At 42.4% G+C, this 115,343-nt stretch carries 105 protein-coding genes (1 of these 105 running past the window's edge); 22 read left to right on the top strand and 83 right to left on the bottom strand.

Annotated elements, in window-relative coordinates:
• The 6 genes from FM019_RS14180 to FM019_RS14155 all read right to left on the bottom strand — a co-directional run.
• Nucleotides 1–757 carry the 5' portion of an ABC transporter ATP-binding protein gene (locus FM019_RS14180; RefSeq protein ID WP_143836594.1) on the bottom strand. The gene continues 296 nt to the left of window position 1, outside the view, so 757 of the gene's 1,053 nt are visible here — the first part of the coding sequence; the start codon lies at nucleotides 755–757; the stop codon falls past the left edge of the window.
• A 2-nt stretch (nucleotides 758–759) separates the two neighbouring features.
• Nucleotides 760–2,388 carry an iron ABC transporter permease gene (locus FM019_RS14175; RefSeq protein ID WP_143836689.1) on the bottom strand — a complete coding sequence of 543 codons (1,629 nt, stop codon included), beginning with the start codon at nucleotides 2,386–2,388 and terminating at the stop codon, nucleotides 760–762.
• Nucleotides 2,389–2,421: 33 nt separating this feature from the next.
• The gene (locus tag FM019_RS14170; RefSeq protein ID WP_143836593.1) at nucleotides 2,422–3,438 is read right to left on the bottom strand and encodes an extracellular solute-binding protein; all 1,017 of its coding nucleotides are present in this window, start codon (nucleotides 3,436–3,438) and stop codon (nucleotides 2,422–2,424) included.
• A 76-nt stretch (nucleotides 3,439–3,514) separates the two neighbouring features.
• The gene (locus tag FM019_RS14165) at nucleotides 3,515–3,964 is read right to left on the bottom strand and encodes a GNAT family N-acetyltransferase (RefSeq protein ID WP_143836592.1); all 450 of its coding nucleotides are present in this window, start codon (nucleotides 3,962–3,964) and stop codon (nucleotides 3,515–3,517) included.
• Nucleotides 3,965–3,988: 24 nt separating this feature from the next.
• On the bottom strand, nucleotides 3,989–5,632 hold the full coding sequence (locus tag FM019_RS14160; RefSeq protein ID WP_143836591.1) for a fused response regulator/phosphatase: 1,644 nt from the start codon (nucleotides 5,630–5,632) through the stop codon (nucleotides 3,989–3,991).
• A 17-nt stretch (nucleotides 5,633–5,649) separates the two neighbouring features.
• Nucleotides 5,650–5,955, bottom strand: coding sequence for an STAS domain-containing protein (locus FM019_RS14155; RefSeq protein ID WP_143836590.1), 306 nt, complete (start codon nucleotides 5,953–5,955; stop codon nucleotides 5,650–5,652).
• A gap of 354 nt (nucleotides 5,956–6,309) precedes the next feature.
• Here FM019_RS14155 and yciH point away from each other — a divergent pair, with 354 nt between their 5' ends.
• From yciH to pheA, 4 genes are all read left to right on the top strand, one after another.
• Entirely contained in the window at nucleotides 6,310–6,633 is a 324-nt protein-coding gene (yciH, locus tag FM019_RS14150; RefSeq protein WP_143836589.1) for a stress response translation initiation inhibitor YciH, read from the top strand.
• 30 nt (nucleotides 6,634–6,663) lie between these two features.
• The gene (locus tag FM019_RS14145; protein ID WP_143836588.1) at nucleotides 6,664–7,464 is read left to right on the top strand and encodes a response regulator; all 801 of its coding nucleotides are present in this window, start codon (nucleotides 6,664–6,666) and stop codon (nucleotides 7,462–7,464) included.
• 147 nt (nucleotides 7,465–7,611) lie between these two features.
• A complete protein-coding gene (locus FM019_RS14140; RefSeq protein ID WP_185969293.1) occupies nucleotides 7,612–8,910 on the top strand; it encodes a hypothetical protein in 1,299 nt (432 codons plus the stop codon).
• A 234-nt stretch (nucleotides 8,911–9,144) separates the two neighbouring features.
• Nucleotides 9,145–10,326 (top strand): prephenate dehydratase, encoded by a 1,182-nt coding sequence (pheA, locus tag FM019_RS14135; protein ID WP_143836586.1) that lies wholly within the window; start codon nucleotides 9,145–9,147, stop codon nucleotides 10,324–10,326.
• Between the two features lie 96 nt (nucleotides 10,327–10,422).
• Here pheA and FM019_RS14130 read toward each other — a convergent pair whose 3' ends face one another.
• From FM019_RS14130 to FM019_RS14120, 3 genes are all read right to left on the bottom strand, one after another.
• Complete coding sequence (locus FM019_RS14130) at nucleotides 10,423–12,744, bottom strand: methyl-accepting chemotaxis protein (protein WP_143836585.1); 2,322 nt, start codon at nucleotides 12,742–12,744, stop codon at nucleotides 10,423–10,425.
• A gap of 119 nt (nucleotides 12,745–12,863) precedes the next feature.
• Entirely contained in the window at nucleotides 12,864–13,994 is a 1,131-nt protein-coding gene (tyrA, locus tag FM019_RS14125; protein ID WP_143836584.1) for a bifunctional chorismate mutase/prephenate dehydrogenase, read from the bottom strand.
• A 12-nt stretch (nucleotides 13,995–14,006) separates the two neighbouring features.
• A complete protein-coding gene (locus FM019_RS14120; protein ID WP_143836583.1) occupies nucleotides 14,007–15,098 on the bottom strand; it encodes a 3-deoxy-7-phosphoheptulonate synthase in 1,092 nt (363 codons plus the stop codon).
• A gap of 239 nt (nucleotides 15,099–15,337) precedes the next feature.
• Here FM019_RS14120 and FM019_RS14115 point away from each other — a divergent pair, with 239 nt between their 5' ends.
• On the top strand, nucleotides 15,338–17,605 hold the full coding sequence (locus tag FM019_RS14115) for a putative bifunctional diguanylate cyclase/phosphodiesterase (RefSeq protein WP_143836582.1): 2,268 nt from the start codon (nucleotides 15,338–15,340) through the stop codon (nucleotides 17,603–17,605).
• Here FM019_RS14115 and FM019_RS14110 read toward each other — a convergent pair.
• The 4 genes from FM019_RS14110 to FM019_RS14095 form a co-directional block, all read right to left on the bottom strand.
• Nucleotides 17,602–18,204 (bottom strand): DNA-J related domain-containing protein, encoded by a 603-nt coding sequence (locus tag FM019_RS14110; protein ID WP_143836581.1) that lies wholly within the window; start codon nucleotides 18,202–18,204, stop codon nucleotides 17,602–17,604. The genes FM019_RS14115 and FM019_RS14110 overlap by 4 nt on opposite strands.
• Before the next feature lie 69 nt (nucleotides 18,205–18,273).
• A complete protein-coding gene (locus tag FM019_RS14105) occupies nucleotides 18,274–19,809 on the bottom strand; it encodes an AbgT family transporter (RefSeq protein ID WP_143836580.1) in 1,536 nt (511 codons plus the stop codon).
• Between the two features lie 97 nt (nucleotides 19,810–19,906).
• Complete coding sequence (locus tag FM019_RS14100) at nucleotides 19,907–20,650, bottom strand: enoyl-CoA hydratase/isomerase family protein (RefSeq protein WP_143836579.1); 744 nt, start codon at nucleotides 20,648–20,650, stop codon at nucleotides 19,907–19,909.
• A 39-nt stretch (nucleotides 20,651–20,689) separates the two neighbouring features.
• Nucleotides 20,690–21,232, bottom strand: a complete 543-nt coding sequence (locus tag FM019_RS14095; RefSeq protein ID WP_143836578.1) for a sugar O-acetyltransferase — start codon at nucleotides 21,230–21,232, stop codon at nucleotides 20,690–20,692.
• Nucleotides 21,233–21,566: 334 nt separating this feature from the next.
• Here FM019_RS14095 and FM019_RS14090 point away from each other — a divergent pair, with 334 nt between their 5' ends.
• Nucleotides 21,567–23,558: an alpha-amylase gene (locus FM019_RS14090; RefSeq protein ID WP_143836577.1), complete on the top strand. Its 1,992-nt coding sequence runs from the start codon at nucleotides 21,567–21,569 to the stop codon at nucleotides 23,556–23,558.
• A gap of 59 nt (nucleotides 23,559–23,617) precedes the next feature.
• Here FM019_RS14090 and FM019_RS14085 read toward each other — a convergent pair whose 3' ends face one another.
• Nucleotides 23,618–24,409: a class I SAM-dependent methyltransferase gene (locus tag FM019_RS14085; protein WP_143836576.1), complete on the bottom strand. Its 792-nt coding sequence runs from the start codon at nucleotides 24,407–24,409 to the stop codon at nucleotides 23,618–23,620.
• Nucleotides 24,410–24,566: 157 nt separating this feature from the next.
• On the opposite strand from FM019_RS14085, the gene FM019_RS14080 reads away from it, so the two are divergent.
• Nucleotides 24,567–25,031 carry a hypothetical protein gene (locus tag FM019_RS14080; RefSeq protein ID WP_143836575.1) on the top strand — a complete coding sequence of 155 codons (465 nt, stop codon included), beginning with the start codon at nucleotides 24,567–24,569 and terminating at the stop codon, nucleotides 25,029–25,031.
• A 71-nt stretch (nucleotides 25,032–25,102) separates the two neighbouring features.
• Here the strand turns inward: FM019_RS14080 and FM019_RS14075 are convergent, their stop codons facing one another.
• The 7 genes from FM019_RS14075 to ffh all read right to left on the bottom strand — a co-directional run bounded on the left by FM019_RS14075 (nucleotide 25,103) and on the right by ffh (nucleotide 30,328).
• On the bottom strand, nucleotides 25,103–25,732 hold the full coding sequence (locus FM019_RS14075) for an OmpA family protein (protein WP_143836574.1): 630 nt from the start codon (nucleotides 25,730–25,732) through the stop codon (nucleotides 25,103–25,105).
• A 242-nt stretch (nucleotides 25,733–25,974) separates the two neighbouring features.
• Nucleotides 25,975–26,334: a 50S ribosomal protein L19 gene (gene rplS / locus FM019_RS14070; RefSeq protein WP_143836573.1), complete on the bottom strand. Its 360-nt coding sequence runs from the start codon at nucleotides 26,332–26,334 to the stop codon at nucleotides 25,975–25,977.
• Nucleotides 26,335–26,353: 19 nt separating this feature from the next.
• On the bottom strand, nucleotides 26,354–27,163 hold the full coding sequence (gene trmD / locus FM019_RS14065; RefSeq protein WP_143836572.1) for a tRNA (guanosine(37)-N1)-methyltransferase TrmD: 810 nt from the start codon (nucleotides 27,161–27,163) through the stop codon (nucleotides 26,354–26,356).
• A complete protein-coding gene (gene rimM, locus FM019_RS14060; RefSeq protein ID WP_143836571.1) occupies nucleotides 27,164–27,688 on the bottom strand; it encodes a ribosome maturation factor RimM in 525 nt (174 codons plus the stop codon).
• 23 nt (nucleotides 27,689–27,711) lie between these two features.
• Nucleotides 27,712–27,963 (bottom strand): 30S ribosomal protein S16, encoded by a 252-nt coding sequence (gene rpsP / locus FM019_RS14055; protein ID WP_143836570.1) that lies wholly within the window; start codon nucleotides 27,961–27,963, stop codon nucleotides 27,712–27,714.
• A 220-nt stretch (nucleotides 27,964–28,183) separates the two neighbouring features.
• Complete coding sequence (locus FM019_RS14050) at nucleotides 28,184–28,732, bottom strand: CHRD domain-containing protein (protein WP_143836569.1); 549 nt, start codon at nucleotides 28,730–28,732, stop codon at nucleotides 28,184–28,186.
• Between the two features lie 195 nt (nucleotides 28,733–28,927).
• Entirely contained in the window at nucleotides 28,928–30,328 is a 1,401-nt protein-coding gene (gene ffh / locus FM019_RS14045; RefSeq protein ID WP_143836568.1) for a signal recognition particle protein, read from the bottom strand.
• 189 nt (nucleotides 30,329–30,517) lie between these two features.
• Between ffh and FM019_RS14040 the strand changes: the two genes are divergently transcribed.
• Nucleotides 30,518–31,306: an inner membrane protein YpjD gene (locus FM019_RS14040; RefSeq protein WP_260681629.1), complete on the top strand. Its 789-nt coding sequence runs from the start codon at nucleotides 30,518–30,520 to the stop codon at nucleotides 31,304–31,306.
• Nucleotides 31,307–31,386: 80 nt separating this feature from the next.
• Entirely contained in the window at nucleotides 31,387–32,679 is a 1,293-nt protein-coding gene (locus FM019_RS14035; RefSeq protein WP_143836567.1) for an HlyC/CorC family transporter, read from the top strand.
• Here FM019_RS14035 and FM019_RS14030 read toward each other — a convergent pair.
• Nucleotides 32,676–32,855, bottom strand: a complete 180-nt coding sequence (locus tag FM019_RS14030) for a hypothetical protein (protein ID WP_143836566.1) — start codon at nucleotides 32,853–32,855, stop codon at nucleotides 32,676–32,678. The two genes, FM019_RS14035 and FM019_RS14030, sit on opposite strands and share 4 nt — an antisense overlap.
• Before the next feature lie 56 nt (nucleotides 32,856–32,911).
• Nucleotides 32,912–33,394 carry a phosphohistidine phosphatase SixA gene (gene sixA / locus FM019_RS14025; protein ID WP_143836565.1) on the bottom strand — a complete coding sequence of 161 codons (483 nt, stop codon included), beginning with the start codon at nucleotides 33,392–33,394 and terminating at the stop codon, nucleotides 32,912–32,914.
• 207 nt (nucleotides 33,395–33,601) lie between these two features.
• Between sixA and FM019_RS14020 the strand changes: the two genes are divergently transcribed.
• Complete coding sequence (locus FM019_RS14020) at nucleotides 33,602–36,361, top strand: insulinase family protein (protein ID WP_185969292.1); 2,760 nt, start codon at nucleotides 33,602–33,604, stop codon at nucleotides 36,359–36,361.
• A gap of 188 nt (nucleotides 36,362–36,549) precedes the next feature.
• Nucleotides 36,550–41,082 carry an EAL domain-containing protein gene (locus FM019_RS14015; RefSeq protein WP_143836563.1) on the top strand — a complete coding sequence of 1,511 codons (4,533 nt, stop codon included), beginning with the start codon at nucleotides 36,550–36,552 and terminating at the stop codon, nucleotides 41,080–41,082.
• Between the two features lie 1,057 nt (nucleotides 41,083–42,139).
• On the opposite strand, the gene fadJ is transcribed toward FM019_RS14015, so the two are convergent.
• Together fadJ and fadI are read right to left on the bottom strand one after the other, a co-directional pair.
• Nucleotides 42,140–44,302, bottom strand: coding sequence for a fatty acid oxidation complex subunit alpha FadJ (gene fadJ, locus FM019_RS14005; protein WP_143836562.1), 2,163 nt, complete (start codon nucleotides 44,300–44,302; stop codon nucleotides 42,140–42,142).
• A gap of 11 nt (nucleotides 44,303–44,313) precedes the next feature.
• A complete protein-coding gene (gene fadI, locus FM019_RS14000) occupies nucleotides 44,314–45,624 on the bottom strand; it encodes an acetyl-CoA C-acyltransferase FadI (RefSeq protein ID WP_143836561.1) in 1,311 nt (436 codons plus the stop codon).
• Nucleotides 45,625–45,864: 240 nt separating this feature from the next.
• Between fadI and FM019_RS13995 the strand changes: the two genes are divergently transcribed.
• From FM019_RS13995 to FM019_RS13955, 9 genes are all read left to right on the top strand, one after another.
• Nucleotides 45,865–46,821, top strand: coding sequence for an AAA family ATPase (locus tag FM019_RS13995; protein ID WP_143836560.1), 957 nt, complete (start codon nucleotides 45,865–45,867; stop codon nucleotides 46,819–46,821).
• Nucleotides 46,822–46,826: 5 nt separating this feature from the next.
• Nucleotides 46,827–47,765 carry a DUF58 domain-containing protein gene (locus tag FM019_RS13990; RefSeq protein WP_143836559.1) on the top strand — a complete coding sequence of 313 codons (939 nt, stop codon included), beginning with the start codon at nucleotides 46,827–46,829 and terminating at the stop codon, nucleotides 47,763–47,765.
• A gap of 1 nt (nucleotide 47,766) precedes the next feature.
• Nucleotides 47,767–48,270 carry a DUF4381 domain-containing protein gene (locus tag FM019_RS13985; RefSeq protein ID WP_143836558.1) on the top strand — a complete coding sequence of 168 codons (504 nt, stop codon included), beginning with the start codon at nucleotides 47,767–47,769 and terminating at the stop codon, nucleotides 48,268–48,270.
• Nucleotides 48,263–49,267 carry a VWA domain-containing protein gene (locus FM019_RS13980; protein ID WP_143836557.1) on the top strand — a complete coding sequence of 335 codons (1,005 nt, stop codon included), beginning with the start codon at nucleotides 48,263–48,265 and terminating at the stop codon, nucleotides 49,265–49,267. Before FM019_RS13985 ends, FM019_RS13980 begins: the two co-directional genes overlap by 8 nt.
• The gene (locus FM019_RS13975; RefSeq protein ID WP_143836556.1) at nucleotides 49,264–51,126 is read left to right on the top strand and encodes a VWA domain-containing protein; all 1,863 of its coding nucleotides are present in this window, start codon (nucleotides 49,264–49,266) and stop codon (nucleotides 51,124–51,126) included. The genes FM019_RS13980 and FM019_RS13975 overlap by 4 nt, the downstream gene beginning before the upstream one ends.
• Complete coding sequence (locus tag FM019_RS13970; RefSeq protein ID WP_143836555.1) at nucleotides 51,126–52,844, top strand: BatD family protein; 1,719 nt, start codon at nucleotides 51,126–51,128, stop codon at nucleotides 52,842–52,844. The genes FM019_RS13975 and FM019_RS13970 overlap by 1 nt, the downstream gene beginning before the upstream one ends.
• Before the next feature lie 36 nt (nucleotides 52,845–52,880).
• Nucleotides 52,881–54,731 (top strand): DUF885 domain-containing protein, encoded by a 1,851-nt coding sequence (locus FM019_RS13965; protein WP_143836554.1) that lies wholly within the window; start codon nucleotides 52,881–52,883, stop codon nucleotides 54,729–54,731.
• 141 nt (nucleotides 54,732–54,872) lie between these two features.
• Nucleotides 54,873–55,430, top strand: coding sequence for a sigma-70 family RNA polymerase sigma factor (locus FM019_RS13960; RefSeq protein WP_143836553.1), 558 nt, complete (start codon nucleotides 54,873–54,875; stop codon nucleotides 55,428–55,430).
• On the top strand, nucleotides 55,423–56,136 hold the full coding sequence (locus tag FM019_RS13955) for a DUF3379 family protein (protein WP_185969291.1): 714 nt from the start codon (nucleotides 55,423–55,425) through the stop codon (nucleotides 56,134–56,136). Before FM019_RS13960 ends, FM019_RS13955 begins: the two co-directional genes overlap by 8 nt.
• A gap of 74 nt (nucleotides 56,137–56,210) precedes the next feature.
• Here the strand turns inward: FM019_RS13955 and FM019_RS13950 are convergent, their stop codons facing one another.
• From FM019_RS13950 to FM019_RS13855, 20 genes are all read right to left on the bottom strand, one after another.
• Nucleotides 56,211–57,077, bottom strand: coding sequence for a TIGR02285 family protein (locus FM019_RS13950; protein ID WP_143836551.1), 867 nt, complete (start codon nucleotides 57,075–57,077; stop codon nucleotides 56,211–56,213).
• A gap of 105 nt (nucleotides 57,078–57,182) precedes the next feature.
• The gene (gene flhB, locus FM019_RS13945) at nucleotides 57,183–58,310 is read right to left on the bottom strand and encodes a flagellar biosynthesis protein FlhB (protein ID WP_143836550.1); all 1,128 of its coding nucleotides are present in this window, start codon (nucleotides 58,308–58,310) and stop codon (nucleotides 57,183–57,185) included.
• 13 nt (nucleotides 58,311–58,323) lie between these two features.
• Nucleotides 58,324–59,106: a flagellar biosynthetic protein FliR gene (gene fliR / locus FM019_RS13940; protein WP_143836549.1), complete on the bottom strand. Its 783-nt coding sequence runs from the start codon at nucleotides 59,104–59,106 to the stop codon at nucleotides 58,324–58,326.
• Between the two features lie 5 nt (nucleotides 59,107–59,111).
• Nucleotides 59,112–59,381 (bottom strand): flagellar biosynthesis protein FliQ, encoded by a 270-nt coding sequence (gene fliQ / locus FM019_RS13935; protein WP_143836548.1) that lies wholly within the window; start codon nucleotides 59,379–59,381, stop codon nucleotides 59,112–59,114.
• Nucleotides 59,382–59,390: 9 nt separating this feature from the next.
• A complete protein-coding gene (fliP, locus tag FM019_RS13930; RefSeq protein ID WP_143836547.1) occupies nucleotides 59,391–60,140 on the bottom strand; it encodes a flagellar type III secretion system pore protein FliP in 750 nt (249 codons plus the stop codon).
• Nucleotides 60,133–60,621: a flagellar biosynthetic protein FliO gene (fliO, locus tag FM019_RS13925; RefSeq protein ID WP_143836546.1), complete on the bottom strand. Its 489-nt coding sequence runs from the start codon at nucleotides 60,619–60,621 to the stop codon at nucleotides 60,133–60,135. The genes fliP and fliO overlap by 8 nt, the downstream gene beginning before the upstream one ends.
• On the bottom strand, nucleotides 60,581–61,015 hold the full coding sequence (gene fliN, locus FM019_RS13920) for a flagellar motor switch protein FliN (RefSeq protein ID WP_143836545.1): 435 nt from the start codon (nucleotides 61,013–61,015) through the stop codon (nucleotides 60,581–60,583). Before fliN ends, fliO begins: the two co-directional genes overlap by 41 nt.
• A 27-nt stretch (nucleotides 61,016–61,042) precedes the next feature.
• Nucleotides 61,043–62,101, bottom strand: coding sequence for a flagellar motor switch protein FliM (gene fliM / locus FM019_RS13915; protein WP_143836544.1), 1,059 nt, complete (start codon nucleotides 62,099–62,101; stop codon nucleotides 61,043–61,045).
• Between the two features lie 36 nt (nucleotides 62,102–62,137).
• Nucleotides 62,138–62,659 carry a flagellar basal body-associated protein FliL gene (gene fliL, locus FM019_RS13910; protein WP_143836543.1) on the bottom strand — a complete coding sequence of 174 codons (522 nt, stop codon included), beginning with the start codon at nucleotides 62,657–62,659 and terminating at the stop codon, nucleotides 62,138–62,140.
• A gap of 95 nt (nucleotides 62,660–62,754) precedes the next feature.
• Nucleotides 62,755–64,974, bottom strand: coding sequence for a flagellar hook-length control protein FliK (locus FM019_RS13905; RefSeq protein WP_143836542.1), 2,220 nt, complete (start codon nucleotides 64,972–64,974; stop codon nucleotides 62,755–62,757).
• 116 nt (nucleotides 64,975–65,090) lie between these two features.
• Nucleotides 65,091–65,540, bottom strand: a complete 450-nt coding sequence (gene fliJ, locus FM019_RS13900) for a flagellar export protein FliJ (RefSeq protein WP_143836541.1) — start codon at nucleotides 65,538–65,540, stop codon at nucleotides 65,091–65,093.
• Nucleotides 65,540–66,874 (bottom strand): flagellar protein export ATPase FliI, encoded by a 1,335-nt coding sequence (fliI, locus tag FM019_RS13895; protein WP_143836540.1) that lies wholly within the window; start codon nucleotides 66,872–66,874, stop codon nucleotides 65,540–65,542. The genes fliJ and fliI overlap by 1 nt, the downstream gene beginning before the upstream one ends.
• A gap of 6 nt (nucleotides 66,875–66,880) precedes the next feature.
• Nucleotides 66,881–67,657, bottom strand: a complete 777-nt coding sequence (gene fliH / locus FM019_RS13890) for a flagellar assembly protein FliH (RefSeq protein ID WP_143836539.1) — start codon at nucleotides 67,655–67,657, stop codon at nucleotides 66,881–66,883.
• A 28-nt stretch (nucleotides 67,658–67,685) separates the two neighbouring features.
• Nucleotides 67,686–68,720, bottom strand: a complete 1,035-nt coding sequence (gene fliG, locus FM019_RS13885) for a flagellar motor switch protein FliG (RefSeq protein WP_143836538.1) — start codon at nucleotides 68,718–68,720, stop codon at nucleotides 67,686–67,688.
• An 8-nt stretch (nucleotides 68,721–68,728) separates the two neighbouring features.
• Complete coding sequence (fliF, locus tag FM019_RS13880) at nucleotides 68,729–70,432, bottom strand: flagellar basal-body MS-ring/collar protein FliF (protein WP_143836537.1); 1,704 nt, start codon at nucleotides 70,430–70,432, stop codon at nucleotides 68,729–68,731.
• 16 nt (nucleotides 70,433–70,448) lie between these two features.
• Nucleotides 70,449–70,778 carry a flagellar hook-basal body complex protein FliE gene (gene fliE, locus FM019_RS13875; RefSeq protein WP_143836536.1) on the bottom strand — a complete coding sequence of 110 codons (330 nt, stop codon included), beginning with the start codon at nucleotides 70,776–70,778 and terminating at the stop codon, nucleotides 70,449–70,451.
• A 236-nt stretch (nucleotides 70,779–71,014) separates the two neighbouring features.
• Nucleotides 71,015–72,355, bottom strand: a complete 1,341-nt coding sequence (locus FM019_RS13870; protein WP_143836535.1) for a sigma-54-dependent transcriptional regulator — start codon at nucleotides 72,353–72,355, stop codon at nucleotides 71,015–71,017.
• Complete coding sequence (locus FM019_RS13865; protein ID WP_143836534.1) at nucleotides 72,352–73,497, bottom strand: PAS domain-containing sensor histidine kinase; 1,146 nt, start codon at nucleotides 73,495–73,497, stop codon at nucleotides 72,352–72,354. The genes FM019_RS13870 and FM019_RS13865 overlap by 4 nt, the downstream gene beginning before the upstream one ends.
• Before the next feature lie 143 nt (nucleotides 73,498–73,640).
• Nucleotides 73,641–75,095: a sigma-54 dependent transcriptional regulator gene (locus FM019_RS13860; RefSeq protein ID WP_143836533.1), complete on the bottom strand. Its 1,455-nt coding sequence runs from the start codon at nucleotides 75,093–75,095 to the stop codon at nucleotides 73,641–73,643.
• 170 nt (nucleotides 75,096–75,265) lie between these two features.
• A complete protein-coding gene (locus FM019_RS13855; protein WP_143836532.1) occupies nucleotides 75,266–76,066 on the bottom strand; it encodes a flagellin in 801 nt (266 codons plus the stop codon).
• Between the two features lie 370 nt (nucleotides 76,067–76,436).
• Here FM019_RS13855 and FM019_RS13850 point away from each other — a divergent pair, with 370 nt between their 5' ends.
• Entirely contained in the window at nucleotides 76,437–79,946 is a 3,510-nt protein-coding gene (locus FM019_RS13850; protein WP_143836531.1) for a 6-hydroxymethylpterin diphosphokinase MptE-like protein, read from the top strand.
• Between the two features lie 13 nt (nucleotides 79,947–79,959).
• Here FM019_RS13850 and FM019_RS13845 read toward each other — a convergent pair whose 3' ends face one another.
• From FM019_RS13845 to FM019_RS13665, 37 genes are all read right to left on the bottom strand, one after another.
• Nucleotides 79,960–80,817: a sulfotransferase gene (locus tag FM019_RS13845; protein WP_143836530.1), complete on the bottom strand. Its 858-nt coding sequence runs from the start codon at nucleotides 80,815–80,817 to the stop codon at nucleotides 79,960–79,962.
• A 2-nt stretch (nucleotides 80,818–80,819) separates the two neighbouring features.
• Nucleotides 80,820–81,776 carry a Gfo/Idh/MocA family oxidoreductase gene (locus tag FM019_RS13840; protein ID WP_143836529.1) on the bottom strand — a complete coding sequence of 319 codons (957 nt, stop codon included), beginning with the start codon at nucleotides 81,774–81,776 and terminating at the stop codon, nucleotides 80,820–80,822.
• Nucleotides 81,777–81,789: 13 nt separating this feature from the next.
• A complete protein-coding gene (locus tag FM019_RS13835) occupies nucleotides 81,790–82,755 on the bottom strand; it encodes a Gfo/Idh/MocA family oxidoreductase (RefSeq protein ID WP_143836528.1) in 966 nt (321 codons plus the stop codon).
• Nucleotides 82,756–82,816: 61 nt separating this feature from the next.
• Nucleotides 82,817–83,863, bottom strand: coding sequence for a nucleotidyltransferase family protein (locus FM019_RS13830; RefSeq protein ID WP_143836527.1), 1,047 nt, complete (start codon nucleotides 83,861–83,863; stop codon nucleotides 82,817–82,819).
• A gap of 189 nt (nucleotides 83,864–84,052) precedes the next feature.
• Nucleotides 84,053–84,811, bottom strand: a complete 759-nt coding sequence (locus FM019_RS13825) for an oxidoreductase (RefSeq protein WP_143836526.1) — start codon at nucleotides 84,809–84,811, stop codon at nucleotides 84,053–84,055.
• Entirely contained in the window at nucleotides 84,804–85,499 is a 696-nt protein-coding gene (locus tag FM019_RS13820; RefSeq protein ID WP_143836525.1) for a cytidylyltransferase domain-containing protein, read from the bottom strand. Before FM019_RS13820 ends, FM019_RS13825 begins: the two co-directional genes overlap by 8 nt.
• Nucleotides 85,496–86,479, bottom strand: coding sequence for a Gfo/Idh/MocA family protein (locus FM019_RS13815; RefSeq protein ID WP_143836524.1), 984 nt, complete (start codon nucleotides 86,477–86,479; stop codon nucleotides 85,496–85,498). Before FM019_RS13815 ends, FM019_RS13820 begins: the two co-directional genes overlap by 4 nt.
• A gap of 93 nt (nucleotides 86,480–86,572) precedes the next feature.
• Complete coding sequence (neuB, locus tag FM019_RS13810; protein WP_313901699.1) at nucleotides 86,573–87,649, bottom strand: N-acetylneuraminate synthase; 1,077 nt, start codon at nucleotides 87,647–87,649, stop codon at nucleotides 86,573–86,575.
• Nucleotides 87,649–88,317 carry a PIG-L deacetylase family protein gene (locus FM019_RS13805; RefSeq protein ID WP_143836523.1) on the bottom strand — a complete coding sequence of 223 codons (669 nt, stop codon included), beginning with the start codon at nucleotides 88,315–88,317 and terminating at the stop codon, nucleotides 87,649–87,651. The genes neuB and FM019_RS13805 overlap by 1 nt, the downstream gene beginning before the upstream one ends.
• Nucleotides 88,314–89,489 carry a UDP-N-acetylglucosamine 2-epimerase gene (neuC, locus tag FM019_RS13800; RefSeq protein WP_143836522.1) on the bottom strand — a complete coding sequence of 392 codons (1,176 nt, stop codon included), beginning with the start codon at nucleotides 89,487–89,489 and terminating at the stop codon, nucleotides 88,314–88,316. Before neuC ends, FM019_RS13805 begins: the two co-directional genes overlap by 4 nt.
• Nucleotides 89,479–90,111, bottom strand: coding sequence for an HAD family hydrolase (locus FM019_RS13795; RefSeq protein ID WP_185969290.1), 633 nt, complete (start codon nucleotides 90,109–90,111; stop codon nucleotides 89,479–89,481). The genes neuC and FM019_RS13795 overlap by 11 nt, the downstream gene beginning before the upstream one ends.
• Nucleotides 90,101–91,012, bottom strand: coding sequence for an ATP-grasp domain-containing protein (locus FM019_RS13790; protein WP_143836520.1), 912 nt, complete (start codon nucleotides 91,010–91,012; stop codon nucleotides 90,101–90,103). The genes FM019_RS13795 and FM019_RS13790 overlap by 11 nt, the downstream gene beginning before the upstream one ends.
• 12 nt (nucleotides 91,013–91,024) lie before the next feature.
• Complete coding sequence (locus FM019_RS13785; protein WP_143836519.1) at nucleotides 91,025–91,711, bottom strand: class I SAM-dependent methyltransferase; 687 nt, start codon at nucleotides 91,709–91,711, stop codon at nucleotides 91,025–91,027.
• A 7-nt stretch (nucleotides 91,712–91,718) separates the two neighbouring features.
• Nucleotides 91,719–92,426, bottom strand: coding sequence for a TylF/MycF/NovP-related O-methyltransferase (locus FM019_RS13780; protein WP_143836518.1), 708 nt, complete (start codon nucleotides 92,424–92,426; stop codon nucleotides 91,719–91,721).
• A gap of 73 nt (nucleotides 92,427–92,499) precedes the next feature.
• The gene (locus FM019_RS13775; protein ID WP_143836517.1) at nucleotides 92,500–93,483 is read right to left on the bottom strand and encodes an NAD-dependent 4,6-dehydratase LegB; all 984 of its coding nucleotides are present in this window, start codon (nucleotides 93,481–93,483) and stop codon (nucleotides 92,500–92,502) included.
• 43 nt (nucleotides 93,484–93,526) lie between these two features.
• Entirely contained in the window at nucleotides 93,527–94,534 is a 1,008-nt protein-coding gene (locus tag FM019_RS13770) for a hypothetical protein (protein WP_143836516.1), read from the bottom strand.
• 38 nt (nucleotides 94,535–94,572) lie between these two features.
• The gene (locus FM019_RS13765; RefSeq protein WP_143836515.1) at nucleotides 94,573–95,643 is read right to left on the bottom strand and encodes a LicD family protein; all 1,071 of its coding nucleotides are present in this window, start codon (nucleotides 95,641–95,643) and stop codon (nucleotides 94,573–94,575) included.
• The gene (tagD, locus tag FM019_RS13760) at nucleotides 95,643–96,107 is read right to left on the bottom strand and encodes a glycerol-3-phosphate cytidylyltransferase (RefSeq protein ID WP_143836514.1); all 465 of its coding nucleotides are present in this window, start codon (nucleotides 96,105–96,107) and stop codon (nucleotides 95,643–95,645) included. The genes FM019_RS13765 and tagD overlap by 1 nt, the downstream gene beginning before the upstream one ends.
• The gene (locus FM019_RS13755; RefSeq protein ID WP_143836513.1) at nucleotides 96,107–97,024 is read right to left on the bottom strand and encodes a LicD family protein; all 918 of its coding nucleotides are present in this window, start codon (nucleotides 97,022–97,024) and stop codon (nucleotides 96,107–96,109) included. The genes tagD and FM019_RS13755 overlap by 1 nt, the downstream gene beginning before the upstream one ends.
• A gap of 35 nt (nucleotides 97,025–97,059) precedes the next feature.
• A complete protein-coding gene (locus tag FM019_RS13750) occupies nucleotides 97,060–98,253 on the bottom strand; it encodes an acyl-CoA reductase (RefSeq protein WP_143836512.1) in 1,194 nt (397 codons plus the stop codon).
• Between the two features lie 39 nt (nucleotides 98,254–98,292).
• Nucleotides 98,293–99,396, bottom strand: coding sequence for an acyl-protein synthetase (locus tag FM019_RS13745; RefSeq protein WP_143836511.1), 1,104 nt, complete (start codon nucleotides 99,394–99,396; stop codon nucleotides 98,293–98,295).
• 1 nt (nucleotide 99,397) lies between these two features.
• On the bottom strand, nucleotides 99,398–100,846 hold the full coding sequence (locus FM019_RS13740) for an AMP-binding protein (RefSeq protein WP_143836510.1): 1,449 nt from the start codon (nucleotides 100,844–100,846) through the stop codon (nucleotides 99,398–99,400).
• A 3-nt stretch (nucleotides 100,847–100,849) separates the two neighbouring features.
• The gene (locus FM019_RS13735) at nucleotides 100,850–101,587 is read right to left on the bottom strand and encodes an SDR family NAD(P)-dependent oxidoreductase (protein ID WP_143836509.1); all 738 of its coding nucleotides are present in this window, start codon (nucleotides 101,585–101,587) and stop codon (nucleotides 100,850–100,852) included.
• Nucleotides 101,568–101,813, bottom strand: coding sequence for an acyl carrier protein (locus FM019_RS13730; protein WP_143836508.1), 246 nt, complete (start codon nucleotides 101,811–101,813; stop codon nucleotides 101,568–101,570). Before FM019_RS13730 ends, FM019_RS13735 begins: the two co-directional genes overlap by 20 nt.
• 20 nt (nucleotides 101,814–101,833) lie before the next feature.
• Nucleotides 101,834–102,403, bottom strand: a complete 570-nt coding sequence (locus FM019_RS13725; protein WP_185969289.1) for a GNAT family N-acetyltransferase — start codon at nucleotides 102,401–102,403, stop codon at nucleotides 101,834–101,836.
• Nucleotides 102,393–103,463 carry a UDP-2,4-diacetamido-2,4,6-trideoxy-beta-L-altropyranose hydrolase gene (gene pseG, locus FM019_RS13720; protein WP_143836506.1) on the bottom strand — a complete coding sequence of 357 codons (1,071 nt, stop codon included), beginning with the start codon at nucleotides 103,461–103,463 and terminating at the stop codon, nucleotides 102,393–102,395. Before pseG ends, FM019_RS13725 begins: the two co-directional genes overlap by 11 nt.
• A 10-nt stretch (nucleotides 103,464–103,473) precedes the next feature.
• Nucleotides 103,474–104,535 carry a pseudaminic acid synthase gene (gene pseI / locus FM019_RS13715; protein ID WP_143836505.1) on the bottom strand — a complete coding sequence of 354 codons (1,062 nt, stop codon included), beginning with the start codon at nucleotides 104,533–104,535 and terminating at the stop codon, nucleotides 103,474–103,476.
• Between the two features lies 1 nt (nucleotide 104,536).
• Entirely contained in the window at nucleotides 104,537–105,481 is a 945-nt protein-coding gene (locus FM019_RS13710) for a glycosyltransferase family 9 protein (RefSeq protein ID WP_143836504.1), read from the bottom strand.
• Entirely contained in the window at nucleotides 105,474–106,175 is a 702-nt protein-coding gene (gene pseF / locus FM019_RS13705) for a pseudaminic acid cytidylyltransferase (RefSeq protein ID WP_143836503.1), read from the bottom strand. The genes FM019_RS13710 and pseF overlap by 8 nt, the downstream gene beginning before the upstream one ends.
• Nucleotides 106,172–107,335 (bottom strand): UDP-4-amino-4,6-dideoxy-N-acetyl-beta-L-altrosamine transaminase, encoded by a 1,164-nt coding sequence (pseC, locus tag FM019_RS13700; RefSeq protein ID WP_143836502.1) that lies wholly within the window; start codon nucleotides 107,333–107,335, stop codon nucleotides 106,172–106,174. Before pseC ends, pseF begins: the two co-directional genes overlap by 4 nt.
• Before the next feature lie 9 nt (nucleotides 107,336–107,344).
• The gene (gene pseB / locus FM019_RS13695) at nucleotides 107,345–108,343 is read right to left on the bottom strand and encodes a UDP-N-acetylglucosamine 4,6-dehydratase (inverting) (RefSeq protein WP_143836501.1); all 999 of its coding nucleotides are present in this window, start codon (nucleotides 108,341–108,343) and stop codon (nucleotides 107,345–107,347) included.
• Between the two features lie 264 nt (nucleotides 108,344–108,607).
• Complete coding sequence (locus FM019_RS13690; protein WP_143836500.1) at nucleotides 108,608–108,916, bottom strand: hypothetical protein; 309 nt, start codon at nucleotides 108,914–108,916, stop codon at nucleotides 108,608–108,610.
• Nucleotides 108,913–109,344 carry a flagellar export chaperone FliS gene (gene fliS / locus FM019_RS13685; RefSeq protein ID WP_143836499.1) on the bottom strand — a complete coding sequence of 144 codons (432 nt, stop codon included), beginning with the start codon at nucleotides 109,342–109,344 and terminating at the stop codon, nucleotides 108,913–108,915. The genes FM019_RS13690 and fliS overlap by 4 nt, the downstream gene beginning before the upstream one ends.
• A 12-nt stretch (nucleotides 109,345–109,356) precedes the next feature.
• Nucleotides 109,357–110,820, bottom strand: coding sequence for a flagellar filament capping protein FliD (gene fliD / locus FM019_RS13680; RefSeq protein WP_143836498.1), 1,464 nt, complete (start codon nucleotides 110,818–110,820; stop codon nucleotides 109,357–109,359).
• A gap of 19 nt (nucleotides 110,821–110,839) precedes the next feature.
• Nucleotides 110,840–111,280, bottom strand: a complete 441-nt coding sequence (locus FM019_RS13675) for a flagellar protein FlaG (RefSeq protein ID WP_143836497.1) — start codon at nucleotides 111,278–111,280, stop codon at nucleotides 110,840–110,842.
• 99 nt (nucleotides 111,281–111,379) lie between these two features.
• Nucleotides 111,380–112,204 carry a flagellin gene (locus FM019_RS13670; RefSeq protein ID WP_143836496.1) on the bottom strand — a complete coding sequence of 275 codons (825 nt, stop codon included), beginning with the start codon at nucleotides 112,202–112,204 and terminating at the stop codon, nucleotides 111,380–111,382.
• 693 nt (nucleotides 112,205–112,897) lie between these two features.
• A complete protein-coding gene (locus tag FM019_RS13665) occupies nucleotides 112,898–113,725 on the bottom strand; it encodes a flagellin (protein WP_143836495.1) in 828 nt (275 codons plus the stop codon).
• A 69-nt stretch (nucleotides 113,726–113,794) separates the two neighbouring features.
• Here FM019_RS13665 and FM019_RS20835 point away from each other — a divergent pair, with 69 nt between their 5' ends.
• The gene (locus FM019_RS20835) at nucleotides 113,795–113,944 is read left to right on the top strand and encodes a hypothetical protein (protein ID WP_185969288.1); all 150 of its coding nucleotides are present in this window, start codon (nucleotides 113,795–113,797) and stop codon (nucleotides 113,942–113,944) included.
• Nucleotides 113,945–114,216: 272 nt separating this feature from the next.
• On the opposite strand, the gene FM019_RS13660 is transcribed toward FM019_RS20835, so the two are convergent.
• Nucleotides 114,217–115,059 carry a flagellin gene (locus FM019_RS13660; RefSeq protein ID WP_143836494.1) on the bottom strand — a complete coding sequence of 281 codons (843 nt, stop codon included), beginning with the start codon at nucleotides 115,057–115,059 and terminating at the stop codon, nucleotides 114,217–114,219.
• Nucleotides 115,060–115,343: the final 284 nt, after the last annotated feature.

Below are 115,343 nucleotides of genomic sequence, written 5' to 3'. Positions count from 1 at the left end.
CTGTCTGAAGCTGATTCTGCGATGTAATTGTCCCGGGAACAAACACACCTTCCCCAATAAAACTGGCGATAAATCGATTGACTGGACGGTGATACAAATCATATGCATTGCCCAATTGTTGCATTTTACCTGATGACATTACGCCAATCACATCTGCGACATAGAACGCCTCATGCTGATCGTGGGTGACCATCAACGCAGTGATTTGCTCATATTTAATAATGTTGCGTATTTGACTCGCCAGGGATTCTCTTAAATCTGCATCTAGGTTCGCAAAAGGCTCATCCAGCAACAAAACTTCTGGCTTTGGCGCTATGGCTCTGGCAAGTGCAACACGTTGTTGTTGTCCACCAGATAACTCATGCGGGAATCGGCTTTCTTGACCGGTTAGCTCAACCAGTTCGATCACCTTTTGCACTCTATGCTGCTTTTCGCTTTTTGTACCCTGTTTAAGCCCAAAGGCGATGTTTTGCGCAACACTCAGGTGAGGAAACAACGCAAAATCTTGAAAAACGATGCCGACATTTCGCTTTTCTGGCATTACTTGACCAGCATACTCGCTCATCAACTGATGGCTAATTTCGATAGTGCCGCTCGTAATGGGTTCAAAACCGGCAATCGCTCGCAAAACAGATGTTTTTCCGCATCCAGAAGGACCCAACAGGCAGCCAATTTGGCCCTTTTCCAGGCTAAAATTCACTTTATTTACGGCACGAATTTGCCCATAATCAACAGAAATATCAGTAAGCTTCAACATCGTTATTCTACTTTTCCATCCAGCGCCCGTGTCAATAAAATGACCGGAATAATGCCTGTTAATACAATCGCCAAGGCTGGAGCTGCAGCATCTACCAGGCGCTCATCTGAGGCAAACTGATAAGCACTTACGGCCAAGGTATCAAAGTTAAATGGCCGAAGAATTAATGTCGCTGGCAATTCTTTTAGTACGTCAACAAACACCAAAAGCACTGCACTTAATATACTACCTTTTAAAATCGGTACATGTACTGCCCGTAGTACTTGATTCTTATCACTGCCTAGGGAGCGTGCGGCTTCATCCATGTTTGGTGTGATCCTCGATAAGCCAGTTTCAATATTTTGTAATGCAACGGACATAAACCTCACACAATACGCTAACACCAAAGCAAACGCCGTTCCTGACAATATCAATCCCGGTGTAAAAGCAAAAAAGGTGTCGGTGACATAATTGATACTGTGATCTGCCCAACTTAATGGCAACAATATTCCTACCGCGATCACCGTGCCCGGGACTGCATATCCCATACTGACAGCTTGTACCTGAGCAAACATTAATTTGCCAGGGTTTAAACGCTTTCCATAGGCAAAAAATAGCGCTAACAGTACGACAACCAACGCCGAAATTGCGGCAAGAGAAAAGGAATGCCAAGCCAAGCTAAAAAAGTCACTATCAAAGCTACTTGTTGACACAAAAAATGCCCAGTCTCCCAATTGATAAACCGGCACAAAAAATCCAAGAGTGGGTGCTAACGAGCATACAATGCACAGGGTAAGCGAAGACAATGTGCCAAGTTTTTGCCGTGGTGATCGCTGCCCGCTTTGACGATTTTGAAAATAGCGAACCTGCTTGCGAGACCATTTTTCCAAAAGCAGTAAAACCAACACAAAAGTACACAATAGCGCCGCCAATTGTGACGCGGCGATTTGGTTACCGAGACCAAACCAGGTTCTAAAGATACCTGTAGTAAAGGTGTCAACACCAAAAAATTGTACCGTGCCATAATCCGCAAAGGCTTCCATCATTGCCAATGCAACGCCCATCAAGATAGCGGGTCGAGCTAATGGCCAGGTGACCTTTAGAAAATATCTATGCGGCGACACCCCCAGGCTTTTTCCGGCCTCACGCAAAGAAACAGGGTGTTCACTGAATGCTGTTCTAGCAAGAATGTAGACGTAAGGATAGAGCACCAACGTCATGACAATGATGGCTCCAGGTAAGGAACGGATATCTGGAAACCAATATTCGCCATAGGATAAATCATAGCTTTCGCGGATAGCTGATTGCACAGGCCCGGCAAAATCAAGCAGGCCGGTATAGCTGTAGGCAATAATGTAGGCCGGCATGGCCAAGGGCAGTAACACTATCCATTGTAACCATTTCCGGCCAAAAAATTCATAGCGAGCAATACACCATGCCAAACTAGTACCAATCAACAAGGTTCCAAAGCCTACGGCACTGGCCAAAACGATTGAATTAATGACATAGTCGCTTAGAACGGTTTGCCAGAGGTGTTGCCATATTTCATATTGAGGAGTGAAAACGCTGCCAAACACGATCCAGATTGGCAGCGTTAGCAGCGCACAGGGTATAAATAACCATGCGCTGTATTTAGAGGGCAGCTTAGTCATCAAAGGATGTATAGATTGTTGCCCTCTCAAAAATCATTTCCAGCCAGCGCGGTCCATGACCTTGACCGCCTGCCCGTTAAGATCCCCTACCCGATGTAGTGGAATAGATTCGCCCTTAAATTCACCAAAATCTTTTAGTACTTGGCTCCATTCCACACCCTCTCTAACCGGGTATTCATGATTTGCTTGTGCATACCAAGATTGGCTTTGTTCATTTAATAAGAAATCTAAGAGTTTTTTGGCATTTTCATCGTTTGGCGAAGTTTTAATCAGCGCAGCTCCAGACACATTAACATGGACACCACGCCCTTGTTGGTTGGGCCATATTACTTTGACTTGTTCAGCAACTTTCACCTGCTCTGCATCAGCACTTTTTAGCATGCCCGCTAGATAATAAGTATTTGCCACAGCATAGTCACACTGACCCGCTACCAGCGCCTTGATCTGGTCTCTGTCCCCGCCTTTTGGGGGACGAGCCAAATTTCCTACTAAACCGCGACTAAAGGCTTCAGCACTCTGCTCGCCTTGTTGATGGATTAATGCGGCAATCATTGATTGGTTGTAGATATTTGATGATGACCGAATACATAACTTACCCGGCAAATTTTTTGAGGCAAGTTGCTCATAAGTTTGAATATTTGCCGATTCAGCGTCTGCTTTTAATACCATAATGGGGCGCGCACGCTGTGTTAATGAAAACCAATGGTTTTCATTATCTCTGAACCTTGGGGCGACATGTTGTTCAATGGTGGGAGATAAGTGAGCTTGGGTCAGACCTTGATTTTTAGCACGTACCAAACGACCAGCATCTGTAGTCAAAAGGACATCTGCAGGGCTGAACTTTCCTTCGCTTGCTATACGGCTAATAAGTGCGTCCGCATTACCCGTAATGAGATTTACCTCAATACCGGTCTGCGCTGTGAACTTATCTAAAACAGGCTTTATAAGGGCTTCTTTGCGCGCCGAATAAACGTTAACCTCCGCTGCGAAAACGCTCGCAGGCATGAGTATGCTGACGATGACAAATATGAGAGAGTAGTTTTTGAACATGAATTTACTTAGGTTAAACCGAACGAAATCGAAGCTTACCGTTATTGATAATAATTCTCAATAGCAATTAGAAGCTTCATAACTTGGATTCGTACATCAAATAATACGATTCATGCATTCCCAGAGATTCATAGGTTTTTTGAGCTGGCAAATTGTCTTTTTCTACGTACAACCGATACCCACATACGCCATCGTTTTGCTCCGCAAGTGCCTGTACTTGTTGGTAAAGTTTTGAATAAACGCCGGTGCGTCGATTTTGCGGGCGCACATAGACACTCTGGATCCACCAAAACTGTGCGTTTCGCCAATCGCTCCACTCGAAAGTGACCATTAAACTGCCGATAATTTGGCCGTCTGCCTGTTGCGCAACCAAATAAAATCCCTTGTTCGGATCGGTAATTAGCGCGCTTACGCCCTTGCTTAGCGTCTGCTGATCAAGTGCTTTACTTTCTGTTTCTTGTGCCATGGCTTGGTTGAAGTCTACCAAGTCACTCACGTCATTAATAACTGCGCGTCTAATTTTCACTTTTTACCTTTTAAAATCATTACGTTAAACGGCAAAGGTTGCCGTAACTTTTGTTCCATTGCTAGAGTACTCCACCGATTCGCATAGTTCTTTTATCAGAGGAATACCTCGTCCAAAGGCGTCACTGTCATGATTTCCCCCTAGATTTTGGAAATCAAAACCCTGCCCAGAATCTTCTAATTCTACCGACAGAGTTTTATTTTCAGGTGCGAAGGATATTCTAATTTGAATAGAACCTTCTTTTAGTTTGGCCAATCTATCTGTACGTTGATCAAAGTATTCAAAGAATCCTTCGGTGGTTTTTTTCAAGGTAGAATCTAAGTGCAGAATACCGTGATCGAGAGAATTGTTAAAAAGCTCACTCAATACAGTTGATAGGTCGGAGCGAATACTTTGCATACCCAATTGACTGCAAACCATGATGACCAGCTCATAAATTGGATCAATCGTTTTAAGCTTCTCCACACATAAATCGACTTCGATATTGAAGGGTAGTTGTGTCACTGTATATTCTGGTCTTAACGCTTCTAAGGATTGGCAGGTATAAGAAACAAAGGTGATATCGTCGAGTTGCTCGGCATTACCTCGAAATGCCTCAACTTTTTCCTCAATGTCAGCGACTGGCAAATCCGGCGATTCCGATAACCAACTTAGTACAGCGTCCTCACCGAGCATCTGCTCTGCGACATTAGTCAACTCGATGACGCCGTCTGAATACCCAATAAGCCTGTCACCAATATTGGCATCAAAATACTCAACGTTTTCTTCAAACTCATAAGGTTCTAAAATACCTAACGCCATGTGCTGAGACTGAAAATGTTTTGTGACTTCACCCGCAGGAGTAAAAACCGTCAAGTCAGGCATACCACCATTCCAAACTGTGAATTGGTGACCGTTACTAGCGATTTCAGCTATCACAGCAGCAAAAAACATATCTCCGGGCAATAGTGTCATCAAAGTTTTATTAATTGTTGATGCCATTTCAGACACCGACAATCCTTTGTTCGCCATTGCTTGAAATGCTCTGGCGACTGGCAGAGCACCAATAGCAGACGCCAAACCATGGCCGGTAAAATCCCCCATTAAAAAATAAATGCCGCCGGAGGGACTCGGTTCAATTAAAAATAAGTCGCCATTGAAACTACTCGCAGGCGCCAATCGATAATCGAAGTAAGCAGCGACTGTTTTATTTATAGTCAATGCGTTAGAGAAAATATGTTCGACAATGGCGTGTTCCCGTTCAACACCAATGCGAAAATAATTGAGTTCTTCGTTCTGCTTTGATGCACGTTTGCTTAACAGGCGGGTTCGTGCATGGGCTCTGATTTTTGCAGTAAGAATGATTTTATCAAAAGGTTTGGAGGCGAAATCGTCTCCCCCAACTTCTAAACATTTGGCTAGGGAGTCCTGATCATCAAGTGCGGTAATAAAAATGATAGGAAGATAAATATCACCGGCCATCTTCTTTAACAGTGGGGCAGTTTCGAACCCATCCATGTCTGCCATTACGACATCTAAAAGAACCAGATCTGGTTTTATTTTTTCAGACAATTGCAAAGCTTCCCTGCCAGACTCTGCCTCAAAGCAATCTGTGTAACCCGCCTCTTCGAGCATATGAATGAGTAAAAAGCGATTTAGAGACTCATCGTCGACAACCAGAATGCGCATATCAGTTAAATATTCAATTAACTCAAATCGAACTTTTTATCGAACCGGGAGATCTTCAAAATTTTAGCCACTTGTGGACGGCAATGCACAATTTTAAAGGTTGAAATCTTATCTGCCATCGTTTTTTGCATATTTAACAACATGCCAAGCGCGGAACTGTCCATGTACTCGGTGTTTGCCAAATCCACTACTATGGTATTAACAGCTTCGTCTACATGCAGATAGGCGTCTCTAAAATCTTGCACTTTCCCAAAATCAAACTTCTCTTCCATATGAATTGTTAAGACTTTTTCGTCTGAGGAAAGTTGGGTTTCCAAGCTCATCAATTTCTCCATTGTGTTTGTCGGGTTTGTGGTTCAACATAAACTAGCTTTGGCAGATGCGTCATTTCTCAGGCTGAAAAAAAGTAAGGCTCTCCCCGAGTAAGCTTTCCAAAGCTTTTGGTATTATACTTTGGCATACGATTTATTTTACGCAACTAATTTCGCCGCGAATGCTGAAAATATGTTGGGTTTTTAAGACTTTGAATGACGATTACCATTTCGCATGAAGTCGCGAACAGTCAGAATTCGGATTGGTAGAATTGCCTTGACCATTTGCATTCTTTGCGCATTATTGATTGAGTTGTGTGCTTTTTTACATAAAATGCTAGTCAGGAATTCAATAAAAGATTAAATATGTCACATAATCATTTAGTTTATAGTACAGACAAAGGAAGGATTACCCCACAGAAACCTGAGCCCAAAAAGCAGCTATCGAAAGATGGTGTGGTGAGAATTCGGCGAGAAACTAAAGGCCGAAAAGGTAAAGGAGTAACAACCATTGATGGTTTGGCTTTGGATGCTGGACAACTAAAAGCATTGTGCACAGAATTGAAGAAGACCTGTGGAACAGGTGGCGCGGTTAAGCAAGGAGTCATCGAAATCCAAGGTGACAATCGCGAAAAAATTAAAATACTTCTTGAAAAAAAGGGTATGACCGTTAAGTTTGCTGGCGGTTAAATAACGTAGTCTCTTAAGTTAGGATCCCAAATGGACCAAATATCATTATCCGACGTCAATATACTGTTAATTGAGCCGTCCGACACACAGCGCAAAATCATCTCCTCATTACTAATTAAAGAAGATGTTGGTCAGGTTGACTCGGTTTCCACCGTTGCCGAAGCAAAAAGTGCACTTAGAGCCCACGCCAGTGATGTGGTTGTGAGTGCGATGTACTTCGCTGATGGAACGGGATTAGATTTACTAAAACACATTAAGGGAACCGAAGAAATCGCTTCAATTCCTTTTATGCTAGTCAGCAGTGAAAACCGTGTTTCTAAATTGGAAGAGTTTAAGCAGGCTGGTGTCGCAGCAATTTTGCCTAAGCCTTTTAAGCCAGTGCATTTATCACGTGCTCTAAAAGCGACATTAGATCTCATCAATACCGAAGAACTCGATCTTGAATTGTTTGATATCCATGAAGTTCGCGTTTTGTTGGTAGATGATAGCCGCCTTGCACGCAACCATATTCGTCGTGTGCTGGAGGGGATGGGCTTAAAGAAAATACAAGAAGCTGAAAATGGCGCGATGGCGCTGACATACCTCAAAGATAACGTCTATGATTTAGTGGTGACAGACTACAACATGCCCGAAATGGACGGTAGAGAGTTGTCTGAGTTTATTCGCTTTAATCCACAAACCGCTCACATCCCCATCATCATGGTGACCTCCGAAGCGGCAGACAGCGCGCACATGGCGAATATCCAGCAAACAGGCGTGAACGCTTTGTGCGACAAGCCTTTTGAGGCAAATGAGGTCCGCAGGATGCTGATGACACTACTTAGTGACTAGCGTCTCAAACCCCTAAACATCTTAATCCTTATTTATTCGAATGTGGCAACTTATCTCATCTACTGCCGCATTCGACGAGTGATCCTTACTCTATTGTTTTTCGTTTGGCATAGTAGTCATTAAATTTCATTTAGGGTAGTCATTGGGTTGCGAAGACTTCAAATCGTCACTTTTTCGTTATTGCTTGCGGCGGCCTATGCCAATTCAACTACTTTATACCAAGTTACGCTCTTAGCTGATGAAGGAAAAATTAGTGTAGACGCATGTTTGTCCGCAGACGCCACAAAATTAGTGGTGGGAAATAAGCGGGCCTCTCGCTATGTGGCGACCTCTGTTGAGTCAAATCTGGTGCAAACTCGGTCGAGTTTACATATTGTCAACAAAACAAACCCTTGCTTCAACTACACTGTAGATTTGCATAAAGCAAGAAAAGACCGCTTCGCTTATCAAGTAGGAAAAAGCTGGTTGGTGAACAATCACAGTTGGTTGTGGCTGCCCGACACTAATCAACCTGTGCATGCAAATTTTCGTGATGAAAACGGAAACCCAGTTAAATTGTCAGCCCCTTGGCGGATAAAAAATGGCGGTTACCATCTTAACGAAACACCTATTCATTGGACTAGCCGTATCGCCTTTGGAGACATTGAGATAGTGCCGACTAACGTAGGCGAAAGTGTCTTGAATGTGGCCCTATTAAACATACAGCAGGCGCAAAAGCGCAGGGAACTTGTTAATTGGGTTGGCAGTGCTGGGAGGGCAGTAGCAAGCGTTTATGGTCGTTATCCACTGACAGACGTGCAAGTGTTGGTGGTACCCATCGGCAAACGCAAAGAAGCTGTGCCCTGGGCGGAGGTTCAACGAAATGGTCATCCAGCGGTGCACTTTTTTATCGATCCAAATCGACCCATCGAACAATTTCACGCAGATTGGACCGCCACCCATGAGCTAAGTCACCTTTTGCACCCTCGCATCGAATATCAAGATCGCTGGTTATCAGAAGGACTCGCTAGTTATTATCAGTACATTGTGCAAGCTAGAGCTGGAATGCTTACTAATCAGCAGGCTTGGAAAAAATTTACTGCTGGGTTAGAACGAGGGCGTAAAAAAGCAGACCGCCCTCTTCGTTCAGCCAAACAAACGCGCCATGCCTACTGGGGAGGAGCGGCTATATATTTCTTAGCGGATATTGAATTGCGTAAGTCCTCAACCGGGCAATCATTAAATGAGGTTCTGGATAAGTTTGCTGCTTTGCACTTGCCCAGCAATAAATTATGGAGTGCAGAGCAATATATGCAAACCCTAGATGAGATAAGTCAAACCAAGATATTCACCACCTTATTAGCAAAAGAAGCCACAGGATCCACTTTTCCTATACGTCGTGCAGACGAGCCTGCCTTTTCCCCTTCGCAAAATACGATTACCGCAGATATTCTAGGCGGTAACTAAAGCGTATTTGCCTTATGCACGGCTTCCAAAGGCTTTATCTTTCATAAAGTACAACTAATGATTGACAAGCCAAGCGGTAATTAATAGATTCCAGTTATGAAAGAAAATTACATCACACATTTTATATTTTTTATGCCGCCCTAAATCGGGGGTTTATGCAGTATTTTTTTTCAGCCGCAAAAGCCTCCACCTAATTGGAGGCTTTGTGTTTTTAGAGCAAAGAAAGTGGATCCCATGTCAACACAGGAACTTGAAGTTTTACGCGAACAAATAACTGCTTTAGACAGTGAATTGTTGAACCTTTTGGCTAAACGTCAACAATACACAAACAGTGTGGCGGAAACCAAAATCCGTCACCACATCCCCGTTAGAGATCATCAGCGAGAAGAACAGCTTCTGGTTCGGCTGATCAAAAAGGGACAAGAATTTGGATTGGACCCTCATTACGTGACACAAATTTTTCATGTTGTCATCGAAGACTCCGTTCTCAATCAGCAAGCATTATTAGCAGAAAGAGCCAACCCAGGAAGCAGTTTACCGTTGAATCGTGTGGCATTTTTGGGCGATCGTGGTTCCTACAGCTATTTGGCAACACAGAAATATTTTTCAAGGCGCCCTGGCGAGTTGATGGAAATCGGCTGTAAAAGTTTTGCTGAGATTATTAAAAAAGTTGAAACCAACGAAGCTGACTATGCGGTTTTACCCATCGAAAACACCTCATCAGGCAGTATCAATGAAGTGTACGATCAACTTCAACATACAAGCTTATCGATTATTGGCGAGCTGACACACCCCATTAAACATGCCATGTTAGTGTCGGGACAAACCGATATTACCCATATCAAAACCTTGTACGCTCACCCTCAAGTGTTTGCGCAGTGCAGCCACTTTTTGGCAGAGTTGGGTAACATTGAAGTTAAACCCTGTGATAGCACTTCAGCAGCAATGTTAAAAGTGAATGAACTGAACAGCAGCGAAGTGGCGGCAATTGGCAGTGAAGCAGGAGGTGCGCTTTATGGGCTCAATGCAATCAAGTCTAATCTGGCAAATCAAAAAGAGAATCACAGTCGTTTTATCGTTGTAGCCCGTAATGCAGTGAAAGTACCATTGCAGGTCCCAGCAAAGACCACTTTGGTTATGTCTACTGTGCAAAAACCCGGTGCTTTGGTCGAGGCACTTCTGGTGCTAAGAGAAAACCAGATCAATATGACCAAACTTGAATCCAGACCTATTACTGGTAACCCTTGGGAAGAAATGTTTTATATTGATGTTGAAGGCAATGTCCAAGATGGCCCCATGCAACATGCACTCGAGGAGCTAGGCGCGACAACACGGTATTTTAAGGTACTTGGTTGTTATCCAAGCGAAGAGATCAGCCCTACCAAGGTAGCAGCGGTAAACGCACTGACTGAGTGAAGACCAAAAAGCTTAACACACGTTACGCTAAGATCATCCAAGCATATAAAAGGCCGCTAAATAGCGGCCTATATTTCAATATCTACTCTCACGCTATTATACTTTAAAACGCGCGACCAACTCTTTAGTGTGTTCCGCGATGCGCGCCAACTCATCCGCAGATTGACTGGTTTGTGATGCACCTTCACTCACTTCTTGCGCCATGCTATTTATACGATTGACATTATCAACCACCGAGTCTGATGTCGCGTTTTGTTCAACGGTTGCCGTAGACACCGTATCTGTTAGCGCCAGCACAGATTTTAATGTGGCAGCCAATTCGTCCATAGCAACGGTTACCAAATCGACAAGATGAATGCCGCCATCAGCCGCAGCCGCAGCACGTTCCATTCTTTCGACTGATTTTTGAGAAGACTGATTCATAACTTCTACTAACTTAGAAATCTCCACAGTGCTTTCTTGAGAGCGGGTCGCTAGAGCTCTAACCTCATCGGCAACCACCGAAAACCCTCTCCCCGCTTCTCCTGCCCGTGCTGCTTCGATCGCTGCATTAAGAGCAAGCAAATTAGTTTGATCAGCGATGCTTGTAATCACATTAAGCACGGTTGTAATCTGATTTACTTCGTTTTTAAGACTGGATATCACTTCACTAGAATCATTGATTAAGCTCACCAACAGCTTAATATTTTCTGCTGCCATGTCTGCCCTTTCCATATTTTCGTTCAAACTACGCTGAGCTTCCAGGCTCTTTTCGCTGGTATCAACCGTTGAACGTGCGACATCATCAATGGAAGATGACAGCTCAATCATGGCAGTAGCCACCATACTAGTTTGGGTACGCTGCTCGTCGCTGATATGGGCACTTTGTGTCGTCACAGTACTAAGTTGTTGTGACGCTGAAGATAGCGCATCTGCGTCAGTCTTAACCTGAGCAATAATCTCTCGAATTTGGCCAATAAAGATATTAAAGCTCTGAGTAATACGATGGATCTCTGGAATGCGAGAACGACTCAACCTCAAGGTCAAATCTCCTTCCCCCGTTGTCAAACCTTCACAAGCCTCGCCTAATTTTTTCAGCGGGGCAATTAGCCGATTAGCCATGATATAGGTAATTACAGCGGCAATTGTCAACAATACGACCATCTCAAGCAGCGACGAAATGATCAACTTATTACGTAGTTCTTTAGCAGGACGCAATGCTTCCTCAACATCAATCTCTGCCAAAACCGCCAGAGAAATGCCACCAACTTCAATTGGAGCATAGGCGGAGAAAACCTCAACACCTCGATAATCCTCTACAGTCGTAAAGCCTTTTTGACCACGCAAGGCGTTTTTAACACTTTGTGATGTAACGGGTTGGATACCTATGGTTGTGCCACGAGACTCAACTTCACGCGCTTCATTTGGGAAGCGAGAACGTATGGCATTAATATATCCAGCTTGATCCTCTAAGAAAAATCGGCTCTCGGTAACAAGCAAATTATTCTGACCGACAATATAGGTTTCACCACTATCGCCAAACCCATACTCTACCCACTTTTGCTTGTGGGTAAGCAAACCGTTCAGGTGATCCATAGGCATTTGGAAAATTAGCACGGCAACCATTTCGCCATTTGCATAAATTGGCGACGAAGCAAAACCGGCTAAGGCATCGTAAGAAGGGCGGTATTGTTTAAATTCAGTAAAAAATACTTGGTTAGGATCGGTGGCAGTGAGGGCTTTACTGAATACCTCACCTATCCCTGAGTTTGCGTAAGGTCCACTGCGTAAACTGGTAGCATAATCCAATTCTTTGAACACGCTATAAACGATATTTCCGCTTTGCACGTCTGCAATAAAAATATCGTAGTATTCAAATTCTTGTAAAAAACCGCGCAACGTTGGGTGGTACTTGCTATGTACCCTTGCATAGTCGCTGTTGTTGCTCGGGCTGTCTAGTTTGTCTTTTTCCCCCAGCGGATACTGAGATCCACCAATGAAGTCATATTGAAGAGCCAAGCTGGTGTCGGGAAGACCATTTAATAGTGATGCCGCATCCGTCAACTCTTTGGAGTTAAGGTCATTGTAGCGGGATCTGAAGTCGTTGTTGTAGTAGCTTTCTAACTGAGCAATTTGCCCGCTGCTGACCTGACCCCGTTGCGCAGAATATTGGTCAAATGCGGCGATAAACTCCTGTGCTGCGTCAACAATGGTTAAAGAGTACGATTTAGTGCGAATTTGCGACTCAATAAAACCAAAATATTCACCCAGCGCTTCACGGGTTTGCTCTTCTTGATTAATCAGCTTACTCCTTGCCGATTCTGTCAGCGCATCCGTGGAATTGTTAACGGCCACATTTACGGAAATCAGGCCCATAACAATAATAGAGGAAGAAACAAGTGCGATAATGGCTATTAACAGCCGCGTTCGTAACGTCATTTAATCTAACTCCTGGATGAATGCTTAGAATAAGCCAAAGGCTACAACTCAAAACTACAGTACTACGACGCAAGTTACCCGTAAATATAAAACCTACGTTATTGTTATTAAAGCTATTTTTAAACTCTATCGTCGTCTGCTTTGAGCAACAGTTTTTTGCTGCTAACCAGGCATTGCTTGGCGTAAGGACCAAACCAGTTGCCAATAGCAAAAAATTGTTTAACAAATTCACCTTTATTGCCTTCATCAAGCAATTGCAGCGCAGCATCAAAGCGATCTCTGAAACGTTTGAGCAAACCGATGCTCTCGGCATTATTGAAGATGATATCGGCATATAATTCAGGGTCTTGAGCAAAAAGTCTTCCCACCATTGCCAATTCCAATCGGTAAATAGGTGAACTAAAGGCAACGAGTTGATCAAGTTGTGGATTTTCTCCGGCTAAATGCGCTCCGTAAACAAAACTACTGAAATGGCGCATTACCTGAATAAACGCCATCGCATCGTCATGCTCTTTTGCAGTACTGGCATGGGTGATAGCCCCCCAAACACGGATTTGCTCCACCAACCACTGATAGGAATCGGGTGCCCTGCCGTCGCAGACAACAACAACTTGCTTAACTAAGCTTTGTACATCAGGGCCAAACATAGGGTGCAAGCCGACTACTGGTCCTATGTGGTTTTGCAGCATGGCATCTAATGGTTTTTGTTTAGTACTGGTTACATCAGCCAATACACAATGGCTAGGCAAATAAGGGCAAAGCTGAGCAATAATTTGTTCAGTCAGTTTGATAGGAACGGCGATTAAAGCTAAATCGCAATCTTTTAATATTGCTTTAGCGTTTGACCAATCACCCTGCTCCATAACAGTGACCGGATAACCGCTTTTTTGCAACATATTAACAAAGATTCGCCCCAAGGCACCGGCACCACCTACCACAACGATTTTTTTAACGAATTTGTTAATGCACAAATACTGATTATTTTGAGTTTGATAAGACTCGCGCATAATACGGCGCAACAAATCTTCCATCAGTGCAGGAGATACACCTTTGTTTTGTGCCTCATTTCTGCGTTTTTCGATCAATTCTGCTTCTCGGGACGGCACGTAAATAGGCATACCGGTACGACTTTTAAATTCCCCCACTTGAGTTGTCAACGCTGCACGTTTAGCCAGAATATCGACAAGCTGGCTGTCCAACTTATCAATCTCCTGGCGCAGTTCGTCTAAACCTTTAGGCGTGGTGGGCATAAGACGCTCCCTTTAAGCTGATTTTTGCATTTTGTTAAGACGCATGGGTAATACCGTGATTAGCTTTTCTCTAGACTGGTTTATCAGATCTTCGGTACTTTGCCAGTTGATACAGCCATCGGTAATCGATACACCATAATCCAACTCATCCAAGCGTTTGCCTGTGTTGCTTTGATTGCCTTCGTTAAGATGACTTTCGAGCATAATTCCAATAATAGATTGGTTGCCCTCGAGTATTTGATTTACAACGTTTAGCGCAACTAGAGGTTGTCTACGATAATCCTTGCTCGAATTTGCATGACTACAGTCGACAACTAAGCCGGCATGCAAATCAGCGTTTTTCAACTCCGTTTCACAATCTGAAACACAAACCGAGTCATAGTTAGGTTGTTTTCCACCACGCAAAATTATGTGTCCGTCTGGATTGCCTTGAGTTTTGATTACACTCACCTGCCCTTGTTTATTGATCCCCATAAAGCGATGGCCAGAGGCCGCTGATTGCAGTGCATTGATAGCGATCCCTAAACTGCCATCCGTGCCATTTTTGAACCCTACAGGCATTGAAAGACCACTTGCCATTTCTCGGTGGGTTTGTGATTCAGACGTCCTCGCACCAATCGCTGACCAGCTAAATAGCTCTGCAAGGTACTGTGGGCTGATAGGATCCAGCGCTTCTGTCGCGATGGGCAATTCAAGTTCCGCTAACCAGATGAGTAATTCTCTGGCTTTTCGTAGCCCCGCTTCAATATCGAAAGAACCATCGAGGTGAGGATCGTTTATCAGCCCTTTCCACCCAACGGTTGTGCGTGGTTTTTCAAAATACACGCGCATAACGATATACAGGGTGTCTTTACACGACTCATGCAGCTCTTTAAGCTTTAATGCGTACTCTTTGGCCGATTCTATGTCGTGGATCGAGCATGGCCCACTAATCACTAACAAACGATGATCTCGTCTGTGAATGATGTCGCCTATAATTGCTCTTGAAGTTTCAATTGCACTCAGTGCGGTCTCGCTGACCGGCAATTCTTTGGCTAATTGCTCTGGTGTAACAATGACGTTTTCAGACGAAATGTGTACGTTATTAACGTGATCTTTTTGCATAAACTACTCAATAATAAAATGGCCTTAAGCGCCTAGGTAAACGTAAACTAATAATTACACCAACATAATTTTTAATTTCACAACGAACTTGACTTTTTACCAGCCTTTTACGGCGGGTACAACATGTAATTTTGTTTGTTGCGAACTTGGGATAAAAAACCATCAGCACTCGACGAAAACAGCCTAATAGTTTACCTTAAAAATTGGAACCTTGAACGATACAAATTTGGTACACGTCTATGTCGGAGAAATCTCCAGGGAATTTGCTCGTCAAATTTAACGTAATTTTTATTCTTTTTTTGGTTGTTGGCTTGAGCATCTCTGCGTTGGTATACCATTTTGGCAACAATATTGAACGCTCAACATCTCAACTCATTGACGAGGACTTGCAAGTCTATTCCAACTTCCAACAATTGCGTAAACAATTGACTGAGCAAGAGAGTGCGCTGCACGCTTACTACGCGTCTTTTAATCCGTCACTTTTTGAATATGACTTCATAGCTGCTCATGGAGGTGCACAAGACACCTTGGATCAATTAGCCCATTATTTCGACCATACCGCACTATCCGCATTAATGAATAATCAACAAATAGTGATGGAGATTGCGACAGCGTTAGACGCCAATATGCGTTTGCAAACAAGGTCTCAAACCGATTGGGATTTGGCACGCTTACAGTTACAACAAGTTCGGCAGCTAATGCAAGACACACATCCTTTAATTGAACAACTCACCGGAATCGTCTCCCAACGTGTTGAACAGTCGAAAGATCGAGTTGGATCGCAACTCAACTATATGAACGTACTTGTCTTCATCTATGGTTTGACTGCGTTGACAATTGCATTGCTGATATTGAGATCGGTTAAAGCGTATTTGTCAGCGAACAAACTAAATAGTCGGCTGGCCCTTTTTCCACAACGTAACCCAAATCCTATCTTTAGTTTTAGCAAAAATAATATTGTCAGTTTTGCAAACCCGGCAGCGCTTCGATTAGCAGCTAAACTGGACCATTCCGTCGAAGCGTTGGGCTTAAAACTAGGTCAAAAGATTGATTCTTTTCAGCAAAATATTAAGTCCGAAGAAAAAGCCTTTGAGCGTTTTGAACTATTACTAGAGGGGCTATATTTCCAATGTGAATTGCATTGGTTAAGTGACCAGCGACAATGGGACCTGCACCTGACTGATGTCACGGCAAAAAAACATGCAGAACAAAAAATGGTGTTTCAAGCCTATCACCACCCCGAAACCTGTTTGGATAATCAGTACCGTTTTCGTGAAGTACTAGAGCAATTTGTCGAACAAAATACTGTCTTTACCCACGGGATAATTGAGATTCGTTCATATAGCCAGTTGTTATCTGACAATACGTTTAATAAGAACCACCAGGTAGTCATTGAAATAGCCGCGGTACTCGACAAAGTTTGTCACGATATGCCAGAAGACATAAAACTGTTCCATATTGGCGATAAAAACTTTGCCATTTTGATCCCATCCAGTGAATGTGCAGCGCTAGTAAAAAGATTAGTTTCGAACATAAAACAACAGATAAATTTAGCGCAGTTTTCTGGACAGCATCAGGTTGAATTAGATTTTGGTTTTGCATGTTCCCCACACGACGGCAAAGACGTCGAGGAAATCAACAGAAATACTCGCATCGCGTTAGATTCCTCGGCAAGCCAAGAACACACAGAATACATGATGTTCAGTGATCACTTAGGTGAAGCGATTGCGAGACAAAACGCTCTACAGGTAGCCATGCGGTTGGCCCTTAAAAGTGGCGATTTTGAGCTTTATTTCCAGCCTCAACTTGATGTGACAAAAAATCGGGTAATTGGCGCAGAGGTTTTAATAAGATGGCAATTAAACGAACAATGGGTATCCCCTGCTGAGTTTATCCCGTTGGCAGAACGTTCGGGAATGATATTACCACTGGGCGATTGGATTTTAAAAACAGCCTGCGAGAAAGCGGCACAATTTGCTAAATCAGGATATGAAGACCTGGTCATTGCGGTAAACATCTCGCCAAAACAATTTACTCATCCCAATTTTGTTGAGAATGTCAAAAGCGCTTTGTTTGATAGCGGATTAAAGGCAAAAAATTTAGAACTGGAAATCACTGAAGGCGTATTATTTAACAACGAAAATGCAACGATAAACAGCCTACATATACTCAAATCCATGGGCGTGCAGCTTGCAATCGACGATTTTGGAACAGGGTTCTCCAGCCTGAGTTATTTAAAAGATTTTCCTATCGATAAACTTAAAATTGACCAATCTTTTGTGCGTAACATGCATGTTGACAGTGCGGATCAATCGATTGTTAGAACGATCATTGACTTAGGGAATAATCTTGGCGTTACACTTATTGCTGAGGGCGTTGAAGAGCTTGAACAATTAAACATGCTTAAAGAAATGGGGTGCAAAGAGATCCAAGGATATTGGTTCAGCAAACCCCTAGACGAAGCCTATTTCAATGACTTCTTGGCATCAAAACAGTCGGTTGCTTAGCTGTGAATACGCAATGAATTTTTTAAAGCACGGTAGGCCCAATCGATATCTTGGCTTAGCCGAGCATTTCCACTTTTTTTGTCAGGGTGGAATTGATGTTGTAACTTGCGATAGTGTTTTTTAAGTTGCTCCTGGGTGAAATCATCGTTCAGGGAGAGTATTTCAAGCGCTTTTTTTCTATCTCGCTCACTAGGTGTGTTGTGGTTTCCCATCCTACGCCAAAAATCGTCCAACAAAGCCTCAACTTGCGCTTCATCTGTCTTTTCAAAATTTGACCAATCCAGGTAATACTGCCTGACCTTATCTTCAATATCGAGGGATTGCTGAGACCCGTTAGCAGGTAGTAAACCAATTTCGGTGGTATGGATAGTCAAATATCCTTGTTTTTGTTGCAAATACTGTGCTTGCAGGAGGTACAAATGATGGAACACTACAAAATGACATTGAAAAAGCCTTAAGGGTTCAGACAGTATTTTCGGCTCAAAAATGAAATAAGGCGCTTTTTGCAGCAATGAGATAATTTCATGTTCTTTTAAAGGATTATCTGCTGCGGTAATTATCTCATCTAATGCAAGCAGTAACTGTGAATTTACAGACATCGGGTACCATTCCAGATTAACAAGAGATCGCTTTACAAAGAGAAAAGGCCCAAAAATGGGCCTTTGATTTTATCCTGCTGGATAAACATAGTTTGCCTGAATGCCTAATGGAATACCTAGCCACCAATAGAGCAGCAAAAACGCTGTCCAGGAGAACAATATCACTACTGTGTATGGCAACATCATTGATAACAAGGTACCTATCCCAGTAGATTTAACATAGCGCTGACAGTACACCACGACAAGCGGGAAATATGGCATCAATGGTGTAATGATATTCGATGACGAATCGCCTAATCGATATGCGGCTTGAGTAAGATCAGGTGATATATTGAGTTGCATCAGCATAGGCACAAATATGGGCCCAAGCAATGCCCATTTCGCCGAAGAAGATCCCACAAATAGATTCACAAAAGCTGTTAAGAAAATAATCCCGACGATGGTAACCATGCTCGGCAATTGCAACGCTTTGAGCGTTTGCGCACCTTCAATGGCTAACAAGGCTCCTAAATTGGACTTACCAAAGGCATCGATAAACAACGCACAGAAAAACGCCATGACAATATAATAACTCATGCCTTGCATGGCCTTCGTCATGGCATCGATCATATCCTTGGTGTTTTTAAAGGTACCCGACATAAATCCGTAAACCACGCCAGGCAACAAAAACAATAAGAAAATCAAAGGAACAATGGATTGCATTACAGGTGCAGCAAAAGACGTTAACTGACCATCTGGTGCGCGCATAGGAGATGATTCCGGCACCAAAATAGCAACCAGGGCAATAATGCCCGCCAACATCGTCAGTGATGCATATCGAAGTGCCTTGCTTTGTTTTTCATCTAACTCATCAAACCTTGGTATCTCTTCAGGATCACCATCTACTTCAACATCTTTCATCCGTGGTTCGATGACTTTGTCGGTAAGATACCAGCCAATACCCACAATCAACAAAGTCGAGGCTGAGTTGAAAAACCAGTTGTTAAGGGGATTGATTTGAATGTCAGGATCAATAATCTGCGCCGCACTTTGAGTGAAACTCTGCAATAAGGGATCGATAGCTGAAGGGATAAAGTTTGCGCAAAAGCCACCACTGACCCCGGCAAACGCAGCGGCAATACCTGCCAAAGGATGTCGCCCCATCGCATAAAAGATAACCCCGGCAAGCGGGATAACTAACACATAACCTGCATCTGTCGCTGTATGACTGACAATTGCCACAAGCACGACCATGGGTGTTAACAGCGCTTTAGGTGTGGTATCCAACATGCGCTTCAGACCAGCACTAATGAAACCCGAATGCTCGGCAACACCTACCCCTAACATTGCAACTAACACTACCCCTAAAGGAGCGAAACCGGTGAATATTCGTACCATTCTGGATAGAAAGTCTGCCAAACTATCGCCCGTCAACAAGTTGTTGACAACAACCGCCTCTCCGCTTCGTGGGTCAATTGCACTGAATGTAAAATTTGAAAAGACTGCTGAAAGAATCCATACAATCAACAAACAAAATGCGAAAATAATTGCGGGATCAGGGAGTTTATTCCCTACTTTTTCGACTTTGTCTAAGGCGCGCATCGTCCAAGTAGACTCAGTGGCCATAACTGCTCCTTTTTTATTATTGTTAAGTGATAGCCAAGGTATCTTGCCACATTCGCTAATAATAGCCAATGAGTGAAGACGTAATGAATAACAAGATTTAGGATTTTTTGTTCAAAAACATTTGCATCGATTGTTTGAAATCGCTCGATTGTAGTTGTGCTGAAAAGTCGATAAATTCTTCCTGCATTTTGTTTTTAATTTTTTCTTCCCAAACCACATCAACCAGACGTTTGGTTTTCATCACCGCATCAGGCAACATATTTGTGATCTGCATGGCCACTTCTAATGTGTTTTCGAATAGAGTGTCATCTTCATAGACACGAGAAACCAAACCGCATCGCAAAGCTTCTTCGCTATTGAGTTTTCTTCCAGCCAACAAAATATCATTTGCCATAGCTTTACCTACTGCGATAGGAAGCAATAATGATGAAGCGGCTTCGGGCACTAAGCCAAGCTTCGCAAAGGGAGCTGTAAAGGTGGCTGCTCTCGCGCAGAAAACCAGATCGCAATGTAACAACAAGGTCAAACCGATACCAATTGCTGGGCCATTTACTGCCGCAATAAGCGGTGTTTTGTTTGTACTTATGGCATCAAGGAAATGCAATGCCGTTGATTGCTCAGAATCATCCAGTTTAAGAAAATCGTTGATATCATTGCCAGCGGTAAACATTTCTCCTTTGCCAGTCAAGACGATACTTTTAACCTTAGGATCAGAATCGGCGTTTTGTATCTGATCTGCGAGTTCTGTGTACATTTGCTGGTTAATTGCATTCTTTTGCGCTTGTCGATCAATCGTTAAAACCAAAACCTGATTAATAAGCCGACTGTCAATATTGGCCATAATGCCTTCCTTATGATGTTTGAATAAATTAATGATGGACTAAATGGGTTTTGCCGGCACACCAGCAACTTTACATCCGGCTTTAACGTCTTTATTGATAACACTGCCGGCACCAATCACCACGTTGTCGCCAATGTTTACACCAGGTAGTATTTTTGCGCCCATTCCAACCCATACATTATTTCCGAGTGTGATGGGATGAGCGGTTTCAATGCCTTTTTTTCGCTTTACGGGATCCAGAGGATGAGTTGCAGTAGAAATGAGTACGCCCGGCGCCAATAACACATCATCGCCAAAGGTGACTGGTGCAGCATCTAAAATAACGGTTCCATGATTTGCATAGAAATTTTTACCAAGGTGAATGTTGTAGCCATAATCACAGTAAAATAGTGGCTCAATCCAAAAATTGTGCGTCGAACCAAAAAGTGCTTTAAACAACTTTATGCCCTGTTTGTATTGAGCGGGTGCAAGCTGGTTGAATTGATGACATACCGATTTGGCGTGCATACGCTCGCTTTGCAGCAGTTTATTGCTAGGAAAATATTCCTGCTCAAGCAACATTTTTTGTTTTTCTTCTTGCATTGCTAACCAGTTATCGACTCATTTTGAAAACACACGCAGACCTTATACCAATTGCTTTATACTTTCGAATTAATCAAATTGATTTGCCTGAATAACCCTTGAATGATGACTACATACGTATTCATTTGGTAATTTTTTTCCACCTCTGTATGTTAATGCCGCGTTGCATTTTTGTTAACAACTCAAAATGCAGCGCTCCAAAATAAATTTAACAATTGGCAATAACATCATAATAATCAAAAGGATACTTTTGTAATTTCGACATTGCAAAAGAGCGGTAATCAACGGGAAGCAACATTGATTAGATGTTACGCCGAACACACGGGACAGTAACATGATATTTAGCAAACACACATTGGCCAGCGCCGCTGTGCTCTCAACTTTGTCGTTCTCTTCGACGACGCAAGCCGCACCAAGTACCTTTGTTCACCTATTTGAATGGAATTGGCAAGATGTCGCCACTGAATGTGAGACTTTTTTGGGGCCTAAGGGATATGCCGCGGTTCAGGTAAGCCCTCCTAATGAACATATCACCGTTGACCAATGGTGGGCGAGATACCAGCCGGTTAGTTATGTACTAGAAAGTAGAGGCGGATCTCGAGCAGATTTTATCGATATGGTTCAGCGTTGCCAAAATGTTGGTGTCGACATCTACGTTGACGCTGTTATCAATCACATGGCCGCAGGTAGTGGAACAGGCACCGCGGGAAGTAATTTTGGCAATAAACAATACCCAATCTATTCACCTCAAGATTTTCATACTACCTGTGCAATCAGCGACTATGGAAATCGCTATGAAGTGCAGAATTGCGAGCTCGTTGGCCTAGCCGATTTAGATACCGACGCGCCCTATGTGCAAAGCACGATAGCTGCATTTTTGAATGACCTGACCAATATTGGTGTAGCCGGGTTTAGATTGGACGCATCCAAACATATGCCAACTACTGATATTGCAGGGATACTTTCTAACGTCAACGGTTCACCGTTGATTTTTCAAGAGGTGATTGATCAAGGCGGTGAAGCTGTCTCTGCATCGGAGTATTTTCAAAACGGCTTAGTCACAGAATTTAAATACAGTGTTGAAATCGGTAACACATTTCGAAATGGCAATTTGTCTTGGTTGAGCAACTTTGGTGAGGGCTGGGGTTTCATGCCTAGTTATCTTGCTGTGGTATTTGTCGACAATCATGACAATCAGCGGGGGCATGGTGGTGGTGGTAATGTCATCACATTTGAAGATGGAAGATTATATGATTTAGCGAACACTTTTATGCTCGCATACCCCTACGGCTACCCCAAGGTGATGTCTAGTTATGATTTCCATGGTGATACCGATGCTGGAGCACCTAATGTACCCGTGCACAATAATGGTAACCTTGAGTGCTTCGGTTCAAATTGGAAATGTGAACACCGCTGGTCCTACATCGCAGGAGCAATGGATTTTCGCAACAATACTTCAGACGACTTTTATACCTCTGATTGGTGGGACAATGGTGCGAATCAAATCGCATTTGGTCGTGGAGCAAGTGGTTTTGTCGCCATTAATAAAGAACAATACAATCTTACTGCCACATTGAACACATCAATGGCAGCGGGCACTTATTGTAATGTATTAAATGGTGAATTAAGCGCAGATGGTAAGAGTTGTTCAGGCTCTTCGGTAACGGTTGCCGCAAATGGGTCAATCGCTCTAAATGTAGGCCCTTGGGATGCTATAGCAATTCATAAAAATTCGAAGGTCAGCAGCGACCCAGGTGGCGACATTCAACGTACTGTTATATTTATAGAGGCACAAACCAGTAGCGGACAAGATATGTTTGTGCGCGGTGGTCTGGATCATGCCTACGCTGCCAGTGCGCTAGGACTAAGTTGCAATGACACCAACTACGTTTGTGCTATGCCTATCAGCCATAACAATTTGCTCAACACAACCACTACGCCGTGGAAATCTAATGATAATTTCCTCGATTGGTACGGAATTGAATCCGGACAAAGCTCAGCGGCAGAAGGAACTGCGATGGACTGGACCACCAACAACTGGCCCGCTGCATGGGGAACAAAACGCACCGTTGCAGTTGACGGTTTTGGCGAAGAGCCACTTAATATCTGGGGTCCACACCACTGGATGTTAGATGTACAAATGGATTGCAGCAAAACGGTTAATGGTTGGTTTGAGTTAAAAGCGTTTGTGAAAAATGGCCAGGGTTGGGAGTCAGACATTCAACAAACTGGCACCCCTTATGCCTCAAACAATCATTTCGCACAGTGTGGAAAAGTCAATCGTTTCAGTTTTAATAGCAGTACAGTTGAAATACGCGATTTCTAATTAAAACCGCATCCGATACTGCAATGAAAGTTACTCACTTAACGAGTGAGTAACTTTCTTTAATCTTGTTCCAACAATATCCTACGCCAATTATCATCATAGCCTTGTAACTTCTTATGACGTCGGCTTTGTCTATGTGATTGGATAATCGCATCGGTGGAAAATGGACCGTTCCCACAAAGTGCACAATAATTATTCTTGTGTTTTTCAGACGGGTTTAGTGTTAAGGATTTATTTTGCTCTGGTTTATCGGACCAAACATAGGATTTAGCTGCCGTGCTTTTGACGTCTTTGTCTCTGTCAACATTTCGCACTACATATTCAGGAAAGTCGCTAAGTACAAATTGTTGCCATCCTAAAAATCGTACACCAGGGAGAGATTTATGCAGGTTTTCGATATCCCAGTCGCAATAAGGTTTTACATCCTTTGATGAAATATACGCCAGCCTTGCACCATTTTCTGCCAACAATAATGTAAAACTATTTTTTAAAAATTTATGCAATAAAAGTCGATTAAGCCCATTACTCCCCCAATGTTTAGTTCGTTCAAAAATAGACTGGCTCTTAAAATTAGGTATCAATGGAAACTGAAATATAACTAAATCAAATTGTCCTAGTAGAGACGCTGGAATTGTTTTGTTGTCAGTGATATCCAGATTAAAAACAACGTCGATTTTTTGCTCTGTTAGATCTCCCAAAGCATTCTCAGAATATTTGGCACGTAAGTCGGCTTCACTGTCCAGAACACTGGCAGTCAAATTCTCAATGCCATGATGAGAAACCAGTGAACGAGAAAAGGTTAGATCACCATCACCTATCGTCAATACTCGCATTGAGGTATCTAAATACACTTTATTGCCTCTGATCCGTTTTCGATTTTCACAGCCTTGCTAATCCAAATTAGATACGAAGGTATCATTTTTCATACGAAAAAAAACGTTTTCGTCGTGTAAGGTTGCTCGGTTTTTAAACACATGTTGAAAAGTTTAATTATATCCGAGGGTTACCATGAAAGTATTGAAAACATCTTTGTTATTGGTCGCTTTGGCGGCATTTTCACTCCAAACCATTGCAGCAGAAGGCGCACGCCATTTGCCTGAGATATTTATTGGCGCTACCCACGTGGATGGCGAGACTGACTTTACATATGCATTGGAATACGAGTATAAATTTACAGAAAAATTTGGTGCTGGTTTAATCTATGAACGTATAGATGACGGTCATCATGGAGATGGTGTAACCCTTAAAATAGCGGCACTGTACTATCATCCTGTTGGCCCAGTTCGCCTTGGTCTTGGTGTTGGCGAAGAAAAAATTGGCGGATACAAGTCTAAAACTAAAGATCTTGTGCGAGTCAGCGCAGCATACGATTTTCAGTTTGAACACTTTATTGTGGCCCCGACTATTTCAGTTGATTTTGTTGATGGAGAGCAGGCATTGGTATTTGGCGTAGGTTTTATAAAACCCTTCTAACTAAGAACGCCTTAACATTTGATAGTGATTGCGTGCTCCTTCGAGGAAGCACGCCAGTATCATCTTCCTGTTTATCCTTTCAAAGGGATAACACGTAGCTCAACACGACGGTTTTTTTGCCTTCCTTCGTTAGTGTCGTTAGAGGCAACAGGTTGAGCCTCGCCAAATCCAATGGATTGTAGGCGCGCGCTCATGACGCCACTACCTTCAAGATAACTTGCAACACTGTTTGCGCGTTGAATGGACAATTGCTGGTTGTATTGCGCATCACCCACTGAATCAGTATGTCCTTCAATCGATAGCTTAGTTTTTTCGTAGCGACCCAAAACTTTAGCCACGTCGTTTAGTACTGGGTAAAAGTCTGTAACTATATTGGCTTTTTCTGTCGCAAAAGTAATATTGCCGGGAATAGATAAACGAATATTGTCGCCTTCTCGATACACTTCTACCCCACTATCTGCCAACTCTCTACGAAATTCTTCTTCTTGCTTGTCCATGTAAGCGCCAATTGCGCCACCGGCCAACGCGCCCAACGCAGCTCCCCAAACATATCGGCTTTTATCGTGGTCACCAGTACCTTTCCCCGCAATGGCGCCCACGATAGCGCCGATACCCGCTCCGCGTTGTGCATTATTCGATGTTGATGTGCATCCAGATAAAACCAAAGCGCTGGCGCTGATGGCAAGAATCGTTTTTTTCATTATTTTCTCCGTTTAAAAATCATATTTTCAATAAGCAGGATCCATTCCTACTTCTTGTGAATCATTGTCAAAAGTCATTAACTATTAGAATACTTGATAAAGCTGAAAGCAAACTGAACAAAATGACTATTTCTGTGCAAAATTCCAGCGAACGCTTGTCTCTGACACTCATTTTATTATGCTATAAAAAAACCCGCTTTCGCGGGTTTTCACAAGTTAACAATAACGCATAGATTAATTTCTTAGTTAAGCTTTTCTCTGATACGTGCAGATTTACCTGAACGCTCACGAAGATAATAAAGCTTAGCTCGACGTACTGCACCACGGCGTTTCACTTCAATAGAAGCAACTGCAGGGCTGTGTGTTTGGAAAACACGTTCAACACCTTCACCGTTAGAGATCTTACGTACTGTGAATGCAGAGTGTAGGCCACGGTTACGCTTAGCGATTACTACGCCTTCGTAAGCCTGAAGACGCTCTTTTTCGCCTTCTTTAACTCGTACTTTTACTACGACTGTATCACCCGGACCAAATGCCGGAAGATCAGTTTTTAACTGTTCTTGCTCAATTTTCTTGATGATATCTTGACTGATTTTGCTCATCATATCCTCTCATCCTAGATTAACTGTCTTCTTGCGAATCCGCTTGCTGCTCGAACGATTGTTGAAATGCTTTCAACAACTGTCGTTGCTCCTCAGTCAGAGCTAGGTCATTTAACAATTCAGGGCGTCGTAACCAGGTTCTACCTAGTGACTGTTGTAACCGCCACTGCCTAATTTTTTGATGATTACCGCTTAATAACACCTCGGGAACTTTGCGACCATCTAACTGCTCCGGCCGGGTATAATGAGGACAATCTAATAATCCATCAGTAAAGGAGTCTTGCTCCGCTGATTGATCATGTCCTAAAACACCTGGGACAAAACGCGATATCGCATCCATTAACACCATGGTCGGCAATTCTCCACCGCTAAGAACATAGTCACCAATAGACCATTCCTCATCGATTTCTGATTGTATGACCCGCTCATCGATACCTTCATATCGACCTGCGACAAAAATTAAACTGTCATGCTTTGATAACTGCTTAACTCCTGTTTGATCTAACTTTTTTCCCTGAGGTGATAAGTAAATCACCTTAGTTTTTTCCCCTGCCGCTTTTTTGGCAGCATGGATTGCGTCTGTTAAAGGCTGAACCATCATTAGCATTCCTGGGCCACCGCCGTAAGGGCGGTCGTCGACAGTGCGATGCTTGTCGTGAGTAAAATCTCTAGGATTAAAAAACTCTACTTCAAGCAATTGGTTTTTCACCGCTCGCCCTGTGACACCTTGCTTGGTAAAGCTGTTAAACATTTCTGGAAACAGACTCACCACACCAAACCAACGTGTTGTGCAGGAGACAGGCTCCTGTTCAGACATTGGTGGGGTCATTTAAAACCCCGGATCCCAATCAACCTTAATGGTCTTTGCCTGCATATCGACCGTTTTAATCACTTGTTCGCGTAAAAACGGCAACATACGTTCTTTTTGACCGAAAGCATCATTCGAATTGGCTTTGACTAACATTACGTCATTCGCACCCGTTTCAAACAATTCTTTTACCACACCCAAATCGTAGCCTTGCTCGGTTACAACCTGCATGCCGACTAGATCCCGCCAATAATAATCGTCACCGGCCAATTGAGGTAGCTGTTCTGCTTTAATCGAAATTTCAAGATTTTTGATACTTTCAGCATCATCTCGACTTTCGACCCCAATCAGTTTCGCGACAACGCCTTTATTGTGCGTTCTCCATTGGTCAACGGTATATTCTTTTAACTCGTCCCCTAATAGCCATGGAGAGTAATCAAATACACCTTGTATTTCATCAGTATAGGTAGTGATTTTAACCCAACCTTTTACACCATAAGGTGCGCCGATTTTGCCAATCACTACTGTGTCAGACGCTTGACTCATCTATACCTCAATTTATTCAGCGCTTATGCAGCTGCTTTTTGCGCATCTTTAACCAAGCGAGCAACGCGCTCAGACAGGCTTGCGCCGTGCCCTACCCAGTGCTCTACACGCTCAAGATCTAAGCGTAAACGCTCTGATTGACCTTGTGCAGTTGGGTTGAAAAAGCCGATGTTCTCAATGAACTTGCCGTTACGTGCACGACGACTGTCTGCAACCACTACTTGATAAAATGGACGCTTTTTTGCGCCACCACGCTGTAAACGAATAGTAACCATGTATATGCCTCAAACTCGTAATAGCGTTACTGTTAACTTGTTTGCCTTGACACCAATGCGCTAGGCACTAGAAATCAAGGCCGCGAGATTATACGGATTTACAGCGTGTTTGCAAGGAAAAGTCGGTGATTTGAGGCTTTAGCCTTAAATCACCGAGAGGTAGGGTGTAAAGCAGGTCGAAAGCTTGTTTATCGTGGGCAGGCTAAACTTATATTTAGGTTTAGATCTTGCGCCTAAAAACTGCTAATAAACAGGCGCCGAATAACAGAAGCATTGAAGGCTCAGGCACCATTGTCAGTTGTCCGCGAAGCTCTCCACCTCGAAAGTTCTCAGTGTGGATGTTAATGTAGATATTACCAGCCATAAGTTCATTGGCGAGAAAATCCGTTAATGGATTCGCCGCGTCATCAAAGCGCCAATCACCATTGATAGATCCAGACGTCGTTCCTAAGAACGCGAAAGGTACGGTATCAAACAAATGCACAACTCCCCCATTGGTTCCCATTGGTGCGTTGTGGAAGTGCCCACCACCAGCGAGATCAATGATCGGAGAACTTAGATCCATATAGTCAATTTGGTAAGTTAAGACATAAGACCCAGCTGCCCCAGTAAGTTCAGCCGTTGCCATACCTGACGCAGCTGTCGCGACAGGCGGAACTTCCTGATCGCCACTCAATGATGCGGTAAAAATGAGACCCGCATTGGCAAATACTGAAACAAAAGAAAAACATAGGATGCATAACAATTTCGAAAATAAATGTACTTTCATAACCTAAATCTCTAAGAGAAGTTGTGGGCTATTTTTTATGCAACAAATCAGCCAAATATAATTACCTTAGAAATGAACAGCTTATATTTTGTACAATTTGTAGGTGTAAATATTATTGACAGTATTTAGAAATTAAATGACAAAAAAACGAGGCCCCTGCCTCGTTTTTCCTGATCGCAATGGGTTCTATCGGTCTTATCGTTTTGGTGGAAACATGCCACCTAAACCGCCAGGACCACCCATTCCGCCGCCAGGTGGCATCATACCTTTCATATTTCGCATCATTTTTTTCATGCCGCCGCCAGACATTTTTTTCATCATCTTTTGCATTTGCATAAACTGCTTGAGTAGCCTGTTAACATCTTGAATCTGTGTGCCTGATCCTGCAGCGATACGCTTTTTTCTCGACCCTTTGATCACATCTGGACGTTTTCGCTCACCAGGCGTCATAGAGTTGATGATGGCTTCCATTTGGGTAAATTGTTTGTCATTGGCTTTGTCTTTAATTTGCGCCGACATGTTGCCCATACCAGGAAGCTTATCCATCATTCCCATCATGCCCCCCATGTTGCGCATCTGTTCCAACTGCTCTTTGAAATCCTGTAAATCAAAGCCTTTGCCTTTCTGCACTTTCGCGGCAAGTTTTTGCGCTTTTTGCTTATCGACTTTGCGCTCAACCTCTTCAATCAGGCTGAGAACATCGCCCATTCCAAGTATACGAGACGCAATACGCTCGGGGTGGAAAGGTTCAAGGGCGTCTAGCTTTTCGCCCATACCAATAAATTTTATTGGCTTGCCAGTAATCTTTCTGACCGATAACGCTGCACCGCCCCGTGCATCACCATCAGCTTTGGTTAAGATAACCCCAGTAAGCGGCAAAGCTTCATTGAATGCTTTGGCCGTATTAGCAGCGTCCTGACCAGTCATGGCATCGACAACAAATAGTGTTTCGATGGGGTTAACTGCTTCATGTAACCCCTTTATTTCACTCATCATTTCGCCATCAACATGCAAGCGACCTGCAGTGTCAACAAGAAGTACATCAAAGAACTTTTTCTTGGCGTGATCAATCGCTGCATGGGCGATATCAATAGGCTTTTGCAATGAACTGGACGGGAAAAAGCCGACATCCAAATCTTCAGCGAGTGTCTGCAACTGCTTTATCGCTGCTGGGCGATACACATCAGCACTCACCACTAGAACTTTTTTCTTTTCTCGCTCTTTTAAATATTTCGCTAATTTACCAACACTGGTGGTTTTACCTGCACCTTGCAAACCGGCCATTAATACCACGGCAGGAGGTTGAGCAGCCAAATTCAATTTTTCATTTGCGTCGCCCATTACCGACTCAAGTTCGGATTGGACAATTTTTATAAACACTTGTCCAGGCTTGAGGCTCTTGGTGACTTCGGTCCCCACAGCGCGCTCTTTCACTTGAGCAACAAATTCCCGCACCACAGGCAAAGCAACATCGGCTTCAAGGAGTGCCATTCTGACTTCACGTAACGTGTCTTTAATATTATCTTCTGTCAGACGACCTTTGCCGCTTATGTCGCGAAGCGTTTTGCCTAATCGCTCAGTGAGGTTTTCAAACATAATAGTGGTAATTCCTTAATATTTAGCGGGCTGATTATAGCGAAACTCGTGCAAGATAAGAACCTTTGTTGAGCTTCCTTGGCTATTTTTTTAAAGATATGATTTTTCTATAATACATATATACTTGATGACGATTATTCAATGTCAAAAAGTTGATTAAAGATTTGTTCTGCGTGGTGGGAGCACAGAGTGTTTGTTGAAATTGTTTGTATAATTGCCTATTTAAGTGTCACCGCCTGGTTGGCATCTCGGCTATTCCATCATCAAGGCCCTAATCCCAAATTGATGGCGATACCCGCATTTATCGCATTAACATTACATCTTTTCTTATTATCAGAAAGTATTTTCTTAGCGCCTGGCCAGAACATGAGTATGGTCAACGTCGCTTCACTGATTGCCTGGCTTGTCACGTTTACCATGACAATTGCCTCCTTTGCATTCTCTACCGCTATTTTAATGCCTGTGGTATTTGGTTTTTCTGCACTCGTGGTGTTTATTGGTGCGGTTATTCCAGATGTGCACATGATGCAAATTGCTCTGCAACCCAAATTGCTAATCCATATCACTCTGGCATTGTTTGCTTACGGTTGTTTAAGCATCACAGTGTTGTATGGCTTACAGCTCAGTTATATCAATCTTCGCCTCAAGCATAAAAAGGCCCCTCTTCTGCATTCTTCATTGCCGCCGCTCATGACGGTGGAAACGATATTTTTTAAACTGCTCCTTGCCGGAAGCGTGTTACTAACCTTGTCACTCATTACGGGCTTTGTATTTTTAGATAATATGTGGGCAAAGGAACAAGCTCATAAAACCGTGCTATCAGTCATTGCATGGCTGATTTTTGTTGTCACTGCAATTGGACACCATCGTTGGGGGTGGCGCGGAAAACCCGTCATTAGTGCAACCATTGTTGGCGGTTTTATTTTGACATTGGCTTATTTTGGTAGCCGATTTGTGCGTGAAGTATTGATTGGATAAAAACAATTTAAACATTCACCTTGAATACTTTAGCTGTTGCATTTACATTCTCTACTGAGTGTTAATAAAGGACCCCTTAGTTGGACGACATCGCGACGAGTACATTATTTACAGTACTCGCTATTTTGATTTTTCTCTCTGCTTATTTTTCCAGCTCCGAAACCGGTATGATGTCGATCAATCGCTATCGGCTGAAACATTTAGAGAATGAGGGGCACAGCGGCGCCAAACGCGTCACAAAGCTGCTGGAACGAACTGATCGGTTGATTGGTTTAATTTTGATTGGTAATAATCTCGTGAATATTGCTGCGGCGTCGGTTGCGACAATATTGTGTGTGAGATTGTTTGGTGACGTTTGGGGACTTGTTGTGGCCAATTTTGGACTCACGCTTGTCATTCTCATTTTTGCAGAAGTAACCCCTAAAACCGTTGCAGCCCTCTATCCTGAAAAAATAGCCTTCCCAAGTTCTTTTATCTTGTTGCCCTTAATGTTTCTGTTGTATCCCTTTGTTTACCTTATCAATGGCATATGCAATGGTATTTTGGTTCTTTTAAGGATAAGCCCGATTAATGATGAAGGCCAAAATTTATCCCGAGAAGAATTACGCACTGTGGTACACGAGGCAGGTGCACTAATTCCTCAAAAGCACCAAGACATGCTGGTAGGTATTTTGGATCTGGAAAAAGTCACAGCCGAAGACATTATGATCCCGCGCAGCGAAATTGTTTCAATCGACATTAACGACGATTGGAAAGACATTCAACGTCAACTTGTTAACGCACAACACACACGCGTTTTGCTGTATCGCGATAGTATCGATGATGCTGTGGGATTTGTGCATATGCGCGATGCTCTGCGATTATTATCTAAAGATCAGTTTACCAAAGCGACATTGTTAAGAGCCGTTCGCGAGATTTATTTCACGCCAGAATCAACACCCTTACATACGTTGATGTATCAATTTCAAGCGGTAAAAGAGCGGATCGGACTGGTAGTTGATGAATATGGTGATATTCAAGGCTTAGTTACCTTAGAAGATATTTTGGAAGAAATTATTGGTGATTTCACAACAAGCATACTACCTACATATTCCAAAGAAGCTAATGTTCAACAAGACGGAAGTGTTCTAGTCGATGGCAGTGCCAACTTACGTGAATTGAATAAGGAAATGGATTGGCACCTACCTACGGAGGGTCCCAAAACACTCAATGGTTTAATACTTGAACATCTGGAAGATATCCCTGATGCAAACATAAGTATGAGACTGGCAGGATATCCTATGGAAATCATTGAAATAAAAGACAACATGATTAAAACCGTTCGGATCCTACCAACGTATTTTCAGCCGCCTTCTCCAGACGAACAACACTAGCCCGAGCGCTCAGCTCTCTTCAATTTTATTTTTGCTTTCATTTTCTCCACGTTCTCATTTAGCTTTGCTAGCCGGTCATAGATACCGTCGAGCTCATCATCATGTGTTAGTTCTGATTTTTCTACGTGTTGCTGCAATACCTGCTGCAAATATGCAGGTAAACTCTTTGTTGACATAGGCCTCTCCTCTCGCCGTCTTTATCGGAAGGAATGGAAAAACCTATAGGAAAATTTTAAGACCTAGGGTCGTATCTTTCTATCAGTTTCCCTTTTGATTGAGAAACATCGTAGTCAATACAGATTATAGAGCCTGTGGCAAAAATAATAGACAAGGGTTGCCCGCACAATTCATCAACTAAATAGCTGACAAAAGGCATGTGACTGACCATCAAGAGTGATGAAACATTCTCTCTTTCAGCACAAAAAACGTCGATAAAATGATGCATTGTGAAGCAATCGCCTGTTGGCCTGATGTCGTCAAGCGTTAAGGTTTCAGCTAAATCTAACCCTTTGCTCAGCTGAGCAAACGTTTGTTGTGCCCTGGTGTAAGGGCTAACAAAGGCGTGGCTTATTTGTGTTTTAAGCGCGCGTGTTTGTTGGCTAAGCCAGGTGCTAGCAGACTTTGCCTCACTTACTCCTACAGAGGTAAGTGGTCGTTGTCTGTCATTAAGCATATCTGGAACAGCTTCACCATGACGCATGATATAGATATACATGGAGGTCTATAATTACCGGAGCAGGTGTTTATTAGTGCGTAAGTGTAGTGTCGTAACTCAATAAAAACTATCACTTTTGTACGTTTTTTAAATTAAGCAAACAATAGTCATATTTTCGGTCAAATTATTACACAAACCAACAAACGTTGTTTAAAAAAGTAAATTTTACGTTATGCTAGTTGCAAAGTAATTTTCGGGTGATGGTTGTTGCGGATAAGTTCAAACGACAAACGTAGCTTTTTGCCTACTACGTTGCCAAATGGATTGAAAGTTCTATTGGTAAGCGACCCTATTTGCAGAAAATCTGCCGCCGCCGCATGTGTAAACGGTGGACACTTTAACGATCCTGAAGGTATAGACGGCCTTTCTCATTTACTCGAACACATGCTATTTGATGGCAGTTTGCGATATCCCGACACCAATGGATTCGACCAATTTTTGTCGCAACGCGGTGGTTGCGTCAATGCATGGACAGGCACAGAATACAGTAATTTTCACTTTGATGTTGCCCATGAATACCTTGAGCAGAGCTTAACGTTGTTTTGTGATCTCTTGTTTTACCCCGTATTTGATTTACAAGGTATTAGCAGAGAGATTTCAGCCATCGATGCCGAATTTAAGTTAAAAATAAACGATGACTTGCGAAGGCTTTATCAGGTGCACAAAGAAACCTGTAACCCAGCGCATCCGTTTAGTCGATTTTCCGTGGGCAATCAGCAAACCTTCAGCGAATATTCTCCCAACCAGTTACAAAAAGCACTGCATAACCTTCACAACTCGCTGTATACCCCAGAGAACATGACATTGTGTGTCATCAGTCAATCGTCGTTGGACGACATGAAAAATGCCGTTGAACAAGCATTTACCGACGTGCCAAGGAAAGCACCGGTCGAACGCCAATCTTACCCACCACTTTATTTGGAGTCTCAACTCGCCGTATTAATAAAAATCAAACCGATAAAGGTAGCGCGCCGTCTGATAGTGAGTTTTGCCTTTCCCGATGTTCAAGACTTGTTCCGAACAAAACCGTTGGAGTACATCAGCCACCTTCTGGGTGACGAAGGTCAAGGTAGCTTACTCTGGCACCTGAAAAAGTGTGACTGGGTGACTAATCTCAGTGCAGGTGGGGGAATAAACGGTAGCAATTTTAAAGATTTCAATATTAATATGCAGCTTACTGAGCGAGGACTAAATTGTCTGGAGGATATCCTAAATGCTTTGTTCTATTTTATTAAACAAATAAATCAAGGAACAGGAGAACAATGGCGTTTTAGGGAAAAAGTGTTATTGGGGCAACAATGTTTTGATTTCACTGAATCAGCAAAGCCAATCGATGAAGCAACTCATTTATCCACGCAAATGTTTCATTATCCAACGGAAGAATGGCTCTCTGGTGACCACGTTGTTAGTGAACCCGATGCGGATATAGTAGAAAAATGCATTGCAAAACTGACTCCATCAAATATGCGCCTAAAATTGGTCGCGCCTGATTTGCACACTGACAAAGTCGCCAAGTGGTATGCAACGCCATATAAAATTGAGGCTATCGAAACCAATCTATTACAGCGCCTGAATTCGCCAGATCCTGTCGAAAACCTTCATTTGCCTGAGAAGAACCCCTACATTTGTGAACAATTGTCGACTCAACCTATCGAAAAACACAACCTGATCCCGAAACAGATAGTCAAACAGCAAAATATTCAAGTTTGGTTCGCTCAGGATGCACAGTTCAGCCAGCCAAAAGGTGATTGTTTTATTTCTTTTGATTGTAAGGCTGTGACTCAGGGAGCCGCCATATCGGCCTACAAAAGATTGTGGGTTGCTATGATGTCAGAACATTTAAATGACCTATTTTATCAAGCAGGTGTTGCGGGGTTGCACTATCACCTTTATGCGCATCAAGGCGGATTGACAATTCATACAAGTGGCTTCAGTCAAAAACAACTTCAACTGTCTCGTCAGATTTTTTCCTTGCTGCACCAAGACATCGATTTAAGTGATCGGTTTGAACAAATCAAAAACAAACAAATTAACAACTTACAAAATGCGTTATTAAATCGTCCTGTGAACCGCTTGTTTACGAGGCTGTCGGGTATTGTTCAGCGGTATACTTACCCCCCAATGGAATTGCTGGAATATGTAAAAAATGCAACCTTGGAAGATATTTATCAAGTGAAAAAATCGCTATTTAGTGATTATTACATAGAGTCTTTTTTATTTGGTGATTGGACTCACGAACAAGCCTGTCAGTTCGCCAAACACATAGAATCCGAAGCGCATAATTCATCCGCTCCAGAGGCTATAAAACGTGATGTTATAGATCTCAAAAACTCAAAACGGTTTGTTAATTACGTTGACAGCCAACACAATGATGCAGCGGCGGTTGTTTATTTACAAATCCCTACGGCGAACAGCCATGATGTAGCCTTAACCATACTGGTAGAACAGCTCTTTGCTACACCGTTTTTCAATGAACTGCGAAATGAAAAGCAATTGGGGTATTTGGTTGGAAGCGGTTACCTGCCTCTTAACCAACACCCTGGGATGGTATTTTATGTACAGTCGCCCGACTATTCGATGTCTAAATTGGTCGAAGAAATTGAATTATTTTTAAATTCGATGATTGCTCAAATTGGCGATTTTGAAGACATTTGGCAGCACGTTAGGCGAAATATACTTAAACAACTTGTCGACAACGACACAAGCTTATCGGTCAAAAGCCAAAGATTGTGGTTGTCTATTGGCAATCAGGATCATCAATTCAATCAACAAAACGCATTAGCCACTGCAATGAACAATCTCTCTTTTTCAGATGTGGTTGGGTTTTGTCAACGCCTTAATGAACCAAATATCAATGGTCAACTCGTGCTACTTTGTCCAGGGAATAAACCATCTGACGAACCCATCGATGGAGAAATCATTAAAGATTTACACCACTTTAAATCCCACGCCAGTTACGTTATTTAACGCGTTTTCGAACAGATTTCGTTCAGTTTTGTAAAAATTTGTTATTTTGACGAATTTAGATGCATTCTTGTGTTGTAGAGACGCCGCAAATTGGGCATATTAACACCCGGAAGAATGCGCAACCGCATGAACGTTGATGTCACTAATAATTAAAACAAAATTACATCAAATATAGGTAATTAGGCACTTTGAGTCACATTCATAAGACATTCAGGTTATTTGCACTAATTTTATACGCAGCGTTAGTGCCTTCTGTGTCTCTGGCAAATGTGGCCAACATTCAGTTAGAAAACTACTCTGTTGAGCATGGGCTTTCGCAAAGCTCGGTACTTGATATTGTTGAAGACCAAGAAGGATTCATTTGGATAGCAACATTTGAAGGTCTCAATCGATTCGACGGATACGAATTCAAACATTACTTTCCACAATCTCAGAGCTCTAAGAAAATCCAACTTGAATTTGTTCGAGAGCTCTTTGTTGATTCGAGCGGCACGCTATGGATTTCGGCCTTAAACGGGGTCGCAAAATACATTGCCGAGCGAGACCAGTTTCAAGTTTACACTTCTGCAAATAGTGCACTTGAATCGAAAACTTTCTGGGGTATTGGTGAAACTGCAGATGGCAATGTGTTGCTGTCGGGCGAAAAAAGCCTTTATACCTACAGTGTTAAAGACGATGAATTCAAAAAACTAGCATTTGAAAACGGTGAGGTCCTTGATGACACCGTCAGAACAATATTCACTGAATCGGACAAAATATGGCTAGGCACCGATAATTCGGGCATTTTTGTCATTGATACTAAAACAAACCGGCTGCATCGTTTTGACGGAAACAACCCTTGGGGTGCCACAATCGACGCTGCTCAGCTATACGACATTAAAATAATAGATGGGGAATATTGGCTCGGTACCGAACGCGGCGCGTTAATTCTCTCTTCAGATCTCACATCCTCTGAATGGTTAAACACTGAACGCAATGATCAGCTTAAAATTGTGAATAACACAGTGCGTTCAATTGTTACTAATGGTGAAGATGAGATATTCCTTGCAACATATGAAGGACTGAGTATCTACAATAAAAACAGCCAATCAGTGTTTTCCGTTGGGCAAGATACGGCTAAATACATAGGTTTGACTAACCCGGTAATATTGACTGCTTTTAAAGATAGTAAAAACTCTATTTGGTTTGGCACACACACCTCAGGGCTATTCCAGTATCACAAACAATTCTCGGCAATAAAGCATTTTAAAACATTGAGTGGTAGCAGCATTTTGGGCTCAGACAACACCATTTGGGCCTTTGCTGACAATGGCGACAATACGGTTTGGATCCCTACTTTGAGCGGCGGTCTAAACCTTTACTACACTCAAACCGGAGAATTTAAGCGATTTCTAACAGATTCCAATATTCACTTCTGGGATATAAAAGTCGATCAGCAAAAACGAGTTTGGGTCGCAACCGACAATGGGGTTTTAGTTTACGAGCTGGTTGGTGATGAGTTACGTAAAGTAAAAACCTATTTAGAAGATGCACAAATTGTGTTTATCACCAAAATGAAAGAAACGTTTTGGATCAGTGCCCAAAGTGAAGAGGTATCCCTATACGCGATTGATAGTACGGACTTGAGTAAGCCATACCAATCTATGAGCTTTGACGGCTATGATGCGGTGAAACCGTTAATGCAAGACAGTCGTGACAATATTTGGTTTAATTCTGAAGCAGGGCTGGTCATCGCTGATAGTACCCTTACGAAATATACCAACATCCAATTACGCAGCAATTATCAAGATATAGAGCCTTCGGTTTTTGATGTGCATGAAACGGACAAAGCCTATTGGGTATCTACCGGCAAACATGGCATATTTGAGCTAGATAAAACCACTTATCAACCAGTGCGACAAATCCACCCTCGGGGTGACAATGCCCGAGGGTTTGTCGTCAATTCAGAACTTGACCCAATTAGCCAAGATACTGTGTGGCAAAGCAGTCAATCGGAAATCTGGCAAATCTCGTTGGACAGTGGCGAGCTAATTTATAGTATTCCTCGTGCGGTGCTAGATTATAATGATTTAAATCAAGGATCTGCGATCATTACTAACCAGGGGTTAGCACTCTTTGGCGGAATACAGGGTTTTCATATTTTCAATCCCAAGGTTCTAAGTCAACTGCAGTCTGGCTATGCTCAAGATTCAACGTCCAACCAAATCACGCTGCCTGCACCAACGATTACTGATCTAAAAATCCACAATAAACTCATTAAAGTGGGTGATGACAACGCAATTTTGCAAAAACCTATTCGAATGTCTGATTCGGTTAACCTGTCTAATGAAGATATTCCATTTACCCTGGAATTTGGTCACATCAATTCGCTGTTTGCTAAACAAATTACTTATCGATACCGTCTACTGGGTTGGCGAGACACTTGGTTCGAAACCGATGCTAATGCGCGAATAGCGCCCTTCTCTATCGAAACTTATGGTGCACACACGTTTGAAGTTCAAGGGAAAATTGGTGATGCCCCGTGGTCAGACTCCGCTAGGTTGAACTTATACATCGCCCCGCCGATTTGGTTAGACAAGCCCGCAATGGCTGCCTACGGAGTAATGGCTGTATTGATGCTCCTATACATACTGAGACAGTATAAGCGTAAACTTGCCATACAAAACTCGATAAAGGAAAGTGAAGAACGCCTGAAACTTACCCTTTGGAGCAGTGGTGACGAATTGTGGGACTGGGATGTATATCGCGGTCAAGTTTATCGAGCCAACACGTGGGGAACGATTGACTTTCCACAAGACGATTTTAGGGCCAACAGTTCTTACGAAGCGAATATCCATCAAAATGACATTCCTAGAATTCAAGAAGCATTGCAGCACCACATAGATAAAAAGTCCGACTTCTATCAGGTTACTTACCGCGTTAAAACGTTTAAAGGTGAATGGGTCTGGATCCTCGACCGAGGCATGATTGTTAAACGTGATAACAATCAGCAACCTCTGCGAATGACAGGAACCTTAAAAAATATTAGTCATTTAAAGCAAGCTGAAGAACAACTTAAGCTTTATGAGCGTTCAATTGAGACAATCTCTGATGGCGTATTCATCGCGGATACCAATTTCCGTTTTATCTCGGTCAACCAATCATATTGCGAATATACCGGAGAGACCCGTGAGCAAGGTTTAGCCAGCTATCTTAAATTTAACCAATATCCAGAAGCTTTCACTGAAGAAGTCAAAAAAGCGCTGCGACAAAAAGGAAACTGGAATGGTGAAGTCGAATCACGCCGAGTAAATGGTGATCGCTACGAGATGGAGCTAAACATAGATGCCATTGCAGGCGAAGACGGAAAGACCAGCCATTATGTAGGTGTATTTTCTGATATCTCTTCGCGTAAAAGCACCGAAAAAGAATTACTCAAACTAGCGAACACCGATCCGCTAACTGAAATGCCTAACCGTTCGTTTTTCCAAGCCAGCCACAATAACTTGGTCCGTAAAGATGTTCATCATGCCCTGGTATGTTTAGACATGGATAACTTTAAGAAAATAAACGATTCACTTGGGCACCAGACGGGCGATATTTTAATCAAACAAATAGCCAAACGATTACAAAAAATAGCCGGCACAAACGCTACATGTTATCGCCTTGGTGGCGACGAATTCAGTATTTTGGTAGACAATACCGAGGAAATGGTACGAATAAACCACTATGCCCAACGCATACTGGATCAGATGGCACACCCTTTCCTTATCAATAAACAAGAGTTTGTTTTGGGTGCGAGTGTGGGTATCGCGTTCTATCCGGAAGATGGAACCTCACCACAAGAACTACTAAAAAATGCTGACACGGCTATGTATTTCGCGAAGAATTCTGGCGGTAACAAGTATCAATTCTTTAGTGGCGAAATGAATCAAAATGCGGTGAGACAACTGCAAATTGAAAACTTAATTAGATATGGGTTAAAAGAAGACCTATTCACTGTGTATTACCAACCCAAAATTGATATCGCCAGTGGCAAGCTCGTCAGCATGGAAGCATTGGTCCGATTCGAACACCCAGAAAAAGGTATTGTCAGCCCTGCGCAGTTTATCCCACTTGCAGAAGAGACAGGACAGATTGTTGAGATTGGCGAACAGGTGCTTAAAAAGGCTTGTGAAGATACTAAACGTTGGGTGGCAAAAGGCCTCTTCACTGGGCGTGTCGCTGTGAATATCTCTGCTCGCCAATTCGAATTACCAGACTTAGATGACCGAATTTCCAGAATTCTTCAAAAAGTGGGATTGTCGCCATTGCATTTAGAATGTGAAATCACCGAAGGGACGCTGATGCAAAACCCTGAGCAAGCGCTGCAAATGATGCAACGCCTGAGGGAAAAAGGCATTCACCTCGCTCTGGATGATTTTGGGACAGGTTATTCATCGTTGGCTTACCTCAAACAATTCCCACTGAATACACTAAAAATTGATAAGGCGTTTATCGACGACATTGCTACCAGCAACGTAGATAAGCATATGACCGCTGCGATCATTAACATTGCACATAACTTAGGGCTTAAAGTAGTTGCTGAAGGGGTTGAGCAAGAACGTCAGTTGGAGATTCTCCGACTTTATGAATGTGAGATGTTACAAGGCTACTTGTACAGTAAACCTTTAAACGCTACGAAGTTCGAACGTTTGCTAGCCGAGAACCTGCATATTAATCAATTAATTAATGCTACCTAACGCTGAGTTCCCAAGCGTTGAGCCAGAAAAAAACATTCCATTTACTGCACTCAAATCATCTAATCCCGTCATCCACCTCAACTAATTTGAAGTCGCACATACACGCTCTTTTTATTGCTTCCTTACCCCAATTTGCAAATATCAAAGTTCAGATAGGCTAATCTATCTATGAGTTAGAAACTCATTCCTCACAGCTCTAAAACTCGCTCTGTTACACCTATTTAACCCCACTAAACTTTCACAAAGGCATACCTCGACGAAGCTCGTTTTAATCCTCGCTGAGAGGGCAAATAAATATGCGGACTGGTATAGATTCAAGTTGGCACGTTATTAGCAGATACATATGAGACTGCCAATTTATTGGCAGTTACTAATTAAAATAATATAGAAGTATCAAAAGAGGAACCAAAAGATGTTAAAAGCTTATGCTGTAGCACTCATGCTTACCACAACTCCTGCCCCTGCGGCGCAAGACGGCGCAAAGAACCAGGAGAAGCCTAAAGCAGTTAGTACAGAAACTACAAAGGCGCTTAGACTTTGTAGAAAACACTGCACTATCTCGTTTTAAGTGCTGATGCATTGGATTTTAGTGGATCACACGGATTGTTTTTGAAGAGAGAGGCTTGCCCTCTCTTTTTTTCAAAATGTACGGATTAAGCGTTTAAATAAGTATTTTGAAATCCACGAGCATGGCGCAAAGCCATATGTTGAGAAATAGAAAACATCGGCAATACAAAGGGACCAAACAGCAACCCAACCAAAGCCCACTTTTTCGCAGGTAAAGCGCTTCTGTAAGACTCTACATAGTAGTAAAAACTAAATAATACGCTAACTATAAAAGCAAGTAACATCAAAATCCTCGCCAACAAAAAAACAATTAAGTGGTCGAATTATACCCAATTAAAGCTCAAAAACTATAATTTATAGAAGCTTAATGTAAAAAAACCGAGCAAAGCCCGGCTTTTAACAGTTACTTAACATTAAGTTAACCCCTACCCCATATATGCAGGCCTGTAAGCACCGTTATTTCTAATCGAGGATTGGGGTTACGTTAATTTTAATAAAACGTTTTATCTTTTTCTGCCATTTCAACAAGATTGCTAGCTGGAGTAAATTTGTCACCCAATAATGCAGCATAGTGATTGAGTCTATCTACAACGTGTTTGGCACCCAATTTATCCATATAGCGGAATGGTCCACCGAGAAATGGAGGGAATCCAATACCAAATATTGCTCCTATATCGCCATCCCGTGGATTGCGAATGACTCCCTCATGCAAACACATTGCGGCTTCATTTAACATCATCAACACACAACGCTCTGCTATTTCAGCAGCACTTAGGCCTTGAGCAGGAGTAATACCTAAAAGTGTATAAACACTCTCATCTACCTCTTTACCTGGTTTTTTGCCTGAATAGTCATAGAATCCACGCTTGTTCTTTTTACCTTTGCGATCGTCAGCCAATACTTTGTCAAATGCGTCGGCAGATTTAAAACGGTCACCAAATTGTGCCATCAAAATAGGAATAATTTTTGTTCCAACATCAATTCCTACTTCGTCCAATAATTTTACTGGACCCACAGGGAAGCCGAACTTCACTAGCGATTTATCGATATGCTCGATGGGTTCACCTGAGAGTAAAACGTTCGCCGCTTCGTTCATGTAAGGCGCAAGGATTCGATTTACATAAAACCCTGCACCGTCTTTTACAACGATCGGCGTTTTGCCTTGTTTTCTGGCCAGCTCAACGGTTGTGGAAATCGTCTGGTCGGACGTTTTCTCGTGTGCAATAACTTCAGCAAGCGGCATTTTGTCAACTGGCGAAAAGTAGTGCAATCCTATTACCTGTCCGGGGCGTGCAGCATTTTCTGCAATTTGACCGATAGGAATCGAAGATGTATTCGACGCAAAGATGGTATTTTCATTACAATGGGTTTCCACATCGTTGACCATTTTTTGCTTGAGTCCCAAATCTTCAAATACCGCTTCAATAACGACATCAGCATCGCCAAAGCCAGAGTAATCCACACTGCCTGTTAGTAACGCCATTTGTTTTTGCATCTCGGACTTACGCATAAACCTGCGGTTAACCTTTTTAATTAGCAAGTCATAAGAGTATTTCATGGCATTGGCTATGCCTTCTGAGCGGATATCCTTTATGCGCGCTGGCAAACCCGCTTTTGTGGCAGTGACAAAAGCGATACCGCCACCCATCAATCCACCGCCTAAAACGCCTACCTTTTTCAGTTGCCCCGGCTCTACGCCAGTCACACCAGTTTCCTTCTTCATATCGGTGGTAGCAAAGAATATATTTCGAAGCTGTTCAGATTCCGCTGTCATGACTAATTGGCCAAAATTACGTGCTTCAACGGCCATACCTTTTTCAATACCTTTGGAAATGCCCGTTTCAATACAATCGATAATTAACTCAGGTGCAGGATAATTCCCTTTTGTTTTAGAGATAGTTTGTTTGCGTGCCTGATTGAATAACGTATTGCGACCAAATGGCGTGCGTTCAAGAAATTTGCCCATCAAATCCAATTTGGGTTCTTTGCGTCTTGGTTTCTGGGCTTGAGCCATTTCAATGGCGACATCAAGTAATACGGATTTGGGAACCATATCGTCGACGATACCCGACTTTAGGGCCTGCTTCGCTCTCACTGGCGCACCGGTCAACATCATTTTCATGGCTTTTTGAATACCAATGAGTCGAGGAAGTCTTTGCGTGCCGCCACTTCCCGGCAACAAACCTAGCTGAACTTCGGGTAACCCCATCTGCGTCTTTTTATCATCACTGCAAACTCTAGAGTGACATGCAAGTGCCAGTTCTAAACCGCCACCAAGTGCGGGGCCATGAATCGCAGCAACAAAATGTGCGCGCATATCTTCCATGCGCTGAAATATATCTTGCCCGCCTTTGGATACCGTTTCTGCATCCTCGGCAGTTTCACATGATGCCAACATGCTAATGTCAGCACCGGCAACAAATGAACCATCTTTGCCACTGACTACAACGACTCCTTTGATATCTTTATTGCTATCAATGGCGTCTAACATTTCTGATATTTGCTCAGCAAACTCAATTTTGAGTGTATTCATTGACTCGCCGGGCACATCCATAGACAAGATGGCGACTCCGTTATCTTTAACGTCGAGAGTAAAGGCGCTTTTATTCTTTTCGGCGCTCACTTTTTTGCTGTCTTTGTCGGTATTAGCCATAATCTATCCCCTTACTCTGTTTCAACAATCATTGCTGCGCCCAAACCACCTGCAGCACACGCGGTCAACAAACCAGTACCACCGCCCTTACGGTTCAGGTCATTGAGCATTTGCGTAATCATACGTGTGCCCGTGGCAGCAAATGGGTGGCCATAAGCAATAGAGCTGCCCATTTGATTAAATTTGTCCATATCGATCTCGCCAGTAGCTTTTTTACGACCCAGTTTCTCTTGGGCAAATTTGTCACTTGCAAACATCTTGACGTTGGCAAGGGTTTGCGCGGCGAAGGCTTCATGCATTTCGATCATTGTAAGATCATTGAGTGTCATACCTGCTTTATCCAGTGCAATCGGTGTAGCATAGGAAGGCCCCATTAACATGTCTTCCCACACATCAATGGCAGCAAAGGCATAGCTCTTTATATAACCCAGGGGTGCATAGCCCAAGGCCTTAGCACGGCTTTCGGTCATCATGATCACTGCTGATGCCCCATCAGTAAGCGGTGTTGCATTGGCCGCCGTTACCGAACCATGTTTACGGTCAAATACCGGTCGAAGTTTTGCGTATCCATCAAGTTTGGAGTCAAACCTGACATTGTTGTCTTTTTCCAAAGCACCTTTGAATGGTTCGGCATAGGCAGTCATGACCTCACCATCAAGATTTCCATCATTCCAATTTTGCGCAGCCAAAGAGTGAGAGCGGTGGGCAAGTGCATCCTGCTCTTGACGAGTAATACCGTGAGTTTTTGCCATTTGCTCTGCAGTTTGGCCCATCGATAGCCCCGTAGAATACTCAGCTACAGCTGGTGGAACAGGCAACAAGTCTTTTAGTTTAAGCTTTTTGAAGATATTGAACTTTTGGCCGAATGTTTTAGTTTTTTGTAGGTCTGTCAGTGCCCTGGCCAAGTTTTTTGACACGCCAATGGGAGACACAGAAGTAGAATCTGCACCACCAGCAATACCAACTTCAATATTGCCAGCCATCATAGACTCTGCAATATTTACAGTTGACTGGAAACTCGTTGCGCAGGCGCGAGACACAGAATAAGCGTCGGTGTGCACGTTCATTCCCGTACCCAAAACAATTTCACGCGCGATGTTTGGTGCTTCAGGCATTTGTACAACCTGACCATAAACCAATTGCTCAACTAGTTGAGGATCGAGGTTGTTGCGTGTCAGCATCTCATTGACAACCATTTTGCCCAAATCCACTGCGGGTACGCCATGGAAGTAGGTTGCCATCTTTGCAAAAGGCGTCCGTAAGCCTGCTACTATAGCGATTCTATCGCCGTTTCTGGTGGTGACTGTTTGCTTTGCCGACATTATCTGTCCTCATGTTTTTGTCAGTGGTCTGACCTGTAATGATGTGCCGATTGTACAGACTGCGAGGGAAAATTCAAATTCTAGTTAACTATTGGTGATTTTGCTGTTTTCTGCGCACAGTTATTTGTCGCAGGATTTCGTGCATTTGTAACATTGTGTTTTTTTTAAGGAACCCTATATAGCTTTTTGTGTCACTATGTTGGGCTAACGCCTCATCTATCATGCAATTAGGACAAATGAATGGCTGTAGAAAATTTTAAACAATTGCAAACTTACCTTGACTCTCAAGTCTTGGGACAGAGCAATCTCACACACAACATAATGATTGCTCTGCTTGCCAACGGACATTTGTTGGTGGAAGGACCTCCAGGATTGGCTAAAACCCGAGCGGTCAATGCATTAGCAAAAGGATTGGAAGGCGATTTCCACCGCGTTCAATTTACCCCAGATTTGTTACCTGCCGATTTGACCGGTACAGATATTTACCGACCAGAAACGGGCGAATTTATTTTTCAAAAAGGTCCTTTGTTTCACAACTTAGTGTTGGCCGATGAAATAAACCGAGCACCTGCCAAGGTTCAGTCTGCTTTGCTTGAAGCCATGGCAGAACGCCAAATCACTGTTGGGAACAAAACCTATCCATTATCAGAACTGTTTTTGGTAATGGCCACACAAAACCCGATTGAGCAAGAAGGTACGTACCCTCTGCCTGAAGCGCAACTTGACAGGTTCTTGATGCACCTGGAAATTGATTATCCTGGCGCGCAAACTGAACTGGACATACTTCGGCTAACCCGAGATGAAGCGATTGACGAAAAGCAGGTTAGTGTCAGTCACATTCCTCAAGCGGAAATTTTTAATGCACGTAAAGAAGTATTGAAAATTCACTTGGCCGAATCCCTTGAACGTTATCTCGTTGAGCTAATTATCGCCACCCGTACGCCTGAAAAATACGATGAAAAACTTAAGAGTTGGATTGAATTTGGTGCCAGTCCACGAGCGACGATTGCACTAGACAAATGTGCTCGCGCCCATGCTTGGTTGATGGGAAGAGACTTTGTCGGCCCTGATAATATTCAGGCAGTATTTCATAACGTACTACGTCACCGTATTTTGATGAGTTATGAAGCGGAAGCAGAAGGTATTACTGCCAATGAACTTCTCGATAGAATTTTAAAATTGGTACCTGTTCCGTAATTATTATGGTCGATCATGCAGCATGGCTTAACCGCCTAAACGCCGATGGCGTCACATTAAATATCAAGCAACTGGTACATTACCAGTCTAAGACCAGCTTGATCAATTTAACGCCGCGCAAGACTATCCAGTCCAAACTTGCTGGCGGTTATCTGGCTAAAACAAAAGGCCGCGGGATGGAGTTTGATGAAGCCCGTCACTATCAGCCTGGTGATGACATTCGTGCTATCGATTGGCGAGTTACTGCGCGCTCTGGAAAAACTCACACCAAATTGTACCGAGAGGAAAAAGAACGACCAATTTTTGTTCTAGCAGACTTATCTGCAAATATGCATTTCGGAACTCAACTTCTGTTTAAATCGGTGCAGACCGCACATTTGGCGTCTCTAGTAGCATGGGCAGCTCGGGCGCGAGGCGATCGTATTGGTGGATTTATTTTCAACCAGCATCGACATATTGAACTTAAACCCTTTACACGCCAAAAGGCGGTGTTGGGCTTTTTACATGGTCTAATGGAAGTCCATGATCCAAGCGAGACAGGCGTAGGAGATTTTACCTTTGCAGACGCCTGCGCCCGTTTGAGAAGGCTAGTTCACCCAGGTAGCTTAGTGTTTTTACTTAGCGATTTTAATGGGCTTAACGATGCTGCTAAGCAGCATATCAGCCGTATATCCAGACATAGCGAAGTGGTCGCCTATTCAATTACCGATCCGTTTGAGCATGAGTTGCCCCATGTCAATCACTCGCAACAGGTTGATGTGACCGATGGCGTGTCACGGCAGCGTATCGTTTTGGGTGATCAAAGCATTACTAAACAATATAGAAACGCTCATTTAGCCCAATTCAATCGAATCAAAAACACTTTACAGCAATGCAAAACACCACTATTTCCACTGAGTGCTTCCTTACCGTTAGAGCAACAATTTATGGCAGGAAGGAAATAACATGGATCCGCTAGCCCAATTACAGGATATACACGTACCTGAAGAAGTTGGTCTTTGGCCGCTTGCATGGGGATGGTGGGCGCTACTAGGCTTGACGTTGCTGAGTATTTTAGCCATCAGCTTTACCTTATGGCGCTGCAAAAAATTGCGAAAAATACGCAATTCGGCACTGCGCGAACTAGACGGAATGGACCAAACGAACCCTGATTATTTCAACGAGCTCAATGCCCTTCTTAAGCGCACTTGTATTGGTTACTTCGGACATGAGAGCGTCGCTGCCCTTTACGGAGACAGTTGGCGCGCATTCTTAGCAAGTATGCTCGGTGATAAGCGCAAAAATGCATTTGAATCGGCATTTAGTGAGCTACAAGAACAGATGTATCGCCAGCCGTCTGCTGAGCTTCTCACCTCACCGAATGATGCTAAAACGATCGTTATTGTTTGGTTAAAACACGCGTTGCCACCCTCCCCTGCTAAAATTGAGGAGGCAAAGTCGCATGTTTGAATTAACCTGGTGGTGGGTGTTGTTCTTGACTCCCCTACCTTTTTTAGCGTTGTTATTACCTAAACATAAAAAAGCGCAAAGTGCTGCATTACGTGTTCCTGCACTTACCCAGGGGTTACAACAGTCTTCTATTGAACAAGGATCAAGTCGGCTTAAAAAGGCGCTGGCGGTTATTGCGTGGTTTTGCCTGGTACTCGCAGCGGCGCGACCCCAATGGCTGGGAGAACCTGTAAATATACCCACACAAGGACGAGATTTAATGCTAGCAGTCGATCTTTCTGGAAGTATGAATCAAGAGGACATGGTGGTAAATGGTCGTCAGGTTAATCGTCTTCTGATGATTAAATATGTGCTTAGCGATTTTATTGCCCGCCGCGTGGGTGATCGTTTGGGTCTAATTCTCTTTGCAGATACGGCCTACTTGCAGGCTCCACTTACCTACGACAGAGATACAGTTGAGCAACTACTTAAAGAGAGTCAGATTGGATTGGTCGGTGAGCAAACCGCTATCGGCGATGCCATTGGCTTGTCTATAAAGCGATTTTCTAATAAAGAAGAGTCCAACAAAGTACTCATATTGTTAACGGATGGGCAAAACACCGCAGGTAATATCACGCCTGAACAAGCTAACGAACTCGCCATCAATAACGACGTAAAAGTATATACCATTGGCGTGGGTGCCGAATCTATGGTGACCCAAGGATTCTTTGGGACTCGTCGCACCAACCCCTCGCGTGATCTTGATGAGGATATGCTTTCGCAGTTAGCGCAAAGCACTGGTGGACAGTATTTTCGCGCCAAAGACACCCAATCATTGCAACAAATTTACAGTATTTTAGATGCGTTAGAGCCGATTGAAGGAGAGAGTCGCCAAATGCGACCGCAACAAGCCTTATACTTTTATCCACTATGTGCCGCATTGATTTTGACCGTTTTATTGGCACTTCTGCCAATAATGAACAGGCTAAACACACAATTTAGGGAGCGGATCAGTTGATAGATTTTAGTCAATTTCATTTTCTTCGCCCTGAGTGGTTTTTAGCCCTAATCCCACTATTGGTTTTATATTTTGCGCTGCGAAAAATGCATTTATCTCAATCAGGCTGGCAAGGGGTTTTGGCAGGCCACCTGTATAAACATCTTGTTACTAGTAAAATACAAAAGGGCAAACGGCCACCTTTATTCTTATTAGCTTTAGGATGGTTTGTAGCTGTCACGGCTCTCGCTGGGCCCACGTGGGAGCAACTGCCACAACCCGTGTACCAATTAAATACCGGGAAAGTTGTATTGATCGATATGTCATTGTCAATGCGTGCAACGGATATTAAACCTGACAGGCTGACCCGAGCAAAATTCAAAGGCATCGATCTTATACAACAAATCGATGAAGGAGATGTAGGCCTGGTCGCTTATGCCGGGGATGCGTTTACGATCAGTCCTTTGAGCTCAGATTCACAAAACTTGACCACACTTTTACCGAGCCTTTCACCAGAAATTATGCCCGTGGCAGGAAGTGAACCCTATTTGGGTCTGAAAAGTGCCACGGACCTTCTCAAAAATGCGGGGTATTTTGAGGGGGACATTTTTTGGATCACCGATGGTGTGGAAATGTCTCAATTGGCAGAGCTCAATGAATTTATTTCCAAATCGCCCTATCGCATTTCAATTCTGGGTGTTGGCACCGCAGATGGAGCGCCAATACAGCTGGTAGACGGAGACTTTTTAAAAGATGCCAGCGGCGCAATTGTAATACCCAAAATGGATGAAACAAAATTGTCCGGACTTGCGGCGCGAAGTGGGGGTAGATTTGTCAGAATTCGTTCAAATGATACCGATATCGAGTATTTAGTAGACCAGAGCCTAACGAGCTCAGAAACGACTCAGGATGACACACAGGAAGATAAATTTGGTGATCAATGGAAGGAAGCAGGTCCATACTTGCTGTTGTTGCTGCTGCCTATCGCTGCATTTAGCTTCCGACGTGGATACATGTTTATCGTTTGCATAGTGTTAGGTAGTGGACTTATGACACCTCAGCCTGCGTATGCCTTTCAATGGCAAAACTGGTTCAAAAATGATGACCAGAAAGGCAGTGAAACCTTTGCCAAAGGTGATTATTCGCAAGCTGCGGAACAGTTCAACGATCCAATGTGGAAAGGGTCGGCATTGTACAGAAATGGAGATTACGAAGCGGCCTTGCAACATTTTGCAAAAGTGGACGGTTTCGAAGGCCTCTACAATTCAGGGAACGCATTGGCAAAATTAGGAGAACTGCAAAAAGCCATAGAAGCATACGATGCGGTGTTAAATGAACAGCCCGACCACGAAGACGCAAAGCAGAATAAAGCCTTACTTGAAAAGCTTCTAGAGGAACAGGAGCAACAACAAGATCAGCAATCTCAAGATCAACAGTCGCAAGATCAGGAGTCTCAGGAGCAATCGTCTGAATCTCAGGATCAACAAGATCAATCCCAATCTGATCAAAACCAACAACAACAAAGCGACAGTCAAGAGCAAAATGACCAAACGCAATCAAAAAATGAGCAAGAATCTGAACAACAAGAACAACAAAGCCCTTCACAAAACTCTGAACAGCAAAATGAAGAGCAAGAAGAATCAGCTGAAGAACAACAAAACCAGGCTGAGCCTGAGCAGCAAAACGAACAGCAAAGCGAGACCGCCCAGCAGTCTGAACAGCCGTTGACAGATGAAGAGCGAGAACAAATGCAAAGAATGCAAAATTTGTTAAATCGTGTGCCTGACGACCCAGCATTTTTATTGAAACGCAAAATGATGTTAGAAAACCAACAGCGCCGCCAAGAACGCTTACCAAATAGAACAAGAAGGAGTTGGTAATGAGATTTACGAAGCTTAAATCGTCGTATTGGTCGTTACTTATTATCGCTATTTTAATGTCTGCTGCATTTGCAACGCGCGCGGCGGTAGAATCGGTTGCGGCTTCAATTGATAAAAACCCTGCGATGGCAGATGAGTCAATTGTATTGACCGTAGTGGCGACAGGAAGTGCCAGAGGGGACGAATTTGACCCTTCGATCCTCGATGATGATTTTGTTGTAGGTAGAACGTCAGTGAGCACACAAACACGGGTGGTAAACTTTGACACGACCCGTTCCACCACATGGACAACCATCCTTATCCCAAGAAAAGAAGGATCCTTTGTTTTACCCGCGTTTAATGTTGGGGGAAAAACAACCCAACCTATTCCGCTTAGGGTAATTCCCGCCTCCTCAGCAGGACCGGGTCAAGCCAGAGAAGCTTTTGTCACCGCACAGGTAGACGACAGTGTTCCTTACGTGCAGCAAGTCGTAAAATATACGGTTAAAATCCACCTGGGCGCCGAATTGCAAAGAGGGAGCTTGCCGGAGCCAACGGTCACTAACGCGGAAATTCGCTCGTTGGGTAAAGACAATGAGTACTCCGATATCATTGATGGTCAACGTTATCGAATTATTGAAAGAAGTTATGCCATCATTCCACAATCGAGTGGTTTAACAACGATAAAAGGACCCATGTTCGAAGGAGAGATTGTTTCTCGTAATCGGACAAGCTTTAGTTATTTTAATCGCACTCGCCCAATCAATCGTGTTGCACCAGACATAGAACTAAACGTGCAACCTATTCCTGGTTCATTTACCCAGCAGTGGCTACCCAGTGAGTTTGTTCAATTGAACGAAGAATGGCAACCTGCGCTTGATCAAATTAGAGTCGGTGAGCCGATTACCAGAACAATTACCTTGTCTGCATTAGGCGTCGCTCAAGAACAATTACCCGAAATCACTGGCGACTACCCACCAGGGTTTAAAGTGTATCCCGACCAGCCGGCCACCACGAGTGTTGCCAGAGACGGCAATATCATTGCGCAACGAGTTGAAAATATCGCTTTGATCCCAAATCGCGAAGGCCAATTTGTGTTACCTCCTGTAAGGGTTCCATGGTTTAACCTGCAAAACAATCAAATTGAATACGCTGAAATTCCTCCGCAAAGCATTAATGTGTTGCCAGGTCAGATTAACGGCCAGATTCAACCACCAACGACTACACCGCAAATTCAGTCAACAGAGATCAATACATTGGATACATCGTTTACTGAACAGCCACAAACTCACGCTGCACCGCTATCCAACAGCTATTGGAGCTTCAGCAGTTGGATATTGCTTGTATTATGGATGGTTACTTTGATGTTTTGGTGGTTTACATCGATGAAAAAGCCGGTAGACAACATCGACGCTATCAATAACAATGCCAATGAAAAAGAAGCATGGAGGCAACTACTCATTCATATTAAAAATCAAAATGTCAGCCAGACATATCAAGGGCTGCAGTTTTGGCTGGCGGAGTTATTGGATAATAGGAATGCAGACTTATCTACACTGCAATCTATTCTTAATTCACCTGAGCTTGATGAACAAATAAGCTTGATGATGGCAAGCCAGTATGCACGAGATGACATTCAATGGAAAAGTGATAAGCTAAAGCAGGTGATTAGTCGAATAAGAAATGACTATTTAAATTCAACTCATAATAAAAGCGCTCTCCAACCGCTCTATAATTAGCAGTAAGTGGTGCACTTAGACAGGACGCATTAATACATGAAAACTTTGAAAACGCTCTTCCCCATTAGTCTCTTGGCATTCGCTCTAGCAGGATGTTCAAAGCCTGAAGCGCCAGCCCAATCGACAGTCACAGCCGCCCAAAAAAGTGCTGAGGCAACACAAAGCCTCAACGAGTCAGAGCGATTGGCTGCATATTTTGCAACGATGTTTGAAGATGATTTAAAGCGTTCGCCTATGAGCCAAAGTTATTTAGGCTATAAATGGGACTACGACAAATGGGATGATCTTACGCTCACTTTTCAAGATGAAATGGCACAAATCAGACGTCAGCGTCTTGAAGATTTGCAAGGTTTTGACCAAACCCAACTTGATGATCAAGAAAAGTTAAGTCTAGAGATTGCGAAAGTCGATTTGCAACGCAGAATCGCAAACGATGAATACCGTTATCACACTTACATCATGCATCAATTTAGAGCTTTTCACACAACGGTTCCCAGCTTTCTAATCAATATCCATCGTGTTGAAAGTGTAAAAGATGCTGAAGATTATATTTCACGTTTGCAAGGAGTTCAGCCACTATTTAGCCAAGTAATTGAGCAACTGAAAAAACGCCAAGAACTTGGTGTTTACCCGCCTAAATGGTCCTATGATCAAATGATCCAAGCGTCGCAAAATGTGATAAGCGGAAATCCGTTTTTGGAGTCGGCAGAAGACTCGACAATCTGGAAAGACTTCCAATCTAAAGTCGATAACCTAGACATATCCAACGCAGAAAAATCAGGACTAATCGCTAACGCACGTACTGCATTGCAAGAATCAGTTCTTCCCGCCTATCAAGCACTCATAGCAGAATTAGTCTTACAAAGAGAATTGTCTCCGGAAGGTGATGGGGTTTGGCGTTTACCTGATGGTGAAAAATGGTACGACAACAGGTTGAACTGGTTTACCACAACGGATCTTGATGCTGAAGAAGTGCATAATATTGGACTTGAAAATGTCGATCGTATTCATAAAGCAATGCAAGATATTATGACGCAGGTGAGCTTTGAGGGCACCTTGCAAGAATTCTTTGAATTTATGCGCACCAGTGAGCAATTTTATTATCCCAGCACCGACGAAGGTAGAGAGCGTTACATGAATGAAGCCAAAGCCTTCATCGATGAAATGGAAGCGCAAATCCCGCTTTACTTTGGCTTAGTCCCCAAAGCTAGAATGGAAGTAAAACGGGTTGAGGCCTTTAGAGAAAAATCGGCGGGAAAAGCGTTTTATCAAAGCCCATCAAAAGATGGCTCGCGTCCGGGTCGCTACTACGCAAATTTGTATAATATGAAGGATATGCCTATTTACCAAATGGAGGCTTTAGCCTACCATGAAGGCATTCCAGGTCATCACATGCAACGCGCTATTGCCCAAGAGCTTGAAGGGATCCCTGAATTTCAGAAGTATGTTTCATTTACAGCTTACACCGAAGGTTGGGGTTTATATACTGAAGAGCTTGCCAAGGACATGGGTTTTTATAGAGATCCCTATTCTGACTTTGGACGTTTAGCAATGGAACTTTGGCGAGCCTGTCGACTAGTGGTCGATACCGGGATCCACGCAAAACAGTGGAGCCGTGAAAAAGCGATTGAATACCTTGTGGAAAATACACCTAATCCACAAAATGATGCCGTGAAAGCTATTGAACGCTACATTGCCATGCCGGGACAAGCAACCGCCTATATGATTGGTAAACTCAAGATCATGGAGTTGCGTGAAAACGCAATGCAGGAACTAGGTGAAAAATTTGATATACGTGGATTCCACGATGAAATATTAAAAGATGGGCCTGTACCTTTGAATATATTGGAAAACAAGATAAAGTCTTGGGTAGAAAGCCAAAAATAATCTGTTTCTAAAATAATAAAGATTTAAAGAGTCCGGCTATTGCCGGACTTTTTTTAATTTGAATGATGACTTTTTTAAATGAATTTCTCTTAAAAAATAGTTATAAATATCAAAAGGTTAAAAAAAAGGACGTAAAGTCTTATGTTTTCTCGAAAGCAATCTGCAAATGACTCGGTCTCTGAGGACATGGCAAGTAAACAAAAACGCTATGAAGCGCTAGTAAACGCGTTGCATGGTGACATATACCGTTACGCATATTGGTTAGTCAAAGACAAAGCTATAGCTGAAGATATCGTTCAGGAAACCTTTTTAAGAGCCTGGAAATCTTTAGATTCGTTGAAAGACGAAAAAGCAGCGAAGTCTTGGCTCATTACCATATTGCGACGAGAAAATGCACGTCGATTTGAACGTAAGCAGTTTGACTTGGTTGACATGGATGATGTTGCACTTGCTGATGATGGACTATCAAATGAAACCGAAATAGAACATCGAGAACTTAGAGCGCTAATGGCAAATCTGAGCGAAGAATACCGTGAACCACTGATGCTACAAATAATCTTTGGGTACAGTGGAGATGAAATTGCGGAACAATTAGATCTCAATAAAAATACGGTGATGACAAGATTGTTCCGAGCACGCAACCAATTAAAAGAGGCATTAGAGAAAGCTAATGACAGTCGAGGTTACAAAAATGGATGATTTAAATTTCCGTCGTACCATTTACGCAGAACCTAATTGTGATTCAGAGGAAGTTAAAAGCGCTGCCGCTGAAGATCCCAGTAAGCAGGAATTTTGGGATGAAATTAGACAACTGGACTCAGCAATCACTCAGGCTAGTAAAGTTACTGTGCCTGAAGATCTTGCGCATAGGCTAATTTTGCGTCAATCCATTGAAAGCCATAAGGCGAATAAAAAACGCGGAAGGGTCCACCTTGCACTTGCTGCATCGGTGATATTTACTTTTGGTTTAAGTTTCGGTATCTGGCAACAACAAAGCACCCAGTATATAGGTGAGCATGCTTTGGCGCACATTTATGAAGAAGGTAATGGTTACGCGATGAAAGCCAGTGCTGATATCAGCATTGAGAAGGTCAATACCCAGTTAGCAAGCTTAGGCGCGCAGTTTACACAGCGTTTAGGAAAAATTATTTATGCGAATTTCTGCAATTTTGACAATGTCAGAAGTTATCACATGGTGATGGAAGATACTGATGGCAGTAAATATGTTGTTTTTGTCGTACCCCATTCTGACAAACTTAAACTTGAAGAAGAGTTTTCGGATGACAAAATGACTGGGCAAACATTCAACACCAGTCACGCAAGTGTTGTTGTCGTCGGTGACAAAGGCAAATCAATTGAAGAAGTGAAGTACAAACTTAAGCAAAATATGCTGTTTTCCGCCTAAACGCCCTACTTCTGGAAAAAGCCTTATCAACTTGATAAGGCTTTTTATTATTCATAATTTAATAGGCCTCTGCACTAATTTTCGACAAAGCTGCTAATAAAGACATCGTTAAAAAAATCATTGAATTGTGCAAGCTCTCGCTCTTCTTCCCACCATGTAGTGATTGCATGGTAATAGTCCAAAGTAGGTCGGATGTCTAACAGTACGGCATTGATTTCTGAAATCACTTTTTTGCCAAATGGCGTTTTCGCGCAACCAATACTGCCGAGCGCATATTGATCCGCCCCATCAACCATCAAACCTATAAGTTCTTGTGATATCACTTCTGCACGTTTTTTAAAAAAATTGAGTTCAAAAGGATAAGAGAAGGTCAAATCAACTTTGCTGGAAGAAACCAATTTGAAGAGCGTTTCGAGACGTTCTGTAGAGATGCTCATAAGTCGGTTATTGTCAGATTCAAGCATGGTTAAAAGAGAATGATCAATTTGAGTGCCATAGGACCTGCCTTGAACTACAGCAACACTCAGTGACGTATTGTTTAACACCTCCGGCAACTTGATAGGTGCTTCTATATTCAACTTCAATTGCTGATTTTTAACCATAACCAATCGATTTGCTGGCGAAATGATTGAAGGGTGTGAGAAATATGCGATTTTTCGACGCTCTGGTGTAACATACAAAGACGGATGACAGGTGTTTTTCTGTTGCTTAATATTTTCCAGAGCCCTGGAAAGCGTAGTCAATTGCATCTCATGATGGTACTGGGGCAATTTTTCGATCACTTTAGACAACGCAATGTCGACAAACCCCAAGCCATCAAAGTCACCTATGCGGATAGTCGATGGTGGGCTATGGAAGGTCTGCCAGTAGATAGTTTCTTTTTCCTGTGCATACACGAGGAAACTGCCAAGTAGCAAACAGCAGTACACTACAAATTTCATTTAAACCCATTCACCCTTCTTTTCAATAAGCATAGCGCAATCAACTAAAAACACATGAAAGTTTTGAATTATCATTAACATTAACAAGCGGTTATAGACAAACAGCTAGTACCGCATATCAGCTGGAATGTCTAAATTCTTTTTAAGAGGTGGTGGACGTTTACCTTTGCCATTTTTGAAGGCTTTAACTTGATAGACGTAAGCAAGGACTTGGGCAACAGCCATAAAGAGTTTTTCTGGTACTTGTTGTTGCGCTTCTGTCGTATGGAAAATCGCCCGCGCCAAAGGTGGGGACGAAACAATTGGCACACCATGAGCTGCAGCTATTTTTCGAATATGCATAGCCAACTCGTCAGCGCCTTTTGCAACCAAAATTGGCGCAGTATTGCCATTTTGGTCATATTTCAATGCAACAGAAAAGTGAGTTGGGTTTGTCACCACTACGTCCGCCTTGGGCACTTCTTGCATCATTCTTTGCGCTGCAGCCTGATATTGCAGCTTACGAATGCGCCCTTTGACTTGCGGATCACCTTCTGAGTTTTTACGTTCGTCTTTGACTTCCTGTTTGGTCATTTTCATTTCTTTATTGTGCTTCCAACTTTGATAAGGCACATCAAAAGCGGCGATAGGAATCAATGCACAACACAAGAGTAAAAACGCCCATGCAATAAGCTCCAACGCGTGAAATAGATTGCGGGGATAAAGCTCCATATCCAAGTGTAAGGCTTCGTCTTGAAACATTACCAATGCGAGGTACGCCATAGCAGCAACAACCACAAATTTGGCGATAGCCTTAAGCAATTCAACTAAGCCATTGACGCCAAACATACGTTTGAAACCGGCGATGGGATTGAGTTTGTTCGCCTGTGGAGAAGCGGACTTCCAGGTGAAATTATATCCCCCTAAAGCAATACTTCCATAAATACCAGCAATGGTCGCGATCAACATGTAAAACAAAACGGGTAAACTTATAGTTTCAATTGCGAAACTCCATGATTGGAACATATGATTTAAGTCATAAGTTTCATCACGAGACAGGTTGAAGCTTCTCAGCGTAACCTGATATAGGGCAGATGCGATCTGTTCACCTATCAATAGAAAAGCGGCTGCGCTTCCAACTAAAACCAATGTTGTTGACAATTCCCGAGATCGCGCAATTTGCCCTTTCTTGCGGGCATCTTCAGTTTTTTTCGCCGTGGGTTCTTCAGTTTTTTCGTGCGTATCATTGGCCATTCAAACACCCTCCCTAGTTATTACACACACGTAACAGGTCGCACATTAATAACTGTGCTCGTTGCCATTGAATTTCAAAGTGATGTGTGAAATTGTCCAATGTTAGCCATATAATCACCAAGCCCATGATTTGCGCTATCGAAAAACCAATACTAAAAATATTCAGTTGAGGCGCCGCCTTGGTCATCACACCAAATGCCAGGTTAACAATCAACAATGAAACAATGGGCGCCAAGGACAATGTTACTGCGCCAACAAACATCCACCCGGCCCAATGAGCAATTTCTTTGAAATGTTCCGGCTGAAACCATGCTTCACCAATAGGAAAAGCCTGAAAACTCATCACGATCATTTTGATCATCGCCAAATGTCCGTCAAATGCCCAAAACAACAAGGTTGCTAAAATGAGATAAAACTGGCCTACTGCTGGCACATTAATACCATTGACCGGATCAACAATCGACGCAAAACCTAAGCCGGTTTGCATCGCAACCACTTGCCCTGCCAACACAAAAGTTTCAAGTACCATGATTGATATAAAGCCTATGGCAACGCCGATAATGAGTTGTTGAATGATAAGGACAAAGGTTCCTACGTTGACAATTTCTGAAATTGGAACCGGAGGAACGACAGGCATGATCACTAAGGTCAAAAACAAGGTTAACAACGATTTAATTGGTGTTGGAACGGTCTTGGCACTGAGCCCCACCATAGCTGCAAATAAACCGGAAATACGCATAAAGGGTAGCATCATGTCGGCAAGAAACTGGGTAATGGTATCAGCAGCGACTTCCACTAAAGCTACCCTATCACTTCAGGGATCCGTTCCACCATTGTAAAGGTGAAATCCATAATTTTTTGCGTCAACCAATGCCCGCCCCAACTCAATGCAAGCAGGGTAACGATTAACCTCGGCAAAAAACTCATGGTTTGTTCATTGATTGAGGTTGCAGCTTGAAATACCGCTACAATCAAGCCAACAAACAAACTAGGTAAAATGATCGCAGAAACCAACAAAATAACCATTTGTAAGGATTCTTTGAGTATCTCGACAAATATCTCTGGTGCCATGCTCGTTCCCTACCCTAATCCAAAGCTATTCGCCAGAGTGCCAAAAATAAGATTCCAACCGTCGACTAAGACAAAAAGCATTAATTTGAACGGCAAAGAGACAATCATTGGCGATAACATCATCATCCCCATTGCCATTAAAATAGAAGCAACGACCAAATCAAGGATCAAAAATGGAATAAACAGCATGAACCCTATCTGAAACGCGGTTTTTAATTCACTGGTCACAAAGGCAGGAATAAGAACATTCATTGGGACTTCAGATGGATCGTCAAATTGGTCCTGCATGTCACCCAACTCCACAAAGGTCTCTAAATCTTTTACCCGCGTCTGTGACAACATAAATGCACGCATTGGCTGCTTAGCCTGTTCATAGGCCTCCAATGAGGTCATTTCTTCATTCAGATAAGGCTGTAAAGCGGTCTCATTGATTTGTTCAAACACTGGCGCCATGATAAACATCGATAAAAACAGGCTCACACCTATCAGGATTTGGTTTGAGGGAGATTGTTGCAAACCAATTGCCTGACGCAATATCGATAGCACTATGATTATCCGAGTAAAGGAAGTCATCATCATGATAAAAGCTGGTAGCAGGCTGAGCGCAGTCATGATCGCCAGCACTTGCAACGTCATGGTGTAATCTTGTGTCCCGTCGGGATTTGTCGTCACCGTTAACGCATCTACACCTGGCGCAGCTAAAACTTCCGATGGAGCCAATAAAATGACACTCAAGATAAACAACAACCATTTAGTCATGAGTGGCACCCTTTGTTGAGTTGATACCTGATTGGATTTTCCCAGCCAATGCTTGAGTAAGCTTGTCTTTAAAGCTCTCTGCACTGCTGCTGGTAGGCTTTTGCAGAGGGTTCTCAAGTTTGGCTAAATGATTGATATTGGTGGCGGTTACGCCAATTAAATGTTGCTCTTGCCCTACTTCTATTACTAAAACACGCTCTCGTGTGCCTGCAACCATAGAGGCAACAACATTTAGCTGACCATTTCCTGTTGCAGTGACATTAAACCGACGCATTAACAGAGCTAAAGCGAAAACAATCACTATAACTAATAATAAAGAAAGGAAAATTGACACTATTGAAGTGGGATTAGACAGGCTTTCAACCTGTGCTGAGGCCTCATTTGAGGCCAGGAACAATGGGCTCAGAAGAATCCAAACCCATGATTTTAATGAGTTTTTATTACCTAAGCTTTTTAATTCTCTCGATTTGACTAATAACATCAGTTAAGCGAATACCAAATTTATCGTTGACGACTACTACTTCTCCATGAGCAATCAACGTGCCATTTACTAAAACATCTAATGGCTCACCGGCAACACGGTCTAATTCGACAACCGAACCTTGGTTCAATTGCAGTAAGTTACGTATGCTGATGTGGCTTCTCCCCACTTCCATCGAAATGGTCACCGGAATATCTAAAATGGTATCGAGCTTTTTCTTTTCTTGTGCCGTTATCGGCTGATCTTCTGAGAGCTCATCAAGCTCAGCAACGGATACATCTAGGTCGTTGGCCCCAATATCCGGTTGCTCCGCTTCTCCACCCTCGGCAGCTTCTTCCTCTGCCTGTTCAGCCATTGCAGCGGCCCAGTCATCCATTGCATCATCATCACTCATGTTTAAAACCCTCAGCTTGCAGCATGCTTACAAGTCTTCCTCAAGTACAGAAAGCTCAGCGTCACTGTCTATTCGGCGTCCGCCTTTAGTTAATAGTTGTAATTCCGATTTCACCGACGTGGGTCGTGGAATCTTCTCTGTTATCTTCACAGCCAAGTTGTCACGGGAGCGCCCCAATTTGGCTCTAAATGTGGGTAATTCTTCGATCAATACCGTTATGGTTTCTGGCATCTCTATCGGAATGATATCGCCAGCTTTAAATTCCATCAGATCTTTAAGCGGAATATCGACATCCAACATGTGAGTGGAAACAGATACATTCACATCCAAGATTTCGTCGCGTAACGCTTTACTCCAGCGTAAATCCGTATCTTCCTTGTCGCTTTGAACACCGGCATCCAATAACTCTCGGATCGGTTCAAGCATTGAATACGGCAATGAGACATGAAAATCACCACCGCCGCCATCCAGCTCAATGTGAAACGAACTGATTACCACAACCTCAGTTGGGCTTACAATATTTGCCATCGCAGGATTCACTTCCGAATCCAAATATTCAAATGACACGTCCATAACGGGTGCCCAAGCTTCCTTGTAGTCTTCAAAGATAAGCTTCAGCAGCATTTGCGTAATACGTCGCTCCGTTGGCGTAAATTCGCGACCTTCAATTTTTGCGTGGTAGCGACCATCTCCACCAAAAAAGTTGTCGACCAGAATAAAGACTAATCGGGCTTCCATGGTGATTAACCCAGTGCCTTTTAGCGGTCTAAAGCGAACCATATTCAAACTGGTTGGAACAAATAAGGTGTGAATATATTCACCAAATTTGATCATTTGTATGCCATTAATCGAAACTTCAGCCGAGCGGCGCATCATATTAAATAAGCTCACACGCATATGCCGCGCAAATCGTTCGTTAACGATTTCCAGCGTTGGCATGCGGCCACGAACGATACGATCTTGAGAAGAGAAGTCATACTCCAGCGTCGAGCCATCTGACTCTAAACCTTCGGTTTCTTCTTCTTCGACATCGTCTACGCCGTGTAATAACGCATCAATCTCATCTTGTGACAGTAAATCACTCACGCTTCACTCACTCTGCTTATTTCGTTCAAATTGTCGCTATTGCATAACAAAACCAGTAAACAACACTTGTTCCACTACTTCGTTACCCACAGTTTCCTTCATCACTTTTTGCACTTCTCGCGCTGACTGGTCTCTAAGCGATACCTTTCCAGCTTCAGTCACCAAATCATCGGCATTGGCACTGCTAAATACCCTCAGCAAGGTCCCTTCTATTAACGGGACGTGCATTTTGGCAGTTTCTTCGTTATCGGTACCACGTACCATAAGCTGCACCTTTATTTGCGCCAGTCTATCTTTACCTTGTCCTGGCACGTTAAATACAAAGGGTCTTGGCATCGCAACATACAATGCCGTGCCTTTGTTGGTGCCCGACATAGTAGGAGCACCATCCGATCCGGTTTGCGTCACCGCAGCTTGATCTTCCATCGCAGGTTCGTCCGACCCGCCCAACAAAAAATACGCAGCGGCACCGCCTCCGATGAGGACAACGGCAACAATGATGATTATCATCATTTTACCTTTACCGCCCTCTTCCATCTGTAACTCTTCTTCTGCCATTTGTCTTCTCTATGTATTAATTAATAGCTTTATTATCTGCCAGTATCAGCAAATGGCAACGTCTGTTTTACTTTATCTAGCTATTTGTTTAATGATTAAACAAAATAATCTATACCACCGATTCGCCCGTTTCGTATTTTGTGTTCAGCTACAACATTTTCCTCAGCGTTCGATTCTGAATCTTGACCTGAGCCGCCAGCAAAGCTGCCACTTTCCTGTTGCGCTGCTCCATCCTGCTCTTGCTGCACGGAAGATTGGCCTAACTCAATACCTTGTTGCTCTAACAATTCTTTAAGCTTAGGTGTTGCTTGTTCCAGTACCTCACGAGCCTGCTGAGATTGCACAACAATATTCACACTCGCCGATTCACCTGACAAATTCACTCTGACTTTCATTGAACCTAATTCTGGCGGGTCAAGGCGAATATCTGCTTGCAGGTTATTTTGATTAACCATCCAGCGTACCTTTTCTGCAAGCTGCTGCTGGCCTTCACTACGAGTGATATTTACGGCTTTATCAAACTGCGCCATCTGTTGTTGCGCCTGTTTACTTTGTGTTACCTGAGATTGAGCTAAATTATCTTTGGCGACAGACTTTTCAAGCCCACTAACCAATGTCGCCGCATCAAGCTTGGCATTCATTGAACTGGCCATCTCAAGGGTTTGACTAAATCGGCTGAGCGTCTGATTGATGGTGTCAGGACTTATTTGAGACGTCGCAGTTTTGCTCACTACATCGCTGACCAACGTGCTCAAATCAATGGCGGGTTGGTGCCCTTGTTTCATTTGCGCTTTAATTTCTTCTAATCCAGCTTTCATGGCACTGACAAAATCTGATTTTAGCGATTCGCTGGCAACGCTGTCCTCGTTACCCTGTTTAGCGGGCTGCGCTGCACTTACGTTCAATCTTTGAGCTAGGTTATCGAGTGATTTTTCAAGCTTTTCTGGAGAAAGTTTCAACAGGGTTAGTAATGCCGTTTCAACTTTTACAGCCTCAGACGTGTCTTCATTAGTTGCCGCCTGTTGAGTTTTGACAACTTCATCAAGTTGCAAAGCATTGTTGTCGATTGTGGGCGCAGCAAGATCGTTTAGCTTTATTTTCGGATCAACTTCTTGCCCGGGCTCGACGTTTCCAGTTGTGACTTTTTCTGACGCGACTTTTTGCGGTGCAGCCTCAATTAACGACGCATTTTGCTGAGCAATCAAGAGTTGGGCGTCAAGCAGTGACTCAGCACTCAAGCCTTCAGCCTCTAGCTGCGCAATTATTGCTTCCAGATCGCCCAAGGATACAGGCTCGTTTTCCTGTTGAGTCGCTGACATCAACTGAGTCAGTAATTGTGCTATAGGTTCTTGATTTTCACTAAATTCTAATTTCTGTTCCGCGTTTGACTCCAACAGCGCTGCTAATTCACTGATAACAGATTTAATATCCTTAACATCAAGAACGGGGTGCGAAGGCCCACCTTCCGACTCCGTTAATTCGATATTGCTATTAATGGTGGGGTCTAGTTCTTCAACTACTAACAACTCACCCTCCACGGACAAGTCAATTTCTGTAGATGATTTCGCAATCAAGGCTTCCGAATTCTGCCCGTCTGATTCTTGAATAAACTGAGACAAATAAATGTCACCCATGGGCAACATCTGAACTTTATTTTCGCCGTTTTCAATATTTGCCCCTTGGCTTTTTTCGACCAGATCTAGCCAATCAACTTGATTACTATCGAGACTAGACGAATCAAGTAGAAGCTCATCTTCAGCAGTTTCGCCTTGGGAGTCTGAAATTTTTTGTTTACTATCCGTTACATTCTCACTCTGTTGTTTCGCAGATTGAGCGTTGGTTTTCTCATAATTTGTCCGTTCAGCAATCGTTTCGTCAGTATTATCTGTTTTATCAGTTTGTTCTAAAGTATCGTTGTGCTGCGAGGTCTTTGCTTCGTCATACGCAGAGCCTTGCTCATTTTTTTCAAATGGTTTATCTGCTGACAAAGGCTGACGTGGTTGCTTTTCTTGTGTCTGTGTTTGTACTTGTTTGTCAGAATGAGGAGCTTTGTTTTGCTCATTACGAGCTTGTGATAACTCTTTGGCGATTTGGGGTTGTCGTTGGGTCTCAGCTGAACTTGTGTTGCTGCCGGATGTATGGGCATGTTTATCGACGTGGATGGGGTTAGGCTGCACTGGTTGCGAATAAACAGGATCAGCTTGAGTCAAAAACGACTTAAACTCAATTTGTTGCTGAATTCCTATACTACTTGCCGACTTCAATTTAAATGGCAATGCGGCAATCTCTGGTTTAAATGTGGCAATGTGTTGCATCTTCTATTCCCGATTTATTGTCGAATTTACGCTAAATTCGGCTTTCATATCGCTTTTGTATTTCTTTAGTATCGAGATAGAGCAAAGAGCGTTCCAACCTGTCAAATAGAGCATCATTATCGGCGTTGTTGCGCTTGCCGGATAAATCGTTGTGTGGACAATTCATCCATGAGCTGTTGTTCAATTTTGTTGTCTCTGGCAAGACGCGCTAGACGTTTTTTTTCCAACAACATTTCTACGGCCTTGCGTTTTCGCTGTTGTGCTAACCAAATATCCTTGCGTTGTTCAGCCACCAACACCGACTGGCTATGTACCTGCATCTGCTGTTGACACGCTTTGTCGAGTTTTCCAATAAACGATTGCAATTGATTAAATTTATCTACCTCAAGGGCCGTTTTTCCTTTTACTTGAGTTTGCCTGAGATAATCCAATCGGTATTGCTCTAAACTCGACAACTTCTGCTTGTTCATCGACGCATGCTGCTGTGCCAATTGGAATTCTCGCGCTAACTGGTCTTCTTTTTCTTTTTCCCAGCTTGCTACCATTTCTAGCTGTTTTTCTGCCACTACGCGTTACCTAAGCCTTTGGTTAATGCCATCATGCCTTCCAGGCTCTCATCATAAGGCAATACTTGTTTCATTCCCTGCTGCAAAAATGCATTAATGGCAGGCTCTGCAGCGATGGCCAAATCCATCCTCGGATCTGTGCCTTTTGTGTAAGCCCCAATGCTAATTAAGTCTTTATTTTGCTGGTAGTTTGAATATACCTGCTTGATCCGGCGACTCGCCAGCATATGCTCATCACTCACTACCATGGGCATTACCCGGCTGATTGAACCTTCAATATCAATTGCTGGATAATGCCCAGAATCTGCCAAGGTTCGGCTCAGTACCACGTGACCGTCAAGAATTGCTCTTGCTGCATCAGCGATTGGGTCCTGAAGATCATCCCCTTCTGTTAACACAGTATAAAATGCTGTAATAGAGCCTTGACCATCTCTTCCATTTCCTGCTCGCTCAACCAATGCAGGCAATCTCGCAAATACTGAAGGTGGGTAACCTTTTGTTGCAGGCGGCTCACCCACTGCAAGGGCGATTTCACGCTGAGCCATCGCATAGCGGGTCAATGAATCAATCAACAATAATACGTTCATACCTTTATCACGAAAGTACTCGGCTATGGCTACCGCAGTTTCACAGCCCTTCAATCGCATAAGTGGCGAGGTATCCGCAGGCGAAGCAACCACAACGGATTTTTGTCGTTCTTCGTCTCCTAAAATATCCTGAATAAATTCTTTAACCTCTCGTCCCCGTTCTCCCACCAAACCAACGACTACCACATCGGCCGATGTCCCGCGAGTCATCATTCCCATCAACACGCTTTTTCCTACGCCACTGCCAGCAAACAATCCCATCCGCTGCCCCAAGCCAACAGTAATCATTGAGTTTATTGCTCTGACACCAACATCCAACGGCTTTTCAATAGGGCGGCGCAACAAGGGATTGATGGGCGGTTTGTTAAGTGGAACACGTTTCTCTGCTTTGATCGCGCCGAGACCATCAAGAGGTTGACCATTTCCATCAACCACACGTCCAAGTAGGGACATACCAACGGGCAGCCCTTGCTCACGATCAAGAGGTTGCACGCGAGACCCAGGCACAATACCTTTAACGGCTTCAGTTGGCATTAAATAGGTGATATTTTCAGCAAAGCCCACTACTTCTGCTTCGATTTGCCCATCAATGGTTTGCACTAAACATTGGCTACCAACAGGCATCTGACAACCGACCGCTTCAAGGGTCAAACCAATACCACGAACCAGTTTTCCAGAGGCTATACTAGGTGCTTCAGGGATATGTGACTGCAGAGATTTGATTTTTTCTAGTATGCTGGACGTCATGTCAAGTTACTCTTGGTCGACGTCGGATAAACCTTGCTGGAGCAGAAATTTATCAAGTACGTCTCGAGCACGCCTTTCAATCGACACATCAACAGCATTGTTCGACGTTGTCACGTCGCAGCCGCCGCGAGACATACCCGGAGACTCAACAAATAGCCAATTTTGTTGTTGAATTTGCTCCTCAGAAAATGTCTGTTTGACGACTAATATATCTTCCGGATGCATGTGAATTTGATAACTAGATTCTTGAATGGGTAAGGTTTTTAAGGCGTCCTGTAAAGCGGCCCGCAAGATATCAGGATTGCTTTGCACCTCGTGGCGAATCACCGCTCGTGCAAGCGACACAGCAAGTTTGACCAATTCATTTTGCAAAACCTCATCTACCTGAGCGACGGGTTGATGAACATGTTCAATCATCGACTGCCACGATGCGATAAGTGTATTGACTTGCTCCTGACCTGCAGCAATGCCCTCTTCGAGACCTTGCTCCATACCCGTTTGTGTTCCTTCCTCTAGTCCTTGAGTTTTCCCTTCATCATAACCTTTATCAAAACCGGCTTTTTTCCCCTGCTCAAACCCTTCTTTATACGCAGCTTCTCTGATTGCTTCGATTTCTTCGGCAGTTGGAGGCAGAATTTCTTCTTCAGGTTCAGGGGGTTCGTATTTCCAATTGCTTTGTCGATTCAAAGCATTAGTTTTGCTGTCATCCACTTGGCGAGTATCCTCTAGATAAGGTAGATCCCAGGAGGCAATCTCCTCTTCTGTCAAATCTAGTTTACTCACTTTTGATCACTCTCACGTTGACATTTCACTATAAGAACTCTTCACCGCCACCGCCGCCAAGCATGATTTCACCTGAATCAGCCAATCGACGCGCAACCGAAAGAATTTCTTTTTGTGCAGTTTCCACCTCACTGATACGAACCGGTCCAAGGGCTTCAAGATCATCGAGGAGCATATCAGCTGCACGTTTAGACATATTCTTAGTAATTTTGTTCTTGAGCTCTTCGTCAGCACCTTTGATTGCTTTAAGTAGCGAGTCTTGCTGCACTTCGCGAAGAATAGCCTGAATAGCTCGGTCGTCCACGTCGGCCAAGTTATCAAAGACAAACATAAGATCCTGAATTTGCTGGCTCATTTCTTCATCTTGTTCTCGGATCGCATCCATCAATTGACCTTCGATGTTTGTATCCAGATAGTTCATGATATCAGCAGCAGATTTCAGGCCGCCCATCTTCGCAGCTTGCGTGCCTGCTTGACCGGCAAATTGTTTCTCCATGATTTCGTTCAATTCTTGTAACGCTGCTGGTTGAACTTCTTCTAAGTTCGCCACACGCATCATTAAGTCTAAACGCACTTTTTCTGGGAACTGAGACAAGATTTCTGCCGACTGTTCGGCTTCCAGATAAGACATGACAATGGTTTGGATCTGTGGGTGTTCGTTGCGAATGATACTGGCAACCTGTTTTGAATCCATCCACTTAAGTGAATCCAAACCTTTTGCACCGCTACCCATTAAGATCTGATCGATTAGGTTAGCCGCTTTATCTTCACCTAACGCTGCAGTTAATGCCCGCTTAACGAAGTCTTGGCTTTGGAATCCGATAGTGCTGTAGTTTTGAATTTCTTCGATGAAGTGTTTGTGCACAGCAGTAATTTTAGGCTGTGTCATATCATCTATCTGCGCCATCGCTTGGCCCAGTTTTTGAACCTGCTTAGGCTCGAGATGTTTAAGTATTTGCGCTGCATCTTCCTCAGACAAACTCAACAGTAAGATAGCCGCTTTGTCGACACCTTCTAATTTGCCGACGTCATAGCTACTGGATTCTACTAATTCATCTTCCATCGTCTTTCCTACTCGTCTTGCAACAACCAACCTTTAACTACCTGTGCAGATAGTTCAGGTTCATTGGCTACTAGTGCACGCACGGCTTTTAATACATCTTCATCTTTGTGGAGGTCTGGTAACATCAAAGACCCATCTGCGGCAAATCCAACTTGCCCTTCATCAAACTCTTGAGACAACATGCTGATGGTTTCATCACCCAAATCCAATGCGCTGTCCACATCAAAGTCATCGTTTTCCGTGGTGTCTTGCGGATTGATCAAACGTCCCAACATGGGTCTAACAAGGGCAAATATCAACACTATAATAATTAAAGAGCCTGCGGCGATTTTAACCGTTTGTGCGAACCATTCTTCTTTATAGTATGGCACTTCCACCGGAACATAGTCATTGTCTTTACTGAAGGGAATGCTGACAACTTCTAAGGAGTCGCCACGCGTCACATCAAAGCCAATTCCGCCTTGCAATAAACGTCTGATATTTAACAACTCTTGTTGCGCCCTAGGTGAGGTTGTCACCGTGCCGTCTTCCGCCGTTTGGTTAACATAATCCACTGCCACCGACACGCTGAGTCGTTTTATAATTCCCGTTTGCTGTTTGGTATGGCTGATAGTCGTATCCAGTTCATAATTGCGCGTTTCTTCTTTTGAATTGCGACCAGGCAACGAGGCTTGAGAATTGCTACCACTGGCGCGCTCTGGAATGTTTGAATCCAGTGGTGGTTGATTGGTTAAGGCTCCCGGGATACCGGCTATCACCCCACCAACACTGTTTTCTTCTACTAACATTTCGCTTCGAATTGCCGGTAAATCAGGGTTGTAGCGGCGTTGGGTTTGTTCAACTGCAGTAAAGTCCATCGTTACATCCGCCTGAGCAGTATAGTTTCCCAGCCCAAGTACGGGAATTAATATTGAGTCGATTTTTTCTAGATAGGCTTGTTCACGTTGCTTTTCTAATTCGTATTCTTTGCGAGAGCGTGCTGAGGCCGCATCTTGAGAACCAGAATTGAGTAGCCTACCATTATTGTCTGTGACCGTAACTCGATTGGGTTCCATACCTTGTACTGCGGAAGCGACGATATCCACAATGGCATCCACTTCTTGCGCGGAAATGCTTGAACCTCGACCTGCAGACACAACAACCGTTGCGCTGGCTTTCTTTTCTCTACGTGCGAATACATTATGAACGGGCATGGCTAGCAAAACGGTCGCTCTTTTTACACCATTGATTTCTTCGATAGTACGGGCAATTTGCTGTTCACGAGCATGTTTTAATCGTTCTTTTTCAACTCTCTGACTGACACCGAACCCCATGTCTTGCATGATAATTTCAGTCCCTTCGGATTCAGAAGATGTCGCAAGCCCCTGACGGGTCATATTCATTTTTATCTGTTTGAAATCACTTTCTCGCACGTAAACAACATTGCCTTCCAGACGGTAATCCGGGTAGTTCTGATCGAGATAATCTAAGGTCTCGATAAGCTCTTGGGTTTCCATTTTTCCTAACGGACGATAAGTCGGCTCCTGCGCCCAGATAACGATAAATATTGCGATGGCGATACAAATGACTAGCGCCACAACAATTGTGATCTGACGCATGATGTCTGCACTTCCCAATGCGTCCATGAAACCAGATTTTTGTTCCAGCTCGGTTGAATCACCAAATGAATCGGTATCGTTCAACGCAAGTTCTGTGCTTGTTGCTTCAGCCACGAGTCATGCTCTCCTGTTACACCGGCATATTCATGATTTGCTTGTAGGCTTCCATGACTTTATTTCGTACCTGAACTGTTGCTTCAAAGGCAATGCCTGATTTTTCTTTAGCTAGCATTACATCAGCTAAACTCAATGAGGGATCTCCCATTTCAAAAGCAATTTGTTGATTTTTTGAATCAAGCTGCATTTCATTGACAGTGTTAATTGCCTGGCCAAGCATCTCAGCAAAATTTTTTGATGATGGGTTGTTGGTCTCTTGCGGATTGAATGGACCTATTTCCATGCTGGCACCAGACGCCATGGCCTGCATTTCTTGATAGAGCGATTGCGCTTTGATTTCCATTGGACACCCCGGTATTGATTTGTGCTCTGCCTGTCACCAAGTGACAGAAAAATAACGCTATCTTTGTTGTTAAATAGAACTTAGCAAACAAAGTGCCACTTTTATTTTATATACTTTTCAATAAGTTATAGACCATGTCATTTTATTGACAGCAATCTAAACGGATAAAAACAGGAAACCTAGAGAATGAAAAGGCCGGCAACCTACCTACCGACCTTTTTATGTGATGTCGTTTTTTAAGCAGGTAGTTCAATACCCACTTCACGCATTTTCGCCAATTTGTAACGCAGCGTTCTTGGGCTAATACCCAGCCTTTCAGCAACATCCTTGCGCTTTCCATTGCAAGATTGCAATGTATCTAAAATGATTTGATGTTCTTGTTGACGCAACTCGCTGCCCAATTTGCTCTCATCGATTTCGCTCGCCACAGGCTCCTGCTCGCCACTATGGCCAGTTTCAACTTCAATTAACAAGTCGTTGGCGTCGATGCATTGCTCCTCACACAAAATGAGCGCTCGCTGTATAACATTCTCAAGCTCTCTTACATTGCCAGGCCAAGAATGTTGCATTAACTTACTGCGTGCTGATGCTGATAAGGTTGGTGCTGTGCCATTACCAGAGTAATGCCGTTCGATGAGATGGTTAGCCAATGGAATTATATCTCCGGCTCGTTTATCTAACGGATGCCACATTAAAGGAAACACATTGAGTCGATAAAATAAATCCTCTCTAAAATCACCTTTGAGCACGGCGTCTTTAAGATCACGGTTACTGGTGGCGATCACTCTCACATCCAAGCTGATCGTTTTTCTGCCACCGAGTCTTTCAACTTCCTTTTCCTGTAACACACGAAGTAGTTTTGCTTGCAAAGCCAAATCCATTTCAGTGATTTCATCCAGTAATATACTACCACCTTGTGCTTGCTCAAACTTTCCCGGACAGGCTTGTAATGCGCCAGTAAACGCGCCTTTCTCATAACCGAATAATGTTGCCTCTAGCATGTTTTCCGGTATGGCAGCACAATTAATTGCAACAAAAGGTTCGTTTTTTCGGCTCGATTGGTCATGGATATATCGCGCTAACACTTCCTTGCCAGAGCCGCTTGGACCTAGGACCATAACCGTAGCATCAGAGCTGGCTACCTTTTTAGACAAGGTGAGTAACTTTTGACTGATGGGATCTTCTGCAATGGGATCTCGTGACTCCACCTGTTGCGCCGGCGCATAACGCCCGACTAAATTGAGTAAAACTTCTGGACTGAAGGGCTTGGATAAATAGTCTGTCGCGCCATCGCGCATCGCTTGAACTGCGTCATCGATAGTCGCATAGGCGGTCATTAGCAAAACCGGCATGTTAGGAAATTTATTTTTAATACTACGCAAAAGCGTTAAGCCACTCATTTCACCCATTTGAATGTCACTCACAACTAAATCTACTTTTTCAGCTCCAAGTTTTACCATCGCCTGCTCCGCGCTATCAGCCTCAAGGATCTGATACCCGCCAAGAAGTAAAGTGTCGACCAGCGCTTCTCTTAGTCCAGCATCATCTTCGACAATTAATATAGTTGTCTGACTCACGATTTATCTCCTTGAAGATTAGATTCATGACCTGAGTTATGAATGGGAAGTTGAATGGAAAAACATGCGCCTTTATCTTGTACATTTGCAACAGAAACGCTGCCCCCGTGCGACTTAGCCACCGTTGCAACAACTGCTAATCCAAGCCCTGTGCCGTGACTTTTAGTGGTGTAGAAAGGCTCAAATACTTTCATCAGGTGCTTTTTGTCAATGCCAGGGCCATTATCCAGTACATCGACTATCAAGTGGTCGTCTTGCCTACGACAATTCAATGCCACAATCGGATTTTTAGGCTGGATTTGCAGCGCGTTGTGCACCAGGTTTTGAATTGCCCCGACTAACGCAGGTTTATTGCCCAAAATACAAAGATCGTTGTGCTCGCTAGATACCATCAATTGACCTTTAGAGGTATGCAACATGTTGTCTGAAGCAGTCACGACTTCTTCAAATAAGGATTTGATAGAGAGACTCTGCACCACTTGCTGTTCACCGCTCTTGGCGAATAACAACATATCATTCACTTGAGTTTCCAAATCTTTTAAACGCAAACTGAGCTTTTCACTAAAGCGTTGACGGGCGGCGTCTGACAATTGGTTACTTGCCAAATTTGATGCGTATAACATGGCTGCTGATAAAGGTGTGCGGATCTGATGAACGATTGAAGCGACGGTTTTTCCTAGTGACGACAGTCGTTGCATATGGCTGATACGTTGCTGCAATTGCCTCGTTTCAGTGAGATCCGTCAAAACAATAAGTTGTCCTGGTTCTTCTTTTAAGGGCGTTATTGACAATTTGACTTTACGCCCATCGTGCAAAGATACCTCATGACCGTCATCGGCCTGAGGTTTAAAAGAGCGTTTAATGATGTTACGCCAAGCTTGACCTTCAAGCGGCTCCCCTAAGAGGCTTTTTGCAAGGGCATTCGCTTGCTTAACGACGCCTTTTTCACTCACAACTACGACACCTGCGGGCATCACTTGGAGTAAATGCTCTAAGCGGGTGGCTTGATTTTTTAATTGCTCAAATTCTTCAATAGAGACTCGTTTAACATCGTTGGGTTCATCTTCAGAGCTTGAAGCGGAATAATCCATTGAGTGATGGATAGATTCGAACGACTCATGTAGTGCACTGCTCAGCGCCATAGCTTCCTCTCGTCAAAAAACTTTAAAGTACTTCTAATACGAGAATTAGCATATCGCATGCCAACTATTTATTGTTTAAATTCAATGTTTTACAGGATTATAAAGCAGGTTTAAGAACGTCAACAAAATGACAGTAGAATGGTTCAGTCCCTAACAATGTTGTATTTGCGCATTTTCTCGACCAATGTTGTTCTGCGCATTCCTAAGATTTCGGCAGCACGAGCCACAACGCCATCCTGTTGGTCTAGCGCCTGGTTGATCATACTAATTTCAAGCTCTGACAAATACTCTTTCAAGTTCATTCCATCAGAAGGTAAAGCAGAAGAAACACTTTGCTCAGCAGTATCTTGTGTATCACTTTGTTCTGAATTGGCGCCGTCATCATCCGAGTCGTCACCAAACATTGATAACAAAGCTTCACGCTCGAGTAACTCTTCAGGGTAATCAGGTTGAAAATCATCGCCATTGGTGTACTGATATTTACTAGGCAGATCTTTAACATCAACGACCTGATCGGGATACAAAATAAGTAAACGTTCGACTAAATTCGATAGCTCCCTGACATTTCCAGGCCAATGATGCTCTACCAGCGAATTGATCGCATTTTCAGTAAATCTTAATGTAGATTCAACTTCTTGCTCTAATCGAGAAACCAACTCTTGAAGCAGCAGTGGAATATCTTCTTTGCGCTCTCTTAATGCTGGACTCTCGATAGGAAAAACATTTAATCGGTAGTACAAATCTTCTCTAAATGTACCTTCGCTGATCATGCTTTCCAATTCGCGGTGTGTTGCGGCTACGATACGCACATTGCATTTTATCGGTTTGGTGCCCCCTACCCGCTCATACAATCTTTCTTGCAGCACTCGCAGCAACTTAACCTGCATCTGCAACGGCATATCGCCGATTTCATCGAGGAAAAGTGTTCCACCTTCTGCGAGTTCAAAGCGCCCTTTTCGCGATCCGATTGCGCCGGTAAACGCTCCTTTCTCATGGCCAAATAATTCACTCTCTAACAATTCGGCAGGTATAGCACCGCAGTTAACGGGAATGAAAGGGCCATCTTTTCGATGTGACAAAAAGTGAACATTGCGCGCAATAACTTCTTTACCCGTACCTGACTCACCCAGCACTAAGACATTCGCATCAGAGCCGGAGACTTGTTCTATAAGATGTCTAACACTTTGAATTTCTTCACTTTTACCTACTAAGCTGCGAAATAACTTGGTTTTACTTGTCCCAGCGTTTTTCACTGGACGTTTGCGCAAATACTCCTGACAGCGATACAACATTTGCGTCAATACAGGGTAAGTCACAGGATCGGTTAGTTGTCCTACAATATTGGCGCGAAAGTCTGTCTCTAGGTGTTTATTACCAATAACGATAAACGGCTGAGCGGGAAATTTACTCACTACATCGTCGGTAAGCTCAGGCGACTCCATATCAATAATTACCGCTTCATAGTTGACCTGAGAGGTAATTGAAGTGATGGCTTGAGAAAACGAAACAGTTGAACATTGTTCACCAAGAAACGACAAGATCGTTTTGAGATTATAGGCGCGCGTGCTTTGCTCGCTGATAATCAAAATCATGCTCATCGTGTCCTCAGGATTATTTTTTTATTTTTGTAGGAAGCTATACATGATTTTAAACATTCGTTGCCGGATAGCAACCAAAGTTGTGAAAGATTAGTGATAAAAATCAGGTAACTGGGCAAAAAAAAAGCAGCCATGCTGCTTTTTCTTCACTGGGGAATATTATTTTATATCTAGCTCAACAGGGAAAGAACTTGCCCTTGTTGCTGATTTGCTTGTGCTTGCACAGTCAGAGCAGCCTGACTTTGAATACCTGTAGCAATACTTTCTGAGGTCGCTTGTGCGAAGTCAGTGTCTTGAATACGACTTCTGGCCGCAGCGACATTCACATCTGCCTGGCTAAGATTACGTGCAGCACTTTCAAATTGATTTTGAGTAGCGCCTAACTCAGCTCTTGCGCCACCTACAACCTCTAACGCCTCGTCGGCGGCTTCCAATGCTTCTTCAGCACCTTGTTGGGTTGATACATCAACAGTCAGCACACCTTCTAGCTGCGAGGCAATATCCTCTGTCTGCACACCAATCTGTTGGCCCGCATTGGCACCTACTTGAAAATCGATCGACCCATTTTCAGTCAACAGTTCACGGCCACCAAATGTGGTTTGATCTATGGTCTGAGTGATATTTTCTTGCAATTGAGAGATCTCGGACTGCAACGCATTTCGATCTGCATCGGTTAACAAACCATTTCCAGCTTGCACGGACAACTCACGAATTCGGTTCACATCTTCATTGATACCGGATAAACCACCTTCAGCAACCTGCGCCAATGACACAACATCAAACGCGTTGGAAATTGCCTGTCGGTTGCCTTCTACCTGAGTCGTTAGACGGTCTATAATCTGCTGCGCTGCTGAATCATCTGCAGCAGAATTTACACGACGCCCAGAAGATAAACGCTCAAACAAAGTTTCTTGCCGTTGTTGCAACTGTTGCAGCAACGAAGCATTGTTGCCCGTATCAAATTCAATCATAACTTAACCTCTCACATACCTCTTGTGATTATAGCAAACGGTTGGTTATAAAGTAAGCATGTAGGAATATACCTTAACTTTGCTACAACGAAAGTACGCTTTGCCCAAAGAAATCAACTAACGGTGGGTCTTTGAGCAATCAATGATTTAGATTTCAAGTATTAAACTTAATAACAATAATCTTCATAGCCATAAGAAGGAGCTTCTCTAGTTTGCGACAAAGAGCTGCTATTTGCTTTAAAATTAATGCACAGCTATTGTGTGGCATTGTTTAGGTCAAATTTCTGTCACTTAAACAGGCCTAAAAATTGCTTTCTGTAGACTGACTCTGACTTCTTTTAATAGTGAACAACAAGACGTAACCAAATTTATGTTAAAAAACATACGCCTGCACATTGATAGTGATGAAGAAAAACAAAAGAATCTAGATGAATCTTTAGCCCGCATAATCCTAGAAACCCATGGCAAAAATATTAATAGTTTTGAAAGAAATATTCCGTCTTTGCTGAAACAAGTCAAATCTCCAAAATTGCAAAACCATTCTCTATTTTACAACGTTTTTGGAGAAGTAAATATCGTTGATTATGGTATTGGACGTACCTTATATGGTTTTCATCCACGACAAGAGGTCAAAGAGCAGGTAGAAGAGTTCTTAACGCACGCTCCCAAAATATCCTTGCTTGAAGACAATAAAAGCTTAACTTCATTCCATGTTGAAGCTAATAAAAGCTTAACTCACAGTAAGGGGTACCTTAGCCGAATGAGCTACTCCTCTTTGCCAGAATCTATTGATTGTTTGGTAGTTTTAGGATGTGGTCTTGGAATACATTTAGTTGAATTGATTAAAGCTAGAAAAATTAAATATCTAATCGTTTATGAACCTGAAATACAATACTTTCAATGCTCAATTCTTATTACCAAGTGGCACGAAATTTTTGACATTGCAAAACGAAACAAAACGCAGTTGTTTTTGCAGATCGAAAAAGATAGCAGGAGTCTAGTCGCAGACATTGATGAATTAACCCAATATGATGATATACATCATTTTTATTTGTACAAACATTATAACCACCCCGTATTCAATAACGTGTTTAAAAATTTAACCCAGAAACAATGGTCTACTATTAAAGAACGCGGAGTCACGTATGAGCTCTCTGATAATTACAAAAACTACGTTCCACCCTGGACACCAAACATCAACATTGCGAACTACACTGACTGTAATTCCAAAGCATCTATATTTACTAATAACCTCCTAGCTTTCAAAAAGTTTTTTCCAGACATTTATCGCGAATTCAAAGACTATAAACCTGAAATTTGGTTGCCAATTCAAAACGATAGAGGCGATGTGAATGTTGTTCAATCTGATTCGATGACACCTTGGTACTCAGATAACTCTAGAGAAGATTGCGCTATTAATTTCGAAAACTACAGTCAACAGCCACATAAAGATGGTTTGATTCTAGGTTACAGGGGAACTAAGCTTGCGCACTATTTACATTACAAGTTTGTTAAAGAGACTGAAGAACTTTTAAAAGAAGCACAGAATGAAGCTGGCATACTCCCTGAGAACATAGCATCAATAATTGTTTTCGGCATTGGTGTGGGGTATCAGCTAGAGACATTAGTGAATCAGCATTCAGTTGAAAAGTTATTTGTATGCGAACCGAATAGAGATTTTTTCTATTCCTCTTTGTTTGCGATTGACTGGAGAGCTATTTTAGAAAAAATTGACGCAACTAATGCTAGGCTTTATATCAACGTGGGAGATGAAGGCTCCCACTTATTTAAGGAATTGCTCAATCAATTCCATTCTATCGGCCCTTATATTCTCAACAATACATATTTCTACCAAAGTTACTACAATGCGTCTCTAAACTCTTCAATAGCGCAATTGAGAGAACAATTACAAATCGTGATTTCGATGGGTGAATACTTTGATCACGCATATTATGGCATTGCTCATACTAAGGCAGGGTTCAATAGAGATTTGCCAATTTTGGGAAATTCCCCGAGTAGTAAATTAACTTATGAAGACAAGGAAGTACCTGTTTTTATCGTCGGAAATGGACCATCTTTAGACATGTCCATCGACACAATCAAAACGTTTAAAGAACAAGTCATAGTCGTTAGTTGCGGCACTGCTTTGCAAGCGCTTCGCCGTCATGGGATAACCCCTGACTTTCATGCAGAAATAGAACAAAACCGCACGACATTCGATTGGGCGGTTTTGATTGAAGATCGCCAATACCTTAAGAATATTACATTAATTTCTTGCAACGGTATTCACCCAGATACATGTGAATTGTACAAAGACGTCATGATTGCATTTAAAGAAGGAGAATCTTCAACCGTCTCCGCTCTAAACATTCTTGGCACAGAGAATTTTGAAGTACTTCAACATGCTTTTCCAACCGTCAGCAACTTTGCCACTAACTTAGTAACTGTACTCGGCTTCAACAACATCTACTTTATGGGAGTTGACTTAGGTTTTTTTGACATTAAACATCATCATTCGAAGTCCTCTGGATATTATCAAGAAGACGGAAATGAAACATATGATTATGCTAAAAAGAACAATACTTCATTGATCGTTCCTGGAAACTTCCGGCCGACAGTAAATACAAAACACGAATTTAAACTATCTAAACAAATCATTGAACAAGTCATCCACCGAAGTAGCAAACGGCAAGAGTTTTTTAACTGCAGCGACGGGGCAAAAATTATTGGCGCTACGCCTCTTTCTTTAGACAATTTGATAGTAATATCAAGTACTAAACAGAAACAAGACTCATTAAAAAGGCTCAAATTGTCGGTGTTTACCACTGAATTTAATAAGAATTTTATCGGGCGTTTTGAAGCTAAATACTCTAACCAAATAATGGAGAAAGAGTTAGATAAACTTATTGATAGACTCAATCAGAAGGTAGACTCTATAAAGCAGGCCAATCACCTTATTAATTATCAAAAAGAGTTGTTATTTTCTTCCTATAAAAAAGGAAACTCATTACTTTTCTACTATTTGTATGGAACGATCAATTACGCAAACGCTGTGTTAACCAAGTTGGTAAACAACGGAAGTGAAGAACAATCCCTTTCCTGTTCATTCAATGACGCAAAAGATGCCTGGTTGAAAGCCTTCGAGGAAATTTCATGCTTGTTATCGCTGAGAAGGCAAGATGATTTCGATAGCTCATCATTTCAACCAATGCTCAGGGAGCTAAAAAGCTTAAAACACAATTACCGACAAAGCAGTATTCTCTTTGTGTCAAACTCTCCTAGTTTTCGAGCATGTATTGAATTTATTATTGAAAAACAATTACCATGGATCGAGCAAGTAGACATTTTAAGCTTTAATGATGCTTTGGAACTCAAGCGAGAGCCAGATTACATAATTTACGATCATATCTCCCCGTCAGAAATAGTAAAAAAAGGTAATAAATATACAATTGCAATTCTCTCTCATTCCGCAGAAGTATCGGCTTCATACCATGATATTTGTTACATGTTAGTAACGGAGATAGAAAATGCATCCACTTATTTAGGTCCTGTATTGCTTGCCCAAGCAGCAACTTTCGCATGTCTAAGTGAGCAAAATTATGATCTTATTGTTCCCAAACATATTGCACTTGAAGGCACTAAGCTGAGTAATTGCGATGTCGACATACCACTTGAGAACTACCAAGCTTATGATAATTTACTATATGTAGGCGTTCATGCTCGGCCAGTTGCGAGTCAACCATTGAACCTACACAATAACGAAAGCAGAACAAAAATAATTATTGGAAAATTACAGTGTAAGCACTTGTTGTACAAGTTTATGAATGAAGATGAATTAGAAACATATCAACATAAAGTGAGAAATATAGTTTGTAATTGATTAAAACATTTGTCTACAGGTAGCCTAGCTTAGCCATTTCATCATGACAGTTAATTTTTATCTCATGTCGCAGATCGTCAGGCAGCTCAATTTTTCTTGATTCCACAGAGTTATCTACTGCAATGAGATTTTTGTCGAAACTTGAGTTACCAAACCACGGTAATGAATAGTCTTTTAAAGTGTTAATATTCGGATTAATGTTGACTTCTAAAAATTGAGCCAACGCTTTACTGACAGCAGATTTGTCAGAGATAAAATCCTCAAACCGAACAATAAACAAATTATCTTTGTTGCATTCAAGCAGTCGATTCGCGCCTCGCTTCCATGAATGAATGTATTTACTAGCGGAAGATGCTAACTTACCTTCCATGAATCCCCGGCATATTAACGATTGAATAACGCTCATAGGATTCCGTACAATATTTATCACTTTTCCATCTACTTGGTCTATGAAAGCATTAATATTATGCTCACACAACGTGACTTTAGTGCCGACATATCGATCCTTTTTATTTGCCATTGCCGCAAAACTGTCGAAAATGATATCTCTATAATTTTTAGTTTCTCTGACATTAAAATCTAGCCTGTAATTCTCTTTGATTTCAGCCAATAACCGCCCTACGTCTCTTTCTTTAGCCGCGAAAATTGTGTCCAAGTTTTTACTAATTGATTGACGAATAGCTTGCTTGTCGGTCAAAGATAGTTCAACGAGAAAATCAAGAGGATGTTCGACACCATGTTGATTTCTAAATAAAACTGTTGCCCTGTCACGATGCACTGTAATCTCGGTTTGTGCATCAAGAAAGTTCGCAAGGAGTGATGTACCTGAGCGCATCTGACCACTTATTAGCAAGGGCTTGAAAGAGTGCATCGCTAAACACCCCCTTGTTCTAGTTCGTAATTGGCCATTTGATAATAAAGATTCATATTAAGAGAATGATCCGAAATCCGGCATAACTTTTTAGTAATTCCACGCAAAAAAGACTCAGTTTGCTTGTAAAGACCTGGTTTATAGAGTTCGTCTAGTTTGTAATCAATGTTGACACTTTCTATTTTGATAGAGCCCAACGTTTGAATTTGCAATTTTTCCATTGGTCTGAATATATACCGGCACTGATTGGTTAATACCTCAAGGCTCCACCTACCAGGTGCATTCCAATTTCCATAATATGCGAAAAGTGCTCTTTTTTCCGTTACTCCGGCGCCCGCAAAGCTAGCGCCAGATTCGTGCCAATCCGTTTTGTCTTTGACGAAACTGCTAATCTGTGTAGGACGCCCCCCTAAATGGAACGCTAAATCAACAACATGACTTGTATTGCCGATAAAACACTTTGACTTTATCTTTGGCGATTGTTTCAAGTCTTTTACTACATGTCCCCACTCTGTAATTTCGTAATTAAGGGAACTGACTCGACCATCATTTTCAATCATTGACTCCGCCGCAATAACAGAAGCATAAAAACGCCGATTGTATGCAACATACAATTCACAATTTGCTTCTTCGGATGCAGCTTCCAGTGACTTAATATCTTGGATGTTCATTCCACCAGGTTTTTCGACAAGAATTGACTTCACACCTGCATCGATTAGATTAAGTGTTAAATCACATAGACATTCCATACCTGAAGCAACAATTGCATGATTTGGAAGAGAGGGATTTGAAGCCAAAAATTTTGCTAACCCTCCGGAAACCACCTTTTGCGGATATTTTGACCCAAAAACGTTTGCAGAATATTGGCTTCTAGTAATACAAATAAAGTCTCTATCGAGAGCCTGTATTACTTTGGCATACTCCATACCCATTGGCCCTGCACCAATGATCCAAATCATAGGAACTCTCGCATTAAGAGATTGGACATAAAGTAAACTTCCCAGGGCTCACAGTTTCAAAGTAGTCAGTAAACGCTCTAATATAATGTCGATGAAGCTTCGCTGACTCAGCGTACGTTGGCAAACTGCAAGTACCTAACGTAAAAATTTGGTATGCAATAGTATGAGTCATCTTGCTTTGCGGTTGCAATTTGAATTCAGCTGGCAGCCCAAAATTTTGATTGTTTTCAAACTGCTCCATTTTTTGATTGACTTCGTCTATCACAAATCTTTTATTTTTAGTTTGAATATTCAATCTAACACTTTGGGCTTCCTGCTTGTTGGAGCAATAAATATTGAGCTTATTTTCGCCAATATTGGCTTCCATTTCGCCAAAGACTTCATAGCAGTCTTGACGTTTTGTTTTAACATATTCGAGGTCAAACGATTGACTTAATCCATCCAGTTCGTGTTCTCCAATCAAAAAAGCAAACAAATCCAAAAAATGTATTCCATTGCAAGCTAAGCCAAATAAATTACCACTTACACTCATAGTAACGGGAGAATGGCCTTTTATTAAACGCCTAATATGCTGATATTGTGCGTTAGATCGTCTGGCACAATTCACCCAGGCTTTTGTTTTGTGGGTGGCAAGCAGTGTTTCTACTTCATCAATGTGTTCTAAAGATTGAAAAATGACTTTCTCGAATATTACTGCAAGTAACTCATTTGATTCTTGAAGCTGCTTGTAAACACCAAATCTTTGATTCGCATTTGTTGCAATTATAGTTAAATGAAATAAACCGTTAACGGGCATTTTTTGGCTGAAAGATACAGTGACGATGTGATTTGGTATTTCTTCTAAACGAGATCGAGCGGTGTTCAAAGAAGCAAGGGATGGGTCAACAACGGTAATCTTGTATCGATGTCGAGATAATGCTAATGCTTGTAAATGACGGCTCCCTATTTGACCTGCGCCTATCAATAGTATTTGTTTCACCGGAAGTACCTACTGCGTCGATTTCAATTGTTCAAACTTATTACACTTCAATAAAAACGACTTATAAGTTTTGAACATCAATCTGGGCCTTCTGAAAGTCATCTAATCTTCCAATATCTAACCAATAATCTAAAATTGGATACACAGCGACGTCGTTTTCACGACTGATACTAAGTTCTAAAAGCGTCGTCATATCAATGTATTGCCCTTTTGATACCATTTCTAGCAACTCTGGAGAAACAACATAGATCCCTGCGTTAACAAAGTGTTGTGATGTTGGTTTTTCTTTGATTCCAGTAATTTTATATCCATCTGTTTCTATTACACCATAAGGGATCTGTTGCTGATATTCACGCACACACATGGTCGCTTTAGCCTGGTTTTCTTGATGAAATTCAAGCAATTTATCAAAATCAATATTTGTTAGTATATCCCCATTCATAATGACTATATCATCTTCCAGCGAAGATTTAGGTAACAAACCAAGTGCGCCAGCGGTTCCTAAAGGAACTTCTTCGTGTACGTAGGAAATGTTGACTCCCCACTTTCTGCCATCACCAAAGTAGTCCCGTATTTTTTCAGGCATGTAATGTGTAGATATATAAAACTGAGTAAAACCGGCATCAGCAAAATTTTTAACAGCTATTTCCAACAACGGACTCTCTCCAACTTTTAACAGCGGCTTTGGACAGTTGTTAGTGAGTGGACTCAAACGAGTACCAAATCCACCAGCCATTAGTAATACAGCGTTTTTACGAGTGGGCCTTTTTACCAAATGATGGAAAGATACGAGATCTTCAACAATGTAATCTTCTGAAACAATTGGGACAGAGTTGAGCATATACCGTTCCATCAAATCAATCAGTTGACGTTTGCTTGTCGAACGCTTCGCAACTTTGGGTTGGCGACTCATGATTGATGCTATTGGTGTTTCCATACTGACGTTATTTAACATTGCGCGTCTTATATCACCGTCTGTTACAGTTCCCAAAAGCTGGTTTTTATCTGTTACCACCAACGCTATTTTTAAGCTCGATTGATTAATTCTATTGAGTGTATCCCGAATTGTATCGGTCTTACTCACGCACGTGTCATACCAGTTTTTCATAGCCTTACCTGATAACAGACCTTAAATAATAGTTTCGTTCTATATCGCTTTATCGGACAGAAACTCTAAAAATGAAGTGATCTACTAAAAATTCAATATTACATGCGTGTGATCTAGAAAATTTTTAGCATTCGCTCAACCCAATTTCTCTATTGTTGATGCAATTATTTTCGCTTCAAATAAACGTATTTATAAACTGAAGCCATCATCAACAACTATGTTTTGCCCACGCACGTATCGGGAGTGATCCGACAAAAGAAAAAGCACGCTTCCCACTACATCTTCTCTATCTAACATTCCCTTACTCGCAGCCTGCTTCTTATATGCTTCTAAAAATGAATCTGGTTGACCTTCAATTATTCCGCCAGGACTGACGCAGTTGACCCTAAAATCACTGTGTTTGACATAGGATGATACGTATTTAGTAAGATGTACAATGGCGGATTTAATCGCGGCATACTCAACTGGCATTGTCATGGAAGTTCCACGATAAAGCTCGAATCGCGGAGCTATGAATCCATAGATTGACGAGAAGTTAATTATTGATATAGGTTTTTTGCTTGACTCAAAGTACCTTGCAGCTTGCTGCATTATAAGGAAAGCCGACCCTAGGTGCATTTTTAAATTTTGGTTAAAGTCGCTTAGCTTTACGTCTAAAAACGAAGCCCCATAAGCTGCGTTTCGTGGATAAGTACAATTCACTAATCCATCAAAATGAATTGATCCGTTAAAAATTGCATGAGTAGATTTCTCACAAAGAACATCAATAGTTTTTAATGTCAACTTTCCCCCCGATGCAATCAATTCAAGTTCAAAATCACTTTTCATTTTTAGTTGATTAACGTCAGCAGCAACCACTGAAGCACCCTCTTTCAAAGCTCCACGTACTACTTCACTTCCGATTTTTCCGGCAGCCCCAAGCACCAAAATGGTTTTTCCTTTAAGCATTTTGCATTTCCTTCAAAATGGCTTCGGCAAGCTTGAAATCATAAATATCATCGATATCAACCGCTCTCACTTTAGGTACGACTATTGATGTTACATCACCTTCAAATAATGCACTGTGGGCCATAATATATGATGGTGACGATGTATAAACGACAGTTGTAATATCAAAAACTTTTGGCGTATCTTGCCTGCGAATAGGGCTATTAGACAGTGAGTTAACAATTTTAACACTACCACTTTGGTCCCGCACAACCATATTAAAGTAAGGGCTCCTAGATGCCTCTGTGACAGAAATACATACATCGGCTTCGCTGTTTTTTAATTTTTCAAGGCTCGCTTCGACATCACTTGGAATACGCAACGGACTCGTTGCAGGAAGACTTACAAAAAAATCAAACTCACCGATATTGCGTCTTACCCACTCAATAGCGTGCTGCCAAGACAACCATTCGTTGCTTGAATCCGATGCGAGTTCTTTCGGCCGAGGAATCACTTCTGCACCGCACTTGATAGCTTGCGTTGCTATTTCCCCATCTTCAGTCGAAATAAAAACTCGATCTATCGACTTTACTCTTTGAGCGGTTTCAATGGAGTATTGAATCAGTGGTTTGCCTTCAAGTAATTTAAGATTTTTTCTGGGCAGACCTTTAGACCCACCTCTAGCAAATATAAATGCATAGGTTGTCATAGCTTTTTTCCATACGTCGATAGATGTTTGATTCGTTCGATCAATTCTACCGTTCTGAATGCATCATCCACAGCCACACAATCATTCTTTTTTTGCGTCACTTTGGCAAAAAAATCAACTAGCATTTTCAGATACATGGAGTTGCTTTGCCAATCTTGTACTTCAAAAATAACTTCGCTAGAACAGAAATCGTGCAACTCAACGTGGTTTTGCGCTATATCCCAGTCTAATCTCCCTTTTTCGCCGATAATGCTGCAATGTCTTTGAGCTTTGCACTGCACAAAATCCATATGCAAGTTGAACACTATGCCTTGCGAATTAACCATAACTATGTCTGCTATCTCTTCAACGTTGAGATCAAACTTTCGCGTGTTTCTTAGTTGCGAAAAAAGTACATTGAAATCTCCAAATAACCAACGTAAATAATCAAGCTCATGGCTGAGTTCAAGCAACACTCCTCCCCCCAATGATGCATTTGCGGATACAGAGTTTTGGTAGTCAATAGGTCTCCAGTCCGATAATAATTGGCCAACATTTACTGAAACATTGTAGATTGTGCCTAAACGATCCTGTTCGATATAAGCTTTCACAAATTGCATAGAGGGCGCATAGCGTAGACAGTATCCAACTGCTACTGTCACTTCGGACTGGTTTACAACATCAAGAAATTTAGATGCTTTAGAGAGGTTCGATGAAATAGGTTTCTCTATCAAAATGGGAATTCTTGCCATTACCAATTTTAGAGCGTGCTCAATGTGAAACGTTGCTGGAGAAGCTACAATAGCCGCATCCGGTCTCATTGAAATCAGCTCTTCTATGTTTGAAGCTATTTTATCTGCATTTGTAATTCCTGATGGTTCTATATTGCGTTCTCTAGTGGGCATCACGATAATACAAGACTTAGGAAACAATGCACGTAAGTTCTTCCGATGGCGGTGACTAATATTTCCCAATCCTATCACAGCCAACTTTTTAAACATTTCTATGAATACTCTCTTGGAAGTAAAAAATCGTTGTAAACAAAAGATGCTCTGTTATTTAAATCTACACATCAATTTAACGAAACCAGACTCTTATTCGTCAATCAAGTCACCAGCTTTATATGATTTCTTCGCCTTTTGCCCTATGTACGACCAGTAGTTAGACGGCTCAATCCCGGTTCCAGGCCGTTTAATAGCGATGTTATTTCCATCGAACATACCCCCCTTTACTATGTCAGTTGCCGCAACCAAGCTTTTTCGAGCAACAGGTTTATTCTTTATTTCAGGGAATCGTGGACACTTTATACCATTTCCCATGGCTAATTCCACGTCGCGAATCGCCCTAGACATTGCTTTAAATTCATTAGGCTCCAAAGACGCTTTGTGGTCCGGACCGTCCATCGTTTTATCTAAAGTAAAGTGTTTTTCCAATACTTGAGCGCCTTTAGTAACCGCAGCGATAGGAATTGTTGTACCTAAGCTATGGTCAGAGTATCCAACGGACAATTTAAAACTCTGGGCAATAGTATCCATGGCATTCAAATTAATATGCTCTATTGGAGCAGGGTACTCGGTTGTGCAGTGTAGGATAGTGACTTTTTCACGCAGCGCCTTCTGACCTGCAGAACAAGTGTAGGCTGCTGCGAATGCGTCAAGTGAAGGTAAAACTTCATCGCTCGATATATATCCAAATGCCAATACCTCCAATGCTTGCTCTATCTCTGCAATTGTTGCCATCCCCGTTGATACGATTACATCTAGCCCGGATTTTGCGTGCTCTAGTATAAAAGGTAAATTAGTCAGCTCTCCTGAAGCGATTTTCAGCCTCTTAATGCCCAATTTTTTAATTAGGAATTCCAAACTCTCTGAGTCAAACGCCGAAGACAAAAATTCGATCCCCAATTCATCACAGTACTTTGAAAGTATAAGGTGTTCATCTTGAGTCAGTTCGAGCTCGCGCAGCATGGCCAGTTGGCTTTCACTTTCAAGCGTATTTTCCATCTGATAAACAGCTTTGGAGGCCTGTTCGGTCGCTAAATTGACAGCTTTGAATGACTGGAATTTAACGATGTCCGCACCTGCATCAAATGCAGCTTTTATCGATTTTTTAGCAATATCAAGGCTTCCGTTATGATTGACACCAATCTCAGCGATAATAAGACAACGCATTATGACCAAACCTTTTTTAGCAGCATAAACGCTTCACTTGCAATAACGTTAGCTTGCACACCTCGGACTTTTGCTAGAGCGTCGACCGCTTCCAAACTCCTCGGGAATGGGAATTCACCTAGCTCACTTTGGTATAGAGAAAGAATTGTTTTTTTCTTCTCGAGAAAACCGTCGATATTGACATAGTAGTTTGGACTAAACACGTTGCCGGGTTTAAGACAAAAATCAGTTTCCGACAACGTCTCATATGCAAGGATTTCTTGTATTGAAGGCATTCTGAACTGTTTTGTAGCCGCTACACTAGCGTCGAAAACAACTTCGTGATCACTGTGAACGTCATTCCTGTATGGTATATAGAGTATTTCAGGGCAAACTCGTTGGATGGCTTCACTAATCTTCCCAACTAATTCTCTTTTGGGGATTTCATCAAGACTTGCCGGTGAATATGAAAGCTGCATGCGAGACAAAAAATTGTACTCATGAGTGACGTTTTCAATCACTTCTTGTCTTTTCAACTTATCATATTGCGAATAATCTGATGAGGCACTCATATCGGTCACAATAAGCCAATGCAACTCGTCTTCGTTTGCCCTGTGTTTAAGCAGTGTTCCACCGCACCCAAGTGTTTCATCATCCGGATGCGGCGCAATAACCAGTACTTTACTCATTTACCAATCAACTGTTTTTTAAAGTGCCACTTTTTATAGTCTGCGGGCTCTATAGATGCTAAAAACGACACAACACGTTTTGCCGCAAGACCATCTCCGTAGGGGTTTACTAATTCCGCCACATTTTGCCTGTACACTTTATCTAAAGACGCTTTTTCGATGGCGCATACTATTTTATCGACATCATGCTCAACAAATTCAACATTTCCTGCATTCAAACGTCCTTGTTGACGATGACCTACATTGACAACAGGCAATTTGTACATAGGTGCTTCAAGTAAGCCCATACTGGAATTCCCTACAAGGGCTTTAGCATGCCGAAGCATGTTTACGAAGATATTTCGTGGCAATGTTTTTGTATAAAAAAAGTTATCGTTTTGGTGTGCTTGAATAGCTTTCTGTACTTGGCAACTGCCAGGGTCTGAATTCGGTTGAATAACCACGCATTTGAAACCATTTTGTTGACAAAATTTCTCCGTGGCTTCTAGCGCAATTTTCATTTGAGAAAAAGCCTCTCCAATTTCACTAGAAAGTGGATGTTTTATTAGCACGATAAAATCCTTCAAATAAAAACCAAGGTGTTCACTCACATCCTCCAAAGATAATTCGGCTTCATTAACAATGTTATCTAGTCCTGGAGTTCCACTAAATTCAATACGCCACTTTTCTTCACCCAATTTTATAAGATTTTGCGCATACAAATCTGTTGTTGTGAAGTGAACATGAGCAAGCTTACTAACGGCCATGCGAATAGGATCATCAGCATTACCGAATACAGGATCGCCCCCCCCAATATGTACTACAAGCACGCCCATATAATTGCCAACAATCGCAGTGGCGATACTTTCCTCGCGATCACCTACCACAAGGAGCATGTCAGGTTTAACGCGTTCAACAGTTTGACTCAACCCCATCACAAGTGCAGCAACCGCTTTCGGTCTTTGTGTCAGCCTGCTAGTAGAAAACAATGTATCTATCCGTTCGACAATCTCAAAACCGTCCTCGATAATTTTATCTACCGTATTTCCATGCTCTAGACTTAGATGAGCTCCCGAAGCCACTATTCTTAGGTCGAATTTTTCATCTCTGTTTAATTGTTTTAAAACAGGATACAGAATATCGTATTCGGATCTGATACCCGTCACGGCTATAACTTTTTTATTAGCTTTCATTCGTGGCTAACCACTCTGGTAAATTGAGAAGATCTTTTGTTTTGTTTATGTTCGAACATCCGACGTAATAAGTTTGCATATTAACCGAGAGAGCCCCAAGAATATCGTTCTCCCAATTGTCACCCACCATTACAGCGTTTTCGGGGTTCACTTCTAAATCTTCACATATTCGGAGAAATGCTCTAGGGTGAGGCTTTTCGAACTCAATACCGCAACTTCGAGCATATTGGATACTGTCAACTCTGGTCGCGAGATTTAAGCATGCGACCTTATTCTTTTGAACTGAAGTGACTCCATTAGTTAGAATACCGACTTTCTTGCCTTTTGATTTCAAATCAGTCAACAGTGTTTCTACCCCTTGTCGAACTGAAATAGAAACAGTAGCGGATTGATAAATCTCAAAAAGTACGTCGTGGCTTGCTTTGTCATGCAACCCCAAAATATCTAAAAGTGTTAAGAGTATATCACCCTTCCCCCGTCTTAATTGCGCAGCAGAGAAATCAGGAAATTCTTTTAACTCAAGACCTTGCATGCTGGCAAAAACGCGTAAAACACTTTTAAGATAAAGTGTTTCATCATACAGCGTGTCATCCAAATCAAAAATGATTGCCTCAATCGACACTAAATACGTCCTTATACTGGCGATACATTTTCATACCAAAGTTAATTTTGACGTTTGGATTTATTGAGCGGTTGAAAAAGAAATTATCAACCAGTAATGGAATCCAATTTTCAGTTGCAGCCATCCCTAAACTTGATCCGCCTCCAAAACGAACGTTAACCTCTATGAACTCTATCGAATCGTGCTCAACAAAGCACTGAAAATTTACGGGCCCCAAAAACTGGTATGAAGACGCCAATTTTTTAATGAATTCGAAAACTAATGGCTCGTCGACCACCACACCTGACGTTGATTTGCCTTCTTTTATCATTAACCTTTTTCTAGGTACGCAATAAACCAAAGCTCCTCGCGAATCAAACAAACAATCGACAGTATATTCATCCCCGTGAGCGCACTTTTGACTCATAAATCCCTCGGGAAAGTAATGTTTTTCAATATTTTGGGGGTCAACAAATACCACACCTTCACCACCTCGTCCTATCCTCGGTTTGAAGACGGAATAGTCAGAATCGAGCGATGCTATTGGCGCGGGTATACCATTTTCTATAAACGCCTGATACGTAAGCCATTTATCATTAAATGTTTTTACTACATCAGGCTCTGAAACAACTACAATTACTCCCAAGCTAGCGTAGTACTCTTTGCGCGTCGCCCACCCCAATAACATTTCATCAAAAGTGGGAATAACGACATCAACTTTGGTTGCTAGTAGAATTTGCTCTACCTTGTCCCACAAGTTCGCATCGTCAACAGTGGGAAACTCTACAAAGGTGTCGGCTAAAACAGCCCCCGCGGAACGATGACTAATATCAGATGCTACGCAATGGTGACCCGATGATTGGATGGCTTCGATTAAATAGCCACTTGTATAACTGCCGACTGCCTCTATGAGAATCTTCAAAATGCAAACACGCTAACGTTTGTTAAGTACTAAATAGTAGCGTGCATTTTCAATATCGTTTTCATTGTTGAAAAACTCTTGATTTAACGAGTACCATTGAATTTTAAGTTGACAGTGTGTCAACAAGCTCTCTATTTTATACATATCGTAGTAACTTTGAATTGTTCCTTGCTCATGTTGAGATAAAACTGTCTCGTCTTTCGCTAAATAAGCACCTCGATGATTGCACTTAGATGAAATCAAGCTGACAAAAATAGGCCCTGTTGTAACACGTGCAATCTCTTTCAAATTTATTTTAGCAAGTTCAAATGACATACTATCGAGAACTGATTCGGCGATGGCAATATCAAAATATCCATTGACGAAAGGGAGTATTTCGCTTTCGTTAAGTGTTAAAAATGCATTTTTAAGTTCAGGATACAGTTGCCTCGCCTTATTTATAGCCGTTTCAGATAAATCAACACCTGTTGCGTTTAGTCCAAATTTAGTCAGAAGCATTGTTTGCGTACCCATTCCACATCCAAAGTCCAATGCCGTCATATTTGGGCTTAAATCAATTTTATCAATGAAACTGCCGTCGGGTTGCTTTGCACGCACAAAACGAGATATAAATTTTACGACTTCTTCTTTAGGAAACACTATTGCATTTTCATTTCTGGAGTAACTCTCTTCCCAGAATTTTTTCCGTTTCTCAAGCATTTCTAACTCACAATTGAACGTAGGCGATATTGGGGTCAAACGAAAAACGTTTAATTTCAATTTCGTTTAAAGAATGCCCCATTGCTTCAAGCAACGCGCGAGTCTCTCCTGGCCACCAAGGATTATTTATCTCGTCGAAGGCCAAAATAGCACCTTTGGGCATTCTTGGTAAAAAGTGACTCAATGCAACTTTAGTAGGTTCGTAAAGATCAAAGTCCAAGAACAACAAACTCACGATTAAATGCGGATTGGTAACAATAAACTCAGGAATTGTCTGAATCGCATCACCTTTAACGAGTTTTACTTTTTCCAAATGGTTCAAGAAGCGGTTTTCATTGAATTCATCTATACAATTCAAAACATCTTTATAAACGCCTTCTCCGGTGGGTAACCCCGAAGTTTTAAGTTCAGGATTGTTTCGCGCCTGCTCAGTATCCTTTTCGTCAATACTGGGGAAACCATTAAAAGAATCAAATCCGATAATATGCCTATCCAATGCATAGGGCTCCAACATAGCGCTCAATTTCGCCCAAGCCATTACGCCAGCCCCCTCAAATACCCCACACTCTACTACACTACCTTTGACTTCCAAGTTGAGCTTAAACATCTCATACCTAGCAATAAATCTGCTTAGCTGCTGACGTCTTACGTATTTCTCAAATCCATTAAGCTTTTGTTCAGTTGGAAGCGGTGACGCTTCAAACGCTCGGCTCATATTGATACCTTTCCAATTTAAAATGTGTTAGTCCAAGATTCAAAATAGTAATGCTTTGCCACTAAGTGCCTTATTATGTGTTGTATATTTGAGGTTTATATTTCGCAAGGTTTTCTTCTCTGGAAAACCACTCAATAGTCTTTGATAAACCCGCATTTATACTTGTTCGAGGTTTAAATCCTGTTAACTTTTGCATTTTACCGTTATCGGCCCACAGCCTGAAAACTTCAGACCCTTCAGGGCGATATCTTGATTCATCGCAAACAAATTCCACGTCACTTTCCATAAGACACTTAATTAGATTCAACGTATCCCCAATTGATATCTCAGAATTTGAGCCGATATTAACAGTTTCGCCTTTTGTACAAGAAGATTTATATAGCTCAATGAAACCCTGGCAGGTGTCAGTCACGTAATTGAAGTCTCTTGTCGGCGTTGTGTCTCCGAGTTTGATTTGCTGCATACCACTAGCAATCTGGCTTATTATGGAAGGAATTACGGCCCTTGCCGATTGCCGGGGACCATAGGTATTGAACGGGCGAGCAATGGTCACAGGAAGTTCAAAAGCATTAAAGTAACTCATTGCTACTGCATCAGCAGCAATTTTTGAAGCACTATAAGGTGATTGCGCTTGTAAGGGGTGTTTTTCATCAATAGGCACATATTTAGCAGTTCCATACACTTCACTTGTGGAGGTTTGAATAAGTCTATCGACACCATTTTCCAAGGCAGCTTGGCATATATTAAGCGTGCCCTTCACATTGGTATCAATGTAGCTATCTGGCGCAATGTAAGAGTATGGTATTGCGATCAAGGCCGCCAAATGAAAGATCGTGCCGCAATCCTTGGCCAACTGATTACAAAAATACGGATCACGTACATCTCCGCAAATGACTTCGACACTTTCAATGCACGATACATCTTCCAACCATCCCCAATGATTGAGAGAATTGTATTGAGCTAGCGCTTTCACTTGATAACCTTGTTCCGTCAGGGACTCGACGAGGTGCGAGCCTATAAAACCGTCAGCCCCTGTAACTAAAACCTTATTTTTCATATTTTGGACCTCCTGTAAGCTTGCACTACTCAACTCCCTAGACTTACGCTTCTGTGTTTGCACTAACCATGGACGACAGTGTCTCAACAGGCAATTTACTCGCTAATAATGATTCTGGGTTTGTGACGTAAAGTTGTACACCCAATTCGTTTAAAATGTTGTTTTGCAAATGAAACAAATAGTCAGCTATGTTTAATCGACCAAGTTGTTTTCCCTGAGCATCAGATGCTGTCGAGTGCAAAGACCCTTTTTCTTTCGATAATTTGTATTTTCTACGAATAGTTTCCGTATACTCTGTTGCACGTTTATAAACAGGGTTATCCTGATCTTCCCAAAAATAGGTATGTTCATTCAGATCCACCCCAACAAGATAGATATTTTTATATCCGTTGCCAACACAATAGTTAATAACAACATCTAAATTGGAAATCTGATGACTCAGTTTTATTGGTTTATCTTGCCGATAATAGTCTTTTACAACGTTCATCAGTAGCTCGACATTATCTAATCTAACCCTGTCTGCAGCATAAAAAATTGGTTTGATAACCTTTGGCGCAACATATTTGAGGCTTTCTACAACAACAAAATATGCTGAAACAAACACATTAACATGCTTGCGATCTTCATTATTAAGCAATTGTTGATAGGCGAGTTCGATAAAAATCTCGTTATCGTTAAATTCGGTAAAATATTCGGTGGCAGTGAAATTATGCACAAAGAACGCATTTACTCCAACTGAATAATGTTTCGAAATAAAATCCCATTCAGATTTTGCAATGTGATTAATGCTGTTGCCGCACGCCAGTATAAAAGCCTCGTCAGAATTTCGAGTCACTGGTTGACCATCAAAAACCCGCTCACCTTCAAGGCGCATTTCCTTAATATATTTTTTTGAGAGGTAACGATTCCAATATACTTGAGCTAGCGCATCGGCTAACGCACTGTCGAAACCCCATTTTTTCAGATCGATGCTTGCCTTCAGCTTCTTCAATTTATAATACCAAGGCGCATATAAACGATATGGCCAACGTTTAAATTTTAACTTTTTCATAATCATTCTGATGCCGTGTAAAAACGTATTACGACGTCTTAAATTTTGTTTAGAATGCAGCTCATCGCATAGTTTGAATCGATAATAGTCGGATTATCCACAGCTCCATTCCATTCTTTAACGGGAACTCGCCAATTAGGATAGTGCTCTTCTAAGAATACTTCAGGATGGTCGGGGATTCGCATTATCCCTGCTGTGGTATCTTTCATTGAATAAGGAGTAAATCCTAAAGTACTGATCACATTTGCTGCTGGCTCAAACCAATAGGTTTTTTCACCTCTCACGTAATGCATAATAAAATCAAACATCACGCCGTTTTTATACAATTGCATTGACCCGACAACACGCCCTGTTTTAAATTTTGGCGCAGGTTTGATGTTCCAATTATCGCCAAATCTTGATTCTAAAAACTTTTCAGTATTGGCAGGTGCAAAATAACCTTTACCGTTATGAATCACTTTTTGAGCTGGGAATAGGCTATTATCAAACCAGTATTCACAATTGAGATCTCGCCACCCTGACTGCACACCCTCAGTGACATAAATAAAAAAGTTGCTCCGCCAAGAATCGCTAATGAGCGTGATACTTTTAATATCTGAAGCTGGGCAATTGATATGAACTTCGCCAATTGCGCTTAATGCTCGAATAAAGTTATCAAGTGTTAACTGCTTTTTGGGGTCTATTACCCAGCCAATCGTATCGATTTCTGGCAACAAGCATTTGTCTCTGTAGAGATTTAACAGTGCGCCACCGATTAAACAGTGTTCTAGATTAATATCTATCATTGTTTGCGTTAGATCAGCGATTAATTGTTCACCAGATTTGAGATCATTTTTATCTCGAACGCCCAAATGATGAACTCGACACTCATATCCTTTTGACCGATACTCGTTTTCTAAGCCCAGCGTTTTTTCGATATCCGCCTCAAATACTGCGAAATCAAGATCTTTATCCCAAGGTAAAAAATCCCCATCCCGGACTATTCCAAGCAATGAGCCACCTATGAGCACTGATTCTATATTTTTGGCATCAGCGATATCCAATACTTCTCGACACACTTCATGCACATTTGCGTAGTCGGAGTAAATTTTGTTTAGTTTGTATTCCATTAATTCTGTTCTATAGCTCTCACTACATCCAAAACGCTATCAAGCCCTGTCTTCAATTTTTGAATATGTTCTGAATTAATACTCGACAAAGATTTTTTTAACTTGGTCGTCGAAATATCGGGGGTTCGCTCCAAATACACTACTTCACACTGCGTTTCCAAAAAATCAAACTTCCCTCTCCAATCATCTCCAATTCCAAAAATATCCACATTAAATTTTTTGATATCATCAAGCTTTTGATCCCAGCTATTTTCGGGTATGACTTTGTGAACGCCTTTGATCGCTTCTACAATTTGTGCCCGCTCTTCAAAACTGTAAAGACTTTTTTTACCTTTAGTATTGTTAAACTCATCTGTTGATACGCCAACAATCAGGCGGTCACCCAAATCACTTAATCTATTGAGCATCTTTATATGACCAAGATGAAGTAAATCAAAGGTGCCGTAGGTTAAAACTGTTTTCATTATGAGTTTCCTTCGAACACAGCAGCGTTTTTAAGCTGGCTCAAATTCCATGTAGGATCCGGCGTACGCCAATCACCATAATGCCTATCTAAATAAGACTCTACGTGTCCAGGAATTTGGATTGTTCCTCCCATATATTGGGTAACCTGAGTTTCTTGGATATGTTTACTTGGCATCCTAAATCCTCTCGAGGATAGTGTGTAGTCCATCCAATCGTCACCCACATATTTAACAAAAAAATCAACCATAGGAAGCGTCAATGATGGTTGTGCTGTTCGTAATTTAAAGGCTCGAATAGCGCCAGCAGGGACATTGTAAAATTCTCTTTCACTAAGCTGCGTGTCGACGCACCACGCGGTGTTTGTTGACGCTTCAAGCTTTTTACAAATAAAGGGAAACAATTCCTGTAATGCTTTTACGTCATGATGGGATACGGCTAAATCTAAATCGTCATCCCAAGGGATTAGTGCATTGTCCCGGATAATTCCAAGCAATGTTCCAGCGTCAACATAATGCGTTATGCGAGCTGTTAGCAAACTTTCACTGACCAATAAAAGCACCTCGTTTGAAGCTAGTCGAGAAGCTGAGCTATGACCAATTGAAAAATGTTTAATATCTTTGGCACTAAGATAACGAACTCTTTTTGCATCCAGCTTCAACTGTGTCGTAAGTTGGTTGTAAATTTGTTCAGAGTATTCGCTGGCGATAAGAATAACTATTTTGTTGTCAGTGTCGATCAATTGGTCCGCTGACAGTACTTTTAATCCTTCAATCGTTCTGCCAATTTTAGCGTCGCTGTTGTCGCAAAACGCAACAAATTCATAGGATTCCTCCAGGTTACGCTTTGCTGCCAACCCAGCTTCTCCGCAACCAAATATGATTGCTTTGGTTGACTCGAATGAATTTTCCACCGCCATTTAGAAACTCACCCACAGGCATTGGATTGGATAGCCTAGAATATTGATACTTTTCTGCATAACTGTCCTACCAAATCAAAACCATCCCAAACCGGTGTAAAGTCCAATGCCTGACCAACAGGCACAATTCTATCTATTCCTGATATCGACGGATGACTTAAAACCTTTAACTTGTCGTGTTCACTAAGCCCCAAGTAGCTCAAGGTCTGTAACTTGTCTAAAGAGTCGGTGAACATTGCTTCGGGTTCGTCCAAATGGCGCACATAAAAAACCTTTTCTCCGTTATGCCATCCAAGCATAGTTTCAGTTATGCCTGATACACTAATCGCACAAACACGATCTTGCATTAGGATCTCACAGTCCGCATCTGTGCTTTGTGCCAGTTGCATAGTAACCAATTGATTATTTTTCTGGGTAATGGATATTTCTGTCTGAGATGCAAGTTCGTTTAGACGTGCCAATACGCTAAGCAAAACAGGTGTATCACCAAGAAAATAAACTAAACGAGGTGAACTGCAAGCTTGTTGCTCATAGGGGACAGTATCGCGCCACAACCGCTGTGCTAAGTCTTCTAAACTCTGGCTTTCGTCAACTTGACGCAAATCCAAAATTGTTGCTGAAAAACGATCAGCGAAACTTATATCTCTGCACCTAGGTTTACAAGGGAGCGCCCGAATACTATTTACACTTTCATCCCCTCCCCAAATCACCCGAGCATCGGCAAATGACGACAATTGCCCGCTGAGACCTGATGATTTATCGTAACTTATAAACCAATTTCGCTTCGCCACCACTGAGAATTGTGGGATTTGAAACAGACGATCAAGGGTATTTAACAACACATCTTTGATGTCACTTTGTGCCGTTGCAACACGCACAATATTGTTATTTCCGCACAGCAATGAACATACCCAACTATAAACAAACATGGTGTCCACGTTTGCAGGCGTAAAATGCACGACTGTGCCTAGAGGTTTATGCATCACTTTGGAAGTTTGGCGCAACGTAGATTCAAACATATTTTGAATATTTCGTTTACGCAACCAAAATCCTAATGCCACTAACTCTGGATGTATTTTGGCGCTTGGGCTCTTCATTAAATCGTTTGATAAAGCCTCTAGGAACGCTAGATTATCATCATTCATTGGAGACAAAGGCTCAACGCCACGAGTAAACCAACTTTCAATAGACAGGCCTTGTCCTGTTATTCTGGGAGCTAAGCTGATCACCTTTGAAACTCTCCAGAGCTGCTCAGATGAGTTAATAGATTAACTTGCATTGTGAGTATCACTACAGCCCCTTATCTCAGTCTTAGGTAAGCGCCCCTGTATCGAAAAATATTTGCCTTTGCGGCCACAAGTACAATCATCAATGCCCAAAATAGTGCCTAAGTCTTCAGTTAAAATACTATGACCCGGGTAACTTGTGGGTAATGCCGAAATCGATTGAACAAGGCCCTGCTGACCAATGCCACAAATCTTCAAAGAATAGGGATCACGGGTAATCACGTCGGCAAAAACAGGGCAATGTAAATGGCCGTCTTCGCATTCAACAAATACTGAACCCACCTGCTCTGCCATGCCATAAAAGTTGTAACACTGTGAGATACCACACAGATTATCGAGTGTTTTTTTAAATTGCTCATTATCAACTTTCTGATCTTCGAGTTTTTTCCAGCCCCCAGAATGCAACAATATTCCCTGCGGTAAACTTAAGGCTTTGCCTCTTTCCACTAGCCCTTGAAGAAAGTAGCACCACACCATGAAGGTAAAACCGAAAATCAATACAGGCTGCTTTCCATAACGCTCCACAAAGGCTTCAATTACCGGCCAATTAGGCTGCATATTTTCATCTAGTGCGTAAGTTAAATCTCGCCCAAAAAATGCCAATCCCTGAATACCTGCCCCTCTAGCACTGTATTGATTCTTTTTGTCCAACACAGCAGGGCTGTCTATTATCAACATCGGCAATCGCTGTTTGCCAATGCTTTGCTGCATAATTTTCACCAACACTTTGCTTTGCCTTGCACTTGTTGCACGGTCTAAAAATAGTGTCGCCGGCGTTTGCGAGGTGGTGCCAGAGGATTGAAGTACTTTAAATACTTCATGCGAGGCGATACTTGAAAGTTTTAATTGCTTAAACAAGCGAACAGCTAGAAATGGCAGGTCATCGAGAGCCTTTGCAGGCCCATCAAATTGATGAGTAATGTTGTTGTATTCTTGGCAATGAAACTGATGATGGTTATGCAATAACTCAATGATCGGTTTTAATTGCGCTTCTTTATCTATTTGCGGCAAGGCGTAGACAGGCGCTTGCAATAATTCTTCAAACAAATTGAGATACTGCTGCAATGTTGGTGTGATATCACCCATTTCAGTGTGCCTTTGCCAGCGATTTTAGCATTGGATAATCTGTTTTACCGTTTGCATTAATTGGAGGTTCTGCCAATTCTACAATGATTTGTTTGCTTGGGTGGATGCCATATTTATGGTGTAAATGCTGTTTGGTGATTTCAGTATTGCTTTCGTAATCGCCATCAAAACTTACGGCATGTTTATCTTCTGCAGTCAGGACCCCGATCACCATTTGACTGTCGTCTCCCGTGCAAAAACATTTAACGCCTTGTGCTTTTAAGGAGGATTCACATTCATCCAAATCTATGCGTTTGCCAGCAAGTTTAATAAAGCGAGATTTCCGTCCCGTAATGAAATAATCACCCTCCTCATCAACATAACCTAAATCCCCTGTCGCCAGCCACCGTTCTGCCCAGCTGCTATTGTGGGATAATCCATGTAGGTCTTTAAATTTAGAAGCATAACCTAACATCACGTTTTGTCCCTTATATGTCAACTCGCCTTGCGTATTAGTTCCCGTCACTTCCCTACCGGTGTCATCAATAAGTCTAAATTCTCCGCCTGGTATAGGCTGACCAATTGCATTAGGTTTCAATGTCAATTTTTGCGGTTCGAGATAAGCCATTCTCGCGGTTGCTTCCGTTTGACCATACATGACGTAAAATGCGATGTCATTGTCATGAGCATAATTTGCGTAGCTTTCAACTAGCTCTGAATTCAGCTTTCCACCTGCTTGGGTAAAATATCGTAAGTTTGGCAAGATTTTTTTAGTGAAGCGCAAAGAATGCATTAATTCGTAAGTAAAGGGTACACCAGCGAAACTATTGATATGACCCTGTTCTAGTGCTTGCCAATAGTCTTTCGATATTGGCGTGCTTTGAGTAAATACGCAACATGCCCCCTTTTGAATATGGGTGTTAACTACCGATAGTCCATACGAATAATGCAAAGGCAACGCACAAAGCGTGCGGTCAGTGGATAAAATCGGTAAATAACTGCAAATGGATTCAGTATTTGCCTGCACGTTTACTCTGCTTAGTGCTACATATTTAGCGTTTCCTGAAGAACCTGAGGTAGAAAGTAAAATTGCTACGTCGCTATCTTGAACAATTTTTAACGTTTTTCCCTTTTTACTCAAATTTTCAATGTTGGCAGCGTGTTGGGAACCTTCCCCTATTAATAGACTGGGCGAAAACTTTTCACACATCAATGCTAATTCTTCTTCAGCAATTTGAGGAGAAACTAACATTAAACAATGTTTGGTTTTTAGCACAGCGAGATAGGCGATCAATGTACAAATACTATTATTCGCCTTGAGTAATATTACAGTGGTTGTATTCCCTATTTCAGAAATTATTTGATCTGCGAGACTATTTACGCGTTCCGCTAATTGAATGTAGCTAATACTGTTGCCACCTTCGATTGCGGCAATTTGTTCGCCAAAACGCGATAGATGTTCAAAAAACATGGGTTATACCCTCAACCCACCGTCTACACCGATGATTTGTCCGGTGATGTAACTTGCTTTAGATGACAGCAGGAATGTGATGACTGAAGCCACTTCTTCGGCGCTTCCTGCCCTTTTCAAAGCAGAATGCTGCAAAACATTTTGTTTTTTCTCGCCTCGATATTCAGCCGTCATAGGCGTATCGATAAAGCCGGGTGACACTGCATTGACGCGAATACCTAAATTTCCAAGCTCCTTTGATAAAGACAGGGTTAGCCCTGAGACAGCTGCTTTGCTTGCAGCATATGCGCTTTGACCGGCACTGCCTTGTTCACCAACCGCAGAACACAAATTGACAATGCTACCTTGGCGTTGCCTGGTCATCATTCTTGCAGCGAGCTGGCAATGTAAAAACGTCGATACAGTGTTGATTTGCAATTGTTGATTAAAATCCTCAACACGGGTCATGGCAATTCCTGCATCAAGCATTTGCCCAGCACAATTAACTACTCCATCTAGTGTATGATCTGATTTGGCGATGCAGGCAAAAGCAGCTTTGACCTCAGATTCCACTGTCACATCATATTCAAGTATTGAACTATTCGGAATCATTTGCTTCGTAGCGGTCAATGCCGATTTATCGCGCCCCGCTAAATACACAAATGCGCCTTGGTTGGCGCATTCAATAGCGGTTGCACGACCAATTCCACTGGAGGCACCCGTAATCAATATATGTTTATCTTCAAGCATTAAAATCGACATCGTATTTCGCTAAAATGGATTTAGCTTTCGCGACTGAACTCATATCAATAATATCGTCAGTATCCAACATGACTTTAAATTGATCCTCTAACTCAGCTATTAGGATCATGTGAGCAGTGGAATCCCATTCTGGGATTGTATTGTATTCTAATTCATCGACGACTTTTTCTGGACCTATCGCAAGTCCTGTTGAAAATGCATCGACGAGCTTTTCTAAATTAGTCATTTTATTGTCCTGGTCAAAATTTAGCGTGTTCGCTCCCGTGACAGCAAACGTTTCAAAACTTTACTATGTTGTTGATAGTCCTCGAAATTCAATTCAATTTCAATCAATTCGCCTTGTTTAACCACTTTGTAGCCCAACTTTTGGTTGTACTTAAGCGCAGCTTGATTGGTGGATTTCACTACAGCGACCAACTTTTTACAGCCAAGGGTTTCAAAACAAAAATCATTGATGAGCAATGTAGGAGAAAATGCCAGGATATTGCCTCGGTAACGTGGATCTGCAATGTATAAACCCGGCTCGATAACCCGCGCCTGTTCCAATGTCTCTCCAGCCAATCGAGATTTAATATTCGATGAGCCAATGTCCTCACCCCGATACGAGATAATGAAGTGAGCTTGAGACGGATCTCTCTGGACTTTTTTAAACCATGCAAGTTGCTGTTCTTGATTAATGGTAGATTGTGAGAGCATATGCTCGCTGACTTCTGGGCTATTCCGCCAGGCTCGCAGGGTTTCAAGATCAGAGTGTAACACGGGCCTTAAAGTCACTTGATAGCCATTCAAAGTGCGCTGAGATAGGCTAGTTTCCACGTGAAAGTAACTCCTGAATATTTTCTACTACCCGCTCAGCACCATGGGTGTTTGCATAAGCGCATGCGTGTTGATGCATTTTCACTAATTTATCATGTTGGTCCCACAAACCAACTGCCAATTGGACAAGGTTTTGTATTGCATGTAAACGCTCAGTTCTTTCTTCTGCTGAACCCTGATTAAAAGATCGCATATCAATCGTTTTACACCACCCTTGTTGTTCTGCTGTGCGGGTTGCGCTCAGCTGATTGTCAGCCACAACCACTAGCACACTTGGGCAAGAACAGGCTAATAGTTCAAATTGACTTCCTCCTGCGGCGGAGATTGCCAGGCGACTTTGCTTCATTAATGCAGCCATTGACTGACAATCATGGTGATGCGTTATGTTAAGTCTGCTAGATTTGACATATTCTACAATGGAGTCGACTTCGCTATTTGCAGCGCCTGTTACCAAGTTTACTGAGCCAGTGAAATCTTGTTTTTCTAGCGCTTTTAGCACAGGTAACGTGAGCATTGCCGGATCGCTGCCGCCCATGGTAACCATTAATTCAGTGCGTTCTGTGAACGGTTTACTTTGGGAAGTTGAAAACTCTTTGCGTAACACACGATATCGCTCCCCTATACATAATATTGCTTCAGGTGCAGTCTCATTGTAGTTAAGTTTATGAGCTTCTTCGGCACCATTTATGACCAAGTCTGCGAATAACTTTCCTGAGTTGTTCATGTCATCAAAGCAAATGACGGGTAAATTCAACGTTTGAAAATTCTCACGATAGTGTTCGGAAAATGTGTATCCATCAATAACCAATCCATCTATTGGATGATTGGCACAAAACGACTTTAGCCAGTTCAGCTCGCCGTTTATATGATCGAAAAGCGGCAGAGCATACAATTTCCCGACCCAGTCCTGGCGATGTTCGCATAACGCTAATGTTTCGGAATTGACCACAAAATGCGTACGAACATTGGAAGATTCAAGACTTTGCGCCAGTGCGAGGCAACGCATAATATGCCCCATACCAACGGTTTCACCCGCATCGACTCGAAAAAGAATGTTCAAGGTATTTGCCCTAGGTCGCTGGGGCACAAAGATGCCAATTCATTGGTGTACCAGCCACCAAATCCTGAGTGGCGACCTGACCGATGACATCATCCCAATGTTTTGGTTGCAACCCGCTCGCAGGACGGACAATTTTGAGGTTCTGTGCAGTTAAAACCTCTCCTTTTTTAACGGATTTGCTTACAAAAATACTACGACGATAATGTTTGGATTTTTGTTCCGCCTCCATACCTCCATAGCAAACCTCACCCAAGGCTTGGTGCGCCCGTCGGCTTTCTTCGACTAACGCTGAAAGTTCGTTTGGCTCAAGCGAAAACGCAGCATCCACACCTCCGGCATTTCTGTCCAGCACGAAGTGCTTTTCAATCACTGTCGCGCCAAGAGTAACAGATGCAACCGATACGCCAATGCCCTTGGTATGGTCAGAAAGTCCTACTTGGGTCCCAAAAGCGTCACGCAAATGAGGAATGGTTAACAGATTTGTATTTTCAGGACTGGCTGGGTAAGTACTGGTGCACTTCAATAAAATGATATCATCACAGCCCGCTGATCTTGCTGTTGCCACGGCAAGCTCAATTTCACTTAAGCTCGCCATTCCCGTTGACATGATTAACGGTTTGCCTTTGCTGGCAGCTTTGCGAATAAGCGGAATGTCAGTGAGTTCAAAAGACGCAATTTTATAGCAAGGGACATTTAGCTCATCTAAAAAATCCACTGCGTCTTCATCAAACGGACTGCTAAAAGCAAGCATGCCTAAAGACTGGGCATGATCAAATAAAGGTTTATGCCACTCATAGGGTGTTGATGCTTTGGCATAAAGCGCATGCAATGACTCGCCATGCCATAAACTGTCCTTTTCCTGGATAACAAAATCGGGGCTATCAACGTCCAGCGTCATACTATCTGCAGTGTAAGTTTGCAGTTTTATCGCGTGCGCCCCGGCTTTTGCCGCTGCGTCGACCATTGAAAGGGCTAATTCGTAATTTTGGCTATGGTTGCCACTGAGTTCAGCAATTATGAACGGCGGCTGATTTGGACCTATAAGACGTTTCCCAATGGATATTTCTTTCATGTCATTCGCTCTCAAAAACTGACAAAATGCTTTCACTTAATGATTCAGCATTGGGAATATCCATCGCTTGATCCGCGGCATATTCTGGCATCAGGATCCGCGGGTCCATTAGCAACGGAATTAACAACGTGCTTGCCCCTACCCCTGCGGCAAACGCATAAACAGCATTCGCTAAACATACAACCAATTTGCTATTTGCAATCCGGTGAAGCCGAGTTTCGATGGGTGAATTTTCGTCATCAATTTCAACAGTAAGCCCGTTTTCTCGTAATAGTTCTGTTAATTTTGATATCTGTGCATAAGGGTGCTGATGTTCGTGTATCGCTAGATACACGCGCTTATCGTTAACGCCTCCTATTGTTTCGGATTTGAGTAGGTGTGGGTCGTAGTCCATATCCCCCCATCCACAGCATTTCTTTAAGTAGTATTCAGGATAGCCATAATCAAACAGACTTTCGCTTTCCCACCATCGAGAATGCCATTTAAACATATTGTTAAAAGTGCTTTGCATGTATTGCTGAGACTGGTTCACATATTCGGCTTGCAGTGTTTGATTCTGAATTTGTGTTAACAAATCTTGCAATGAAACACTAAGGTAATTGCCCACCACAGGTTCCCCTGCATCCTTGAGAAAACGGGCTAAAACGCAAGGCATAAAGCCGGTATCAAGATTGATTATGCTGTCATATTTCGTTCCAATGACCCTCTCCGCCACACCAATAAAGGCTTCTAATGCTTGCAGAATGTTTTCTGGCCAAACACCATCTTCCAGTGTCAAAACGGATACGTCGGGCTCAACAATGCGAAGTATTTCCCCCCCTTGCCCATGAGTTAAACATGTAATGTTAGCGTTGGGGTTGGTTTTTCTGACATGTCGTATTGCAGGAATTGCTATGCTAGCTATGTCCCCCAATTCGAGCATACGAATGATGAGAATGTTATTCACTTTGCATTCCTCTAACGTACGCTTGATACATCAATTCTGCACGATGCCAATCCTCAGGCGTGTCGATATCCTGCACCAGATGTCTAGGCAACACAACAGGGACACTGTGTTGGGAAAAAATGCCTTTATTGGACAAGTAGTCATCGGTTTTTCCCCAATAAAACTGCCCTGCGTCATGATAGGCTTCTTCCAGATCCTGCGAACGCTTAAAAATATTTTCTGGAAACATGGGGGTGACTCTTCCAGCCTGAATACTAATAGACCGCTGGATCGGAAACGCATAACTCGTCACAGCAAAAGAGAAAGACTTTTCTGCATCATGCTTGAGTACTTCCAGCCCTTTTTTTAAGTATTCTGCCTGCAAAAAAGGGGCTGTGGCATAAATACAACAACAAAACTCAGGTTTCCCTAAATTATCTATGCAATGTTTAATGGCATGACTGGTAACGGGTCGTGTTCCAATTAAGTCGTTAGATAATTCAGCAGGTCGGATGTAAGGCACTTTGGCCCCAAATTGCTTTGCAATTTCAGCGACCTGTTCAGAATCTGTAGAAACCCAAATTTCTTCAAATAGTCCCGACTTTTGTGCTGCCTGGATCGAATAGGCGATGAGAGGTTTACCGGCAAATTCTTTAATGTTTTTTGCTGGTATGCGTTTACTTCCTCCGCGAGCAGGAATAATGGCCAGATTCAAGCGAGTACCTCATTTAATGCTTGTATAACTCTGTCTTGGTCATCGGCCGTCATGCTTGGAAATAAAGGGATGGTTAACGCATTTTTATAAAATTTCTCTGAATTTGGAAAATCTCCGGTCGAAAAACCAAGATTTTGAAAGTAGGGTTGCAGGTGTATCGGGATATAGTGAACATTGACGCCGATACCACGCATAACCATTGCATCGTAAATTTCTTTTCGATCATGCCCTTGTAATTCAAGCATGTATAAATGCCAAGCACTTTTGCAATTCGCGTCTATAGTGGGCAATGTTAACGGTAAATCAGACAAAAATTGTTGGTATCGCGCTGCTAAATTCCTTCGCTTGGCAATAAATTCATCTAATTTATTTAGCTGAGATAAACCAAGTGCGGCTTGCAAATCACTTAACCGGTAGTTGTAACCCAACTCTATCTGCTGATAATACCAGGGCCCATGCACTTCAGACTTCATCTGCGCCGGATCTTTGGTTATGCCGTGTTTAGCGAACAATTTGATTTTCGCATCTAACTTCGGGCTATTGGTCATCACCGCGCCACCTTCGGCGGTTGTCATTGACTTCACAGGATGAAAACTCAGCACCGCGATATCGCAATACTCACAACTACCAATTTTGGTGTCTTTGAATCTTCCCCCCAATCCATGTGCTGCATCTTCGATGATTTTGACTTCATACTGTTTTGCAAGGGCAGATATCTGATCCATTTGACAACTTAAACCAGAAAAATGAACGGGAATAATAGCTTTAGGTAACACCCCTTTTTGAGCAGCATTTGTCAGCTTTTCTGCTAGCAAATCGACACTCATGTTCCGAGTTACGGGGTCAATATCAACAAAGTCAACTGAAGCCCCACAATAAAGCGCACAGTTTGCGCTAGCGACAAATGAATTCGGAACTGTCCAAACAATATCTCCAGGGCCGACTCCCAGTGCAAGACAAGCAACATGTAAACCTGAGGTCGCGCTGTTAACAGCCGTTGAAAACTTGGCTTTTGTATATTCACACAACGCGTTTTCAAATGCAGGGACACGGTCACCTTGAGTCAAAAATCGATTCAACAGAACATCAACAACTGAATCGATATCATCTTGATCTATATGGTGTTTTCCGTAGGGAATTGGATCTAATTTGCTCGGCATTTTAAAAACCTATAGCGTTTCTTTGTCCAGTTTGACCAACTCTTCTACTGTCAAAAAGTGAGGATTAGTGCCCGAATGATATTCAAATTTATCAGCAACTTGCACACCACGTTCACCAAGTTTATTGATTTTGTAATCCACCGTTTTGTCAAAAAACTTTATCGCAGGTGTAATGACATAGTGGTCATCAAACTCTAAAGAATGATGAGCCATCTCTTCAGGTACCATAACTTCATGCAATTTTTCACCCGGACGGATCCCAATAATTTCGTGGTCTTTCTTGCCACTCATGGATTCAACCAAATCAAGAATTCGAATTGATGGAATTTTAGGCACAAAGATCTCACCACCTTGCATACGTTGAAAATTGGTGATTACAAACTGTACACCCTCATCTAACGTTATCCAAAATCGCGTCATTTCTGCATGAGTGACTGGCAGAATATCTTTACCTTCATTTAATAGGTTGCGATAAAAAGGCACAACGGAACCCCTAGAGCCGACTACGTTGCCGTAACGAACGACAGCAAATCTTGGACCTGTAGCTCCAGATATATTATTCGCTGCAACAAATAATTTGTCTGAGGCTAGTTTGGTTGCACCGTATAAATTGACAGGGTTAGCAGCTTTATCAGTGGAAAGCGCAATAACGCGTCTAACATCTGTTTCAATAGCTGCATCGATGACGTTTTGCGCACCATTAATATTGGTTTTTATACACTCGTTAGGGTTATATTCTGCGGCAGGTACTTGTTTTAGAGCGGCTGCATGAACCACAAAATCAACATCTTTCATGGCTGATTTGAGCCTGTGTTTGTCACGCACATCGCCGATAAAGTATCTCATACACGGCGCATCGTAGGTTTGCTGCATCTCGAATTGTTTTAGCTCATCTCTAGAGTAAATAATAATGCGTCTAGGGGTGTCATTTTGTAACAAATGAGAAACAAATCGCTTACCAAAAGAACCTGTCCCACCAGTAATCAATACGGTTTTGTCTTTAAACATTTGAATTTTAACGCCTTATTCTAGTTAATTATATTCTTTGACGTACAAAACCGGCAGGCCGCCAGCAATTTTACTTTTAATGAAATCGTTTAATTATATTTGAAAGTAAAGCATAAATTGCGCCAATGACGAAAAACGAGTTCCTTGTTACATTAGCATTTCATGTTAGAACTCGGCAAGTTAGACCGGACTATTCAGTAGTTGTTTAGCTACAAAGAAAATAACATCAAGAATAGATCAGAGCGGCTAAATAAAGACACCCCGTTACTTGTACTTGTTAACTGCCTTGCGACCTCGAAGCAAGCCGCTAAGTTGTTTTAATGATGCTTTAAGTTGCTTGTTGATATGTTCAGATAATTTCTGATTGATAACTAACTCTGTTTTGGCGAAAGATTTAACATCACCGTCTTTTAAATCTTCAAGATGTTTTGTAATGATTGAATCACGCTCTTCTATTAGTGTTTTTAACAGCGAGTCATCGAGTTCTTCTGCCTCTAAAGTCGTTTGAATTTGAAGATTAATATCTGCTAAAGGTGGTGGCGTAAATTCATGATTGAGACTAAGTTTTTTCACACTACCGCTTGACGTTTTTGACGCTGAGCTTCGTATGCTTCCTGTTTAGCATTTTCAGGAATACTTGCCCACGCGTTTTTAATAGGTAGTAGCAGGTTAATCACTTCATCCATGATGTTCAAGTCATTCTGAATGTTGGCATCTGTAATACGTTGAATCATATAATCATAAAGAGCAAATAAATTGTTGCTCACTTCACCTTCAACATCCATATCAAGTGTATCCCGTAAGTTGATGAGAATTGCACTCACCTTGGATAAATGCTCGGCTTTCCCTTCAAAATCTTTCCTCTCAATACAGCCCTTACCGTATGCCATGCGGTCAAGTGCACCTTGCATTAGCATCAGTGTAATCTTATGGGGGTCGGCATTTGATATATCTTGTTTTAGATTGCCTTTTTTATAAGCGTTAATACCTTTAAGTGCCATTCCTAACTACTCCTATGCTTGTCCAAGGGACGCTAACAATGCATTACCCGTTTGATTCAACCGAGCGACTGTCTGATCCAGATTCAAATATTTATCTCGTAAGATTTGCTCAAAACTAAGCATACGCAATTCAAACTGTTCTCTTTCTGTAGCAAGTTGATCTTTTTCGTCATTTAACGACCGTTCACGAGTCGTCAGCAATCCACTGAATGTTGTATATTCCTTGGTATACTCATAAAGCCTTGCTGCAATGCCTTCTTCAGAATCGGTAAATAATGCGGCAATATCATCGAAGTTATTTTCCAATGCGTCTTTTAACCGATCTTCTCCGCTGCCAATGCCAAATTCATCGCTGGAACTGATTTCAAGCTCACCGTCCTGATTGAGCTCAACACCTATGGCAAACAGCCCACCAAGAGCAGAAGAACTCACGTTAGAGCCGATGATACTTGCTAAGCCCTGAGTAATGCTCCGCGCCATAAAATCACCGGCAAGCGCGCCATCTTCTTCTAATTCGGAAGTACCGTAACTCGTTAGAGTATCTATTTCCCGGGCCAAGTTATTAAAATTATCCACGAAATCACGAATTTTTTTATCTAGCCCTTCTGTGTCAAACCCAATCTGTAATGTTGAAGTTAATGTTGTGACACCATCAGATGCTTTTGAAGAGGTCGCGGTGGCCTCAAACGAAACACTTGAAATAGTGTTCTCAAATTCGTTTGTACTGGATTCTACCGCAATACCATCTATCGTAGCTTGCGCATTTTGCGCGCTGATGACAGGGGATAAGAAGGTGCTTGTTTCAGTTGAGTCGGTAGTGGAAACGCGATCTAAGTCCGCTAAGTTGTCGTCGTTGACTATAACAAGGTCATTACCGTCACCAGTGGTGGTGGAGGTAAAAACAAGTTTAGCTCCGCCATCCGTTGTACCCGTATCGATAATACTGGCGTTGACACCAAAATTATTATCATCGCTGTTAATGGCAGTAGCTAGTTCTTGGAGTGTTTGCCCTGCAGTGACATTGATACTAAAACTGTCACCTGTACTGTCAATTTTGAATGTCAGACTTCCACTACCTGCAGAGAGCACTGAATCCGTGCTATCTGAGAAACCACCAGAGACCGCGTCGGCTGTTTCGATGCGGCTGCCACTTGCTAACCGCTCAATGCCTATTTGGTATTCAGCCTTTACCGCACTGTTTGCGGCTTCTGCTGTAAAAGGTTCGTTATTTTCGTCAGGATTAGTGATGGTCGGCTCGCGACCTTGCAAATTGAAGTCGCTGCGCAACTCATCTACTGAATCAAGAAAATCGCTCATCTTCGATTTCAACTGGCCAATGCCAGAAATCTGAGAGTCTAACGATTCCTCTTTTTTATCTAAACGGTCTTGTTTAGGCGCACGTTCAGCAGCAATAAGCTGCGTGACTAGATCGTCTAGCGCCAACCCTGACCCAACACCTAACGACTGGATTGTCATGACGAACCTCTTGTTACTATCAAACCTGTTTGTTGAACAGTACCCCTACTGCACTACCTACGTCAGCTTGGAGCTCTTTTATTCTTTCCGACAGTGCCAAAACCTCTTCAGATGGGATTTGTCTAATCACTTCACCTGAAACTGAATCTGTGACTTTTACCACCGACCGTTCACTTTTCTCATCAACAGAAAAAGCCAATTGACGGTTGGTTGCTTGTAGAAATTCACTGATTTCGTTAACAGCACTCTCAATTTCTATCGATTCATTGTTTAATGAATCCTGTCCTCTTGATTCTCTGTTATCGGCATCATTTAGGTTTTCTTGACCACTTTGCCGAGTTGCCTCTTCGGCTGGCGCAATGGCAACTTGTTGCCGCTGTTGCTCAAGATTTGCAGCGTTTGCACTGGCATTATCTTGCTGAGCAAAATTCTGGCCAATTTGTGAAAAATTAACGTCCATCTTTCACCTCCACTTAAAAAGGAATAGCCACTAACTAAAAGTATAGTGGCTTTATCATTCTTACACTAACCATATGGGCCTATTTATCTACTGCGGAAATTATCCAAGTAGAGATAGTGCCGTTTGAGGACGCTGGTTAGCCTGACTCAACACAGACAATGATGCCTGTTGAACAATCTGGTTACGCGTCAATTCAGCTGTTTCAGAAGCAAAGTCAGTATCACGAATACGTGAACGTGCACCTGCGATGTTTTCTGAAATATTGCTCAAGTTACGAATGGTAGATTGGAAACGGTTTTGCAATGCACCCAAATCGGCTCTTGTTGAACCTATCGTAGAGATTGCAGCGGTGATCGCTGTTAATGCTGCAGAAGCACCATCAACCGTTGCAACAGTCAAACTTCCAATGCTAAGTCCAGAAGCTCCGAAACCGCCTGAACGAGACAAATTAACAGAGATTGTTTGACCACCGTTTGCACCCACAAGGAATGCAGCCGAGAACGATCCAGTCAATATATCTACACCACCAAACTGAGAATCGGTTGAGATTCGAGAAATCTCGGTTTTCAATGCAGAAACTTCTGCTTGAAGTGCCGTTCTGTCAGCTGACGTATTGATACCGTTTTGTGATTGCACAGCCAATGTACGAATACGTTGAAGTGAGTTAGTAACCTCACTCAATGCACCTTCAGCGGTTTGTGCAAGTGAAATTGCGTCATTCGCGTTACGCACTGCTTGATTCAAACCTTGAACCTGAGTGGTTAAACGGTCAGAAATCTGAAGACCGGCAGCATCATCCGCAGCACGATTGATACGAAAACCAGACGACAGTCTTTCAAATGACGTACTAAGTGCAGTTCCTGAATTTGCCAACTGACGTTGAGCATTCAGTGAAGACACATTGGTGTTTACAAATAAACCCATATTTACCTCCTGAGAATCAACCGCAAATGGTTATTTTTGCTGATTGATTCGCCTCAATTTCGACTTCTAGGACTGTCATCCGCAAAGTCGCCTCACTTTTTTTGAAGAAGAGCACCTCTACTCTTCGTCAAAATCAAAATTCTTTAGATAGAATTCCCCTCAACTAAGGTTATCGACACACTCTTGAGATTCTTTAGTTTTTTTTGCACTTTTTTATTTTAACCTAACCCATTGAAATATATTAACATTTAACAAATTAAGAAAATTTTAGGAAAAATTAATTTTGGATTTTTGAATTTTTTAAGATTTACAGCTTGCCGATAGAAAGAAATGTATGGGTTTGGATTGAATAATAAATTCGTTTTTGGCACAGCTATTGCTTTTATTTCGACACAACGTGAAAGCAGTTGCATTCGTCAACTTTCTGGCATAAGAATAAAAAAGGCCAGATCAAATGACCTGGCCAACTTGCTCACGTTAGGAGTACGAGCAAATACTGTTTCTGTCCGGCTGGCAGGGTTAGAGAATGAATACTGGCCTCTCAACCAAACTTCTACACTCTCCGTCCTGTTAGTCGGCTTTTTCTTCTGGCGTTTCCGCCACAAGTCCTTCCTTGGTAAGCCGTCTGCAAAGCCATTTGCAGCGCTGGGGTTGGCCTCTCAGTTCCTACCCTCTATCGAATGGGTTTCATTATTACCCAAGCAATTGCAACGCAGATTGTGGCCGTTGATTTGCCTGACTTAAAACCGTTATGGTTGCTTGTTGAATAATTTGGCTACGGGTTAAACTTGCCGTTTCGACGGCAAAATCCGTATCTCGTATACGCGATCTTGCCGCTGACACATTTTCTGAAATGTTGCCGAGATTACGAATGGTTGATTGAAAGCGATTTTGCACCGCACCCAACTCAGCGCGTTTAGCGTCGATAATAGAAATCGCGTTTGAAACTCGTGTCATGACGGCAGAAGCCTGACTTTCTGTTTCTACCGAAATTTCTGCGCCGTTAAACAGTCCTGATGCACCAAACCCACCAACACGCGAAATGTTCACACTTATGGTCTGGCCAGCATTGGCGCCCACAAGGAATTTGGAAGAATAGATACCATCAAGGATATTCACGCCACCGAATTGAGACGTTGCAGCAATCCGACTGATTTCTATCTTTAGTGCGGACACTTCTTTTTGCAGCGCTACTCGATCAGCAGAGGTATTGATTCCGTTTTGTGATTGAATGGCTAAAACACGTATCCGTTGCAGTGATGCCGTAGTTTCTGCTAAAGCACCTTCCGCGGTTTGCGCTAAGGAAATACCATCATTAGCGTTTCTAACCGCCATGTTAAGCCCTAAGATTTGTGACGTCATACGGTTGGATATTTGCAATCCTGCTGCGTCATCTTTGGCACTGTTTATTCTAAAACCTGATGAAAGTCGCTCAAACGCGGTACTTAGATCGTTGTTGACGGTAAATAATTGCCGCTGGGCATTTATTGCCGACGTATTTGTATTGACAAATAACGTCATGACTCACACTCCTACAATTAAAATAACTAATTGATTTAATTATATTTAATATAGGAACTAGATATTCACATGGTCAATATTCAAACTGGCACACAAGATGCATTACTTGTTGTGTCAGTCATTTATCTGACTGGCATGTTTGCCACGCTTTTTGCGGGCAAATGCTATACAATAAGCAAGAGCGAAAGCTCAGGTCGACGGGCGGAATTGATGGCCTAAACCTCAATACCTCTCACTACCTCCTGGCTTCTTTTCTGCCAGTCGACTGCCCATTAAAAAAGCCTAGGCTTTTTTCTGAGCCGAGAGTTCGCACCGCTGATGTATAGCAATGTTTTGCTAGTTCTTATAGTAAAACTGTCGTTCTTCGGTCGGTTGCAGCCTGCCCCCACATTTTGCATACCGACCGTTTTCTTTTCTTTGTTAATCACTCTTCAATGTTGCAGCCTGCCCCTTTGCTTGCTCAGCATCATTTTTCATGAGTTAAACTCCACTTATTGAAGTAGCTGCAACGCTGCCTGAGGTCGCTGATTCGCTTGTCCAAGTACCGTAATACTGGCCTGTTGAATAATCTGCCACCTAGTCAGCTCTGCTGTTTCGACCGCAAAGTCCGTGTCACGAATACGTGAGCGTGCTGCGGAAACATTTTCAGAAATGTTACTTAAATTTCGGATCGTAGACTGAAAACGGTTTTGCACCGCACCCAATTCAGCGCGCTTGGCGTCGATTATTGATATGGCCCCAAGAATAGCGCCCATTGCTCTGGACGCATCTGCTTCAGTAGCTACAGAGATATTATTCGCCGCAATATTTTGCGCACCAAACAAACCGGACGTTCCATAACCACCAGCGCGAGAAATATTTACACTGATAGTTTGTCCAGGGTTAGCACCAACTAAAAATGCAGACGAGAAAGATCCACCCAATATGTTTACACCACCAAATTGAGAAGTGGCCGCGATCCGACTGATTTCGAGTTTTAGTGCTGAAACTTCCTGTTGCAGGGCCAAACGGTCAGCAGACCCATTGATACCATTTTGTGATTGCACCGCTAATACACGGATACGCTGCAATGCAGAAGTTGTTTCAGCCAAGGCCCCTTCTGCGGTTTGCGCTAAAGAAATTCCGTCGTTGGCATTTCTCACAGCCATGTTCAAACCGAGAATTTGCGTGGTTAAACGATTGGATATTTGTAAACCTGCCGCATCATCTTTTGCATTGTTGATACGAAAGCCGGAAGACAACCTTTCAAAGGCCGTACTGAGATTATTGTTCGACGTGAATAGCTGACGAGTTGCATTCAACGACGACACATTCGTGTTGACGAATAAAGACATTTTTTTCTCCTAACGATTTATGCAAGCCGCCGACCTATTATTGTTATTAGTGGTCTTCGCGGGTTTACTTCAGTGCGCTTATTTTTGTTATTTATTGCGTCACTTTTGAGTCGTGTACTTATTTTTATTTGAAGTTATACATCGCTCTTGCAACCTGTATCGTTCAGGATCAATTTTTTCTTTAAAGAATTTTCACTTTAATTATTTATTCTTATATTTTTCATATAGTTAAAAAATAAAAAGGCCGACAAAAATTGTCGGCCGAAGCGCTCTTACGTTAGGAG

It is taken from the genome of Aliiglaciecola sp. M165 (genome assembly GCF_007197995.1).
Classification (GTDB): Bacteria; Pseudomonadota; Gammaproteobacteria; order Enterobacterales; family Alteromonadaceae; genus Aliiglaciecola.
Note: the sequence above shows the minus strand (reverse complement) of the source record. Positions and strands in the feature narration are given on the sequence as shown.

What these genes read in the sequence shown, in the direction of transcription:
- FM019_RS13770 (WP_143836516.1), bottom strand. Translation starts at nt 94,534, where the DNA reads ATGAAAAAGTTAAAATTTAAACGTTGGCCATATCGTTTATATGCGCCT.
- FM019_RS14050 (WP_143836569.1), bottom strand. Translation starts at nt 28,732, where the DNA reads ATGAAAGTACATTTATTTTCGAAATTGTTATGCATCCTATGTTTTTCT.
- FM019_RS13765 (WP_143836515.1), bottom strand. Translation starts at nt 95,643, where the DNA reads ATGGAATACAAACTAAACAAAATTTACTCCGACTACGCAAATGTGCAT.
- FM019_RS14075 (WP_143836574.1), bottom strand. Translation starts at nt 25,732, where the DNA reads ATGAAAAAAACGATTCTTGCCATCAGCGCCAGCGCTTTGGTTTTATCT.
- FM019_RS14100 (WP_143836579.1), bottom strand. Translation starts at nt 20,650, where the DNA reads ATGGCCAATATTGACAGTCGGCTTATTAATCAGGTTTTGGTTTTAACG.
- FM019_RS13990 (WP_143836559.1), top strand. Translation starts at nt 46,827, where the DNA reads ATGGTCGATCATGCAGCATGGCTTAACCGCCTAAACGCCGATGGCGTC.
- fliS (WP_143836499.1), bottom strand. Translation starts at nt 109,344, where the DNA reads ATGGCACTTAAAGGTATTAACGCTTATAAAAAAGGCAATCTAAAACAA.
- tagD (WP_143836514.1), bottom strand. Translation starts at nt 96,107, where the DNA reads ATGAAAACAGTTTTAACCTACGGCACCTTTGATTTACTTCATCTTGGT.
- FM019_RS20835 (WP_185969288.1), top strand. Translation starts at nt 113,795, where the DNA reads ATGGTCAATATTCAAACTGGCACACAAGATGCATTACTTGTTGTGTCA.
- FM019_RS13970 (WP_143836555.1), top strand. Translation starts at nt 51,126, where the DNA reads ATGAGATTTACGAAGCTTAAATCGTCGTATTGGTCGTTACTTATTATC.
- fliL (WP_143836543.1), bottom strand. Translation starts at nt 62,659, where the DNA reads ATGGCAGAAGAAGAGTTACAGATGGAAGAGGGCGGTAAAGGTAAAATG.
- trmD (WP_143836572.1), bottom strand. Translation starts at nt 27,163, where the DNA reads ATGACCCCACCAATGTCTGAACAGGAGCCTGTCTCCTGCACAACACGT.
- fliG (WP_143836538.1), bottom strand. Translation starts at nt 68,720, where the DNA reads ATGGAAGATGAATTAGTAGAATCCAGTAGCTATGACGTCGGCAAATTA.
- FM019_RS13950 (WP_143836551.1), bottom strand. Translation starts at nt 57,077, where the DNA reads ATGAAATTTGTAGTGTACTGCTGTTTGCTACTTGGCAGTTTCCTCGTG.
- FM019_RS13905 (WP_143836542.1), bottom strand. Translation starts at nt 64,974, where the DNA reads ATGCAACACATTGCCACATTTAAACCAGAGATTGCCGCATTGCCATTT.
- FM019_RS13820 (WP_143836525.1), bottom strand. Translation starts at nt 85,499, where the DNA reads ATGACAACCTATGCATTTATATTTGCTAGAGGTGGGTCTAAAGGTCTG.
- ffh (WP_143836568.1), bottom strand. Translation starts at nt 30,328, where the DNA reads ATGTTTGAAAACCTCACTGAGCGATTAGGCAAAACGCTTCGCGACATA.
- fliN (WP_143836545.1), bottom strand. Translation starts at nt 61,015, where the DNA reads ATGAGTGATGATGATGCAATGGATGACTGGGCCGCTGCAATGGCTGAA.
- pseC (WP_143836502.1), bottom strand. Translation starts at nt 107,335, where the DNA reads ATGCCGAGCAAATTAGATCCAATTCCCTACGGAAAACACCATATAGAT.
- FM019_RS13850 (WP_143836531.1), top strand. Translation starts at nt 76,437, where the DNA reads ATGTTAAAAAACATACGCCTGCACATTGATAGTGATGAAGAAAAACAA.
- FM019_RS13670 (WP_143836496.1), bottom strand. Translation starts at nt 112,204, where the DNA reads ATGGGTTTATTTGTAAACACCAATGTGTCTTCACTGAATGCTCAACGT.
- FM019_RS14130 (WP_143836585.1), bottom strand. Translation starts at nt 12,744, where the DNA reads ATGACGTTACGAACGCGGCTGTTAATAGCCATTATCGCACTTGTTTCT.
- FM019_RS13860 (WP_143836533.1), bottom strand. Translation starts at nt 75,095, where the DNA reads ATGAGCATGATTTTGATTATCAGCGAGCAAAGCACGCGCGCCTATAAT.
- FM019_RS14105 (WP_143836580.1), bottom strand. Translation starts at nt 19,809, where the DNA reads ATGGCCACTGAGTCTACTTGGACGATGCGCGCCTTAGACAAAGTCGAA.
- FM019_RS13830 (WP_143836527.1), bottom strand. Translation starts at nt 83,863, where the DNA reads ATGAAAAACTGGTATGACACGTGCGTGAGTAAGACCGATACAATTCGG.
- FM019_RS13660 (WP_143836494.1), bottom strand. Translation starts at nt 115,059, where the DNA reads ATGTCTTTATTCGTCAACACGAATGTGTCGTCGTTGAATGCAACTCGT.
- neuB (WP_313901699.1), bottom strand. Translation starts at nt 87,649, where the DNA reads ATGCGTTGTCTTATTATCGCTGAGATTGGTGTCAATCATAACGGAAGC.
- FM019_RS13785 (WP_143836519.1), bottom strand. Translation starts at nt 91,711, where the DNA reads ATGCTTGAGAAACGGAAAAAATTCTGGGAAGAGAGTTACTCCAGAAAT.
- pseI (WP_143836505.1), bottom strand. Translation starts at nt 104,535, where the DNA reads ATGAAAGAAATATCCATTGGGAAACGTCTTATAGGTCCAAATCAGCCG.
- neuC (WP_143836522.1), bottom strand. Translation starts at nt 89,489, where the DNA reads ATGAAAGCTAATAAAAAAGTTATAGCCGTGACGGGTATCAGATCCGAA.
- FM019_RS13805 (WP_143836523.1), bottom strand. Translation starts at nt 88,317, where the DNA reads ATGAGTAAAGTACTGGTTATTGCGCCGCATCCGGATGATGAAACACTT.
- rpsP (WP_143836570.1), bottom strand. Translation starts at nt 27,963, where the DNA reads ATGGTTACTATTCGTTTACAGCGTGGTGGCGCAAAAAAGCGTCCATTT.
- FM019_RS14170 (WP_143836593.1), bottom strand. Translation starts at nt 3,438, where the DNA reads ATGTTCAAAAACTACTCTCTCATATTTGTCATCGTCAGCATACTCATG.
- FM019_RS13995 (WP_143836560.1), top strand. Translation starts at nt 45,865, where the DNA reads ATGGCTGTAGAAAATTTTAAACAATTGCAAACTTACCTTGACTCTCAA.
- fadJ (WP_143836562.1), bottom strand. Translation starts at nt 44,302, where the DNA reads ATGGCTAATACCGACAAAGACAGCAAAAAAGTGAGCGCCGAAAAGAAT.
- rimM (WP_143836571.1), bottom strand. Translation starts at nt 27,688, where the DNA reads ATGAGTCAAGCGTCTGACACAGTAGTGATTGGCAAAATCGGCGCACCT.
- yciH (WP_143836589.1), top strand. Translation starts at nt 6,310, where the DNA reads ATGTCACATAATCATTTAGTTTATAGTACAGACAAAGGAAGGATTACC.
- pseB (WP_143836501.1), bottom strand. Translation starts at nt 108,343, where the DNA reads ATGTTTAAAGACAAAACCGTATTGATTACTGGTGGGACAGGTTCTTTT.
- fliD (WP_143836498.1), bottom strand. Translation starts at nt 110,820, where the DNA reads ATGACAATCCAGTCGTTAGGTGTTGGGTCAGGGTTGGCGCTAGACGAT.
- FM019_RS14030 (WP_143836566.1), bottom strand. Translation starts at nt 32,855, where the DNA reads ATGTCAACAAAGAGTTTACCTGCATATTTGCAGCAGGTATTGCAGCAA.
- FM019_RS13840 (WP_143836529.1), bottom strand. Translation starts at nt 81,776, where the DNA reads ATGATTTGGATCATTGGTGCAGGGCCAATGGGTATGGAGTATGCCAAA.
- FM019_RS13825 (WP_143836526.1), bottom strand. Translation starts at nt 84,811, where the DNA reads ATGCTTAAAGGAAAAACCATTTTGGTGCTTGGGGCTGCCGGAAAAATC.
- FM019_RS13755 (WP_143836513.1), bottom strand. Translation starts at nt 97,024, where the DNA reads ATGGCGGTGGAAAATTCATTCGAGTCAACCAAAGCAATCATATTTGGT.
- FM019_RS13745 (WP_143836511.1), bottom strand. Translation starts at nt 99,396, where the DNA reads ATGGGTGATATCACACCAACATTGCAGCAGTATCTCAATTTGTTTGAA.
- FM019_RS13955 (WP_185969291.1), top strand. Translation starts at nt 55,423, where the DNA reads ATGGATGATTTAAATTTCCGTCGTACCATTTACGCAGAACCTAATTGT.
- FM019_RS14115 (WP_143836582.1), top strand. Translation starts at nt 15,338, where the DNA reads ATGTCGGAGAAATCTCCAGGGAATTTGCTCGTCAAATTTAACGTAATT.
- FM019_RS14155 (WP_143836590.1), bottom strand. Translation starts at nt 5,955, where the DNA reads ATGAGCTTGGAAACCCAACTTTCCTCAGACGAAAAAGTCTTAACAATT.
- FM019_RS14080 (WP_143836575.1), top strand. Translation starts at nt 24,567, where the DNA reads ATGAAAGTATTGAAAACATCTTTGTTATTGGTCGCTTTGGCGGCATTT.
- FM019_RS13675 (WP_143836497.1), bottom strand. Translation starts at nt 111,280, where the DNA reads ATGGACGTTAATTTTTCACAAATTGGCCAGAATTTTGCTCAGCAAGAT.
- FM019_RS13845 (WP_143836530.1), bottom strand. Translation starts at nt 80,817, where the DNA reads ATGCACTCTTTCAAGCCCTTGCTAATAAGTGGTCAGATGCGCTCAGGT.
- FM019_RS14090 (WP_143836577.1), top strand. Translation starts at nt 21,567, where the DNA reads ATGATATTTAGCAAACACACATTGGCCAGCGCCGCTGTGCTCTCAACT.
- FM019_RS14145 (WP_143836588.1), top strand. Translation starts at nt 6,664, where the DNA reads ATGGACCAAATATCATTATCCGACGTCAATATACTGTTAATTGAGCCG.
- FM019_RS13965 (WP_143836554.1), top strand. Translation starts at nt 52,881, where the DNA reads ATGAAAACTTTGAAAACGCTCTTCCCCATTAGTCTCTTGGCATTCGCT.
- fliQ (WP_143836548.1), bottom strand. Translation starts at nt 59,381, where the DNA reads ATGGCACCAGAGATATTTGTCGAGATACTCAAAGAATCCTTACAAATG.
- fadI (WP_143836561.1), bottom strand. Translation starts at nt 45,624, where the DNA reads ATGTCGGCAAAGCAAACAGTCACCACCAGAAACGGCGATAGAATCGCT.
- FM019_RS13665 (WP_143836495.1), bottom strand. Translation starts at nt 113,725, where the DNA reads ATGACGTTATTTGTCAATACAAATACGTCGGCAATAAATGCCCAGCGG.
- FM019_RS13735 (WP_143836509.1), bottom strand. Translation starts at nt 101,587, where the DNA reads ATGTCGATTTTAATGCTTGAAGATAAACATATATTGATTACGGGTGCC.
- FM019_RS14160 (WP_143836591.1), bottom strand. Translation starts at nt 5,632, where the DNA reads ATGCGCATTCTGGTTGTCGACGATGAGTCTCTAAATCGCTTTTTACTC.
- FM019_RS13980 (WP_143836557.1), top strand. Translation starts at nt 48,263, where the DNA reads ATGTTTGAATTAACCTGGTGGTGGGTGTTGTTCTTGACTCCCCTACCT.
- tyrA (WP_143836584.1), bottom strand. Translation starts at nt 13,994, where the DNA reads ATGCCCACCACGCCTAAAGGTTTAGACGAACTGCGCCAGGAGATTGAT.
- fliP (WP_143836547.1), bottom strand. Translation starts at nt 60,140, where the DNA reads ATGACTAAATGGTTGTTGTTTATCTTGAGTGTCATTTTATTGGCTCCA.
- FM019_RS14095 (WP_143836578.1), bottom strand. Translation starts at nt 21,232, where the DNA reads ATGCAAGAAGAAAAACAAAAAATGTTGCTTGAGCAGGAATATTTTCCT.
- fliE (WP_143836536.1), bottom strand. Translation starts at nt 70,778, where the DNA reads ATGGAAATCAAAGCGCAATCGCTCTATCAAGAAATGCAGGCCATGGCG.
- FM019_RS13740 (WP_143836510.1), bottom strand. Translation starts at nt 100,846, where the DNA reads ATGTTTTTTGAACATCTATCGCGTTTTGGCGAACAAATTGCCGCAATC.
- rplS (WP_143836573.1), bottom strand. Translation starts at nt 26,334, where the DNA reads ATGAGCAAAATCAGTCAAGATATCATCAAGAAAATTGAGCAAGAACAG.
- FM019_RS13960 (WP_143836553.1), top strand. Translation starts at nt 54,873, where the DNA reads ATGTTTTCTCGAAAGCAATCTGCAAATGACTCGGTCTCTGAGGACATG.
- FM019_RS14110 (WP_143836581.1), bottom strand. Translation starts at nt 18,204, where the DNA reads ATGTCTGTAAATTCACAGTTACTGCTTGCATTAGATGAGATAATTACC.
- FM019_RS13985 (WP_143836558.1), top strand. Translation starts at nt 47,767, where the DNA reads ATGGATCCGCTAGCCCAATTACAGGATATACACGTACCTGAAGAAGTT.
- FM019_RS14120 (WP_143836583.1), bottom strand. Translation starts at nt 15,098, where the DNA reads ATGCAAAAAGATCACGTTAATAACGTACACATTTCGTCTGAAAACGTC.
- FM019_RS13780 (WP_143836518.1), bottom strand. Translation starts at nt 92,426, where the DNA reads ATGAGCCGAGCGTTTGAAGCGTCACCGCTTCCAACTGAACAAAAGCTT.
- FM019_RS13855 (WP_143836532.1), bottom strand. Translation starts at nt 76,066, where the DNA reads ATGATTGAATTTGATACGGGCAACAATGCTTCGTTGCTGCAACAGTTG.
- FM019_RS13815 (WP_143836524.1), bottom strand. Translation starts at nt 86,479, where the DNA reads ATGTTTAAAAAGTTGGCTGTGATAGGATTGGGAAATATTAGTCACCGC.
- sixA (WP_143836565.1), bottom strand. Translation starts at nt 33,394, where the DNA reads ATGTATATCTATATCATGCGTCATGGTGAAGCTGTTCCAGATATGCTT.
- FM019_RS14175 (WP_143836689.1), bottom strand. Translation starts at nt 2,388, where the DNA reads ATGACTAAGCTGCCCTCTAAATACAGCGCATGGTTATTTATACCCTGT.
- FM019_RS13775 (WP_143836517.1), bottom strand. Translation starts at nt 93,483, where the DNA reads ATGAAAAATAAGGTTTTAGTTACAGGGGCTGACGGTTTTATAGGCTCG.
- FM019_RS13730 (WP_143836508.1), bottom strand. Translation starts at nt 101,813, where the DNA reads ATGACTAATTTAGAAAAGCTCGTCGATGCATTTTCAACAGGACTTGCG.
- FM019_RS13865 (WP_143836534.1), bottom strand. Translation starts at nt 73,497, where the DNA reads ATGGCGCTGAGCAGTGCACTACATGAGTCGTTCGAATCTATCCATCAC.
- flhB (WP_143836550.1), bottom strand. Translation starts at nt 58,310, where the DNA reads ATGGCCAATGATACGCACGAAAAAACTGAAGAACCCACGGCGAAAAAA.
- fliO (WP_143836546.1), bottom strand. Translation starts at nt 60,621, where the DNA reads ATGTTATTAGTCAAATCGAGAGAATTAAAAAGCTTAGGTAATAAAAAC.
- pheA (WP_143836586.1), top strand. Translation starts at nt 9,145, where the DNA reads ATGTCAACACAGGAACTTGAAGTTTTACGCGAACAAATAACTGCTTTA.
- fliI (WP_143836540.1), bottom strand. Translation starts at nt 66,874, where the DNA reads ATGACGTCCAGCATACTAGAAAAAATCAAATCTCTGCAGTCACATATC.